At 61.2% G+C, this 113,530-nt stretch carries 107 protein-coding genes, 4 pseudogenes and 1 riboswitch (2 of these 112 running past the window's edge); of the genes and pseudogenes, 48 read left to right on the top strand and 63 right to left on the bottom strand.

The window, feature by feature from the left end; all coding sequences use genetic code 11:
- From BS630_RS28945 to BS630_RS28930, 4 genes are all read right to left on the bottom strand, one after another.
- Positions 1-789 carry the 5' portion of an ABC transporter permease gene (locus BS630_RS28945; RefSeq protein WP_077980130.1) on the bottom strand. It extends 213 nt beyond the left edge of the window, so only the first 789 of its 1,002 coding nucleotides appear in the window; its start codon is at positions 787-789; the stop codon falls past the left edge of the window.
- Positions 790-798: 9 nt separating this feature from the next.
- Positions 799-2,334, bottom strand: coding sequence for a sugar ABC transporter ATP-binding protein (locus BS630_RS28940; RefSeq protein ID WP_077980129.1), 1,536 nt, complete (start codon positions 2,332-2,334; stop codon positions 799-801).
- A 72-nt stretch (positions 2,335-2,406) separates the two neighbouring features.
- Positions 2,407-3,402, bottom strand: coding sequence for a rhamnose ABC transporter substrate-binding protein (gene rhaS, locus BS630_RS28935; protein WP_003553864.1), 996 nt, complete (start codon positions 3,400-3,402; stop codon positions 2,407-2,409).
- 49 nt (positions 3,403-3,451) lie between these two features.
- The gene (locus BS630_RS28930) at positions 3,452-4,264 is read right to left on the bottom strand and encodes a DeoR/GlpR family DNA-binding transcription regulator (protein ID WP_003547829.1); all 813 of its coding nucleotides are present in this window, start codon (positions 4,262-4,264) and stop codon (positions 3,452-3,454) included.
- Positions 4,265-4,461: 197 nt separating this feature from the next.
- Here BS630_RS28930 and BS630_RS28925 point away from each other — a divergent pair, with 197 nt between their 5' ends.
- Positions 4,462-6,558 (top strand): bifunctional rhamnulose-1-phosphate aldolase/short-chain dehydrogenase, encoded by a 2,097-nt coding sequence (locus BS630_RS28925; protein ID WP_077980128.1) that lies wholly within the window; start codon positions 4,462-4,464, stop codon positions 6,556-6,558.
- A 62-nt stretch (positions 6,559-6,620) separates the two neighbouring features.
- Here the strand turns inward: BS630_RS28925 and BS630_RS28920 are convergent, their stop codons facing one another.
- On the bottom strand, positions 6,621-6,779 hold the full coding sequence (locus BS630_RS28920; protein ID WP_032991071.1) for a YqaE/Pmp3 family membrane protein: 159 nt from the start codon (positions 6,777-6,779) through the stop codon (positions 6,621-6,623).
- A gap of 77 nt (positions 6,780-6,856) precedes the next feature.
- Here BS630_RS28920 and rhaI point away from each other — a divergent pair, with 77 nt between their 5' ends.
- A complete protein-coding gene (rhaI, locus tag BS630_RS28915; protein WP_077980127.1) occupies positions 6,857-8,149 on the top strand; it encodes an L-rhamnose catabolism isomerase in 1,293 nt (430 codons plus the stop codon).
- Positions 8,150-8,241: 92 nt separating this feature from the next.
- Here the strand turns inward: rhaI and BS630_RS28910 are convergent, their stop codons facing one another.
- A complete protein-coding gene (locus BS630_RS28910; RefSeq protein ID WP_077980126.1) occupies positions 8,242-8,700 on the bottom strand; it encodes a carboxymuconolactone decarboxylase family protein in 459 nt (152 codons plus the stop codon).
- Positions 8,701-8,807: 107 nt separating this feature from the next.
- On the opposite strand from BS630_RS28910, the gene BS630_RS28905 reads away from it, so the two are divergent.
- Positions 8,808-9,674, top strand: coding sequence for a sigma-70 family RNA polymerase sigma factor (locus tag BS630_RS28905; RefSeq protein WP_077980125.1), 867 nt, complete (start codon positions 8,808-8,810; stop codon positions 9,672-9,674).
- 275 nt (positions 9,675-9,949) lie between these two features.
- Positions 9,950-11,154: pseudogene (locus BS630_RS28895) on the top strand (amidohydrolase/deacetylase family metallohydrolase).
- A 22-nt stretch (positions 11,155-11,176) separates the two neighbouring features.
- Here BS630_RS28895 and BS630_RS28890 read toward each other — a convergent pair.
- Positions 11,177-12,025 carry an IclR family transcriptional regulator gene (locus tag BS630_RS28890; protein WP_041472614.1) on the bottom strand — a complete coding sequence of 283 codons (849 nt, stop codon included), beginning with the start codon at positions 12,023-12,025 and terminating at the stop codon, positions 11,177-11,179.
- Between the two features lie 248 nt (positions 12,026-12,273).
- Here BS630_RS28890 and BS630_RS28885 point away from each other — a divergent pair, with 248 nt between their 5' ends.
- Positions 12,274-13,131, top strand: coding sequence for an SDR family oxidoreductase (locus tag BS630_RS28885; RefSeq protein WP_003553847.1), 858 nt, complete (start codon positions 12,274-12,276; stop codon positions 13,129-13,131).
- A 124-nt stretch (positions 13,132-13,255) separates the two neighbouring features.
- Here the strand turns inward: BS630_RS28885 and BS630_RS28880 are convergent, their stop codons facing one another.
- Positions 13,256-13,471 (bottom strand): hypothetical protein, encoded by a 216-nt coding sequence (locus BS630_RS28880; protein WP_025397489.1) that lies wholly within the window; start codon positions 13,469-13,471, stop codon positions 13,256-13,258.
- A 127-nt stretch (positions 13,472-13,598) separates the two neighbouring features.
- On the opposite strand from BS630_RS28880, the gene BS630_RS28875 reads away from it, so the two are divergent.
- On the top strand, positions 13,599-14,222 hold the full coding sequence (locus BS630_RS28875; protein ID WP_003547850.1) for a TetR/AcrR family transcriptional regulator: 624 nt from the start codon (positions 13,599-13,601) through the stop codon (positions 14,220-14,222).
- A gap of 82 nt (positions 14,223-14,304) precedes the next feature.
- Entirely contained in the window at positions 14,305-14,493 is a 189-nt protein-coding gene (locus tag BS630_RS28870; protein ID WP_003547852.1) for a hypothetical protein, read from the top strand.
- A gap of 30 nt (positions 14,494-14,523) precedes the next feature.
- Here the strand turns inward: BS630_RS28870 and BS630_RS28865 are convergent, their stop codons facing one another.
- Together BS630_RS28865 and BS630_RS28860 are read right to left on the bottom strand one after the other, a co-directional pair.
- Positions 14,524-14,964 carry a DUF1810 domain-containing protein gene (locus BS630_RS28865; protein ID WP_077980123.1) on the bottom strand — a complete coding sequence of 147 codons (441 nt, stop codon included), beginning with the start codon at positions 14,962-14,964 and terminating at the stop codon, positions 14,524-14,526.
- A 71-nt stretch (positions 14,965-15,035) separates the two neighbouring features.
- Positions 15,036-15,314, bottom strand: coding sequence for a hypothetical protein (locus tag BS630_RS28860; protein WP_027665604.1), 279 nt, complete (start codon positions 15,312-15,314; stop codon positions 15,036-15,038).
- A 275-nt stretch (positions 15,315-15,589) separates the two neighbouring features.
- On the opposite strand from BS630_RS28860, the gene BS630_RS28855 reads away from it, so the two are divergent.
- Together BS630_RS28855 and BS630_RS28850 are read left to right on the top strand one after the other, a co-directional pair.
- Positions 15,590-16,984: an amidase gene (locus BS630_RS28855; RefSeq protein ID WP_077980122.1), complete on the top strand. Its 1,395-nt coding sequence runs from the start codon at positions 15,590-15,592 to the stop codon at positions 16,982-16,984.
- Between the two features lie 29 nt (positions 16,985-17,013).
- The gene (locus tag BS630_RS28850; protein ID WP_077980121.1) at positions 17,014-17,874 is read left to right on the top strand and encodes a sugar phosphate isomerase/epimerase family protein; all 861 of its coding nucleotides are present in this window, start codon (positions 17,014-17,016) and stop codon (positions 17,872-17,874) included.
- Positions 17,875-17,892: 18 nt separating this feature from the next.
- On the opposite strand, the gene betC is transcribed toward BS630_RS28850, so the two are convergent.
- Positions 17,893-19,407 (bottom strand): choline-sulfatase, encoded by a 1,515-nt coding sequence (gene betC / locus BS630_RS28845; protein ID WP_077980120.1) that lies wholly within the window; start codon positions 19,405-19,407, stop codon positions 17,893-17,895.
- A 143-nt stretch (positions 19,408-19,550) separates the two neighbouring features.
- Between betC and BS630_RS28840 the strand changes: the two genes are divergently transcribed.
- The 3 genes from BS630_RS28840 (at position 19,551) to BS630_RS28830 (ending at position 21,669) form a co-directional block, all read left to right on the top strand.
- Positions 19,551-20,453 (top strand): choline sulfate utilization transcriptional regulator, encoded by a 903-nt coding sequence (locus BS630_RS28840; RefSeq protein WP_077980119.1) that lies wholly within the window; start codon positions 19,551-19,553, stop codon positions 20,451-20,453.
- A 119-nt stretch (positions 20,454-20,572) separates the two neighbouring features.
- Complete coding sequence (locus BS630_RS28835) at positions 20,573-20,776, top strand: hypothetical protein (protein ID WP_077980274.1); 204 nt, start codon at positions 20,573-20,575, stop codon at positions 20,774-20,776.
- 101 nt (positions 20,777-20,877) lie between these two features.
- Positions 20,878-21,669: an HpcH/HpaI aldolase family protein gene (locus BS630_RS28830; RefSeq protein WP_077980118.1), complete on the top strand. Its 792-nt coding sequence runs from the start codon at positions 20,878-20,880 to the stop codon at positions 21,667-21,669.
- 3 nt (positions 21,670-21,672) lie between these two features.
- On the opposite strand, the gene BS630_RS28825 is transcribed toward BS630_RS28830, so the two are convergent.
- The 19 genes and pseudogenes from BS630_RS28825 to BS630_RS28735 all read right to left on the bottom strand — a co-directional run bounded on the left by BS630_RS28825 (position 21,673) and on the right by BS630_RS28735 (position 40,628).
- Positions 21,673-22,353: a spermidine synthase gene (locus BS630_RS28825; protein ID WP_077980117.1), complete on the bottom strand. Its 681-nt coding sequence runs from the start codon at positions 22,351-22,353 to the stop codon at positions 21,673-21,675.
- A 70-nt stretch (positions 22,354-22,423) separates the two neighbouring features.
- Positions 22,424-23,323, bottom strand: coding sequence for an ABC transporter ATP-binding protein (locus tag BS630_RS28820; protein ID WP_077980116.1), 900 nt, complete (start codon positions 23,321-23,323; stop codon positions 22,424-22,426).
- Complete coding sequence (locus tag BS630_RS28815) at positions 23,320-24,123, bottom strand: ABC transporter ATP-binding protein (protein WP_077980115.1); 804 nt, start codon at positions 24,121-24,123, stop codon at positions 23,320-23,322. Before BS630_RS28815 ends, BS630_RS28820 begins: the two co-directional genes overlap by 4 nt.
- On the bottom strand, positions 24,120-24,998 hold the full coding sequence (locus tag BS630_RS28810) for an ABC transporter permease (protein ID WP_077980114.1): 879 nt from the start codon (positions 24,996-24,998) through the stop codon (positions 24,120-24,122). The genes BS630_RS28815 and BS630_RS28810 overlap by 4 nt, the downstream gene beginning before the upstream one ends.
- A 1-nt stretch (position 24,999) precedes the next feature.
- Positions 25,000-25,977, bottom strand: coding sequence for an ABC transporter permease (locus BS630_RS28805; protein ID WP_077980113.1), 978 nt, complete (start codon positions 25,975-25,977; stop codon positions 25,000-25,002).
- 55 nt (positions 25,978-26,032) lie between these two features.
- On the bottom strand, positions 26,033-27,676 hold the full coding sequence (locus BS630_RS28800) for an ABC transporter substrate-binding protein (protein ID WP_077980112.1): 1,644 nt from the start codon (positions 27,674-27,676) through the stop codon (positions 26,033-26,035).
- Between the two features lie 43 nt (positions 27,677-27,719).
- On the bottom strand, positions 27,720-28,742 hold the full coding sequence (locus BS630_RS28795) for a glycoside hydrolase family 3 N-terminal domain-containing protein (protein WP_077980111.1): 1,023 nt from the start codon (positions 28,740-28,742) through the stop codon (positions 27,720-27,722).
- A 24-nt stretch (positions 28,743-28,766) separates the two neighbouring features.
- The gene (locus BS630_RS28790) at positions 28,767-29,246 is read right to left on the bottom strand and encodes a GNAT family N-acetyltransferase (protein ID WP_077980110.1); all 480 of its coding nucleotides are present in this window, start codon (positions 29,244-29,246) and stop codon (positions 28,767-28,769) included.
- 217 nt (positions 29,247-29,463) lie between these two features.
- Complete coding sequence (gene thiD / locus BS630_RS28785; protein ID WP_077980109.1) at positions 29,464-30,273, bottom strand: bifunctional hydroxymethylpyrimidine kinase/phosphomethylpyrimidine kinase; 810 nt, start codon at positions 30,271-30,273, stop codon at positions 29,464-29,466.
- Entirely contained in the window at positions 30,270-30,905 is a 636-nt protein-coding gene (thiE, locus tag BS630_RS28780) for a thiamine phosphate synthase (protein WP_077980108.1), read from the bottom strand. Before thiE ends, thiD begins: the two co-directional genes overlap by 4 nt.
- Positions 30,902-31,705: a hydroxyethylthiazole kinase gene (gene thiM / locus BS630_RS28775; RefSeq protein ID WP_077980107.1), complete on the bottom strand. Its 804-nt coding sequence runs from the start codon at positions 31,703-31,705 to the stop codon at positions 30,902-30,904. Before thiM ends, thiE begins: the two co-directional genes overlap by 4 nt.
- Before the next feature lie 43 nt (positions 31,706-31,748).
- Positions 31,749-31,845: riboswitch (TPP riboswitch) on the bottom strand.
- A 152-nt stretch (positions 31,846-31,997) separates the two neighbouring features.
- Positions 31,998-33,686, bottom strand: a complete 1,689-nt coding sequence (locus BS630_RS28770) for an ABC transporter ATP-binding protein (RefSeq protein ID WP_077980106.1) — start codon at positions 33,684-33,686, stop codon at positions 31,998-32,000.
- Positions 33,683-34,627, bottom strand: coding sequence for an acetamidase/formamidase family protein (locus BS630_RS28765; protein WP_077980105.1), 945 nt, complete (start codon positions 34,625-34,627; stop codon positions 33,683-33,685). Before BS630_RS28765 ends, BS630_RS28770 begins: the two co-directional genes overlap by 4 nt.
- A 67-nt stretch (positions 34,628-34,694) precedes the next feature.
- Positions 34,695-36,115, bottom strand: a pseudogene (locus BS630_RS28760) (ABC transporter substrate-binding protein).
- Positions 36,116-36,338: 223 nt separating this feature from the next.
- Positions 36,339-37,259 (bottom strand): ABC transporter permease, encoded by a 921-nt coding sequence (locus BS630_RS28755; protein WP_024320038.1) that lies wholly within the window; start codon positions 37,257-37,259, stop codon positions 36,339-36,341.
- The gene (locus BS630_RS28750; protein WP_077980104.1) at positions 37,259-38,107 is read right to left on the bottom strand and encodes an ABC transporter permease; all 849 of its coding nucleotides are present in this window, start codon (positions 38,105-38,107) and stop codon (positions 37,259-37,261) included. Before BS630_RS28750 ends, BS630_RS28755 begins: the two co-directional genes overlap by 1 nt.
- Positions 38,107-38,688, bottom strand: coding sequence for an ANTAR domain-containing response regulator (locus tag BS630_RS28745; RefSeq protein ID WP_077980103.1), 582 nt, complete (start codon positions 38,686-38,688; stop codon positions 38,107-38,109). Before BS630_RS28745 ends, BS630_RS28750 begins: the two co-directional genes overlap by 1 nt.
- On the bottom strand, positions 38,685-39,818 hold the full coding sequence (locus tag BS630_RS28740) for a transporter substrate-binding protein (protein WP_077980102.1): 1,134 nt from the start codon (positions 39,816-39,818) through the stop codon (positions 38,685-38,687). Before BS630_RS28740 ends, BS630_RS28745 begins: the two co-directional genes overlap by 4 nt.
- 225 nt (positions 39,819-40,043) lie before the next feature.
- The gene (locus BS630_RS28735) at positions 40,044-40,628 is read right to left on the bottom strand and encodes a DUF1349 domain-containing protein (RefSeq protein WP_077980273.1); all 585 of its coding nucleotides are present in this window, start codon (positions 40,626-40,628) and stop codon (positions 40,044-40,046) included.
- 226 nt (positions 40,629-40,854) lie between these two features.
- Here BS630_RS28735 and BS630_RS28730 point away from each other — a divergent pair, with 226 nt between their 5' ends.
- From BS630_RS28730 to BS630_RS28705, 6 genes are all read left to right on the top strand, one after another.
- Positions 40,855-42,381: an ABC transporter substrate-binding protein gene (locus BS630_RS28730; RefSeq protein WP_077980101.1), complete on the top strand. Its 1,527-nt coding sequence runs from the start codon at positions 40,855-40,857 to the stop codon at positions 42,379-42,381.
- 81 nt (positions 42,382-42,462) lie between these two features.
- A complete protein-coding gene (locus BS630_RS28725) occupies positions 42,463-43,404 on the top strand; it encodes an ABC transporter permease (protein ID WP_077980100.1) in 942 nt (313 codons plus the stop codon).
- Positions 43,404-44,273 carry an ABC transporter permease gene (locus BS630_RS28720; RefSeq protein ID WP_017958077.1) on the top strand — a complete coding sequence of 290 codons (870 nt, stop codon included), beginning with the start codon at positions 43,404-43,406 and terminating at the stop codon, positions 44,271-44,273. Before BS630_RS28725 ends, BS630_RS28720 begins: the two co-directional genes overlap by 1 nt.
- A 50-nt stretch (positions 44,274-44,323) precedes the next feature.
- Positions 44,324-44,836 (top strand): RidA family protein, encoded by a 513-nt coding sequence (locus BS630_RS28715; RefSeq protein ID WP_077980099.1) that lies wholly within the window; start codon positions 44,324-44,326, stop codon positions 44,834-44,836.
- Between the two features lie 68 nt (positions 44,837-44,904).
- Entirely contained in the window at positions 44,905-46,101 is a 1,197-nt protein-coding gene (locus BS630_RS28710; protein ID WP_077980098.1) for an aminotransferase class V-fold PLP-dependent enzyme, read from the top strand.
- Between the two features lie 35 nt (positions 46,102-46,136).
- Complete coding sequence (locus tag BS630_RS28705) at positions 46,137-47,972, top strand: ABC transporter ATP-binding protein (RefSeq protein ID WP_077980097.1); 1,836 nt, start codon at positions 46,137-46,139, stop codon at positions 47,970-47,972.
- A 31-nt stretch (positions 47,973-48,003) separates the two neighbouring features.
- On the opposite strand, the gene BS630_RS28700 is transcribed toward BS630_RS28705, so the two are convergent.
- Positions 48,004-49,218 (bottom strand): polyhydroxyalkanoate depolymerase, encoded by a 1,215-nt coding sequence (locus BS630_RS28700; RefSeq protein ID WP_077980096.1) that lies wholly within the window; start codon positions 49,216-49,218, stop codon positions 48,004-48,006.
- A 123-nt stretch (positions 49,219-49,341) separates the two neighbouring features.
- On the opposite strand from BS630_RS28700, the gene BS630_RS28695 reads away from it, so the two are divergent.
- The 4 genes from BS630_RS28695 to BS630_RS28680 all read left to right on the top strand — a co-directional run bounded on the left by BS630_RS28695 (position 49,342) and on the right by BS630_RS28680 (position 52,185).
- A complete protein-coding gene (locus BS630_RS28695) occupies positions 49,342-49,995 on the top strand; it encodes a glutathione S-transferase (RefSeq protein ID WP_077980272.1) in 654 nt (217 codons plus the stop codon).
- Between the two features lie 115 nt (positions 49,996-50,110).
- On the top strand, positions 50,111-50,929 hold the full coding sequence (locus tag BS630_RS28690; protein ID WP_077980095.1) for a bifunctional allantoicase/(S)-ureidoglycine aminohydrolase: 819 nt from the start codon (positions 50,111-50,113) through the stop codon (positions 50,927-50,929).
- A 120-nt stretch (positions 50,930-51,049) separates the two neighbouring features.
- Positions 51,050-51,610, top strand: a complete 561-nt coding sequence (locus tag BS630_RS28685; protein WP_077980094.1) for a GNAT family N-acetyltransferase — start codon at positions 51,050-51,052, stop codon at positions 51,608-51,610.
- 356 nt (positions 51,611-51,966) lie between these two features.
- A complete protein-coding gene (locus tag BS630_RS28680) occupies positions 51,967-52,185 on the top strand; it encodes a hypothetical protein (RefSeq protein WP_376774284.1) in 219 nt (72 codons plus the stop codon).
- A 31-nt stretch (positions 52,186-52,216) separates the two neighbouring features.
- Here the strand turns inward: BS630_RS28680 and BS630_RS28675 are convergent, their stop codons facing one another.
- The 3 genes from BS630_RS28675 to htpG form a co-directional block, all read right to left on the bottom strand.
- Positions 52,217-53,008 (bottom strand): OBAP family protein, encoded by a 792-nt coding sequence (locus BS630_RS28675; protein WP_077980093.1) that lies wholly within the window; start codon positions 53,006-53,008, stop codon positions 52,217-52,219.
- 473 nt (positions 53,009-53,481) lie between these two features.
- Positions 53,482-54,198, bottom strand: coding sequence for a Crp/Fnr family transcriptional regulator (locus tag BS630_RS28670; RefSeq protein WP_025397533.1), 717 nt, complete (start codon positions 54,196-54,198; stop codon positions 53,482-53,484).
- A gap of 276 nt (positions 54,199-54,474) precedes the next feature.
- Positions 54,475-56,364 carry a molecular chaperone HtpG gene (gene htpG / locus BS630_RS28665; RefSeq protein WP_077980092.1) on the bottom strand — a complete coding sequence of 630 codons (1,890 nt, stop codon included), beginning with the start codon at positions 56,362-56,364 and terminating at the stop codon, positions 54,475-54,477.
- Positions 56,365-56,669: 305 nt separating this feature from the next.
- On the opposite strand from htpG, the gene BS630_RS28660 reads away from it, so the two are divergent.
- Together BS630_RS28660 and BS630_RS38215 are read left to right on the top strand one after the other, a co-directional pair.
- Positions 56,670-56,852: a hypothetical protein gene (locus BS630_RS28660; protein WP_025397535.1), complete on the top strand. Its 183-nt coding sequence runs from the start codon at positions 56,670-56,672 to the stop codon at positions 56,850-56,852.
- A gap of 27 nt (positions 56,853-56,879) precedes the next feature.
- Positions 56,880-57,041: pseudogene (locus tag BS630_RS38215) on the top strand (ribosome small subunit-dependent GTPase A); the annotation flags it as partial.
- Between the two features lie 85 nt (positions 57,042-57,126).
- Here the strand turns inward: BS630_RS38215 and BS630_RS38210 are convergent.
- Complete coding sequence (locus tag BS630_RS38210; protein WP_077980091.1) at positions 57,127-57,372, bottom strand: hypothetical protein; 246 nt, start codon at positions 57,370-57,372, stop codon at positions 57,127-57,129.
- 501 nt (positions 57,373-57,873) lie between these two features.
- On the opposite strand from BS630_RS38210, the gene BS630_RS28650 reads away from it, so the two are divergent.
- From BS630_RS28650 to BS630_RS28640, 3 genes are all read left to right on the top strand, one after another.
- Entirely contained in the window at positions 57,874-58,695 is an 822-nt protein-coding gene (locus tag BS630_RS28650) for a DUF1206 domain-containing protein (protein ID WP_077980270.1), read from the top strand.
- A gap of 157 nt (positions 58,696-58,852) precedes the next feature.
- Entirely contained in the window at positions 58,853-59,722 is an 870-nt protein-coding gene (locus BS630_RS28645) for a TIGR02587 family membrane protein (RefSeq protein WP_077980090.1), read from the top strand.
- A 6-nt stretch (positions 59,723-59,728) separates the two neighbouring features.
- Positions 59,729-60,139 (top strand): TIGR02588 family protein, encoded by a 411-nt coding sequence (locus tag BS630_RS28640; RefSeq protein WP_077980089.1) that lies wholly within the window; start codon positions 59,729-59,731, stop codon positions 60,137-60,139.
- A gap of 142 nt (positions 60,140-60,281) precedes the next feature.
- Here BS630_RS28640 and BS630_RS28635 read toward each other — a convergent pair whose 3' ends face one another.
- Together BS630_RS28635 and BS630_RS28630 are read right to left on the bottom strand one after the other, a co-directional pair.
- Positions 60,282-60,500: a hypothetical protein gene (locus BS630_RS28635; protein WP_003547964.1), complete on the bottom strand. Its 219-nt coding sequence runs from the start codon at positions 60,498-60,500 to the stop codon at positions 60,282-60,284.
- Between the two features lie 60 nt (positions 60,501-60,560).
- Entirely contained in the window at positions 60,561-61,406 is an 846-nt protein-coding gene (locus BS630_RS28630) for a pirin family protein (protein ID WP_077980088.1), read from the bottom strand.
- A gap of 263 nt (positions 61,407-61,669) precedes the next feature.
- On the opposite strand from BS630_RS28630, the gene BS630_RS28625 reads away from it, so the two are divergent.
- Both BS630_RS28625 and BS630_RS28620 read left to right on the top strand, forming a co-directional pair.
- The gene (locus tag BS630_RS28625) at positions 61,670-62,152 is read left to right on the top strand and encodes a DMT family transporter (RefSeq protein ID WP_077980087.1); all 483 of its coding nucleotides are present in this window, start codon (positions 61,670-61,672) and stop codon (positions 62,150-62,152) included.
- Positions 62,149-62,589, top strand: coding sequence for a DMT family transporter (locus BS630_RS28620; RefSeq protein WP_077980086.1), 441 nt, complete (start codon positions 62,149-62,151; stop codon positions 62,587-62,589). The genes BS630_RS28625 and BS630_RS28620 overlap by 4 nt, the downstream gene beginning before the upstream one ends.
- Positions 62,590-62,723: 134 nt before the next feature.
- On the opposite strand, the gene BS630_RS28615 is transcribed toward BS630_RS28620, so the two are convergent.
- From BS630_RS28615 to BS630_RS28580, 8 genes are all read right to left on the bottom strand, one after another.
- The gene (locus BS630_RS28615; protein ID WP_077980085.1) at positions 62,724-64,172 is read right to left on the bottom strand and encodes a M20 family metallopeptidase; all 1,449 of its coding nucleotides are present in this window, start codon (positions 64,170-64,172) and stop codon (positions 62,724-62,726) included.
- 134 nt (positions 64,173-64,306) lie between these two features.
- Positions 64,307-65,851, bottom strand: a complete 1,545-nt coding sequence (locus BS630_RS28610) for an ABC transporter substrate-binding protein (RefSeq protein ID WP_077980084.1) — start codon at positions 65,849-65,851, stop codon at positions 64,307-64,309.
- 24 nt (positions 65,852-65,875) lie between these two features.
- Positions 65,876-66,739, bottom strand: a complete 864-nt coding sequence (locus tag BS630_RS28605; protein ID WP_077980083.1) for a serine hydrolase — start codon at positions 66,737-66,739, stop codon at positions 65,876-65,878.
- Between the two features lies 1 nt (position 66,740).
- Positions 66,741-68,369, bottom strand: coding sequence for an ABC transporter ATP-binding protein (locus tag BS630_RS28600; RefSeq protein ID WP_077980082.1), 1,629 nt, complete (start codon positions 68,367-68,369; stop codon positions 66,741-66,743).
- Positions 68,366-69,184 (bottom strand): ABC transporter permease, encoded by an 819-nt coding sequence (locus BS630_RS28595; protein ID WP_077980081.1) that lies wholly within the window; start codon positions 69,182-69,184, stop codon positions 68,366-68,368. Before BS630_RS28595 ends, BS630_RS28600 begins: the two co-directional genes overlap by 4 nt.
- Positions 69,181-70,125: an ABC transporter permease gene (locus BS630_RS28590; protein ID WP_077980080.1), complete on the bottom strand. Its 945-nt coding sequence runs from the start codon at positions 70,123-70,125 to the stop codon at positions 69,181-69,183. Before BS630_RS28590 ends, BS630_RS28595 begins: the two co-directional genes overlap by 4 nt.
- Positions 70,126-70,303: 178 nt before the next feature.
- Positions 70,304-71,209 (bottom strand): LysR family transcriptional regulator, encoded by a 906-nt coding sequence (locus tag BS630_RS28585; RefSeq protein WP_077980079.1) that lies wholly within the window; start codon positions 71,207-71,209, stop codon positions 70,304-70,306.
- Between the two features lie 37 nt (positions 71,210-71,246).
- Positions 71,247-72,221, bottom strand: a complete 975-nt coding sequence (locus tag BS630_RS28580; RefSeq protein ID WP_183594613.1) for a LysR family transcriptional regulator — start codon at positions 72,219-72,221, stop codon at positions 71,247-71,249.
- A 39-nt stretch (positions 72,222-72,260) separates the two neighbouring features.
- Here BS630_RS28580 and BS630_RS28575 point away from each other — a divergent pair, with 39 nt between their 5' ends.
- On the top strand, positions 72,261-73,625 hold the full coding sequence (locus BS630_RS28575; protein ID WP_077980077.1) for an MmgE/PrpD family protein: 1,365 nt from the start codon (positions 72,261-72,263) through the stop codon (positions 73,623-73,625).
- A 75-nt stretch (positions 73,626-73,700) separates the two neighbouring features.
- Here BS630_RS28575 and yghX read toward each other — a convergent pair whose 3' ends face one another.
- Positions 73,701-74,588 (bottom strand): YghX family hydrolase, encoded by an 888-nt coding sequence (yghX, locus tag BS630_RS28570; RefSeq protein ID WP_077980076.1) that lies wholly within the window; start codon positions 74,586-74,588, stop codon positions 73,701-73,703.
- A 328-nt stretch (positions 74,589-74,916) separates the two neighbouring features.
- Here yghX and BS630_RS28565 point away from each other — a divergent pair, with 328 nt between their 5' ends.
- From BS630_RS28565 to BS630_RS28545, 5 genes are all read left to right on the top strand, one after another.
- On the top strand, positions 74,917-76,074 hold the full coding sequence (locus BS630_RS28565) for a Gfo/Idh/MocA family protein (protein WP_077980075.1): 1,158 nt from the start codon (positions 74,917-74,919) through the stop codon (positions 76,072-76,074).
- Between the two features lie 13 nt (positions 76,075-76,087).
- Complete coding sequence (locus BS630_RS28560; RefSeq protein WP_017958115.1) at positions 76,088-76,972, top strand: carbohydrate ABC transporter permease; 885 nt, start codon at positions 76,088-76,090, stop codon at positions 76,970-76,972.
- A complete protein-coding gene (locus BS630_RS28555; protein ID WP_003553169.1) occupies positions 76,969-77,826 on the top strand; it encodes a carbohydrate ABC transporter permease in 858 nt (285 codons plus the stop codon). Before BS630_RS28560 ends, BS630_RS28555 begins: the two co-directional genes overlap by 4 nt.
- A gap of 73 nt (positions 77,827-77,899) precedes the next feature.
- The gene (locus tag BS630_RS28550) at positions 77,900-79,105 is read left to right on the top strand and encodes an ABC transporter substrate-binding protein (protein WP_017958116.1); all 1,206 of its coding nucleotides are present in this window, start codon (positions 77,900-77,902) and stop codon (positions 79,103-79,105) included.
- Between the two features lie 94 nt (positions 79,106-79,199).
- Positions 79,200-80,333 (top strand): ABC transporter ATP-binding protein, encoded by a 1,134-nt coding sequence (locus BS630_RS28545; protein ID WP_077980074.1) that lies wholly within the window; start codon positions 79,200-79,202, stop codon positions 80,331-80,333.
- Between the two features lie 176 nt (positions 80,334-80,509).
- On the opposite strand, the gene BS630_RS28540 is transcribed toward BS630_RS28545, so the two are convergent.
- Positions 80,510-81,406 carry a LysR family transcriptional regulator gene (locus BS630_RS28540; RefSeq protein WP_077980073.1) on the bottom strand — a complete coding sequence of 299 codons (897 nt, stop codon included), beginning with the start codon at positions 81,404-81,406 and terminating at the stop codon, positions 80,510-80,512.
- A gap of 132 nt (positions 81,407-81,538) precedes the next feature.
- Between BS630_RS28540 and BS630_RS28535 the strand changes: the two genes are divergently transcribed.
- From BS630_RS28535 to BS630_RS28520, 4 genes and pseudogenes are all read left to right on the top strand, one after another.
- Positions 81,539-82,525: an MBL fold metallo-hydrolase gene (locus BS630_RS28535; RefSeq protein ID WP_077980072.1), complete on the top strand. Its 987-nt coding sequence runs from the start codon at positions 81,539-81,541 to the stop codon at positions 82,523-82,525.
- Positions 82,526-82,617: 92 nt separating this feature from the next.
- Positions 82,618-83,261 (top strand): annotated as a pseudogene (locus BS630_RS28530) (ABC transporter ATP-binding protein); the annotation flags it as partial.
- A gap of 232 nt (positions 83,262-83,493) precedes the next feature.
- Positions 83,494-83,871, top strand: a complete 378-nt coding sequence (locus BS630_RS28525; protein ID WP_077980071.1) for a VOC family protein — start codon at positions 83,494-83,496, stop codon at positions 83,869-83,871.
- Positions 83,872-83,890: 19 nt separating this feature from the next.
- Positions 83,891-84,784: an arginase family protein gene (locus BS630_RS28520; RefSeq protein ID WP_077980070.1), complete on the top strand. Its 894-nt coding sequence runs from the start codon at positions 83,891-83,893 to the stop codon at positions 84,782-84,784.
- Between the two features lie 251 nt (positions 84,785-85,035).
- On the opposite strand, the gene BS630_RS28515 is transcribed toward BS630_RS28520, so the two are convergent.
- From BS630_RS28515 to BS630_RS28495, 5 genes are all read right to left on the bottom strand, one after another.
- Entirely contained in the window at positions 85,036-85,620 is a 585-nt protein-coding gene (locus BS630_RS28515) for a dihydrofolate reductase family protein (protein WP_077980069.1), read from the bottom strand.
- Between the two features lie 108 nt (positions 85,621-85,728).
- On the bottom strand, positions 85,729-86,802 hold the full coding sequence (locus BS630_RS28510; protein WP_206112632.1) for an RNA polymerase subunit sigma-70: 1,074 nt from the start codon (positions 86,800-86,802) through the stop codon (positions 85,729-85,731).
- Positions 86,803-87,028: 226 nt separating this feature from the next.
- On the bottom strand, positions 87,029-88,129 hold the full coding sequence (locus BS630_RS28505) for a D-TA family PLP-dependent enzyme (protein WP_077980068.1): 1,101 nt from the start codon (positions 88,127-88,129) through the stop codon (positions 87,029-87,031).
- Positions 88,130-89,605, bottom strand: a complete 1,476-nt coding sequence (locus BS630_RS28500; RefSeq protein ID WP_077980067.1) for a M81 family metallopeptidase — start codon at positions 89,603-89,605, stop codon at positions 88,130-88,132.
- Between the two features lie 30 nt (positions 89,606-89,635).
- Positions 89,636-90,118, bottom strand: a complete 483-nt coding sequence (locus tag BS630_RS28495; protein ID WP_077980066.1) for a hypothetical protein — start codon at positions 90,116-90,118, stop codon at positions 89,636-89,638.
- 111 nt (positions 90,119-90,229) lie between these two features.
- Here BS630_RS28495 and BS630_RS28490 point away from each other — a divergent pair, with 111 nt between their 5' ends.
- From BS630_RS28490 to BS630_RS28470, 5 genes are all read left to right on the top strand, one after another.
- Positions 90,230-90,619: a RidA family protein gene (locus tag BS630_RS28490; RefSeq protein WP_077980065.1), complete on the top strand. Its 390-nt coding sequence runs from the start codon at positions 90,230-90,232 to the stop codon at positions 90,617-90,619.
- A 21-nt stretch (positions 90,620-90,640) separates the two neighbouring features.
- Positions 90,641-91,504 carry a MurR/RpiR family transcriptional regulator gene (locus BS630_RS28485; protein WP_077980064.1) on the top strand — a complete coding sequence of 288 codons (864 nt, stop codon included), beginning with the start codon at positions 90,641-90,643 and terminating at the stop codon, positions 91,502-91,504.
- Between the two features lie 23 nt (positions 91,505-91,527).
- Positions 91,528-92,304 (top strand): SDR family oxidoreductase, encoded by a 777-nt coding sequence (locus BS630_RS28480; RefSeq protein ID WP_077980268.1) that lies wholly within the window; start codon positions 91,528-91,530, stop codon positions 92,302-92,304.
- Between the two features lie 61 nt (positions 92,305-92,365).
- A complete protein-coding gene (locus BS630_RS28475) occupies positions 92,366-93,565 on the top strand; it encodes an MFS transporter (protein WP_077980063.1) in 1,200 nt (399 codons plus the stop codon).
- Positions 93,566-93,661: 96 nt separating this feature from the next.
- Entirely contained in the window at positions 93,662-94,864 is a 1,203-nt protein-coding gene (locus BS630_RS28470) for an ROK family transcriptional regulator (RefSeq protein ID WP_077980062.1), read from the top strand.
- A 59-nt stretch (positions 94,865-94,923) separates the two neighbouring features.
- On the opposite strand, the gene BS630_RS28465 is transcribed toward BS630_RS28470, so the two are convergent.
- Positions 94,924-95,838: a DMT family transporter gene (locus BS630_RS28465; protein ID WP_077980061.1), complete on the bottom strand. Its 915-nt coding sequence runs from the start codon at positions 95,836-95,838 to the stop codon at positions 94,924-94,926.
- A gap of 152 nt (positions 95,839-95,990) precedes the next feature.
- On the opposite strand from BS630_RS28465, the gene BS630_RS28460 reads away from it, so the two are divergent.
- Positions 95,991-96,854, top strand: coding sequence for a helix-turn-helix domain-containing protein (locus BS630_RS28460; protein ID WP_478385036.1), 864 nt, complete (start codon positions 95,991-95,993; stop codon positions 96,852-96,854).
- An 81-nt stretch (positions 96,855-96,935) separates the two neighbouring features.
- Here BS630_RS28460 and BS630_RS28455 read toward each other — a convergent pair whose 3' ends face one another.
- Positions 96,936-97,751 (bottom strand): oxidoreductase, encoded by an 816-nt coding sequence (locus BS630_RS28455; protein WP_077980060.1) that lies wholly within the window; start codon positions 97,749-97,751, stop codon positions 96,936-96,938.
- Between the two features lie 89 nt (positions 97,752-97,840).
- On the opposite strand from BS630_RS28455, the gene BS630_RS28450 reads away from it, so the two are divergent.
- Positions 97,841-98,305 (top strand): winged helix-turn-helix transcriptional regulator, encoded by a 465-nt coding sequence (locus BS630_RS28450; protein ID WP_077980059.1) that lies wholly within the window; start codon positions 97,841-97,843, stop codon positions 98,303-98,305.
- Positions 98,306-98,388: 83 nt separating this feature from the next.
- Here BS630_RS28450 and BS630_RS28445 read toward each other — a convergent pair whose 3' ends face one another.
- A complete protein-coding gene (locus BS630_RS28445) occupies positions 98,389-100,410 on the bottom strand; it encodes a beta-N-acetylhexosaminidase (RefSeq protein ID WP_077980058.1) in 2,022 nt (673 codons plus the stop codon).
- A gap of 484 nt (positions 100,411-100,894) precedes the next feature.
- On the opposite strand from BS630_RS28445, the gene BS630_RS28440 reads away from it, so the two are divergent.
- Complete coding sequence (locus tag BS630_RS28440) at positions 100,895-102,436, top strand: DHA2 family efflux MFS transporter permease subunit (protein WP_077980057.1); 1,542 nt, start codon at positions 100,895-100,897, stop codon at positions 102,434-102,436.
- Between the two features lie 69 nt (positions 102,437-102,505).
- Here BS630_RS28440 and BS630_RS28435 read toward each other — a convergent pair whose 3' ends face one another.
- The 3 genes from BS630_RS28435 to BS630_RS28425 all read right to left on the bottom strand — a co-directional run bounded on the left by BS630_RS28435 (position 102,506) and on the right by BS630_RS28425 (position 105,655).
- Positions 102,506-103,819: an MFS transporter gene (locus BS630_RS28435; protein ID WP_077980056.1), complete on the bottom strand. Its 1,314-nt coding sequence runs from the start codon at positions 103,817-103,819 to the stop codon at positions 102,506-102,508.
- Positions 103,820-104,119: 300 nt separating this feature from the next.
- Positions 104,120-104,380 (bottom strand): hypothetical protein, encoded by a 261-nt coding sequence (locus tag BS630_RS28430; protein WP_025397589.1) that lies wholly within the window; start codon positions 104,378-104,380, stop codon positions 104,120-104,122.
- A 606-nt stretch (positions 104,381-104,986) separates the two neighbouring features.
- The gene (locus BS630_RS28425) at positions 104,987-105,655 is read right to left on the bottom strand and encodes a hypothetical protein (RefSeq protein WP_077980055.1); all 669 of its coding nucleotides are present in this window, start codon (positions 105,653-105,655) and stop codon (positions 104,987-104,989) included.
- Positions 105,656-105,998: 343 nt separating this feature from the next.
- On the opposite strand from BS630_RS28425, the gene BS630_RS28420 reads away from it, so the two are divergent.
- Complete coding sequence (locus BS630_RS28420) at positions 105,999-109,286, top strand: GH36-type glycosyl hydrolase domain-containing protein (protein WP_077980054.1); 3,288 nt, start codon at positions 105,999-106,001, stop codon at positions 109,284-109,286.
- Between the two features lie 21 nt (positions 109,287-109,307).
- Here the strand turns inward: BS630_RS28420 and BS630_RS28415 are convergent, their stop codons facing one another.
- The 5 genes from BS630_RS28415 to BS630_RS28395 all read right to left on the bottom strand — a co-directional run.
- Entirely contained in the window at positions 109,308-110,048 is a 741-nt protein-coding gene (locus tag BS630_RS28415) for a FadR/GntR family transcriptional regulator (protein ID WP_077980053.1), read from the bottom strand.
- A gap of 144 nt (positions 110,049-110,192) precedes the next feature.
- Positions 110,193-110,957 carry a 2-dehydro-3-deoxy-D-gluconate 5-dehydrogenase KduD gene (gene kduD / locus BS630_RS28410; RefSeq protein WP_269207220.1) on the bottom strand — a complete coding sequence of 255 codons (765 nt, stop codon included), beginning with the start codon at positions 110,955-110,957 and terminating at the stop codon, positions 110,193-110,195.
- Entirely contained in the window at positions 110,954-111,790 is an 837-nt protein-coding gene (gene kduI / locus BS630_RS28405) for a 5-dehydro-4-deoxy-D-glucuronate isomerase (protein WP_077980052.1), read from the bottom strand. The genes kduD and kduI overlap by 4 nt, the downstream gene beginning before the upstream one ends.
- Positions 111,791-112,417: 627 nt before the next feature.
- Positions 112,418-112,564, bottom strand: a complete 147-nt coding sequence (locus BS630_RS28400; protein WP_003594835.1) for a DUF1127 domain-containing protein — start codon at positions 112,562-112,564, stop codon at positions 112,418-112,420.
- A gap of 180 nt (positions 112,565-112,744) precedes the next feature.
- Positions 112,745-113,530, bottom strand: the 3' portion of a protein-coding gene (locus BS630_RS28395) for a 3'-5' exonuclease (protein WP_077980051.1). The gene runs 195 nt beyond the window's last position; the window shows 786 of its 981 coding nt (coding positions 196-981); the start codon falls outside the window, past its right edge — the gene reads right to left on this strand; it ends in the stop codon at positions 112,745-112,747.

Raw genomic sequence — 113,530 nt, 5'->3', positions numbered from 1 at the left:
GCCGACGCCGCCGGCAATCGAAATGCCGCCGATGACGCAGGCCGCAACGCTGTCGAGCTCGAAGCCATTGGCGATATCGACATAGGCAACGGCATAACGCGATACCCAGAGATAGCTCGCAAGCCCGGCAAGTGCGCCGGACAGAACGAAGGCCAAAAATTTCGTCCAGCCCGTATCGATGCCTGCATAGACGGCCGCGGTCGGATTGCCGCCGGTGGCATAGGCCGAGCGGCCGAACTGGGTGTATCGGAGCAGGATATACATCAGAACCACGATGACGATGCCCACCCAGCCGAGAACCGGCAGGCCGAGGATCGGCGTGCGCGGCACCGACAGGAAGACCGGCGTCATCTGGTGAGCGTTGACCCACGCTCCGCCCGACAGCACGAAGGCCATGCCGCGATAGATGGTGAGCGTGCCGAGTGTCACGACGATCGGCGGGATTTCGAGCGCCCAGACGAGAAAGCCGTTGATGGCGCCGAGGCAGGCGCCGATGACGATCGCGGCAAGGATCAGCACGACGAGCGGCAGGTCGGGATAGGCGGCATTCATCATCGCGATCGCCATGCCGGTGAAGGCGAGGTTGGCGGCGACCGACAGGTCGATCGATTTCGTCAGGATGACCGTCATCTGCGCCAGCGCCAGGATGATCAGGATGGAGGTATCGTTGAAAATGCCGGCGAGATTCTCCGGCGTTGCGAAATCGGCAGCGCGCGTCGAAAAGATCGCGATCATCACCACGATGATGAGGAACAGCAGGGTTTCGCGTTTTCTGATCAGTCTTGCCATGCTCTTACCTTATGCATTGCCGGTGGCGGCGCGCACCAGCGCTTCCGGCGACAACTCGGCGCGGTCGAAAATTCCGGCGGAAAGACCTTCCTTCATCACCAGGACGCGGTCCGACATGCCGATGATTTCGGGCAGTTCGGACGAGACCATGATGATCGACAGGCCCTCGGCGGCGAGTTCGCTGATGAAGCCGTGCACGGCCGCCTTCGAGCCGATGTCGATGCCCTTGGTCAGTTCATCGAGGATGATGACCTTCGGCGCCGTCGCCAGCCATTTGCCGATGACGACCTTCTGCTGGTTGCCGCCCGACAGCGTCCCGACGGGCACGGAAAGAGCAGCGGCGCGCAGGTCCAGCCGTTCGGCATATTTGCGGGCGAGCGCGAATTCTTCTGCCGCCCTGAGGAAGCCACGGCGCGAGGTGCGGGTAAGCGAAGGCAGCGTCATGTTCTGGAAAATCGGCATCGGCAGCGCCAGCCCGTGGCGGCCGCGTTCCTCCGGTACATAGACGATGCCGGCGCGGATCGCATCCTGCGGCGAATGGATGGTGATCTCGCGGCCTTCGAGCATCATGGTGCCGGAGAGCGGCCTGGTGATGCCGAAGAGCGATTGGGACAGTTCCGAACGCCCGGCGCCGATCAGGCCGTAAATGCCGAGAATCTCGCCCTGGCGAAGCGTGAAGGAGATGTCGCGGAATTCGGTGCGATGGCTGTAATTGCGGATCTCGAGAACCGGGCCGCCGATGGCGACGTCGACCTTCGGAAAAGCGTTCTCGACGTCGCGGCCGACCATCATGCGGACGATCTCGTCCTGCGGCGTTTCCTTGAGCCGGCCCTGGCCGACGGCGCGGCCGTCGCGAAAGACGACGAAATCGTCGGCGATCTCGTACACTTCGTCGAACTTGTGGCTGATGAAGAGGATTGCCTTGCCCTTTTCCTTCAGGCCCCGCACGATGCGGAAGAGATCGTCGATCTCCTTGCGGGAAAGGGCTGCCGTCGGTTCGTCCATGATGACGATGCGGGCCTCGATCGACAGCGCGCGCGCAATCGCCACCAGATGGCGCTGCGCGATCGAGAGATCCTTCAGCCGGATCGTCGGATCGATATTGCTTTCAAGCGCGGTCAGCAGCGCCTTCGCACGGCTGTTCATCGCCTGCCAGTCGATGGTGCGCAAGCGCGTGCGCGGCGCGTGGCCGAGGAAAATGTTTTCGGCAACCGTCAACTCGTCGAACAGCACGGTTTCCTGATGGATGGCGGTGACGCCGGCATCGATCGCGGCCTGGGCGCTGGCAAAGGTCACCGGCTGGCCATCGACGAGGATCTCGCCTTCGTTCGGCCTGTAGATGCCGGTCAGGATCTTGACGAGCGTCGATTTGCCTGCGCCGTTTTCGCCGATCAGCGCGGTGACCGTGCCGGGATGCAGCGCGATGCTGACATTGTCGAGCGCCTTCACGCCCGGGAAGATCTGTGAGATGCCGCGCATTTCCAGAATGGCGGGCGCATCACCGGTTTTGCTGTCCGTGGCGGTTTGTTGAAAGGCAGCGTTCATCAAGCTTCTACCAGTGTCGAATGAGAATCCCGGCGGCCATCAGGCCGCCGGCTTTTATGCGTCGGCTCCGGATCAGAAGACCTTGGAGAACTGGTCGATATTCGAAGCATTGTAGACGAAGGGATCGGCCATGGCGGCTTCACCATTGTCGCCGACCTTGATCTTGCCCATGCGGCCGACTTCTATCTCGCTGCCCGGCTTGCCGTCGGTCTCGCCCTTGACGAGGCGATAGGCGATCTGCGTTGCGGAGTAGCCGAGATCGATCGGGTTCCAGATGGCGAATTCCTTCGTCGCGCCCGACTTGATCGCGCCGGCCATTTCGGACGGCAGGCCGAGACCGGTGACGTAGACCTTGCCGACAAGACCCTTGTCTTCGACGACCTTGGACGCGGCGAGAACGCCGACCGTCGTCGGAGCGACGATGACCTTGATGTTCGGGTTCGCCTTCAAGAGGCCTTCGGCTTCACGATAGGACTTGTCCGAGAGGTCGTCGCCATAGACAGTGGTGACGAGGTTGAGGCCCGGGAAATCCTTGAGCTGCTTCTTCATCTGGTCGATCCAGATGTTCTGGTTGGTCGAGGTGGTCGTTGCCGACAGGATGGCGAAGTCACCCTTGCCGCCGTCGAGATGGTCCTTGACGAGCGTCAGGCACATCTTGCCGATCAGCTCGTTGGACGACGGGTTGAGCTGCAGGATACGGCCTTCAGGTGCGACGCCGGAATCCCAGGAGATGACCTTGATGCCGCGCTGTGCAGCCTTCTTCAGCGCCGGAACGAGCGCGTCGGGATCGTTGGCCGAAACGGCGATGGCGCTGACGCCCTGGGCGATCAGCGAGTTGATGACTTCGATCTGACCTTCGGCCGTCGTCGTCGTCGGACCGGTATAGATGACCTCGACGCCGCCGAGTTCCTTGGCGGCTTCCTGCGCGCCTTTGTTGGCGGCATCGAAGAAGCCGTTGCCAAGCGACTTGACGACGAGGCCGATCTTGATGTCGGCAGCACTTGCCGTGCCGGCCATCATCGCGACGGCAAATGCCACGCCGATTGCGAGTTTCTTTGCGAGTTTCATGCTTTCATCCTCCCACTTTGATTGACACTCTTCACACCTCCCCGGCGCCTTATGCGACCGACGAGGAATCCTCCTTGATTGCCTGGGCGGCCGGGCTCGCGACAATGAGCCTGATGCCGGCATTCTCGATCATCCTGACGGCTTCCTCTGGAATGCCGTCATCGGTGATGATCGTAGACACACGCTCGAGCGGGCACAGAATGAGGCTCGACCGGCGATGGAACTTGCTGGAATCGGCCATGACGACCAATTCGTCGGCCTGATGCATCAGCTTCTGTTCGCTTTGAATAATCAGCGCGTCGGCTTCCATGATGCCGAGCGGGCCGATGCCCTGCGCGCCGATGAAGAAGCGGCGGGCGTAGAAATTGCGGATCGCGTCATTGTCGAAGGGGGAGAGGATCAGGCTCTGCTCGCGATAGATCGCGCCGCCCGGCACCGTTACCGTGTTCTTCGAATGCTTGACCAGATGTTCGGCGATGGCGAAAGAATTGGTCATTACCTGCAGGCGGTGCGCCGCCATGAAATGCACCATCTGGAAGGTGGTCGTACCGCCATTGATGATGATCGCGTCGCCCGGATCGCAAAGCTCGACTGCCTGGCGTGCGATTGCGCGCTTCTTGTCGATATTGACCGATTCCGAAACGCGGAAGGGGCGCCCGGCGAGATTGCCGAGCTGCGGTGGATGCACGGCCTCGGCGCCGCCGCGCACACGGCGGATCTTGCCCTGAACATGAAGAGCCGCGATGTCGCGCCGGATCGTCGCCTCGGAAGCCTCGGTCAGTTCGGAAATATCCTGAACCGTCACGACGGACTTTTCCTGAACGGCGCTCAGAATAATGCGATGGCGTTCGCGTTCGTGCATGGGGTCCTCCTTCAATCGTTTATTTCGCACATATGACAATGTGTCAATCAAAAACGATCAAAAATTTTCATATTGCGCTGCACAATAATCGAATTTGATCGTTTTCGATTGACAACCGCGGTTTTGATGAGCGATACCGTCTGCGAAAAGGGGCGCGAACTTTGCGCTCCGATGATGATTTCATATGGGAGGATGACATGGCGGCGAACGTCCGGCTTCTGGAAAACCGGTGGGATGATGCTTACGCGGCGGGCCTCGATGAGCCTGGCAAGCTGCTCTATCGTTCCAACCTGCTCGGCGCCGACAAGCGCATCACCAACTATGGCGGCGGCAACACCTCGGCGAAGGTGATGGAAACCGATCCGCTGGCCGGCGGCAAGGTGAAGGTGCTTTGGGTCAAGGGTTCGGGCGGCGACGTCGGCACGATTAAGCTCGACGGTTTCGCGACGCTCTACCAGGACAAGCTGGAATCGCTGAAGAGCATCTACAAGGGTGTCGAGGACGAGGACCGCATGGTCGGCTTCCTGCCGCACTGCACCTTCAACCTGAACGCCCGTGCCGCCTCGATCGACACGCCGCTGCACGGTTTCGTGCCTTTCACTCATGTCGACCACATGCATCCCGATGCGATCATCGCGATCGCCGCGTCGAAGAATTCGAAGGAATTGACGCAGCAGATCTTCGGCGATGCGATCGGCTGGCTGCCCTGGCGCCGTCCGGGCTTCCAGCTCGGCCTCGATCTCGGCGCATTTGTTGCCGCAAACCCGAATGCCAAGGGTGTCGTGCTCGAGAGCCACGGCCTCTTCACCTGGGCGAACGATGCCAAAGCCTGCTACGAGCTGACGCTCGATATCATCAACAAGGCGATCGTCTGGTTTGCCGAAAAGACCGAAGGCAAGACGATTTTCGGTGGCGCGCTGGCACAAAGCCTGCCGGTCGCCGAACGCCGCGCCATCGCCGCCCGGCTGATGCCGGAGATCCGCGGCCGCATCGGCAAGCAGGAGCGCAAGCTTGGTCATTTCGACGATCAGGACGCCGTGCTCGAATTCGTCAACTCCAGCGATCTGCGCCCGCTCGGCGCGCTCGGCACCAGCTGCCCTGACCATTTCCTGCGCACAAAGATCCGTCCGCTGATCGTCGATTTCGACCCGGCCAAGCCGGATGTCGACGCGATCGTTTCCGGTCTCGACAAGGCGCTGGAAGACTATCGCGCCGATTACGCCCGCTATTACAACGACTGCAAGCATGGCAATTCGCCCGCCATGCGCGACGCCAATCCCGTCATCTTTCTGGTGCCCGGCGTCGGCATGCTGTCCTTTGCCCGCGACAAGGCGACGGCCCGCATTGCCAGCGAATTCTACGTCAACGCCATCAACGTCATGCGCGGCGCCTCGACGGTCTCCGAATATCAGGGCCTGCCCGAGCAGGAAGCCTTCGATATCGAATATTGGCTGCTTGAAGAGGCCAAGCTGCAGCGCATGCCGAAGCCAAAGAGCCTTGCCGGCCGCGTTGCCTTTGTCACCGGCGGCGCCGGCGGCATCGGCCGGGCGACGGCCGCACGCCTCGTCGGCGAAGGCGCCTGCGTGGTGCTTGCCGATATCGACCAGGCAGCGCTCGAAGGCACCGAAGCCGATTTCGTCAAGAAGTTCGGCGCTGACGCCGTGCGCAGCGTCCGGCTCGACGTCACCAAGGAAGATGCGGTGATCGCCTCCTTCGCGGAAGCCTGCGTCGAATTCGGCGGCATCGATATCCTCGTCTCCAATGCCGGCATTGCCTCCTCCGCGCCGATCGAACTGACCGAGCTTGCGACGTGGAACCGCAATATCGATATTCTCGCGACCGGTTATTTCCTCGTCTCGCGCGAAGCCTTCCGCCTGTTCCGCCGTCAGGCGCTCGGCGGCAACGTCATCTTCGTCGCTTCGAAAAACGGTCTAGCCGCTTCGCCGAATGCATCTGCCTATTGCACCGCAAAGGCTGCCGAAATCCATCTCGCCCGCTGCCTGGCGCTGGAGGGCGCGGATGCCGGCATCCGCGTCAACACCGTCAATCCGGATGCCGTCCTGCGCGGCTCGAAGATCTGGAGCGGCGAATGGCGCGAGCAGCGCGCCGCCTCGTCCAAGATCGAGGTGGACGATCTCGAGGAACATTACCGCAAGCGTTCGATGCTGAAACTCAACGTGTTTCCGGAAGATATCGCCGAGGCGATCTATTTCCTCGCATCGGACCTTTCGGCAAAATCGACCGGCAACATCATCAACGTCGATGCCGGCAACGTGCAGAGTTTTACGCGCTAGAGAAATTCCAGCAACAGTGTGCAGCGGTTTGCGTCCGGAACGCGTAAAGCAAACGGATAGAGCTATTTCCGGAGGATCACCCATATTGCGTGGACGATCCCCGGCAGATAGCCGCAGAGTGTCAGCAATATATTGAGCCAGAAATGCAGGCCGATCCCGACCTGCAAGAATACGCCAAGGGGCGGCAGGATGATCGCAAGAAGAATGCGGAGAACGTCCATCGTAGCTCCTTCGTTTGAAGACATGTAAGCGTTTGAACGCGAACCGTGCCCTATGGTTCGCGACCAGGGAGGAATAGATGACAGATTCCAGGATTGCGCCAGATCTGGTCGCGACTGAAAACGACAAGCGGGCAACCGCGCTGAAAGCCGATTACGAGGCACTGGGCGCGACGCTTGCCCGTCGCGGCGTCGATATCGAGGCGATCACCCGCCAGGTTGCGGAATTCTTCGTTGCCGTTCCCTCCTGGGGTGTCGGCACCGGCGGCACGCGATTTGCCCGTTTCCCCGGCACCGGCGAGCCGCGCGGCATCTTCGACAAGCTCGACGATTGCGCCGTCATCAACCAGCTGACGCAGGCGACCCCGAACGTCTCGCTGCATATTCCCTGGGACAAGGCGGATGCTAGCGAATTGAAGGCCAAGGGTAACGCGCTCGGCCTCGGCTTCGATGCGATGAATTCGAACACCTTTTCCGATGCGCCTGGCCAGGCCCATTCCTACAAATACGGCTCGCTCAGCCACACCGACGCGGCGACGCGGGCGCAGGCGGTCGAGCACAATCTCGAATGCATCGAGATCGGCAAGGCGCTCGGCTCCAAGGCGCTGACGGTCTGGATCGGCGACGGCTCGAATTTCCCCGGCCAGAGCCATTTCACCAAGGCTTTCGAGCGTTACCTCGCCTCGATGGCGGATATCTACAAGGCGCTGCCCGACGATTGGAAGCTGTTCTCCGAGCACAAGATGTACGAGCCGGCCTTCTATTCGACCATCGTGCAGGATTGGGGCACCAACTACCTGATCGCCCAGACGCTCGGCCCCAAGGCCTATTGCCTCGTCGATCTCGGCCACCATGCGCCGAATACCAATATCGAGATGATCGTCGCCCGGCTGATCCAGTTCGGCAAGCTCGGCGGTTTCCACTTCAACGATTCGAAATATGGCGATGACGATCTCGACGCCGGCGCGATTGATCCCTACCGGCTGTTCCTCGTTTTCAACGAACTGGTCGACGCCGAGCAGCGCGGCGTCAACGACTTCAACCCGGCCCATATGATCGACCAGTCGCACAATGTCACCGACCCGATCGAAAGCCTGATCAACAGCGCCAACGAAATCCGCCGTGCCTATGCGCAGGCGCTGCTTGTCGACCGCAAGGCGCTCTCCGGCTACCAGGACGACAACGACGCGCTGATGGCGTCGGAAACGCTGAAGCGCGCCTATCGCGCCGATGTCGAGCCTATCCTGGCCGAAGCCCGCCGCAGGGCTGGCGGCGCGATCGACCCGATCGCCGTTTACCGCGCCAGCGGTTATCGCAAGAAGGTAGCGGCCGAACGCCCGGCATCCGCTGCCGGCGGCGGCGGCATCATCTGAACGACCGATTGTTTCGCATGGCCTGAAGCCTGCTGATTAGGGATGATGGTCGCCGGCGGCGCAGGGGTGCGCGCTGCCGGCGACCTCGCCGTTTACGGCTTCCAGGCCCCGGCGATCTGGCGGGTGGCGATGTTCAGCCGGTTCCAGACATTGATGTTGGCGATGGCGATGACGAGTGCCGCAAGGCTCCTGCCGTCATAATGCCGTGTCGCTTCGTCCCAGACGTCATCCGGCACCGGATCCGGCCGATCGCTAAGGCGGGTGATCGCCTCCGTGAGCCCAAGCGCGGCGCGTTCAGCATCGCTATAATAAGGGGCGTCGCGCCAGCCAGCGACGGCAAAGAGCCGCTCATCGGTTTCGCCATGTTTACGGGCAATGCGCCAATGGCCATCGATGCAGACGCTGCAGCCGTTGATCTGGCTGGAGCGCAGATTGACGAGTTCGAGCAGCTTTGGCGAAAGGCCGGTTTCGGTCGGCACCTTGCTGAGCGCATTGAGAGCCTGCATGGCCGCGGGAAGGACGAGGGCGGGATTTTCCATTCTCTCCTGCATGATATGTCTCCTCATACGTTTCGTGTTTGACGATCCGCCGGCGCTGTCACATCGGCCGGGTTTCATGCGTCATTGCCTTGACGGAACGCAGCGGAGGAATGTGACACATGGACGAGAAAAAATGGCTGACTCAAGAATTCGAGGCGAACAGAGCGCATCTGAGGGCCGCAGCCTATCGCATGCTCGGCTCGCGCAGCGAGGCGGAGGATGCCGTTCAGGAGGCCTGGCTGCGGCTTAGCCGCACGGATACGACAGGGGTCGGCAATCTCGTCGGTTGGCTGACCACGGTTGTGGCGCGCATCTGTCTCGACATGCTGCGCGCCCGCAAGACCCGGCGCGAGGAGCCGCTGGAGGCGCCTGTTCATGCTGGGATCGCCGATCCGGCGAACGATCCCGAGCGCGAAGCCGCCTTTGCCGATTCGGTCGGTCTGGCGCTGCTCGTCGTGCTGCAGACGCTGGCGCCCGCCGAACGTGTCGCCTTCGTGTTGCACGACATGTTCGATCTACCCTTCGATGAGATCGCGCCGATCATCGGCCGTTCGTCCGCCGCCACCCGCCAGCTCGCAAGCCGCGCCCGCCGCCGGGTGCAGGGCTTGGACGAGACTCCTGATGTCGATTTCGCGCGTAAGAGGACGATCGCCGAGACCTTTCTTGCCGCCTCCCGCAACGGCGATCTGGAGGCGCTGCTTGCGGTGCTTTCGCCCGATGTCGTCTTCCGCCCGGATGCGACGGCGGCCCGATACGGCATTGGCGAAATGCGCGGCTCGACCGATGTGGCTGAGGCCTTCAAGGGTCGGGCGCAGGCGGCGGAGGCCGCCGTTGTCGACGGTGAGCTTGGGTTCGTCGTGCACACCGGGGGCCAGACTCGCATCGCGGTGACGCTGACGATCGCCGATGGCAAGATCGTCGCGATCGACGCCGTCGCGGATCCGGAACGCCTGCGACAGATCAGCTATTCGATCCTTCAGGATTGAAATCGAATGCGAATTTCTGATCTCTTTGAGACAGGCGCGCTTTGGAAGGAGCGCGCCCTTTACGTTTTCAGAGCGTCGGCGGACACGTCATTTTCCTTGACAGCCGCGTCCTCGGCCTTATTCTACTATAAAATCCTATATAGCATAACTATGGAATTGCGGCGATGCGATGCGCCTGAAGCGCCCTCTCTAATTTCCCCATACCCTTCCATGATGACCCGCAGACGGATGATCGAGGAGTGATCCCGGTCCGAGACTCGAAAGGAATGCAGATCATGCCCGATGACCACGTGAAGAAGCCGCTTCTCCTCACCAATGTCAAACCGGTGGCCTTCGGTGCCGGCACATCCGACCGGGCAATCGACATTCTCGTCAGTGGTGACGGCGGGATCGCCGAGATCGGTCCGTCGCTTGCGATCTCTGAGGATGTGACGCGCATCGACGGCAAGGGCGCCTTCATTTCGCCGGGCTGGGTCGACCTGCACGTGCATATCTGGCACGGCGGCACAGATATTTCCATCCGTCCGTCCGAATGCGGCGTCGAGCGCGGCGTCACCACACTGGTCGATGCCGGTTCAGCCGGTGAAGCGAATTTCCATGGCTTCCGGGAGTATATCATCGAGCCCTCGCGCGAACGCATCAAGGCCTTCCTGAACCTCGGCTCGATCGGCCTCGTCGCCTGCAACCGCGTCGCGGAATTGCGGGATATCCGCGATATCGATCTCGACCGCATTCTTGAAGTCTATGCCGAAAACACCGAGCACATCGTCGGCATCAAAGTGCGCGCCAGCCATGTCATCACCGGCTCCTGGGGCGTCACTCCCGTCAAGCTCGGCAAGAAGATCGCCAAGATCTTGAAAGTGCCGATGATGGTGCATGTTGGCGAGCCGCCGGCGCTCTATGACGAGGTGTTGGAGATTCTCGGCCCCGGCGACGTCGTCACCCATTGCTTCAACGGCAAGGCAGGGTCGAGCATCATGGAGGACGAGGACCTCTTCAATCTCGCCGAGCGCTGCGCCTCCGAGGGCATCCGCCTCGACATCGGCCATGGCGGCGCCTCCTTCTCCTTCAAGGTCGCCGAGGCGGCGATCGCGCGCGGGCTTCTGCCGTTCTCGATCTCGACCGATCTGCACGGCCATTCGATGAACTTCCCGGTCTGGGATCTGGCGACGACGATGTCGAAACTTCTCAGCGTCGGCATGCCTTTCGCCAAGGTGGTGGAAGCCGTCACCCATGCGCCGGCATCCGTCATCAAGCTGTCGATGGAGAACCGGCTTTCGGTCGGCTCGCAAGCGGAATTCACCGTTTTCGATCTGGTCGATTCCGATCTCGAAGCGACGGATTCCAACGGCGACGTTTCGGTCCTCAATAAGTTGTTCGAACCACGCTATGCGGTAGCGCCGATGCCTTCGCTGCCAGCCGCTATGTGCCGCGGGCGCGCAAGCTGGTGCGCCACAGCCACGGCTATTCCTACAGGTAGGATCCGCGGGCCGGGCGCATGCTCAGCGGTTGCGCCAGCCCATCAGCTTTTCGATCCGTTCCGCTGAACTGCGCACATGCGCCGTATAGTGGTTCTCGTCGGAAAACGCCTTCTGTTCCGGCAGCACGATGGAAATCGTGGCGACGCACTGGCCGTCGCGATCGCAGATCGGCGAGGCGATGCAGGCAACCGCATAATCCGATTCCCCAGCCTGGATCGACAGGCGCGATTCGAAGGCCTTGCCGGCGGCTTCCGACAGCGTGCCCGGATCGATCTCGGCGCGGCCGGTCGGTGAAGAGCGGGCGCAGCGCTTGAACAGTTCGATGCGCTCCTCCTCGGCCAGGTGGCCGACGAGCAGCCGGCCGGAGGCTGTCCAGTTCAGCGGCACCCTTGTGCCGACGCGGGACGCCACCTGAAAATGGCTCGGGCCGTCGGCCATGGCGAGCACCAGCATATAGTCGCCGTCACGACCGCAGACCTGCACGGTTTCGCCGGCCTGGCGGCAGAGATCGTGCATTTCGTGGGTGGCGATGCTCATGAAGTCCAGCGACCTGGCATAGGCAAGGCCGTAATGGTATAGCCGCGCGCCGAGCCAGATCGAGCCGTCGGCCTGGCGTGTCAGCATGTTCTTCTCGACGAGATCGTCGACGATCACGTAAACGGTCGACAGCGGCGCCTTCACCGCCTTGGCGATGGCATAGACGCCGGCGGGTGATCCGGTCTCGTAAAGATGGTCGATCACCTGAAGCGCCCGGTCGATGCCGCTGACGCGTGCGCGACGCGCACCCTTGCCGCCGGCCTCGCCGGCAACGCCCTCATCTTCGGAGTAAACTGCGGATGATGTCTTTCCGTCCAATTCCACGCACCTCATGCAAACGCGATTATGTTACATTACTATGGCATAGCCGTCGCCGTGGCAAATGGCAACATTTCGCGGGTTGCTAGTCGGATTGGGCCGACTAGATGAGCCTCTGTTTTCAATAATCACCGGAAATTTAGGATGCGGCGGCGGCCGTGAGCGTGCTCAGCGTGAGCGGTTGCTGGAGAAGTCATTCCGCCGCGAGATTTGGAACAACAAGCCCTAGCCCGAGTTTGACCCCCTGAACCCAGGAGGTCACGATGCCAAATTATCCCACACCACCTTTCCCATCTCAGAAACAGCCGATGCCGGGTTTTACCGCGCAGATGGACCCGGTTCCCGACCATGGCGAAAAAAGTTATCGCGGTTCCGAGCGGCTGAAAGGCAAGCGGGCGATCATCACCGGCGGCGATAGCGGCATCGGCCGCGCTGTGGCAATCGCCTATGCCAGGGAGGGTGCCGATCTGCTGCTTTCCTATCTCGACGAGGATGAGGATGCCGATGAGACGAAACGTCTCGTCGAGCAGGCCGGACGCAAGGCTATCCTCGTCAGCGGCGACATCCAGGATCCCGCCCACTGCAGACAGATCGTCGAGACAGCGGTCAAGGAGCTTGGTGGTATCGACATTCTCGTCAACAACGCCGCGCACCAGGCGAGTTTCAAAAGCATCGACGAGATCAGCGATGAAGAGTGGGAACTGACCTTCAAGGTCAATATCCATTCGATGTTCTACCTGACCAAGGCAGCCGTCGCTCATATGAAACCCGGCAGCGCCATCATCAACACGGCCTCGATCAATTCGGACAATCCGAACCCGACGCTGCTTGCCTATGCGACGACCAAGGGTGCGATCCAGAATTTCACCGCCGGCCTTGCCCAGCTTCTGGCCGAGAAAGGCATTCGCGCCAATGCCGTGGCGCCCGGGCCAATCTGGACGCCGCTCATCCCCTCGACACTGCCTGAAGAAAGCGTCAGCAATTTCGGTAAGCAGGTGCCGATGAAACGGCCCGGCCAGCCGGCCGAGCTTGCGACGGCTTACGTGATGCTGGCCGATCCCTTGTCGAGCTATGTCTCGGGCACGACGATCGCGGTCACCGGCGGCAAGCCGATCCTATAAAGCGCGCAAGTCCGTTGGACGCTTTTGCGCGACATGCTTTAAAGCGGCAAGGGCCGCCGTCTGGTTGTGACGGCAGCCCTTGACGGGGGCAGGGAGAGATCCCCAAGCTGTTTAGGCGGCGTCTTCAGCCGAAGCAGGGCACTGCCGGCAGATTGGCGCGGCTTGCGAGTGCTCCGATCATATTGCCGACCGATGTCGAGCGTGGCTCACGTTTGCGGGCTGCCGTCTCCAGGAGCTGCTTGAAGTCTTCAAGCTTCACGCCGTCGGCGCGTAACACCATGGCAATCAGGGGGTCGCGAAGGGCTTCGGATATCGTCAGGTCATCTCTGGTCTTTGTCATGGTTGTCCTCCTTTCGTGGGCGGTCGCCCGTGTTCCACTTTCCGCTGCCATGCCCTCGGCATTGACTTTCGCGTTTCGTGGTGTTACCGGTAAGTAACAATGCATTTGTTACCGATCGGTCACATTGATGTCAAGGACTACGTCCGCAAAAAAATCAGAAACTTCGAATGAAATCCCCGCAGCCGTTCCAGAAGATCGCATCCCGCCGCGGGAGCGTATCGTCTCGACCGCCTCGGAGCTTTTCCGCGAGCGCGGCATTCGCGGCATCGGCGTCGATGCCATTGCCGACGCGGCTCTGACCAACAAGATGACGCTCTACCGGCATTTCGGCTCGAAGGACGAGCTCGTCTGCGAGACGCTTCGCCGCGCCTCCGAAAAGGCGGGTGCCATCTGGCGCGATCTGGAATCGGCCTATCCCGACAATCCGCGCGCCCAGCTAGACGCCTGGGTGGAGATGCGGGCGCAATGTCTGAACGGCGAGCCCGCCGGGTGCGATCTTGCCAATGCCGCCATCGAGCTGAAGGGCGAGGGCCATCCAGCCCACGAAATGATCGAGCGGCACAAGGCCGAACAGCGTGATCGCCTGGCCGCGCTCTGTTCGGCGGCCGGCGCGCGCGAACCCCAGCTTCTTGCCGATACTTTGACGCTGCTGCTCGAAGGCGCGCGCGTCAGCCGCCAGGCCATGGGCGCTGCCGGCTGCTGCGGTCATTTCGCCAAAGCCTGCCACGCGGCGATCGCTTCTTTCGCCTGAGCATCGCAAGTGTGTGGGAGGGGAACCTTACCGCGTCCATGCCGTTTTGACACTAACCCGAGGGCGATGTGGAGGCAGGGAGATGAACTACGTCTATCTCAAACGCCTATATGCCAAACGCGCCGAGCTCGAAGCCAAGCTGGAGCTGCATGATGCGCGCTATTGTTTCGGCGAGGAAGAGGTCGATGACGGCACCGACAGCGATCTGCGTCAGCGGTTGAGCGAAATTTCCGAGGAAATTGCTACGCTGGAGAGCAGACCGGGCAGATAACTATTCAGATTTTAGCCGACCGGCATAAAATCAGTCTGTGCTGGCGCTGAGGATTTCCATCGTCCGTTCGTCGAATTTTCCCTGATAGAAATGCTCGATCACCTGGTGGAAGGGCGAACCGTGATCGCTGATCGCGGCAAACAAGGTCATCGATGAGCACAGCTTCAAGTCGTCGGGTGAGCCCAGGATTTCGTGCGCCGATCGCCCGTTCACCGATAGGATCGCCTCGACGCAACGCAACAACCTGCTTGAGAGAATGGGATCGGCGAGATAGGCGGCGGCTTCCTCCGCCGAGCGGATCGCATATTTTTCGGCCATCGCCGACGTGCCTAGACCGGCGATCTGCGGGAAGATGAACCACATCCAGTGGGAGGTCTTGCGTCCGGCTTTCAGCTCTAGGAGCGCCCGCTGGTAGATGCCGTTCTGGGCGTCGATGAAGCGGTGAAGCTTGTAGTCGATGTCGCCGGCCATGGTCCTTTCCCTTTTCCTGCTGTCGATGCAGCCTGGGCAAAGGTTTCCACGCCCGGCAATATGTTTTGCTATCAGCAAACCCTCTCAGCGTAGGGGCTGCTGTCGCGGCAATGGCCGTAGGCCGGATGCTGCGGCACGTTATCGCCGGCCGGGGCGGCAATGGCCGATGTTGTCATCGGGTCCGTATTGCCGGAAGAATATGCGGCAAAACCCGCAAAGCTCAAGAGAACCAGCGCTCCGACCACGACAATGCGCTCGAAGGCCGAAAGTTTCTGGGCGCTGACATGATCTACATAATCGCGCTCGCCTAAACCGGCGGTTTCGTCCTCTTTTACATGGAGGGTCACCATATCCTGGCGACGGCTTAAAGTTTCACAATCTGTCATTTTAATTACTCCTGCAACACATGCGGCGCCGGTCTCTTAAGAGCAAACTCCCACCCTCGTGCCGAACCGCTTCCGCATGCGTGCAGCATGTGTGTCTTCGACCGTGGCAATTGAAGGGGCGATCTTCAAACGCAGTGTTCAAAAAATCGTACCAATAAATGCAAAATATCGTGAAGCTCTGGTTCACCGGAATGATCCGCGGTAGTCCAGACAGGAACATCTTTCTTCTGGATAGTCCCATGAGCAAATCCTTCGGCGCGATGTCGGTCGCGCAACTTTCCATCCTCATTCAAGGTGGCGCGGCCGATCCGGTCGAGGTCGCCGAGGCGGTTTTCGATTCCATCGCGAATTATGCCGACAAGGCGGTTTTCACCACACTGCTCGAAAACCGGGCGATGGAGGAGGCGCGCGCCTCTTCGCGACGTCTGCGGGAAGGGCGCTCGCTTGGATTGCTGGACGGCATTCCGATTGCCTGGAAGGATCTTTTCGACATCGAAGGCTTGCCGACGACGGCGGGCTCCGTCGTTCTGGCAAAGGAGATGCCGGCCAAGCGCGATGCGGCTGTCGTCGCTTTGCTCAGGCAGGCGGGCATGGTCGCCGTCGGACGCACCAATATGAGCGAATTCGCCTTTTCCGGCCTCGGCATCAATCCGCATTACGGCACGCCGGTAAATCCGCGAAGCCTCGATCTCCCGCGCATTCCGGGCGGCTCGTCCTCCGGTGCGGGTGTCGCCGTCGCTGCCGGACTGGTGCCGGTTGCAATGGGCACCGATACCGGCGGCTCGGTGCGTATTCCCGCCGCCTTCAACGGTATCGTCGGTTATAAAGCAACACGCGGCCGCCACACGATGGCAGGCGTCTATCCGCTGGCAAAGAGCCTGGATTCGCTGGGACCGCTCTGCCGCAGCGTCAGGGACGCGGTCTGGATCGATGCGGCAATGCGCGGCTTGACGGCGCCTGATGTCGCCACGCATCCCCTGCAAGGGCTGGAACTCGTCGTGCCTGAAAATATCGTCTTCGATGGCGCTGAAGCCGGCGTCGTCGCTGCGTTCGAGGCGGCTTTGGGACGTCTTCAAAAGGCGGGCGCCAAGGTTGCCCGCATCGTCATCCCCGCCTTCGACGAGATATTCGAGCTGATGACGAGATATGGTCCGCTGGTCACGGCGGAGGCTTTCGCGCTTCACCGCGAACGCTTGGCAGGACCGGACGCGGAAAGCATGGACCACCGTGTCGTCATGCGCACCCGTCTCGGAAGCAAGACGACGCTGCCCGATTACCTGGCGATCCTCGAGGCGCGCAGCCGCCTGATCGTCGATGTCGAGCGCCTCGTCGGCGATCGGCTGCTCGCCTTTCCGACTGTTGCCCATGTCGCGCCGCCGATCGGGCCGTTGGAGCAGGATGACGAGCTGTTCTTCGCGACGAACAACAAGACGTTGCGCAACACCGCGCTCGGCAATTTCCTCGACTGGTGCGGCGTTTCCATTCCCTGCGGTACGGGCGAGGCTGGCATGCCTGTTGGACTGCTGCTTTCGGCCACCCCCCATCGCGATGAGGCGCTGCTGGGGATTGCCCTTGCGGCCGAGGCGGTCTTGCTTGAATTGGCAATTGAACCGCCGGGATTTAGTTGCCATTGATGGCATGAGGAGATCCCGGAGGAAAGCAAGTGCAGGTTTTGCAAAACGGACGTTTCGCGGTTTCGACATGGTCGCTGCATCGGCTGCTTGGCGCCGTTCATGCCTATAGTCCCGATCCTGACAAAAGTGCTGCTGCGAAAGAGCCCTATGGCCCCGGTGCTGCGGCGCTGATCGACGTGCCGGCGGCGCTCTCGGCACGCGGCATCAACAGGTTGGAGGTCTGTTCCTTCCATCTGCCGAGCCTCGACGTCGGCTATATAAGCGACTTGCGTGGCGCGATGGCGGCCTCGAACGTGCTGTTCCAGACGCTGCTCGTCGAGGATGGCGATCCGAGCCATCCCGAGACGGCCGAACGCGACGTCGAATGGATGGCGGAGTGGATCGACATTGCCGCAGCCCTCGGGGCTGAGAGGATGCGGGTCATCGCCGGCAAACAGAAACCGACGGAGGAAAACCTTATCCGCGCCGCCCACCATCTGAACTGGCTGGCCGGAAAGGCCGAAGGCAGCGGCGTGCGTGTCGTCGTCGAGAACTGGTTCGACCTGCTGCCGTCGCCGGTCGAAATGAACTGGCTGCTGGACCGGTTGGACGGCAAGGTCGGCCTCAACGGCGACCTCGGTAACTGGGCGGCGCCGGCGAAATATCAGGGCCTTGCCGATATCATGGGCCGGGCGGAAATCTGCCATGCCAAGGCCGATTATGGCGTTACCGGCCTCGATGCCGCGGATTACCGCAGGTGCCTGGAGATGTGCGAGAGAGCCGGTTACGACGGTCCCTTCACGCTGATCTACGACTCGCCCTTCTTCCCTGACGAATGGGACGGCATCCTGCTGCAAAAGGCATTCATCGAGGATTTCCTGCGCGAGGCGCCGGCGCGCAAGACGGCTTAAACCAGAAGCACCTTTCGTTCATTCCTGGCGCGGGAACCTTTGGTTTTCCTCCAACACGTTCAGATCCATGTGGTTGCGCATATAGCGCTCCGAGGCTTTCTGCAGCGGCTGGTAGTCCCATGGATAATAGGCCCCATTGCGCAGCGCTGCATAGACCACCCAGCGGCGCGCCTGGCTTTCGCGCACGGCTGCGTCGAAAGCGGAAAGGTTCCAGCGTCGGCCGGCCTGTTCGACAATGCTTGCCAAGATCTCGGCATGGGCCGGGTCGGCCGCCAGATTGTCGAGTTCTTGGGGATCGGCCTCGAGATTAAACAGCATCGGCGGGTCCTTGTCGCAAAGCGAGAGCTTGTATCGTCCGTCGCGGATGCAGACGAGCGGTGCCTCGGAACCCTCCGCGGCATATTCCATCGGCACCGGGCTGCGGCCGCCGGTCGCTTCGGCAAGCGCTGCGAGATCCTCGCCCTCGGTCCATGGCTTCAGCGAGGCAATATCGATCCCGGCAAGACCGGCAAGCGTCGGCGTCACGTCGAGAGTGGAGACAGGCTGGTCGATCCGTCTGGGCTGCCAGCCGGGTGCTGCGATCATCAGCGGAACGCGGGCCGATCCTTCGAAGAAGTTCATCTTGAACCAGAGGCCGCGGTCGCCGAGCATGTCGCCATGGTCGGAGGCAAAGAGGATGATCGTGTTTTCAGCCATGCGGCTCCGCTCCAGGACGCCGAGAATGTCGCCGATCTTCTCGTCGACATAGGAGATATTGGCGAAATAGCCCCGCCTTGCCCGCCTGATCTGCTCATCGTTGATGTCGAAAGCGTCGTGATCGCAGGCTTTCATCAGACGCTGCGAGTGCGGGTCCTGCCGCTCGAAGGCAATCGGCGCAACCGTCGGGTCAAGTGCCGGGCAGTCCTCATAGAGGTCCCAGAATTTGCGGCGCGCGACGTAGGGATCGTGCGGATGGGTGAAGCTGACGGTCAGGCACCAGGGGCGCTCGTCATGACCGCGCGAGAGATCGAACAGCTTGCGGCCGGCATGGTAGGCGACCTCGTCGTCATACTCCATCTGGTTGGTGATCTCGGCAACGCCGGCGCCGGCGACCGAACCCAGATTGTGATACCACCAGTCTATGCGCTCGCCGGGCTTGCTATAATCGGGCGTCCAGCCGAAGTCGGCCGGGTAGATATCCGTCGTTAGGCGCTCCTCGAAGCCGTGCAACTGGTCGGGGCCGACGAAGTGCATCTTGCCGGAAAGTGCGGTCTGGTATCCGGCAGCGCGCAGATGATGCGCATAGGTCGGAATGTCGGAGGCAAATTCCGCCGCATTGTCATAGACGCGGGTTCGGCTCGGCAATTGTCCGGACATGAAGGAGGCCCGCGCCGGTGCGCAGAGCGGGCTTGCCGTATAGGCGTTGGTGAAGCGCACGGAACGTTCCGCCAGTGATTTCAGATGCGGCGCATGCAGAAACTCGGCAGGCCCATCTGGAAAGAAAGTCCCATTCAACTGATCGACCATCAGGATGAGGATATTCGGACGCGCCATGCGAAATTGTCTCCTGTGGTCTCAAAGGCTGGGGACGATCTTGCTGGAAGGAGGCGCCCATTGCTATTTGCAGATCTTATCAAAACCACTATCGTCCTCCTTGTAAAGATGGCTTTTTTTGATGTTTGCCAAAAGGGGTTTTTATGCCAGATCGCCGGCCTGAGCTGGGATGGATGCGCATCTTCGCTGAGGTTGCAAGGCTCGGCAGCTTTTCGGCCGCGGCGGCAGGACTCGGCCTCACGCAGCCTGCCGTCAGTTATCAGATCCGACGGCTGGAAGAGCAGTTCGGCGTCGCCCTGCTGCGCCGGCAGCACCGCGGCGTCGAATTGACCGCGGAGGGCGAACGGCTTTTCCAGGTCGCGGCCAAGACGGTTGCTGACGTCGATGCCCTGGCGCGCAGTTTCCGCACCGAGGCTCAAAGGCCGGTCGTCAGACTAAGAACCGACTATGCCTTTTCAGCGCTCTGGCTGATCCCGCGCATGCATGGCTTTCGCCTGCTTCACCCCGAAACGGATATACAGATCGTCGCGACGCAGCGGCTCGAGCCCGGCTTTCGTGACGACGCAGATGTGGCGGTGGTTTTCGGCACAAAGGCGGAATTCGGTGCCGTCGGATCACTTCTGCTGCAGGAAAAGGTGGTGCCCGTCTGCACGCGAGGCTTTCTCGATCGCAACGGCCCGTTCGACGATCCGCAGCAGCTTGCCAAGGCGATCCTGATCCATCTCGATTCGCCGACGCCATCTCCCTGGTTCGACTGGCGAAGTTATTTTGCCGAATTCTCCGTAACTCGCGATCTCCACGCCGGCCGCGGTGATGTCAGTTTCAACACCTACTCGCTGGTCGTCCAGGCGGCTCTCAGCGAGCAAGGCGTGGCGGTCGGCTGGATGGGGCTGGTCGATACGCTTCTCTCCACACAAATGCTGGTGGAAGCCGGGCCGCCGCTCGAGGCACGCGACCGCGGTTACTGGCTGATACCGCCGCGATCGGCCAATATTCACAGCGAGAGGCTCAGCAGCTGGCTGGTGGATGAAGTCGGCCGCATATGACATTCGGCCCGAGGCCGGTGCCTCATCGTATCCGGAATATGTTCGCTCCCAGGAGAGAAGCCTTGTCATGACCGATGCCGATCGACATTGTGGCATCGATTCATAGGGAGGGCCGAAGCATGCCGCGAACCGTCGGATACGTCGTTGGACTGCTCATGATCCTCCTGGGGCTGATCTGGATCGCACAGGGAAGCGGTTATTTTCCCTATCCCGCATCCAGTTTCATGATCAACCAAAGCATCTGGGTTCTCTGGGGAGGCATCATGGCTGCAGCGGGGATCGCCGTGACGGTCATTATTTCACGGCTGCGCAGGAGAGGATGAGCCGGCAACCCCGTGCATGGCTTTGAGGGAATTCGACATCGAAGAGTTCCTCAAGGTGAAATATCTGGCCGCAGGCGGCCTGTCGAACTGAGGAGAATGGCATGAGCGCAGCTGAAATCGACGGCTTTGCGGACCGGATCAGGCAACACCGGGGCGGCATGATCTCCGCCTGGGTCGGTATTCCCGACGCCACGCTCGCCAATCACCTGGCGCAGGAGGCTTTCGACACCATCGTGCTGGATATGCAGCACGGCATGTGGGACATGCCCTCGGCAGCGAATGCCGTCGCCCAGGTGCGGCTTGCCGGCAAGCCGGCGCTGGCGCGCATACCGGTCGGTGATTTCGCGTCCGCCTCGCGCCTGCTCGATGCCGGTGCCTCCGGCATCATAGCGCCGATGATCAATTCGGCCGAAGACGCGCAAGCCTTCGTCAAGACCACGAAATATCCGCCTCTCGGCGAACGCAGCTGGGGACCGTCGCTGGCGCTCAACCATACCGGCCTGTCGGCCGATGATTATCTGAAGAACGCCAACGCGCTGACCGTCGCCATCGCCATGATCGAGACCCGGGCGGCACTCGAGGCGATTGACGGTATCCTCGGCGTTGCCGGCATCGACGGTATCTTCATCGGCCCCTCCGACCTTTCGATCGCACTCTCGAACGGCGACCAGGTTGCGCCGAACGCCGCCGAGATCGACAGCGCCATGCAGCATGCGGTTTCGCGCTGCCGCGCCCATGGCAAATTCGCCTGCGCCTTCGCCGCCGACGGCGAGCGGGCGGGCGAGCTACTGAAATTCGGCTTCGATCTGGTCATTGCCGGTGCCGAGACCGCGCAACTGCGCTCCGGCGCTCGCCGCGCCATCAATGCCGCCCGCAGGATCGCGTCTGCTTGAGCGTCATTTCACTGGTTTGACGGCCAGCCAGATGACGTGGCGGGCGCCGCCGCGTTTGCCGTTGGCGCGCGTGTTGACCACATCGACGGCAAAACCGCTGCCCTTGAGACGTCGGGTGAAATCGGGGTCCGGACCGGACGACCAGACGGCGAGCACGCCGCCGGGGCGCAACGCGTCGCCGGCGGCGCGAAGGCCAGCGAAATCGTAGAGCCGGTCGTTGGATTTGCGGGTCAGGCCATCAGGGCCATTATCGACATCGAGCAGGATGGCGTCATAGGCGCCTTTACCGGAACGGATCGCCTCGCCGACATCGCCCTGGTGGATACCGACGCGCGGGTCGTCGAGACAGCCCTTGAAGACCTCGGCCATCGGCCCGCGTGCCCAGGCGACCACGGCCGGCACCAGTTCGGCGACGGTGACGCCGGCATCTTCCGGGAGGACGGCGAGAGCGGCGCGCAGGGTAAAGCCCATGCCGAGGCCGCCGATCAGGATCCGCGGCTTCGGATGCGTTTTGATCCGATCCCAGGAAAGGGTCGCCAGCGCCTCCTCCGAGCCGCTGAGGCGGCTGTTCATCAGCTCGTTGGCGCCGAGCATGATCGAAAACTCGCTGCCGCGCCGCTTCAGCCGCAATTCGCCGTTTTCACCGGGAATGGTCGCGGAATCGAGCTGGATCCAGGGCAGCATGACGGTATCGCCTCATCTGAAAGAGACCGTCCCCTAGCATGGGGCGCCAGATGAGGCCAGCAAGCCGGCCTCAGATCATCCGCATGAAATGATCCTGCTCGAATTCGACGATGTCGTCCCGCGGCACGGCCGAACGGCGGCGGATGTCCTCCACCTCGTCGGGCCTCAGCCGGGCCTTCGGGTCGTCGAACCGGACTTCGGGATCGGGCACGGCCGAGAGCAGCAGCCTTGTATAGGGATGCAGCGGATTGTCGATCACCTTGGCGACGCTGCCCCATTCGACGATCTGGCCGGCATACATCACGGCGATGTCCTCGGCGACATAACGGGCGGTGGCGATGTCATGGGTGATATAGAGCAGGCCGAGATTCATCTCCTGCTTCATCTCGTTCAACAGGTTCAGCACGCCGAGGCGCACGGAGACGTCGAGCATCGAGGTCGGTTCGTCGGCGACGATTACCTCCGGCTTGACGGCCAAGGCGCGCGCGATGTTGATGCGCTGGCGCTGGCCGCCGGAAAGCTCGTGCGGATATTTCGGCGCGACGAGATCGGGATCGAGCCTGACGCGCCGCAGAAGTTCACGGATCGCGGCGTCGATCTCGGCCCCCTTGATCTCCGGGCGGTGCAGTTTGAGTGGCCGCCGGAGATGATGGGCGATGGTGTGGGCCGGGTTGAGCGAGGCGAAGGGATCCTGGAAGATCATCTGCACCGAACGGCGGTAACGGGCGATCTCGGCGGATTTCGCCGCCTCGACAGGCCGGCCCTTGTAGAGAATCCGGCCCGATGTCGGCAGATATTCGCGCATCGCCATGCGGGCGCAGGTGGTCTTGCCGCTGCCGGATTCGCCAACGAGCGCCAGCGCCCGGCCGGCATGCAGCGAAAACGAGATGGCGCGCGCCGCATGCACGGCCCCGAAGCCATGGCCGAAAGTCTTGGTCACCGTGTCGAGTGCGAGAATGGCGTCTGTCATAGCAGCACTCCTCCACGCAGCGAGGGGAAGGAAGCCCAGAGCTTTTTCGTGTAGTCATGCTTGGGCGTCCTGTAGATCGCCTCGGCCGTGTTCTGCTCCACCAACTGGCCTGATAGCATGATGCCGATGCGGTCGCAGAATTGCACCATCAGCCCGAGATCATGGGTGATGAACAGCACGGAGAAGCCGAAGCTGCGGCGCAATTCGTTGATGCGCTGCAGGATCTCGCGCTGGACGACGACGTCGAGCGCCGTCGTCGGTTCGTCCATGACGACGAGCTTCGGATTGAGCGCCATGCAGATGGCGATAACGATGCGCTGGCGCATGCCGCCGGAAAACTGGTGCGGATAGTCGCGCATGCGATCCGGCGCGATATCGACGAGGGTCAGCATCTCGGCGGTGCGCTCACGGGCTTCCGTGCGGCTCATCCCCTTGTGGGTGCGCAGCATGTCGTAGAATTGCGTTTCGATGCGCAGCACCGGGTTCAGCGAGTTCATGGCGCTCTGGAACACCATGGCGACCTCGCGCCAGCGGAACGCACTGAGCGCCTGCCTGTTGAGGCCGAGCACGTCGCGACCGTCGAGCAGGATACGGCTCTCCTTGCGGATCAGCGCCGGCGGTTTGTGCAGGCGGCTGATGGCAAAAGCGATGGTGCTCTTGCCGCAGCCGGATTCGCCGGCAAGGCCGAAGACCTCGCCCGGCGCGACGTCGAAGCTGACATCGTTGACGGCGCGGAAGTCCTTCTCCTCGCCGATATAGTCGATGGTGAGGTTCCTCACTGAAAGCAGCGGCTGCGTCACAGGCGGCCCTCCCCGGAGCGGACGAGCAGGGACCAGCGCTTCAGGTGATTGCCGGTGCGCAGCCGCGGATTGGCGATCTCGTCGACAGCGAAATTCAAGAGTGACATGCCGATACCGAGGAAGGCGAGTGCGAAACAGGGCGTGAGGATATCCCACCAGGCGCCGACCGAAAGGGCCGAGGCCTTCTGCGCATTGTAGAGCATGGTGCCCCAGGAGATCGCTCTCGGATCGCCGAGGCCGAGGAACTCGAGCGTCGCCTCGGTGATGATCGCGAAGATGACGCTGCCGATGAAGTTGATGCCGACGATTGAAATCACGTTGGGAAAAATCTCGAATGTCATGATACGCCATTGCGGCTCACCCATCATCTCGGCCGATTTGACGAAATCCTTCTGCTTGACGGAGAGCGTTTCGGCGCGGGTGACGCGTGCGCCCCAGGCCCAGGAGGTGGCGCCGAGGATAAGGGCGATGACGAGGGGGCTTGCCTGGCCGATGAAGGCGGCAAGCACCAAGAGCAACGGCAGGTTCGGAACGACCAGCACCATATTGGTGAAGAAGCTGATGATCTCGTCGGTCTTGCCGCCGCGATAGCCGGAGATGATGCCGAGCGCGGTGCCGACGAGGGTGATCAGCAGGCCGGCGCCGAAGCCGACGGCAAGCGAAGTACGGGCACCGTAGATCAGCCGGGCGAAGACATCCTGGCCGATGCGGGTCGTGCCGAGGATATGATCGAGCGATGGCGGCTGGTGCGGCCGCCCGGTGCGGGCGGCGGGATCGTACTGCGTCAGCAGCGGCGCTGCGATCGCGACGAGGACGATGAAGGCGATAATGACGAGACCGACGAGCGCCTTGCGGTTTTGAAGCAGGGTCTTCATTTCACGCTCCCTTCAGCCTGGGATCGAGCAGCACATAACTGACGTCGACGATAAAATTGGCGATCAGCATGGTTGCGGTCATGATGAGGAGCTGGCCCTGGATGACAGGGTAGTCCCGGGCGAGGATCGCCTGGTAGAGAATGTTGCCGAGGCCGGGATAATTATAGACGACCTCCGTCACCAGCGATCCGCCGAGGATGGTGCCGATGGCGATGGCAAGGCTGGAGACGGTCGGCAGCAGGGCGTTGCGCGCCGCGTACCACAGCATCACATGCCGATCCGAAAGGCCCTTGGCGCGGGCCATGACGATATAGTCCTCGCCGAGCAGATTGATCATGTTGTTGCGCATGGTGACGGTGAAGCCGCCGATCAGCACGGTGCAGAGCGTCACCATCGGCAGGATGCCGTGGTAGGCGAGGCTGCCGATATATTGCAGGCTGAAGGCGGGATCGAGCGATGGGTCGGCGGCATAGCCGTTCGGAAACCAGCCGAGCGTGAAGCCGAAGATGAAGAGCACGATCAGCGAGGTGACGACGGCCGGCACCGAGGTGGCGAAGATCGCGCCGACGGAGACGATGACATCGAACGTGCTGCCGCGTCGCCAGGCGGCGACGATGCCGAGAAAGGTGCCGATCGCGAAGCTGACGATGGTCGCTGTGCCCATCAGGCCGACGGTCCAGATGAGCGCATTGCCGAGCACGGAGGTGACGGGCAGCGGGAAATACTTGATCGAGCGGCCGAGATCGCCGGTGAAGATGCTGCCGAGATAGGTGAGGTATTGTTGCCAGAGCGGGCCGTCGACGAAGCCGAAGGTGAGTTTCAGCGCCTGCAGGCTTTCCGGCGGCAATTCGGTGCCGGCGCTTGAGAACATGATCTGCACCGGATCGCCCGGCATCAGACGCGGCAGGAAGAAATTGATCGTCGCTGCCGCGATGAAAGCTGCCATGTAGAAGACGAGGCGGCGAAGCAGAAAAGCCATGGGGACTCCGTCGTGACGGAGCGGCGCTTTACGCCGCTCCGGAGGATTGCGATGCTTACTTGACCGGCTCGAGGGCCAGCAGGTTCAGCAGGCGTGCCGGGTTGGTCCGGGAGATCGACGGATTGACGAAGGGGTTTTCCTTGGTCGACCAGCCGCTGAAGCGCTTGGTGTTGTACTGATACCAGTTCGGATTGTTGAAGACGGGAATCATCGGCATGTTTTCGGCGACGATGCGTTGCGCCTTGTTCATCGCGTCCTTCTGCTTGGCAAGATCGGCGGTATGAGTGAACTCGGTGACGAGTTTTTCGACCTCCGGATTGAACCAGCGCTGCGCGGTGAAGCGGGTCTTGCCCTTGTCCGAGGCGCTGAAGGCGCGCTTATAGGGGTAATAGGGCGAAGCCGATGCCGGCAAGCTGTTGATCGCCGCATCGAAGGTGCCGTTGATGAGGTTGCCGGTCCAGACGGCTTCCTCCGGCGTTTCGATCTTGGCGTCGAGGCCGACAGCCTGGATGCCTTCCACGGCGATGTTGACTGTGTCGACCCAGTCCGTCCATGAATTCGGGACAATGATGGAGAAGGAGATCTTACTGCCGTCGGGATTGTCGCGGAAGCCGTCGCCGTCCTTGTCCTTGTAGCCTGCCTCGTCGAGCAGGGCCTTGGCTGCATCGGCATCATAGGTTGCAAACTTCCCGAAGTCGGCCTTGACGGACGGGTCCGCCCAGCTCTTGTAAAGCTCGCCCATCAGGCCGGGGTCTTCGTTCAGCGTCGGATAGCCGTAGCCGGCGACCTCGATCATCGTCTTGCGGTCGAGCGCCATCGAGACAGCACGGCGGAATTTCAGGTCGTTGAAGGCCTTCTTGTTGTTCTCGTTTGCCGTTTCCAAGTTGAACAGAAAGGCGACCATGCTGCTTGGCGAATACCAGTAATGGAAGTGCGCAGGATCCTTGGAAACATAGACATTGTCGATATCGGGAATGAAGGAGACGCCCCAGTCGAGCGTGCCGTCGGCCGTTGCCGTCAGGATCTGGTTGTTGTCGGCAAGCTGCGGGAAGCGCATGCAATCGACCTTCAGATGAGCGTTGTCCCAATAGTGCGGGTTGCGGCACTGGTCATAGGTCTGGCCGGTGAAGCGCGGCACTTCTGTCAGCGGGCCGCTACCAACAGGGGTCTCGTTGGCGAAAGTCACGGGATCGGCGACGTCCTTCCAGACATGTTCCGGAACGATCGGTAGCTGCGAGATCTGTTCGGCCGCAAGCGAGCTCGGATTGGCGAGCGTGAAGCGCACCGTCTGGCCGTCGACGGCCTTGATATCGGTGACGAAGGTCCAGATGCTGACGAAGTCGAGCGCCGGGAATTTCTTCAGGTAATCGTAGGTGAACTTGACGTCGGCTGCCGTCAGCGGCTTGCCGTCAGACCATTTCAGGTCTGAGCGCAGCTTGAATTCGATGCTCTTCAGATCATCGGAGAGCTTGAAGCTTTCGGCCAGGCGATAGACCGGCTTGTTGCTGTCGAAGCGGTTGAAGACGACCAGCGGCTCGTAGATGAAATCGAGCGTCGACTGGCGCGCCGAGGTCTGGTTGAACGGGTTGAAGTTGCGAACCCAGGTCGTCGCCGGTTCGATATTCGCCGTCAGCACCGTTTGCGCCATGGCGGATCCGGAAAGCAGCGTTAGCGCGGCGGCAAGAAGATATTTTTTCATGTTTTATTCCCCTTTTCTTATGCGGTGAGAGATGAGGTGCCGGTCAGGAGACCAGCGCGCTTGCAAACATGTCTTCGACTTCAGTATGGGCGGCGCGGACATCGATCTTGAGATTGCCGAGGCGGGCCTTGCCGGCGGTGATGCGCTTGAGGGCGGCTTCGGTCAGCGGACGGGCGGCCTTGGCGGCTGCTTCGCTTTCCGGGATGTCGCCATGGCTGTGGAGCGCGATGTCGAAGCCTGCGTCGAGCACCTGTTTGACGCGCTCCGGAAGGGTGCCGGAGAGCGACTGCATGAAGATGCAGTCGGAAATCAGCACGCCGTCATAACCCATGTCGTTGCGGATCACGTCGTGCATAACAGGCGAGACGGACGCCGGCAGCTCCGCGTCATAGGCCGAATAGACGACATGGGCGACCATCGCCCAAGGCGTATCCTTCAGCGCCACGAAGGGCTTGAAATCGGTGGCGGTAAGCGTCTCGCGGCTGGCATTGACCACCGGACGCTCCTTGTGGGAGTCGAGCGTCGCACGGCCATGGCCGGGTATGTGCTTGATAACAGGCATGTTGCCGGTCTCGAGCAGACCATCGACCACCTCGCGGCCGAGGGCAGCGATGAAATCGGGATCAGGGCCAAAGGAGCGGGCGCCGATGACCGCGCTCGTCGTCTCGAAGACGAGATCGAGAACGGGCGAGCATCCGCTGGAAAGGCCAAGTTCCGTCATCATCGCGCCCATGGCCTGGGAGGAAAGGCGCAATGCTTTTTTGCCGAGATCGAAATCGCGGCGCGCAAGTTCGGCGAACTGGCCGAAACTGCGGAAGAGCGGCCAGGGGCCGGCATCGAGATGCTGGACGCGGCCGCCTTCCTGGTCGGTGAAGACAGGCGCGTCGTCGCGGCCGACGGCTTCGCGGAAGCGCTCGATCAGCCGCCTCGTCTGCTCCGGCTCGCGCTGATTGCGCCGGCCGACGAAGAGGCCGAGCGGATTGGTGTCGCGAAAGAGGGCGAATTCATCATCCGAGATAGTGGGATTCGGAAGGCCGACGAAAAGGGCGAGCGGGGTCGAGGACAATTCTGGTGCTCCGGGATCAGATGGTCATTTCGGCATACTTCTCAGCATGCCTTCGTAGATGCCCTTATCGGGGGCGGGGATGACGATTGCGCCTGCGGTCTTGGCGTAGAAATCGACCGGCCCGGCATCGCCGATGAAGGCATAGGCGTGACCGAGCGCCTTCATGGTCTGAAGGCAGGCGGAAAAGAGGGCGAGCCCGATCCCTTTGCCGCGCGCATCGGGATCGACGCCGGTCGGGCCGAAGAAGCCGCGCGCCGTCGTGTCGTAGCAGGCAAAGCCGAGCAGCTTGCCTGCTTCAACGGCGATCAGGCAGGCAACGGGCTGGCGGGAAAAGGCGACCGCGACTTCGCTGGCCCAGTTCTCGCTGAACCGTTCGCGAACCCAGCTGACGATAAGATGCAGTTCCGGTGGGAGGGCCGGACGGATGGAGATGCCGACATCGTCGGCTTTGCTTTTCAGGTCGGCGAGCTCTGTGGAATATAGGCTCACAAGCAGGTCTGGCACCTGTCAATCCTCCAGTTATTCCGTTATTGCAGAACATATCCCCTTTTAGTGTCATAGACTTGGCTATCCGGCCGGGCTTGTCAACTAGGTTTTTCAAACGGCCAAAGGCATGCCGCCGCTGGCCCCAGGGTTTCAACGCCAGGTAGGTGCCGAACGCAAAAACGGCCCAGGAAGGGCCGGGCCGTTTCGATTGGCGATATGTTGGTTGAGCGAGCGTCTATTCGCCGTCTTTCCAGAGCGCATGAAAATGCTGCACTGGGCCGTGGCCGGAGCCGACGGTAAGGTGTCCGGCAGCCGCGACCGCGCCGGCGAGGTAATCCTTGGCGATGGCGACGGCCTCCCGCGCTGAGGCGCCCTTGGCGAGCTCGGCCGCCAGGGCGCTGGAGAGCGTGCAGCCGGTGCCGTGGGTATTCTTGGTCGGCACGCGCGAGGCTTCGAACCAGTGCAGGCGGGCGGCCGTGGCAAGCACGTCAGGGCTCTCGTCGCTGTCGAGATGTCCGCCCTTGACCAGCACCGCGGCCGGCCCAAGCGCCAGCAGGCGCTCGGCCTGCGCCGCCATGTCAGCTCGGTTTGTCGCCACCGGCTGGTGCAGCAGGGCGGCAGCTTCCGGTAGGTTCGGGGTCAGAAGCGTGGCAAGCGGCAGCAGCCGCCGGGTCAACACGTCGACCGCTTCAGGCGCGAGCAAGGCGGCTCCACCCTTGGCGATCATGACAGGGTCGATGACGATCGGAATATCGCGGTGGTCAGTCAGCGCACCGGCAACGGCGTCGGCGATGCCGGCATTGGCGATCATGCCGATCTTGACGGCATCAACGCGCACATCCGCAAAGACGGCATTGATCTGGTCGGCGACGAATTGCGGTGGCACCAGGTGCACGCCGCTGACGCCTTGCGTGTTCTGCGCCGTCAGTGCGGTCAGCACCGCCATGCCGTAGACGCCGCGGGCGGAAAAGGCCTTGAGATCGGCCTGGATGCCGGCGCCGCCGGAGGGATCGGAGCCGGCGATGGAGAGAACGTTGCGGATCATGCGCGGGCCTTTCGAATTTCTGCAGCGATGCGGCGCGTGGCCGCTTCGGGGTCGGGCGTGCCGCAGATGGCCGAAACGACGGCAAGTCCCTTGGCGCCTGCGGCGAACACCTGGGCGACATGATCGGCCTTGAGTCCGCCGATCGCGACCGATGGCACCGGCGAGGCCTTTACCAGCCTTGCAAGTCCGTCAAAGCCGATCGGCTGCTTGTGATCGGCCTTGGTCGGTGTCGCAAACACCGGCCCGACGCCGGTGTAATCGGCGAGATGAGGATCGACGGCACCGGCAAGTGCCTCGTTCTCGACCGATAGGCCGAGGATCATCTCGGGACCGATCATCGCCCGCGCTTTGCGCGCATCCATGTCCTCCTGGCCGATATGCAGGCCGTCGGCGCCGATGGCGATTGCCGCCTCCACGTCATCGTTGACGATGAGCAGGGCGCCGGTCCCATCCAGCGCCTGTTTCAAGGCGCGGCCGGTCTCGATCATCCTGATGGTGCCTGCGTGTTTGTTGCGCAACTGCACCATGGTCGCGCCGCCGGCAACGGCAAGGCGCGCAGTTTCGACCATGCCGATCCCGGCGCAGAGATCGGGGTCGAGGACGAGATAGAGCGAAAGGTCGAAGGCCTTCATGCGGCTGATATCCTTGCCCTGGCGTCAAGCGTTTCGGAGTCGAGCGCGGCCAGCGCATCGAGGAAACGCCAGGAGAAGGAGCCGGGGCCGGCCGCTCCACGGGCGGCCTCCTCACCGGCGATGGCGAAGGTTGAAAGTGCAGCGACCGTCGCACCGAAGATATCCTCAGGCGCTGTCGCGGCAAAGGCGCCGACAAGGCAGGTGAGCGAGCAGCCCAGTGCTGTGACCTGAGGCATCAAGACCGATCCGCCTTCGATGCGCACGGCTCGCTCGCCATCGGTGACGAAATCCACGACGCCGGTAACGGCGACCACCGCCTGCTGCCGTTCCGCCAGCCATCGCGCCGAACCTTCCGCTTGCTCGACCGGGTCGCGGCTGTCGACCCCCTGGCCGCGGCTCTCTCCGCCGGCAAGCGCGATGATCTCGGAAGCGTTGCCGCGGATGATAGTCGGTCGCAGGGCGAGCAATTCGGCAACCGCATTGCGGCGGAAGGCCGTGGCATAATGCGCGACTGGATCGAGCACCCAAGGTTTGCCGGCTGATGTCGCCACCTTCGCCGCCGCCTGCATGCCGTCAATCCATTGCGTCGACAGGGTGCCGATATTGATTGTCAGCGCGCCGGCGATCCCGGCGAATTCGCCGGCTTCATCCGCGGCATGCACCATGGCGGGCGAGGCGCCCGATGCAAGCAGGACATTTGCGGCGATATTCATGGCGACGTAATTGGTGATGCACTGAACGAGCGGCGGCTTCTCGCGCATCGCCTTTAGCATCGCTCCTGGTGTGGTTCTGGTCTGCATGTGGCCCCTTTCAGGCGGGGGCAGGCACGGGGCGGCCCGTATGGCGATGCCCCGAGCGACTCCCTCCGCCGGCATTATCCGGTTCAGGTTCGAAGGGTGCTTCTCAGCCCGTCTGTCGACGGGCGCCCCTGTCTCTCATCGCGCTCTTTTTCGCAGAGAACGGGGCTGATGTCATCCCGAAAAAGAGAGTTCCGTGATCGACGCGGCGCGCAACTCGACGATTTGGAAAAGTCGAGCCATTCCAGCAGTCGTGCGACATCCTCGTTTGTAACATTTAGCCATGCTTGGCCTTTCACGCATGCACTTCCCTGCCGCGATAGACCTCCGGATCGGGGATCGGAACCGCGGCGATCAGTGCGCGGGTGTAGGCTTCCCTCGGGTTCTCGAATATCTCTCGCCGTGTGCCGGTTTCGATTATGCGGCCGGCGCGCATGACGGCGACGTTGTGCGACATGCGCTCGACCACCGCCATGTCGTGGGAGATGAACAGATAGGCGAGCCCCATCGTTTCCTGCAGTTCGAGCAGCAGGTCGAGCACCCGGGCGCGGACGGAGACGTCAAGGGCTGCGACGCTCTCGTCGGCGACGATCAGCTTTGGCTCCAGCGCCAGCGCCCGGGCGATGCAGATGCGCTGGCGCTGGCCGCCTGAAAACTCGTGCGGGTAGCGCGTTGCCGCATCAGGCGTCAGGCCGACCCGGCGCAGCAGTTCGGCGACGCGATCCTGCCGTTCGCTGTGGTTGCCGATGCCGTGGATGACCATCGGTTCGCCGATTGCCTTACCGACGGCCATTCGCGGGTCGAGGGAGGCATAGGGATCCTGGAAGATCATCTGCGCCGAGCGGCGCACGGGCCGCATCTCGCGCTGGCTGAGGCCGGCGATATTGCGGCCGTCGATCAGGACATTGCCCTTGAAGGGGATGAGACCGAGCACGGCCTTGCCCGTCGTCGATTTGCCGGAGCCGCTTTCGCCGACGAGGCCGAGCGTTTCACCCGGCAGGATATCGAAGGAAACGCGATCGACGGCTGCGACCGGCGGCTTGCCCTTGAAAAACCGGCTTGCGGCATTGCCATAGGTGACGGTGAGGTCGCGCACGTTCAGAACCGGCGTGCGGTCCGGATGCAGCGCCTCGACGGCGCGCTGGGTGATGCGCGGCGGACGATCGGTGCCGGCAAGCGCGCCGAGCCGCGGGACGGCGGCGAGCAATTGCTGCGTATAGGCCTCCTTCGGCCGCTGGAAGACGGCGAGCGCCGTTCCCTGCTCGACGATCCGGCCATTCTGCATGATGACGACGCGGTCGGCCATTTCGGCGACGACGCCCATATCGTGGGTGATGAGGATGATCGAGGCGCCGAATTCGCACTTCAACTCGCGCATCAGCTTGAGGATCTGCGCCTGCACGGTGACGTCGAGTGCAGTCGTCGGCTCGTCGGCGATCAGCACCTTCGGCCGGCAGGAGAGTGCCATGGCGATCATCACCCGCTGGCGCATGCCGCCGGAAAGCTCGTGCGGATATTGCTTCAGCCGCCGGGCCGGCTCGGTGATCTGCACGGCATCGAGCATCGTCAGCGCCACCGCCTCGGCATTGTCGCTGCCCTGGTGCGCGCGGATTGCCTCGGTCAGCTGGTTGCCGACCGACATGACCGGGTTTAGCGAGGTCATCGGCTCCTGGAACACCATGGCGATCTCGCCGCCGCGCACGCTGCGCATCGCCCGGTCGGAAAGCGTGAGCAGGTCGCGTTCGCCAAGCAGTACGCTGCCGGAGGCGACCCGCAGCGAGGCCTTGGGCAAGAGCCCCATGATCGACAGCGAGGTGACCGACTTGCCGGAGCCGGATTCGCCGGCGATGCAGAGCGTTTCGCCGCTTGCAAGCTCGAAGCTGACATCCTGGAGCACCGGCTTGCGGCCTTCGGGCGTGCGGGCATCGACGCTCAGATTGCGAAGGCTGAGCACCGGTGCTGCGGCGGGCATGGCTTCGTTCACGCGAACACGATCCTCGGGAAGTAGAAGGAGACCACCCAATTCGGCTGGTCGACGATCTCGCTGATCCGGAGATCGCCGCAGACCGAGCAGAGCAGATAGGCATCGACGGCGCTCATGCCGTGTTCGGCGCCGAGAAGATCGATCATGCGCATGACGCTTTCGCGCGCCCCGGTCATCAGATCAGGGCCGATGCCTGTCGTGACTTCGTAGCCGGCGCCGTCGAGATGGCGGGTCACCGGTTCGGTCGTGGTGAAGCGCGGCGTCTGCAGCTTGGCGTCCTTGACGAGCTCGATCGTCGCTTCGACGTTCATCTGGCTCTCGATCGCCGTGCCACAGACTTCGCCATCACCCTGCGCGGCATGGGTGTCACCGATCGAAAACAGCGCGCCGTCGAGCTCGACGGGCAGGTAGAGCGTCACGCCTGCCGTCAGGTCGCGGATGTCCATGTTGCCGCCGACGCGACGCGGGGGAACGACGGAGTGGGTGCCGGGCTCGGCGGGTGCGACGCCAATCGTGCCGGCGAAGGGCTTTAGCGGCACGCGGCCGCCCGGGCCGTAAAGGGCGGGCACCATGCTGTTGGCGTCATAAGACCAGACGTGCAGCGCCGGATCCTTGAATTGGTCGGCAAGCAGGCCGAAGCCTGGAATATTGGCCGTCCAGCCAACGCCCGAGGGAATGAACTTGCGCAGCGTCACCTTCAGCGCATCGCCGGGCCTGGCGCCTTCGACATAGACCGGGCCGGAGACCGGGTTGATCTTGCCGAAATCGAGCGCGTTCAGCGTTTCCAGGGTCGCGTCGCTTCCGAGCTGGCCACCTGATGAATCCATGCATTCGAAGTGTATCGTCTCTCCGGGCTTGGCGACGACGGCGGGGGGGAAATCCTTGTTCCAGCCGAAATTATGCTGGGCGCGGTGAATGGTGTGGGTGCAGGCGATGCACATGTCATGTCTCCCTCGATTTTATGACGCCTTCCCGGGCGGGACCGGGAAGGCTTTGTTTCTTCAGGGCTTATTGCTTGACGTAGATCGCGTCGTAATTGATGACGCGGGTCGGATCGATGTAGATGTTGTCAGCACCGCCCATGCGCAGCGACTTGGCGACGACGCGACGTTCGTTGATGACGGGAATCCACGGCGCATCGGCCATGATATCGGTGAAGATATTGCCCCAGGCGGCGGTGCGCTCGGCGGCCTTTGCCGGATCGGACATGGAGTCGGCGGCAACGGCGCGTTTGTCGAGATCGGCGTTGCAATACCACGACCAGTTCCAGCCGCCCGGAACCGCACCGGCGCAACCGAGAATCGGGCCGTAGAAGTTGGACGGATCCGGGAAGTCGGCTATCCAGGCCATGCCGCCCGACCAGATCATCGGCGCTTCGCCTTCCGTGCCGCCGGCCGAGATGACGTTTGCCTGGGCCAGCGCCCGGACTTCGGCCTTGACGCCGACGGCAGCCAGATCCTGCTGGATCGCCTGGGCGATACGCGGCTGCGGGTCGGTGTTCGTCGAGTAGAGCACGGTTTCGAAGCCGTCGGGATAGCCGGCTTCGGCAAGCAGCGCCTCGGCTTTCGCCACATCATAGGCATAGCCGGTGAAGGACTTGTCGTAGCCCGGCATCAGCGGCGGTAGCGGCTGATTGGCAGGCGTTGCGCGGCCGTTGAGGATGCGGGTGATGCGCTCCTTGTTGATCGCCATGTTCAGCGCCTGGCGAACCTTGACGTTGTCGAAGGGCTTCACCTTGGTGTTCAGCGTGATGTAACCGGTATGCAGCTGTTCGCCGTCGACGATCATCTGCGCGCCGTCGGCCGAATTCTTGATTTCAAGAAACTTCGCCGGCGGAATGCCGTCGCCGGCAATATCGACCTCGCCCTTCTGCAGGCGCAAGAGCGCCACCAGCGGCTCTTGGCCGACCTCGACCTTGAAGCTGTCGATATAGGGAACGCCCTTGACGAAATAATCCTTGTTGCGCTCGAAAACGAGCTGCTGGCCGATCGTCCAGTCCTTGAGGATGAAGGTGCCGGAGCCGACCGGCTTCTTGCCGAAGTCGCCGGCGGCCGCCTCGACGGCTTCCTTCGGCACGACCGAGGCGAAGTTGATCGCAAGCACGTGCAGGAAGGTGGCGTCGGGGCGCGAGAGGTTGAAGATGACGGTGCTATCGTCAGGCGTCTCGATGCCGGAGAGCGTCGTCGTTTTGCCGCCGGTTTCATCCTCGAAGCCCTTGATGGCGCCGAAGAAGCCGGCGCCCGGCCTTGAGTCTTCGGGTCGACGGCGCGTTCGATCGAATATTTCACGTCGGAGGCGACGACCTCGCGACCGTTCGAAAACTTCACGCCCTTGTGCAGCGTGAAGGTATAGATCAAGCCGTCGGGCGAAACGGTGAAGCTCTCGGCAAGCGAGGGAACCGGGTTCGGCGTGCCGGGCGCATAATCCATCAGGCGGGAATAGAGGCTCTTGATCATCGACCAGTTGACCCAGTCGTAGCCGATTGCCGGGTCGAGCGTGGTGATGTCGTCCTTGTAGGTGACGACGATATCGCCACCCTGCTTAGGCGTTTCCTGAGCCATGACGGACAATGGCGCGAGCGCCACCATCGTTGCCATGGTCGTCTGTTGCAGCCAGCGTTTGAACATTTTGGTTCCCCTTCTTTGGTTGCTGTCAGCGTGTGCGGATGCGCGGATCGATGACCGGAGCGACGAGGTCGGCAAGCAGGTTGCCGATGATGATGGCAAGCGCCGAGGTCAGGGTGACGCCCATGATGATCGGGATGTCGACCTGCTGGATCGCCTGCCAGGCGAGTTGGCCGATGCCGGGCCAGCCATAGACCGCCTCGACGACGACCACGCCGCCCATGAACTGGCCGATATCGATGCCGATCATCGCAATGATCGGCAGCACCGCATTGGGCAGCGCATGCCGCAGGATCACTCGCTTCGAGGAAAGACCCTTGGCGCGCGCCGTGCGGACATAATCCTGGTTCAGCACGTCGATCATCGATGAGCGCACCATGCGGGCGTACCAGCCGGCGCCGCAGATGCCGAGCGTTACGGCCGGCAGGACGAGATGCGAGAAGCTGCCGTAGCCGCTCATCGGGAACCAGCCGAGCGTTGCCGCCAGCAGGTAGAGCAGCAGCAGGGCGACGAGGAATTGCGGTGCGGAGGTGCCGACAAAGGAGGCCATCATCACCAGCCGGTCGACGAAGCCGCCGCGACGCACGGCGGCGATGGTGCCGAGCGTCAGGCCGAGCACCACCTCGACGAAGATGCCGGCAAGCATCAGCGTCAGCGTCGCCGGCAGGCGTGCGGCGATCAACGTCCAGACATCGGTTTTCTGCGCATAGGAGCGGCCGAGATTGCCATGCAGCAGATTGCCGAGATAGGTGCCGAACTGGACCAGCAGCGGCTGGTCGAGGCCGAGTTCATGGCGGATGTTGGCGACCGTCTGGGCCGTAGCGCTGCGGCCGGCGATCATGCGGGCCGGATCGGCCGGAAGGGCGTAGAGCAGCACGAAGGTGATTGCCGCGACGCCGAGCAGGATGAGGGCCGCCTGCGCCAGCCTGCGGAGCATGAGTGATGCCATCAGCCCCTCCCGCGCTGGGTCGGGTCGAGAATGTCGCGCAGCGCATCGCCAACCAGATTGAAGGAAAGCGCCGTCAGAAGGATGATCGCGCCCGGAATGAAGACGAGCCAGGGGGCGGCCTGGAAATAGCTTTGGCTCTCGAAGATGATGTTGCCCCAGGAGGGCTGCGGTGGCTGCACGCCGACGCCGAGGAAGGAGAGTGTGGCCTCGAGCAGCACGGTGGTGGCGATGCCGAGCGTTCCCCAGACGATTGCCGTCGGCATGAGGTGCGGCAGGATATGCATGAAGAGCACGCGCATGTGGCCGGCGCCAAGCGAGCGTTCGGCCATGATGAAATCGCGCTCCACCAGGCCGCGAGTCTCGGTATAGACGATGCGGGCGACCTGCACCCAGTTGACCAGCGCAATCACCATGGCGACGATCCAGAGGCTCGGCTTCAAAAGGGCTGCCAGCACGATGGCGAGAAGCAATGCCGGAAAGGCCATCATCAGATCGGTGAAGCGCATCAGGATGTTGCCCGGCAATCCGCGGAGATAACCGGCAACGATGCCGACGAAGAGGCCGATCGTCACCGCGATGCCATTGGCGACAAGGCCGATGATCAGCGAGGTGCGGGCGCCGAAGAGCAGGCGTGAAAAGAGGTCGCGGCCGAGCGTGTCGGTGCCGAGCAGATAGGGACCGCCCGGCGCCAGCGGCGCGCCTTCGAGCGAGAGGCCGTCAAACATCTGCTCGTCGGGGCTGAACGGCGCGATCCACGGCGCTGCGATGGCGAGCCCGATGACGAGCGTGACGATGATCAGGCCGAACAGCGCCGTCGGCTGGCGGATCATCTGTTTCAGCACATGCATCAGCCGGCCTCCGGCAGGGGTTCGGCACCCGCCAGGATGAAGGCTGATATCTGCTCCATCGGCAGACGGCGGCGCATGGCGCAGTTGCGCAGGATTGCGTAAGCGCTCTCCTCGTCGATGCCGTGTGCGGCCTGAAGCTTTTCGACGGCGGCGTGAACGAGCGGCCGCAGCCGGACGCGCTCTTCGAGATATTGCAGCTTTTCCGCAGTCGCCTTGCGCTCCTGATGAATGGAGACGGCCATGACAAGCGCCGGATAGATGGCAGATGTGGCGATCGGCTTGGCGATGATCGCGCCGGCGCCCTGTGCGAGCGCCCAGGCGATGCGGCCGGGCGCTTCCGAACCAAGCAAGGCGACGACGGGGCAGGCAGGCGTTTCGCCGTTCCAGGGCAGCAGATCGTCCCAGCCTTGATCGGCATCGACGATGACGAGATCAGGCAGTGCCACGGCCGGAAGCGGCGCCCATTGCAGCGTTGCGTAGATGCCGAGCAGGCGAAGCTGGCGGATCAGCTTTTCTGCGTTGCCGTCCTCGCGATGCAGGACCATCGCCTGCCAGCCGGTGAAATTGGGTGTCTCTCTCATGACACCACCCTTAACCACGGAAAGGCCTGTCGGTTGCGGCCGGTCAGATAGGGGTCGGCGGCGAGCGGCGGCCGCGAGGCGACGACATCGAAGCCGTTGTCGGCGTTGATCCGGCCGAGATGAAAGGGCAGGGCGGCATGATTGGTCTCGCGATCGATCGCCAGCGCCCCGAACGGGGTCGGCCAGGATCTGTTGTAGAGCTGGCGGCGGACGGCGTCGGGATCGTCGCCGCCGGCAGCGACGATCGCGTCGACGCAGAGCCGGACGGCGGTATAGGCGCTGGCAAAGACGCTGGAGACACGCCGCTCCGCGCCGTGACGCTCAGTGACAAGTGCCTTGAAAGCGGCATTCTCGGGGGTTGCGATACTGTCGAAATAGGAAGCGGCGCAAAGCTGGCCGGCGGCGGCACCGGCGGCGATATCGTCGAGTTCGCATTCCATCAGGTCGCAGCTCACGACCGGGCAGTTTTCCGCGCGAAAGGCCGGGTCGCGATCACCAAGGACCTTGATCGCCTCCAGGAAGGCGTAGCTCGAGGGGCCGATCAGATTGTTGAGGATGAAGCTCGGGCGGCGTTGCGCAATCTCGGCAACGATGCGTTCGACGGCGGTTTCCTCGAGCGGAAGATAGCGTTCTCCAAGCACCTCGCCGCCGGCATTGGTAATGAGTTCGCGGGCGAGGCGGTTCATCTCCCAGCCCCAGACGTAGTTGGCGCCGACGAGATAGGGCCTTGCGCCGTAACGCGGGATCAGGTGCTCAAAAAGCGGCAGCAGATGCTGGTTCGGGCAGCCGCCGACATAGATGACGTTCTCGTTGGCCTCGAAGCCTTCATAGGGGCACATATACCAGAGCAGGCCGTCATGTTTTTCGACGAGCGGGATGACTTCCTTGCGCGCTGCAGATGTGATCGTGCCGACGATATGGCGGCAGCCGGCGCGCAGAAGATGGCGCGCACCGTCCAGATAGGCGGCAAGATCGGCATGCGGATCGAAGAACATAGGTTCGATCGCCAGCGCTTCGACGCCGGCATATTCGGCTATCGCGAAATCGGCGCCGTCGCGAGCGTCGCGGCCCATCGAGCCGTAGGGCCCGGTGGTCGAAAAGAGGATGCCGATTTTCAGCGCGTCGTTCATCAAGTGACCACATCAAAAACCCCACGACGCTGGTCCCATCGAGCGATGAGGCGTCATGGGGCGAAACTGCCCGGGGACTATCGGAGTCATGTCAATGCGGCTGGCCTTCTGCCTAATCCGCAGGCCTGAGTAAAATACAGGCAGCTTGTCTTTGTCAAGTGTGCTGCGCGGCACTCGCCGTCATTTGATCTTGCTCTCTCGGTAGAGCAGCCAAAGGTCGCGCTTCTAGCTCAAGTCATGCAGATCCTTGGCGGTGGTCGGCCCAATCGAGAATTCGGAAAAGCGGACCGTCAGTCCGCTACGCTCCGGCGTGCAGGCGGTCGGTCCGACCTCGTAGTGCGCTACTGCCGGGAAGGGCGCGAGCCGCAGCAGCGGCCAGAAGCTGCCGTCGCGCGAGGCCTGGATGCGCATCGCGCCGTTGGCGACAGTGACGCGGATGCGGAAATCCTCCAATTCCCTGAAGGGCTGTGCCACCGACCAGTCGGACTTGCCGTCGGTGACGACGGTGCTGAGGAAGGCTTCACCGTCGGTGAACTCGACGCCTGTTTTCACCCAACGTTTTTCGTCGATGCGAACCATCAGGCCGGCCTGGTCGTAGAGCGTGCGGAATTCGCCCTGGACGCGGATCTGCGCGGTGAAGGCGTCGGTGGTGGGAAAGGCGAGGAAATGGCCGCTGTCGCGGGTGAAGCCGTAATGGGTTTCCCGCCAGAAATCTGTTTTCTCGTCGGTCGTTAGGGTGAGGCCGGCTGCCTCCGCGTGCCAAATGGCCGGTTCGTTCAGCCATTTTCCGTCGTTGAAATTGGTGCTCATCTGATTGTCCCGTTCTGTTGAGGCGTCACCGCAGGGTGTTTGACTCACCTTGGCATAATGCGCGGTCTTGTTGCAGGCCGGCGCAGCCGAAGTTGTGTGTTTTTCCGGCGTCTCGGTATCGGCCGAGGGCATAATCCGTCGCTCGTGCTTGACAGGATCGATCCATCTCTTATTCTGTTACAAAAAGATGAATTACATAATTGTGGAACTAAACGGGAGCTCTCACATGAAAACACTGGTCGCATTCCTTCTCGGCACCGCGCTCGTCGCCCTGCCTTCGACCCTCTTTGCCCAGGAAAAGGGCGGCGTCATCAATGTCGCGACGATCGGCGAGCCGCCGACGCTCGATCCGATGTCGTCGACGGCCGATCTGGTCGGCATCGTCACCCAGCACATTTTCGAAACGCTCTACACCTTCGACAAAGGCTGGAACGTCACGCCGCTTCTGGCCGAAAGCCTGCCTGAGATCAGCGCCGACGGCAAAACCTATACGATCAAGCTCAGGACCGGCATCAAGTTCCACGACAATAGCGACATGACATCGGAAGATGTCGTCGCCTCGCTTGGCCGCTGGATGAAGATCGCCTCGCGCGGCAAGCAGGTGGCCGGCTTCATCGATAAGGTCACCGCCGTCGATCCGGCGACCGTGACGATCACGCTGAAGCAGCCCTATGCGCCGCTGACCTCGCTGCTCGCCTTCAACAATTCGGCCGCGATCATCATCCCGTCCGAAAAGCAGGACGAGCCGATGAAGGACTTCATCGGCACGGGTCCCTACATGCTGAAGGAGCGCAAGGCTGACCAGTATATCCAGCTCGTCCGTTTCGATGGCTATAAGTCCCGCGAAGGCGACAGCAATGGTTATGGCGGCGCCCGCCACCAGTATCTCGATGAGATCCGCTTCGTGCCGGTGCCGGACCCGAACACCCGCGTCGAGGCAGCCGTTTCCGGCCAATATGATTATGTCGACTCGATCCCGGTCGAATCCTACGACAAGCTGAAGGCCTCCACCGCCTCGCAGCCGATCATCCTGAAGCCCTTCGGTTATCCCGTCTTCGTCTTCAACACGAAGGAAGGTATTGCCGGGAATGTCGAAGTCCGCAAGGCGATCCGTCAGGCGCTCAGCATGGAAGATATGCTGGCCGCGGCCTTCGGCAGCACGGATTTCTACGCGCTCGACGGCGCCATCTATCCAAAGACCTTTGCCTGGTCGACGGATGCCGGCGTCGAGGGCGCCTATAACGTCGCCGATCCGGAAGGGGCGGCGGCTACCGCCAAGAAGGCCGGCTACAACGGCGAACCGATCCGTATCCTGACCAGCCGCCAGTACGAATTCCACTACAAGATGGCGCAGGTCGCCGCCGAATATCTGAAGCTTGCCGGCTTCACCGTCGATATGCAGGTGGTGGACTGGGCGACGCTGACGCAGCGCCGTGCCGATCCGAAGCTCTGGGATATCTACATCACCCATAGTCCCTTCCTGCCGGAGCCTGCCCTGATCGGCTCGCTTTCGACCAGCTCGCCGGGCTGGTGGGATACGCCGGCCCGCAAAGCCGCCGTCGATGCCTTTACCTCGGAAGTCGATCCAAAGAAGCGCGTGGCGCTCTGGGCCGATGTCCAGAAGGCGATCTATGCCGACGCCCCGTTCATGAAGATCGGCGACTTCAACGCGGTTTCGGCGGAATCGACCAAGCTCGAAGGCGTCGATCCGGCTCCGTGGCCGTATTTCTGGAATGCTTCGATCAAGAAGTAAGAATCGCCACCGATACCGGCCCGCCGTGGCCGGTATCGGTCTTCTTTTTTCGCAGCATCTGCAAGGGTTTGCCAGGCATTCATGATACGCTACATCCTCCAGCGCCTGTTCGGCATGATCGTCGTGATGTTTCTCGTCGTCACGATCGTCTTCGTCATCGTGCGCGTGACCCCGGGAGATCCGGCCGCCGTCATGCTCGGGCCGGATGCGACGCCGCAGGATATTGCCGACCTCAGGTCCCGGCTCGGCCTCGATCAGTCGCTCGGCCTGCAATATGTCTATTATATCGGCCAGATGCTGAGAGGTGATCTCGGCCAGTCGATCTTCCTCAACATGCCTGTCACCTCGGCCTTGCTCGACCGGGCCGAGCCGACTTTCTTCCTGACTTTGTTTTCGCTCGCCATTGCCAGCATCATCGCCTTGCCGATCGGCATCTATGCCGCCTATCGGCGCGGATCCTTCATCGACCAGGCGGCAACGACGCTCGCCATGTTTGCCGCCAGCATTCCGAGCTTCTGGCTCGGCCTGATCCTGATGCAGTTCTTCGCCGTCAGGCTCAACCTCTTCCCGGTCTCGGGTTATGGCGGTCCCGGCTCGACCTTCTTCGAGCGCATGTATCACCTGACGCTGCCCGCCTTTGCGCTCGGCATCGTCTCCTCGGCGCTGATCCTGCGCTTCACCCGCGCGTCGATGCTCGATGTGCTTGGCGACGATTACATCCGCACGGCCCGCGCCAAGGGGCTGATCGAGCGTCGGGTGATCCTCAAGCACGCGCTGAAGAATGCGCTGATCCCGATCCTGACGGTGATCGGCCTGACGGCAGCGGTACTGATTTCGGGCGCCGTCGTCACCGAGACCGTCTTCGGCCTGCCGGGTGTCGGCAATCTCGTCGTCTCCGCGGTCCTGCGCCGCGATTATCCTGTCATCCAGGGGGCGCTGCTCGTCATCGCCGCCCTCTACGTGCTGATCAATTTTGCGATCGACATGCTCTATCTGCTTGTTGATCCGAGGGTGCGCTACTGATGGCCGATATCGCAATCAAATCAGTCGAAGGCGAGGGCAGCAAATTCGCCAGGCGCCTGCTGAAGCGCAAGACGGTCGCCTTGGGTCTGCTGATCCTGACGATCTTCGTGCTTCTGGCGGTCTTCGCGCCTGTTGTCGCGCCCTATTCGCCGTCCAAGCTTTCCATCGTCAATCGGCTGAAGCCGCCGAGCGGCACCTTTTTCTTCGGCACCGATGAGTTCGGCCGCGACGTCTTTTCGCGGACGATCTTCGCCGGCCGCCTGTCGCTGCTCGTCGGTGTAGCGGTCGTGACCTTGTCGGCCGTGATCGGGGTGACGCTCGGCCTGCTTGCCGGCTTCTTCCAGAAGCTCGACACGCCGATCGCCCGGCTGATCGACGCGATGATGGCGTTTCCGGATATTCTGCTGGCGATCGCGCTCGTCGCCGCCCTCGGCCCTTCGTTGACGACGGTGATCATCGCGCTGTCGATCGTCTATGCGCCGCGCCTTGCCCGCATCGTGCGCGCTTCGACGCTGGTCATTCGTGAACTCCCCTATGTCGAGGCGGCGAGGGCGCTCGGCATTTCGACCTTCCATATCATGACCCGACATGTGCTGCGCAATCTGCTGTCGCCGATCCTGGTGCAGGCGACGTTCCTCTTTGCGAGCGCGATGCTTGCCGAAGCTGGCCTGTCTTTCCTCGGCCTCGGCGTCAGCCCCGAAATCCCGACCTGGGGAACGATGATTGCCGCCGGCCGGCAGTATATCGGCCAGGCCGACTGGATGACGCTGTTTCCGGGTGTCGCCATCATCCTCTCCGTGCTGTCGCTGCAGATGGTCGGCGATGGCCTCAGGGACATGCTCGATCCCAGGCTGCGCAAGGATCTTTAATCCGCCGACCAAGCGTTGGCCCAATCGAAATTCGCCAAATCGAAAATTGCATGACAGGAGTTTGCGTGAATCAGTTTCCCACCGCCGCCGGCAAGGTCGAGAACTCGCCTTACGAACGGCTTGCCGCCCTCGGCATTGCCCTTCCGCCGCCGCCGCCGCCGATCGCCAATTTCGTCACGCACGTGATCGAAGGCAATATGCTCTACCTCTCCGGCCAGGGGCCGCGCGAGGCCGACGGCTTCATGCATGCCGGCAAGGTCGGCGGTGGGGTCAGTGTCGAGCAGGCCTACGGCCATGCGCGGCTGACCGGCATCAACCTGCTTGCCGTCATGCAGGACGCGCTTGGCGATCTCTCCCGCGTCAAGCGGGTGGTCAAGCTGCTCGGCATGGTCAACGCCGTGCCTGAGTTCGAGGATCATCCGAGCGTCATCAATGGCTGCTCGGATCTGCTGATCGCAGTCTTCGGGCCGGCCGGCGAACATGCCCGCTCGGCCGTCGGCTTCGGCTCGCTGCCCGGCAACATCACCGTCGAGATCGAGGCGATCGTCGCCTTGCACGGCTGACGGAAGCTCGACACGGTTGATCGACCGCCCCATGTTTCGTTTTTCGACCCAGAATCCTGGAGATCTTCATGTCCACTGATATCCGCCCGTCGCTTGGCCTTCGCCCTGTCATCAATGTATCGGGCACGATGACCAGCCTCGGCGCCTCGATCGTCGTTCCCGAAGCGATCAGCGCGATGGCATCGATCCTGCCGCACTTCGTCGAGATCAACGACCTGCAGCGCAAGGCAAGTGCTGTCATCGCCCGGCTGACCGGCGGCGAGGCGGGCTTCATCACCGCCTCCTGCTCGGCCGGCATTTCGCTTGCCGTCGCCGGCGCGATCACCGGCAATAATCTGCTGGCGATCGAGAGGCTGCCGGATGTCGTGCCGGAGAAGAACGAAGTGCTGGTGCAGATGGGCCATGTCGTCAGCTACGGCGCCCCGGTCGACCAGGCGATCCGGCTTGCCGGCGGCAAGGTCGTGCTTGTCGGGCAGGTGACCTCGACGCATCGCTTCCACATGGAAAACGCCATCACCGACAAGACTGCAGCCGCCGTCTATGTCGTCTCCCATCATGTGGTCGATTACGGCCTGCTGAACCTCAAGGAATTCGTCGAGATCGCCCATGCCAAGGGCGTGCCCGTCATCGTCGATGCGGCCTCGGAATATGATCTCAGGATTTTCCTGGAGCAGGGGGCAGATATCGCGCTCTACTCCGGCCACAAATTCCTCGGCGGACCGACCTCGGGCATCGTTGCCGGCAGAAAGGAGCTGGTGCGCCACGCCTTCCTGCAGAACATGGGCATCGGCCGCGGCATGAAGGTCGGCAAGGAGAGCATCTTCGGCGTCATGGCGGCACTCGAAGCCTGGGAAAACCGCGACCATGCCGGCATCCGGGAACGCGAGACCGGCTATCTCAACCTGTGGAAGCGCACGCTCGACGGCCGCCCTGGCCTCACCGCGCTGATCGAGCCCGATCCGACCAACAATCCGCTCGATCGGCTGCGCCTGATCGTCGATCCCGAGCAAGCCCATATCACCGCATGGGATCTGGCCGATGCGCTTGCCAAGGGCAGCCCGCCGATCATCGTGCGCGATCACGAGGTGGAGCACCGCTATTTCTATCTCGACCCGTGTAATCTGCACCCGGGCGAGGAGACGATCGTGGCGGAGCGCCTGGCGCAGGAACTCGACAAGGCACGTGCTTCCAACGAGATCATCGCAACGCCGATCGAAAACCGCAGCAGGCACCGCTTCGACGGTGCACTGCGCTGGCCGGATTGATCCGCCGCCGCTCATCTGCCGCAAGAGGAACCGCCATGGCCAGCGCCCAAACCCAACCGATCCAGACGACGACCGACGTTCTTACCGTCGAAAGGCTGACGACATCCTTCCTGGTGGACGGCGTCTGGAAACAGGTCGTGCGCGACGTCTCCTTCACCGTCGCTCCGGCGGAAACGGTGGCGATCGTCGGCGAATCCGGCTCGGGCAAGAGCGTCACCTCGCTCTCGATCATGCGGCTGCTGCAGGCGGATACGAGCCGTGTCGAGGGCCGCGTCATGCTCGGCGGACGCGATCTCCTGGCCTTGCCGGAAAATGCCATGCGACAGGTGCGCGGCAACGAAGTGGCGATGATCTTTCAGGAGCCGATGACATCGCTCAATCCGCTCTTCACCATCGGCGACCAGATATCCGAAGCGCTGCTCTGCCATTCCGATATGAGCAGGGCCGATGCCAAGGCCGAGACGATTAGGCTGCTGCAAAAGGTCCGCATCCCGTCTGCCGCCTCGCGCTTCGGCGAATATCCGCATCGTTTTTCGGGCGGCATGCGCCAGCGGGTGATGATCGCCATGGCGCTCGCCAGCCGGCCGAAACTGCTGATCGCCGACGAGCCGACGACGGCGCTCGACGTTACCATCCAGGGCCAGATCCTCGATCTCATCAAGATGCTGCAGGACGAGGAGGGGACCTCCGTTCTGTTCATCACCCATGACATGGGGGTCGTCGCCGAGATCGCCGACAGGACGGTAGTGATGTATCGCGGCGAACAGGTCGAAAGCGGCGCCACCGCCGATATTTTTCACCGCGGCAAACACCCCTACACGAGAGCGCTGCTTTCAGCCGTGCCGGTGCTCGGTTCGATGCAGGGCCGGCAAAGGCCGCTGCGCTTCCCCGTGGTCAATACCGCAACGGGTGAATCGGATATTCCGGCCGAGGTCGCCGACACAGTAGCAGCGACGCCGGTCCTGCAGGTGAAGAACCTCACCAAGCGTTTCGACATTCATTCCGGTCTCTTCGGCCGGCTGACCAGCCGCGTGCATGCCGTCGAAAACGTCTCTTTCGATCTTCATGCCGGCGAGACGCTGTCGCTCGTCGGCGAATCCGGCTGCGGCAAATCGACGACCGGCCGCGCCATCATGCGACTCATCGAGCCGCAGGCCGGTTCCGTTCTCGTCGAGGGCAGGGAGGTGCTCGGCCTCGACAGGAAGGATCTGCGCGAGATGCGCAAATCCGTACAGATGATCTTCCAGGATCCCTTTGCCAGCCTCAATCCGCGCATGACCGCCGGTGCCGCGATCGCCGAACCCTATCTCGAACACAGGATGGGCAGTACGAAGCAGGCGAAAGACGTCGTCGCCGATCTTTTGGTGAAGGTCGGCCTGTTACCGGAGATGGCCGCGCGTTATCCGCATGAGTTTTCCGGCGGCCAGCGCCAGCGCATCTGCATCGCCCGCGCGCTTGCCTTGCAGCCGAAGGTCATCGTCGCCGATGAAAGCGTCTCGGCGCTCGACGTCTCGATCAAGGCGCAGGTCATCAACCTGATGCTCGATCTGCAGCAGAGCCTCAACCTTGCCTTCCTGTTTATCTCGCACGATATGGCGGTGGTCGAACGCGTCAGCCACCGTGTGGCGGTGATGTATCTCGGCGAGATCGTCGAGATCGGCCCGCGATCCGCGGTCTTCGAAAATCCGCAGCACCCCTACACGAAGAAACTCATTGCGGCAGTGCCCGTGCCCGATCCGGACCGTCGCCACGAAAAGCGGATGGTGGCGAATGACGAGATCAAGAGCCCGATGCGCCCGGTCGACTATCAGCCTGCGAGCACGTCTTATCGCGAAGTCGGGCCGGGCCACCTGGTCATGGCCGATCGGTAGACTTGCCATCGCGTTTCGGATCTGACGAGCGCTATTCCATCGCCAGGATCATGTTGCGCACGACGGGGTAGATTTCCCCCTCCCAGCGGCGGCCGCTGAAGACGCCGTAATGTCCGACATTGGCCTGAAGATGATGGCGCTTCAGATGCGGGCGCAACGAACGACAGAGATCGTGCGCGGCCGACGTCTGGCCGAGCGCGCAGATGTCGTCGCGGCCGCCCTCGACGGTCAAAAGCGCCGTGTTGCGGATCTGGCCCGGGTCGACCTTGCGGCCATAGTGGGTGAGGTCGCCGGTCGCGAGTTCCGCCTTCTGGAAGACGCGTTCGATGGTTTCGATGTAGAATTCTTCGGTGAGGTCGAGCACGGCGAAATATTCGTCGTAGAACTTCTTGATCTTGCCGGCTTCGGCCGTCTCGCCCTTCGCCAGATGGTCGTAGAGCCTGCGATGAGCGTCCTGGTGGCGCTGCATGTTCATCGACATGAAAGCGACGAGCTGGAGGAAGCCGGGATAGACCCGCCGCCCGGCGCCCCGATAACGCCAAGGAACGCCCGTGATCAGCGAGTTCTCGAACCAGGCGAGCGACTTCGATACGGCAAGTTCGTTGACCTTCGTCGGGCTTTCGCGCGGATCGATCGGCCCGGCCATCAGCGTCATGGTCCGCGGGGTGGCGGGATGCCGCTCTTCCGACATCACGGCAACGGCGGCCAGCGCCTGCACGCAGGGTTGGCAGACGGCGAGGATATGAGCGCCGGGGCCGATTTCCTCCAGGAAATGCATGATGTAATCGACATAGTCGTCCATGCCGAAGCGTCCGGCCGACAGCGGCACGTCACGGGCGTTGACCCAGTCAGTGATGTAGACGTCGTGGTCGCGCAGCAGGGTCTGCACGGTGCCACGCAGCAGCGTGGAAAAATGGCCGGACAGCGGTGCGACGACCAGCACCCGCGGCCGCTTTGCATCGGTGTCCGTTGCAAAGTGCAGCAGCGTGCCGAAGGGCATGTCGAGTACGGTCTCGACGGTGACGGGCACCACGCGATTGCCGATCATGACCGAGTCTATGGCGAAATCCGGACGCTGGTGGGTGATCTCGAAGCGTGAGATCATCTCCAGCGCGGCGGCGAAGTGCCGTCCCATTTCGCTGCCGGATCCCCAGAGCGCTGTCGCGGAGAAGATCTGCAGGCGCCGCGCCAGATCGCGGAGCGGCGCGATGAGATCGTCCTGGAACTGGTAGGCCTGGTAGAGCATGGCCGAAATCTCCCGCACTGCCGCATCGATGCGGCGGTGCAAAAAATGCTAGTGGAATATGTTCTGCCATGCGAGAAGATTATCGAGGAAGAAGCAACATTGTCCGACAAGGATACGAGCCCGATGTCGCAGGCGGCACTGACGATTTCCTCGAAGAACTACTCCTCATGGTCTCTGCGCGGCTGGCTGCTATGCCGGATGGCGGGGCTGGACTTCACCGAAGTCCTTGTGGAGATGGATGACGAGGCGCGTCAGGAACTGCTTCTGCTTTCACCATCGGTTCTGGTGCCGAGGCTGACCCATGACGATGTGACGGTCTGGGACACGCTGGCGATTGCCGAATATCTCCACGAAGTGACGCCCACAGCCGGGCTCTGGCCCACTGGGCGCGCGGCGCGCGCCCGCTGCCGGTCGGTCTCGGGCGAGATGCATTCGGGTTTCCATAACCTGCGTTCGGCATTGCCGATGAACCTCAAGGCGCGGCATGCGAGCTTCAAGATATTTTCGGGCGCGCGGCCCGATGTCGAGCGTGTCAAGGCGATCTGGACCGAATGCCTCGACGCGAGCGGCGGGCCGTGGCTTTTCGGGACCGCGCCGACCGTGGCCGATGCGATGTATGCGCCGGTCTGCACCCGCTTCCGCACCTATGCGGTGGAGCTCGAACCGCAGCTCGAAGCTTATGTGGAAACGGTGCTCTCCTGGCCGCTGATGCGCGAGTGGACCGAAGGAGCGATGGCCGAGCCGGACGAGATCGTCGAACTGGAAGTCGAGTTCTGACGGAAACCCGGCCGGGCGGCTCCCCATCGATTTTAACGGGCCGAATTAAGAGTTGCCTGGAACGTGAGCGGCGCATAAAGCAGATGCAGTGCCACATGCCGCGAAGCCTGGACCGATGAACAGAGATTATTATTCCAAACTCGGCGGATTGCCGCCGCAAACCGAGCTGCTTTCCAGCAAGGCCGTCTTCACCACAGCCTATGCGGTCATCCCGCGCAGCGTCATGACCGACATCGTCACCAGCGTCCTTCCGTATTGGACGGGGACACGGGCATGGGTTCTCTCCCGGCCGCTCTCCGGTTTCTCCGAGACCTTCTCGCAATATGTGATGGAGGTTCAGCCCGGCGGCGGAAGCGATCGGCCGGAGCCCGACAAGCGGGCCGAAGCGGTTCTGTTCGTCGTCGAAGGCGAGATGACAATGGAGCTCGATGGCGCCAGCCACGCGCTCCGCTCCGGTTCGTTCGCCTATATTCCGGCGGGTTCGGTCTGGCGCCTGAAAAACGGCGGTTCGACGGCGGCAAAATTCCACTGGATTCGAAAAGCCTTTCAGGAGGTCGAGGGGCTGGAGCCGCCGCCGGCGATCGTCACGCATGAGGACGAACATGCCATATCGGCGATGCCGGACACCGATGGACGCTGGGGGACGACCCGGTTCATCGATCCGGCCGATGTCCGCTACGATATGCATGTGAATATCGTGACTTTGGAGCCGGGTGCCGTGATCCCCTTCATGGAAACCCATGTCATGGAGCATGGTCTCTATGTGCTGGAAGGCAAGGCCGTCTATCGGCTGAACCAGGATTGGGTCGAGGTCGAGGCCGGCGACTTCATGTGGCTGCGCTCCTTCTGCCCGCAGGCATGTTACGCCGGTGGCCCCGGCCGGTTCCGCTACCTGCTCTACAAGGACGTCAACCGTCACATGACGCTCTGGTAGGATCTAGAGCGGTTCTGCTTTTCATGGAAACGCAGAACCGCTCTAACCTTTTGTTTTGTCACAATTCCGGACGGAAAACCGCGTCGGACTTTTCCTGGAATTGCTCTGGGGGAAGGACCGATGAAGCTCGAAAGCGAACGTCTGATTTTGAGACCCTGGCGACAGCGGGATCGCAAGCCCTTCGCTGCGATCAATGCCGAGCCCGACGTCGTTAGATATCTCAATCCTCTGACCGAGGAACAGTCGAATGCGATGCTCGACCGTATCGACCGACACTTCGAGGATCATGGCTGGGGGTTTTGGGCGCTGGAGGAGAAGGCAAGCCGCCAGTTGATCGGCATGTGCGGTCTAGCCAAGGTTTCACCGGCTTTGCCGTTTGCCCCGGCAGTCGAAATCGGTTGGCGGCTTTCGGCCTCTCGGCACGGCGCCGGATATGCGCGCGAGGCCGCGGAACGGTCTCTCGACTTTGCGTTCAACACGCTGAAGCTTGATCGCATCGTCAGCTTCACGGTGCCCGCAAACAGCAATTCCTGGGGTTTGATGAGACGACTGGGGATGAACCGGATCGGTGAGTTCGATCATCCCAATTTGGCAGAAGGGCATCCGTTGCGCCATCACGTGCTCTACGAGCTACGATCATCAAAAGGGGGACATTTCAGCCGAGTGCCTTTAGGCAACTAAGAGGAGATTTTGCTAATTTTGACAATCTATGATTGCGAAAGTGGCGTAATCTATCTTATGGAACTCGCTCGTGTGTCGGGCCGATCGATCGCACAGACGTCGCTTACGATCATTTGGAAATGAAGTTTCTCAATACGTAGCTCAACGCGTTCAGGCGCTATCGGATGAGGCCAACGAAGCCGAGGGCGCTCGACCTCTTCAGCGACCGCCCTCTCATCCCCTGCGCGACCATCTTCGCGGGAAAGCGCGACGGAAATCTCCAAGCAATGCGATGTGACATGTACGGCAACAGACAGAGTCGCTAAGCCGTTGATCGCGCTCTCGTTAATCACCATATATGTGCAAACGATCACATAGTGGACATCATGGTAAGTCGGCTCCGAAAAACGCTGACCGTGCAGCAACGCACGGCCGCATTCGAACATACGAACAAGATTGCGATGGAAGCAGCGGAAGATGAACGTCGCCGCCGCGAGGAGAAGAACGAGAGGCTCCGAAAGCTCCGCCTGGGCGAAGCACACCGTGTCACGGGACAAGCCGACGCGCCCAATTCCGAGATAATGCCGGAGAAATAATTTCGTTCAACGGCTCTACTGCCGCTTTTCGCTAAGGCTTGTTCTTGAGCGGCATGTCCTGCAGAATCAGTTGCTTCGCGGTTCCCTTCTTCCATCCGTCGGCCATGGGATCCGGCTGCGGCGCCGACTTCGCCAAATCGGACCGTGCGCTTCTGGTCTCCGTGGTGCTGACGCCGAGCGCCTCGTCGCGCCTCTCGATCATCGCCGGCTTGAGCTGTCCGTCGGCCGTGAAACCCATCATCAGTTGCGGAAGGCCAGTGGGCAGCGACGAATTCTTGTCGATCTGCCAAGTGTGCCAAGTTTTTCCGTAGGTGGAAACGAGGCTGGCGATTGCCGTGTGTTCGACAGCTCCCGGAATGCCTGGCATCACCAGCTCGCCGGACGTGGTCTCGTGCCGATGACTGTGCCAGAGCGGCTTTTCGTCGTCAGGCAGCGTCTTGAATAGGCGCTCAGAAACGATGTACTCGATACCGATAAGCCGAGAATCGGGTTTGCTTCCGTCGTAGATCACGCATTGGAAGAAATCCTCGTTGACGTGACTACAATAATGATGCGCCTCGACCTGCCTGCCCATGTCGTCGGCGTAAAAGTGGAAGCCATTCAAATACATGTTGATGGCGCTGATTGGACTGTCGTTCTGAAGCAAGTCCGCGCCTATACCGAGCATCGTGCTTTTGGTTGATTTCTCGGCGCCCGGAATGTGACCGTGGTTTGGCTGCTGCTGGGCAAGGGCGCGGCCGCAAGAACACCCGATCGCGGTTGCGGCCGCAGTAGCGAGCGCGAAGAAGCCCCGGCGGTCGGGGTGGAGAGGATTTCGGAACATGCTGTCCTCCAGCTTTGAGGAGCTCGAACCCCGGGCGGAGGCGAGAGTTCCGTCCTTGCTGGAAATAAACAGCGGTGCGTTCAGCCATGCCGCCGCAAGGATCTGTAACCGGCTCGACCCGCTGCTAGACCGTTGGCGAAGCTCACGCTATCGCACTTCGGGCGTGGAGGCGGTGGCCAGAGGTACCATAGCACTTTGGTTGCGCAGAAGCGCGGCGAGATCAGCGGGGAATTGCATCCGGTCGATGCCGAGCAACTCTCTCCGCCTTCGCGCTCGGATCGCGACGAGTGACCAGTCCTTCATGCTGCTTGTCCGAACGCTTCGAAACCGGTCGGGAAAATCTCGTCAAAGTCGTTCGTCGTAATTATCGATGCAGCAGCTCGCTGGAGGACCGTGAGCGCTCGAACAGTGAGTCACTTGGAAGCACAGGGAGCCAATAAAGGACGATCGACGCTGCTCGACAGGCTCGTCCTTCATAAGCAAGCCTCCATCAAAAGACGGTGCTGTTCTTCAGGTCCTCCGTAGGCATCTTTGGCAAACTCCTCCATCGCCTCACGGTCGCGTATCGTGATCAAGCTTCGTTCTGCCTTGATGAAGCGGTTTCCTTCCAGAATGTGCAACGCAGTGGTGACGCTCGGACGTCTCACAGCTAGCATTATTGCCATGAATTCATGGGTCAGCGGCAGCTGGCGACCTTTAATCCGATCGTCGCACATAAGCAGCCAGCGCGCCAAGCGCTCACTGACCTCGTGAAGAGCATTCGACGCCGCAGTGTGTGACAGTTGAATGGTGAAGGCAGCGACGGAGCGTTGAACGAGGGTTCGAAAAGCCTTGTTCGTGTCTATCAACGTCACGAAGATGTCGAATTCCAGCCGGTAGGCTCCGCCCTCGATCTGAGCAATTACCTCATGCGGGCTCTTACGTATGCCTGCCGCGGCATGTGCAGGAACATATCCTTCGAACCCGAAGAGACCAGCCTCCGCACGATTGCCTTCCGCTGTCACCACCACGACAGAGCCTATGCCGCTCACAGGGAAATGGACGTGATCAACCGGTTCCCCTTGTCTCGCGAGCACCGCGCCTTTGGGCAGGTCGCAGAATTCCAGATAGGGAGCGACTGCTTGATAATCGGCTTCCGGAAGCCTTGCCAGAAGCCTATTTGCCATAAACGATTGTTGAGGAGCGGCCATTTTGCGCCTTCCATTGCTGTAACGGGTGCCCGCGCATCCCGCATTTAGCCCAAGCTGCCATTGGAGACAGTGAGCAATGGTAGGGTCATTTTCGGAAAGTTCAAACGAACTGTGCGGAAGGGTGCAAAGCAGTCGAAACGGTCAAGCCACAAAGCGCCGCGAACGCGCAAGCCTGCTCAGACGACTGAACTTCGACGCCGAAGGCCGATGAGGGCGGGAATATTCGGAGGAATGTGGTGGAGGCTGGATCTGACTACCCCCACCTTTTCCTTGTTGCTACGACTGCACCGATCTCTGAAAGACCCGTCCAAGCCGCTCGGCAAATCGGCGGGGATCTGCTGGCCGATCGCCATCCAGAATGCGCGCCTGGTCAAGCAATAAGAACGCGGCGTCCTCCTGGTAGGAAGCATCACCCTCCACGCTCGCAATCGCTTTGATCAAGGGGTGCATCAAATTGATCTCCAGGATCGGCTTGGCCGCATCTTGAAGACGACCGGCGTTTCGCAGGATTTTTTCCATCTGCCTGTCATAGCCGTCTTCGGGCGCTACGAGGCAGACCGCACTCTCCGTCAGACGGTCGGAAGCTCGGACATCGGCAATCTGGTCGGCAAGTTTTTCCTTGGCGAATGCAAGGAAGGTTGCAGCGCTGTCGTTATCCCCCTCCTGCATTGTCTGGCCATCAAGCTTTGCAAACTGTGCCAGATCCGCAGCACCTTGCGTGATCGACTTGAACGCCTTGCCTTCATAGTCTGGAGCATTCATCGTCCAGAAGCTATCGATGGAGTCCGCCAAAAGCAGCACTTCGATGCCGCGCGCCCGGAACCCTTCGAGCTGTGGTGATGCCTTAAGCTGATCCAGGCTCCCGCCCGCCAGATAGTAGACGGCGTTCTGGCCCTCCTTGGCATCTTTGACGTAGTCGGCAAGTGAACGGTAGCCTTCGTTCGATGCGGACGTCCGAAACCGAGCAAGCGCCAAGAGCTGAGCGCGTCGCTCGAAGTCTTCGTAGATGCCTTCCTTGAGGACTGGTCCGAAGTTCTCCCAAAATTTGAGGAATGCCTCGGCGTCACTATCAGCCAGCTTCTCTATCGCGGTGACTATCCTGCTGGTGATGCCTTTGCGGATCGCCGTCAGGATCGGGCTTTCCTGGATCATCTCACGAGAAACGTTGAGCGGGAGATCGGCGGTATCGACCAACCCACGAACAAAGCGCAGGTATGTCGGCAGCAGATCCGCATCATCGGTTATGAACACCCGCTTGACGTAAAGCTTCATCCTGCCTTTGCGTTCGGGATCGAACATATCGAAAGGCTGCGTTCCGGGTATGAACGCCAAAGCCGTATATTCCTGCCGGCCTTCAGCGCGGAAATGTACGGTCAGCGCCGGTTCGTCGTACTGGCCGGAGACGCCACGATAGAAGTCCGAATACTCTTCCTTGCTGACATCGCTCTTCGGCTTCGTCCATAGTGCGGTGCCGTCCGTTATCTGGACTGGCTCTTTGCCCGGTTTCTCAACAAGGCGGATCGCAACCGGCACGTGGCCGGATTGTTCCTTGACGATGCGTTCGACGGTCCAGCGGGCCGTATATTGCTTAGCGTCCTCCATCAGATGCAAGACAATACGTGTTCCACGGGATGGAGCTTCAGTGAGGCTGGTTGCCGGGCTGACGCTGTAGCTTCCCTTGCCGTCCGAAGTCCATGTCCAGGCTTCCTGCGTTCCGGCTCGACGGGAGACCACATCGACACGTTCCGCCACCATGAAACAGGAATAGAAGCCGACCCCGAACTGCCCGATCAGTTGAGCTCCTTCAGCGGCTTTGCTCGCTTCGATTCGCTCCATGAACGCACGAGTGCCCGATCTCGCGATCGTTCCCAGCGCCTCTATCATTTCGTCGCGGCTCATGCCGATGCCATTGTCCTCGACGACAAACTGCCGGTTTTCTTCGTCCAGAGTCAGCGTGATCCGGTTTTCGGCATCAGCACGAAGGAGTGACGGTGTCTCGATCGCCTCATATCGAAGTTTCTCGCAGGCATCGGCCGCATTCGAAATCAGCTCACGCAGAAACACATCTCTATCCGAATAAACGGAGTGGACCATCATGTGCAGAAGGCGGGCAACGTCGGCCTCAAAGACGTGGCTTTCAGCAGTCTGTTCTGCAGTCTTTGTCATGTGCTCGGGTTCTCCAGGAAAGCGAATTAGCGCCGATCAAATGGCGAAACAGGTTTGAAAAATCAAGGTGGGAACAGCCCTGATCGTGATGGAATCGCGAGCCGACCGATCCTCGCAACGTCTCTTCGAGAACCGCCTGGCGAACGCGGGCTCCAGAAGGCGTTAGCGCCCTTCACCGGAGCGGTGCAGTTTTCGACACATCGCCGCTGCCTCTATCAATCGAGCCATCCATCGGAACTCGAAGCCAACCCCATTGTTACTGCCGTAGGAGCCCAATGATCGAGCAAACGTGAAAGGAGCCGCGTGTGGACGAGGACAGGAAGGCCCAGTTGGCCATCGAGGGGACGGACAAAGAGCTGAACCAGGAGAAGAGGAACCCTCAGGCCGGGCCACATGCTCAAGATCACCTGACCGACAGGAGCAAAACGCCAGGCGCCGGAACATTGCCGGAGCGGGATGAAGAGACGGTCACGCCGGGATCCGGCTGATAGTACCAAAACCAATCTGACCGCTGTGCCCATGAACCTGGGTGCGCGGTCCAGGCAGCTGTCGCAAGCGGTGCTCTGGTCGCCGATCGCCTGGAATGCTGGCGAAACCTGCTTGCCGAAAACCGCGATCGAACAGCGGTTGTGAGCGGACCCCGCGGCAACAAGATCGTTCGCAAGAAGAAATATTGAAAGTGTTGAGGTTTGCGACGGTGCTCATCGGCGTCAGCCATGATCCGCCACCTGAATTGGTTGGGCTGTCGAATAAGGGCAGCGCTCAATGATTGCGTTTGTGGTCAAGTAGACCCTGCAAGCGGCCGCTCCCGCTTGTGAGGGATATGTCTTTGAACAACCGCGATATGAGGCGGGGTCGCAAGCCTTGCCTCTCATCGATGAGGAGGAATGACATCCTCTTTATCTCGATCGTGATCACGCCTGCATTGTCATGGCGACGATAATTCCGGGAATCCATCGCATGGAATCCATTTTCCACCGCCCAGGCGGCTATCATATCCGCGTTCATCAAGATCCTGCTTTAGGAGATGCGGACGTGCTGTCTCTAGCTGTCCTGCTCGCGCAAATCGCTTCGCAGTCTTACGGATACCGCAGCTGAATCGCTCTAATCCAGCCAAATCCGTCCAAGATTACAGTTCCCGCTCAGGTGTTGCGAGAAAGACTCGAAACAATCATTGTAAATCGGCACGACTCAGCCGAGGCCCTGCCCGCTTAGTGCTCTCGAAGGGATCTAATTTCGAACTGTTGCGGGACATCGACCGAAATAGTGTCCCGAGCATTGCTCACCCCTCATCGACAGTGTGTTGCATAACATTGCGCAAAGGGTGGTCGACGAATCGCCATCGGCAACAAAGCTGCTACATCGTTGATGTCGACATCGACCGTCTGGCGCCGAGAGTCAAAATTGCGACAAAAGCTCGAGGCGCTTGCCTCCTATAAGACATTCATCGCGGAGAAGTCGGAACTGTTTTGCTGGGCGCTCGTTAGAAAGCGCGGCGGGGAACCAGAGATGACCAGATCGAAATTTGAATGGCTTGCGCGGGCCGGATATAGCGCCCGAGGTATTGTGTTTTTGCTCGTTGCTGCGCTGGCAGTATTTTCGAGCTTCGGCGGCGGTAAGGCCGATACCAAATCAGCGCTCGACGCTGTTTTGGAGCAGCCATTCGGCCGGCTGTGGCTGGGCTTGATAGGGCTCGGGCTACTCGGCTTTGTAGCATGGCGGCTTGCCCAGTCCATCGCAAACGCAGACAACCATGACCACAGTGTGAAAAGCTACCTGATCCGTGCCGCCCTCCTCGGGAGCGCCGCGACGTATATGGGGTTGGCGGTATATGCCTTTCAGGAATCCTTTGGATTTGGATCCGGTGGCGACGGCGGAGAAAAGGGCCTGGCAGCCTGGGCCATGTCGCAACCGTTTGGTCGATTCCTAGCTGGTGCGATCGGTGTCGGGCTCGTCGTTGGTGGTGCTGTTACAGCGCTGAAAGGTATCACGCGGCGATTTGAGCGATATCTCACGCTCGGTCAAAGCCGACCTCTGTTATTGGTTTGCGTCTATGGGCTTGTTTCCCGTGGGATCGTGTTCGTGATCGTCGGCATCTTCTTCTGCTATGCGGCCTTCACCATTGATCCGGGCCAGGCGGGAAGCATAAGCGATGCATTGGCCTTCGTGAGACAGCTTCCTTTCGGAGCTGTTCTCTACCTCGTCGTGGCTATCGGCTTGGCTGCGTTCGGTATCTATAATTTGGTCGAGGCACGATATCGAACCGTGTCGACACCAAAACTCTCGATGGTACTCGGAACTGGCAGGATCTCACAACTAAGAAGCAATTGAGACAAGTGATGTCAACCGTGATATCCATGACGGCTTTGACTTCGGCGGCTCTGGTGCTCGTGCGTCCAACCCGCGCTTCTGCAGCGAGCGCTTGCGTTTTGAATGCCGCGGCATCGGTTTACGGGTGGTGGGATTTTTTCATTTAGGGGGATCAAACTTGAGTGCCGCGACCACGCGCCAGGATTTCAATAGCAGCAGATTTTTTTCAGGCATCGCGCGCGGTATTGCTGGAGCATTGCTTTTCGCGCTGCCCATGTTCATGACCATGGAAATGTGGGAGCTCGGCTTCTACATGGACCGCAGCCGTCTGTTTCTCTTGTTGATCGTCAATATTCCCCTTCTTGTTATTCTCTCGGACCGGATCGGATTTGAGCGGACATGGACCTGGCGGCAAGCGATGCGTGACGCAAGCATTGCCTACGGCCTCGGAATTCTGGGATGTGCACTGATCCTCATCGCCATGGGGGTTCTGAAACACGATCAATCCCTGCATGAGATAACAGGAATGATCGCGATCCAGGCCGTACCTGCCAGTATCGGCGCGATGCTAGGTCGGAGCCAGCTCGGCGGACAGTTGGACGATGGCGACGATCCCGAGGAAAACGATAGTGATGACCCAGTCCACGAACGGGAAACGAGCTACGCCGGTGAACTATTCCTGATGGCGGTTGGGGCCTTGTTCCTCAGCCTTAACGTCGCTCCTACCGAGGAAATGGTCTTGCTTTCGTACAAGATGACGCCGTGGCATGGCCTGATCATGATCGCGGCCTCGCTGGCAGTCATGCATGGGTTCGTCTACGCCCTTTCTTTTAAGGGGAGCCACGATCTCGCCGAGGGTACGCCGGGCTGGCACGCTTTCGTTCGTTTCACCCTGCCGGGCTACGTGATTGCTGGTCTGATCAGTGCCTATTGCCTCTGGACGTTCCACAGAACTGATGACATCGGGTCTACCCAAATCCTGATGGCCGTTGTCGTTTTGAGCTTTCCCGCTGCCATTGGCGCGGCGGCAGCTCGACTGATTCTGTGAGGCACCATGACAAAAACCTCCAACAACAAAAATGTGGAAGCAGGCGAACCGCATTGGATCGAATGGGCCACGGGCGTCGTCTCGGCCGTAATTGTCCTTGGCGTGATTGCTTGGATTGGCAAGGATGCATTGTTGAACCGTGATTCTTCGCCGAATCTGGTCGGGGTCGTGCTGCAAATCGAAAAGCGCGACGGTGGCTTCCAGGTCCTCTTCGAAATCACAAACGATTCAAGCGCAACCGCGTCGCAGGTGACCGTCCACGGCGAGATACGAGAACAAGGTGCAGTAATTGAAGACGTCGAGACGGTCTTGGACTATGTCCCGGGGCACTCGAAAGCCAAAGGTGGGCTGATATTCCAGCAAGACCCCACCGGGAAGACATTGACGGTCAGAGCGTCCTCATTCGATGAGCCATAGTCGATTGTTAGGTTTCGACTTTCATTCAGCGGCCGCGATATCTCCGTAGCCGCCGTGCCAGTCAGCACGCCGCGCGAGACCGTTCGGTAACTGATAGCCGGCGCTCCGACAGGAGACGTCGTTATTCTCGGAGTTCTTTCGGTCAGGCCGTTCGTCCAAGGGTGGAAAGTGCATCCTGCAGTCTAAGCGCAGCTAGCGCCTCGGTTGCTTCATCCGAAGACCATCCCGCTTCCAGCGCCGCAGACAGGACCAGCGATTCCGTTTGAAGCTCGAGCTTCTCATAAAGCGGCTCGATGGCTTCGCGGGCTGTTACAACGTGCTGGTCTGGTGGGGTGATGGGTGTGGCGGCAACCGTAGGCATGAAATGCTCCTCCTATTGAACGCTAAGGTTCGAAACCCCTTACGGGCATCCTTGTTCCATTCATATCGCCTTTTCGGTCTTCGGAAGGCGATGCGAAAGATGACGACGCCACATATGGCGAAATTTTCTCCATCGCAGGAACGCGCGAATGATGATTGCCGGCGGAATCTTCTTGTGGTCGCCGACAGTCCCCTGCCTGGTGATATATGCGTTCGGGTCGAGCAGAAACGCGACCAACGTGCTTGCACTCTGCGCCTCCACTTCGAGCTTGTCATCCGATAAATGCAGCCCCTGCTCGCCTTCGGCGAACGTCTCCTTATTGACGACAACGGAACCGCTAAAGACATAGAAATAGAGATCCCGGCCCTGTTTCTGCGGGAATTCCACCCGTACGCCCGCGTCTAGCCGCATGTCGAAGAAGTCGATCGCGCTGCGGACACCGAAGGGCGCGCCCTCCCCTTCCGGCCCGACCAGGTGTCGCCAGACGTTTGCCGCGGCGGCTGGCACCGGCCCGTGCTGGATCTTCGGCTCGAGATCAACCGCATAAGGGCGAATAAGGATCTGCAGCATTCGCAGACGCGGATCCGATGCCAGCGTCTCTTCGGAATGCCAAAAGCTTTTTCCGGCATTCATCACCATCAGATGATCGCGGTCGACCACCAGTCGACCCGCGGCCTTGTCATCATGCCGCATGACGCCTTCGGGCACCCAGGAAATGATCTCATCGTTTCTGTGCTCGTGCATGGCGATCAGGCGGCCAGGATCTAGGATGGATTCAACGACCATGGCGAGAGGGCCGTGGCCGTGATCGGTCGGCTTCAGCTTCAGCCAGCCCGGCATGTTGACATGTGCGACGAAGCCTCCCGCATCCCGCACCACGAACGTTCGTGCGCCCTTGAGCAGCATCGCATCCTCCATGCTTGCAAGGCAGTGACGACACTCAGCCATTAGCCATCTGCCGGAAGGGCTCGTCAATGGAAAGGATGTTTGTCGGACCACGATTGACGCCAGGCAGGAAATCGCTGAGACGTACCGCCCTAACCAGGAACCATGGTCGACGCATTCGTCCAGGCGAGTGCTGCAGCGTCATTTGTGCGTCTAAAAGACGCGGCGTTGTAGTGGCAATTGAAAAACATCGGGCGCAATCGATTCTTTGACAGAGATCTGCAATGACCACCGAAGCACGTAATTCGCATCCCATCTACTTCATCGGAGCTTTTGCCACGGGTGGGCTCCTGACTTTCATGGTGCACCTCAATGGGGAATTGGCCCGTTATGGCAATCCCCTGTTCTCATCTTGGACCGCCCACGGCACGGGCATCATCGCAGCCGTCATTCTTCTCCTGGTGGCCCACCGCCGACGCACGCCGTTGGTAGAGAAAGCCCGCAACGCGCCTTTATGGGCTTACCTCGGTGGGATATCCGGCGCTGCAACGGTCATTCTGACCTCGACCGCGGTCAACTCGCCGCTTGGGCTCTCCGGTACACTGGCTTTGGGTTTGGCAGGCCAGGTCGCCTTCAGCGTCGCGGCCGACAGCTGGGGGCTGTTCGGTCTGCCAAAGCGGCGGCCAGATAGACGAGACAGCGCTGCGCTCGGCTTGGTGGTCACGGGGGCTGCGCTCATCATCCTGTTTGGGCGAGGTGCGGCGTGACAGTATTCATTCTCCTGGCTTGCCTGGGTGGTGTGCTCGTCGGCCTCAGTCGTCAGCTCAATGGGCGGTTGAGCATATCGACCACGCCGCTGATCGCATCCTTCTGGAACCATGCCATAGGCTTTGCTGCCCTCACCTGCCTTGGTCTCGTTGTCGGAGGTCTGCTTCCCGCGGGTGCTGCCGAGGCGCCTTGGTATGCCTATCTGGGTGGTCCTATCGGCGTCATCTTCGTGGCGGCGGGCAGTTGGGTCATTACTCGAATCGGAGCGGTGAATTCGGCTCTGCTGATCATCGGTGGCCAGATGGTAACAGGGGTAGCGTTTGATTATATCAGCGCCGTTCCAGCATCATTTTGGGCGAACGCGACCGGAATTGTTCTCATCGTCGGCGGAATGGTGGTCAGCCGGCGACGACGCAAAGTCGGCGGTCCGCAATAACCACGCGGATGGCTTCGACGCCATGGCCGACCGAGTAATTTCATCGACGGATCGCAAGCCAACGGACGGACGGACGGCGGGGAATGCCTCCCCGTCCGCAGCATCTTTTTAGGCACGGCGTTCTCAGGGCAGGGTTACCGGCTATGAACCGATGCAGGCATCACATCGTCGGGTATCGGGCACACATAGGCTTTGCCGCTGGTCTTTTCCCGCCACTCGGCCTTCGCGGCTGCCAGGAGATCGGATGACGACATCAGGGCGAAGCCCGTCGAGGCAAGCGTTTTGGCCGCATGCGCCATGGCTTTGTGCGCGGCCGGGCTTTTTCCCTGCGCGACGACCTGCCAGGTATGGGGATTGGTGCCGATCGCCCAGGCTGGCGCCCAGCATTGCGCGGTCGGCGTCACCCAGCTGACATCGCCGACATCGGTCGATCCGGCCCGGAAATGCGATTGTCCCTCGAAATCGCGCAGGCCGGTGTGCAAGGGCGTCGAGCCATCGACCTTGGCGTTGGAGAACACATCGCCCTTGATCTGATAGAGGCGGATGCTGCTCCTGATCGCTTCGGGCGTGAAGGTATCCTGGATCTTCCTGGCGAAAGCGATGTCGGCCTCGTCGAAGGCTATCGGACCGAGCGCGACCATGTTCTCGTGCATTGCCGTTTCCAGCGTGATGTTGGGAAGAAGGTTCGTCGAGGCGGTGTCGAACACGATCTCGACCTCGGTTTCGGTCATCATCGCCGCACCGCGTGCAACTTTCTCGACGCGCCCGGCAAGCTCAAGCGCCTGCGGCATGTCAGGCGCCCTGATCAGATAGAGAACCTCGGCGCTGGCCTGCACGACATTGGCGGCCCTGCCGCCGGTGTCGGTGATCGCGTAGTGAACGCGGCAATCCTGCGGCATGTGTTCACGCAGGAAATTGACGCCGACATTCATGAGTTCGACCGCATCGAGCGCCGAACGGCCGAGATGGGCGCTGTTGGCAGCATGTGCCGCGACACCCCTGAAGCGATAGTAATATTCGAGAACGGCAAGATTGTTCGTCGAGCGAACACCGTTGAACGGAGCCGGATGCCAGGTCAGCGCGGCATCGACGTCATCGAACGCGCCGGCGCGAACCATGAAGGTCTTGCCGGAACCACCCTCCTCTCCCGGGCAGCCGTAATAACGCACCGTCCCGGGCAGGTTGTTTTCCTTGAGGTGGCGAGCAAGCGCAACCGCCGCCATCATCGATCCGACGCCAAGGAGATTGTGCCCGCAGCCGTGACCGGTTGCTCCTGCCGCTTCGGGATGAGGTTCGGCCGCGTCGGCGGTCTGGCTCATCCCGGCCAGGGCATCGAATTCGCCGAGGAAAGCAATCACCGGCTTGCCGCTGCCGGATTCGCCGATGAAGGCCGTTTCCATGCTTGCCACGCCGCTGCGCACGGCAAAGCCGTTTTCCTCGAGCGTCCTTGCCAGCAATTGCGACGAGCGCCGCTCTTCGAATTTCAACTCCGCAAAGTCCCAGATACTATCGCTGAGGGCGATATAATCCGGCTTCATCTTTTCGACCGTCGCGGCAATGGAGCTGATCGCGTCAAGATTCATGGCATTTCCTCGCTGTCTGTCCTGCCGCCACAGGGACGTGTTGCATCGGACCCGGCAGAACTGCCTGCCGGATCTCCTGTTGACTGTCGAAATGGGATAGCGGCGCCCGACCCACCGGGCGCGGCAGTTCAGGCTCAATTGTCGAGCGAAACTTCCCAAAGACGGGCATTCGATTGCCAGACGGGCTGACCCTTCAGCTTCTTGGTCGCACCCCAGACATCGACCATGTCATAGAGGAAGATGCCCGGCATTTCCTTGAGCATCAGCGTGTGAAACTCGTCGAAGATCGCCTGACGCTTCGTCTGGTCGGGTTCCGCATAGGCGGCCTTCATCAACTCGACGGCCTTTGGGTCATCCCACATCAATGACGCATTCTTGTCCTTGTTGCCGACATAGAAGCCGTACATCAGCGCCGGATCGAGCCGCGGCGCGACCGATTGCGAGATGATCTGGTAGTTGCCGGACCGGCGGCGATCGACCTGCGTCGCATAGTCGAGCACCTCGATCTGCACATTGAGACCTGCCTGCTGCATCATGGCCTGCGCCATCACCGCGGCCGGGAAGCTTGGCACGTTGCTGCGCTTGTTGGCGATGATGGTAATCGGCTCGCCCTTGTAGCCGGCCGTCGCAAGCTCTTTCTTCGCGGCCTCGATGTCGTAGGGCAGACGCTCCTTCTGAACATCGCCGAAATAGAGCGAGTCTTGCGAAACCATCGAACCGTTGGCTGCGCCGGTGCCATTGGAGGCGGCCTCGACGAGCTGGTCGAGATCGAGTGCCATTGCCATGGCGCGGCGCACGCCGGGATTGCTCAGAACCTTGTCGCGCGTCTGGATGTAGAAGAGATTTTTGCCGTTGTTGCGCGCCACGATCAGCTGCATCGTGTCGCTCGTCTTGAATTCGGGAATGAGATCCGGCGAAATCTCCGCGGTATCGAGCACGCCGGACTGAAGGCCGGCCTTTACGGTCGAAGCATCGGGAATGACCATGAACTTGATGCCATCGACGAGAGGGCGCTTGGAGCCGACCATGCCGTCGGGCTTGCCGTCGTTCTCTGGCGAGACATAATCGTCGAACTTGGCGAGATGGATATACTCGCCCTTCTTCCATTCATCCCATTTGAAGGGACCGGTGCCGATCGGCTTGATGAAGCTTCCGTCCGCGCCGACCGATTCCGGCGAGATTATCCCGGTGTAACCGCATTCGGGGCGCGACATCAGGCCAAGAAAAACCGCGGATGGCTTTTCCAGCGTGATGGTGACGGTCGAAGCATCGACTGCCTTGACGCCCGTAACATGCACGCTGCCGCTGCCGTCGAAGTCAGGAAGGCAGGTCCATTTCGTTTCGGGCTTGAGGTAGCGGTTCCAGTTCCACACGACGTCATCGGCGGTCAATGTCTTGCCGTTGTGGAATCTGACGTCGTCCCGCAGTTTGAAGCTGTACGTCAGCCCATCCGCCGAGACTTCGAAGCTCTTTGCCAGCAGCGGCTTGACCTCGCCGTTGTTGGCATAGCCGACGAGCCCCTCGACGATATGCAGGATGACGCCATCGGTATTGCCGTCGCGATTGACGCCCGGATTGTTGCTGCGCAGATCGGAACTTTGAGCCACGACGATGTCGCGGGCGTCGACCACGCCGGTCATCGCCATCAACATGGTGCCTGCAAGAAGAAGCTTGTGCATTGTTCTACCCTCTTTTTACGATCTTTAGGATTGGAATTCATCCCAGCAGGCGCGTGAAAGCCTGCCGATGGTTTCAAGCGCAACCGTGTAGCCGGGGGTGCCGTCCGGCATTTCCTGCGGCACGTCGTCGGTAAAGGCGGCGATGATGAAGAAGGGGGAGCCGTCGCGATAGACGATACCGGCATTCATGCGGCCGCGCTTTCCTGTGCCGCCCTTGTGGGCGACGAGCACACCGAAGGGCAGCCGGGAAGGAATGGCATAACGCAGGATCTGGTTCTTCAGGGTTTGAAGCGCGTAGGCGCACAGCGCCTGCGAGCAGCCGAGCCGGTCCGCGGCTTCCTGCGCATCCTGCGCATCCAGGATGGTCTGCAGCAGGTAGACCTGATCCCGCGCCGTCGTCGTGGTGACGGCCTTCAATGAATGATCAGGCGACAGCGCCAAGGGAGGGATGAGGAAGCGATGGTTGGTGCCCGTCATGCCGATCGACTTGCAATAGCTGTCGACCTCTTCGAGCGTCAGCCTTTCGAAGACCATCTTGGTGCAGACATTGTCGCTCAGCACCATCATGCCGGTAATGGCGTCGCGCAGCGATATGACGATACCAGGCGTCAGATAGCGGAACATCCCGCTCGCCACTTCCTCGGCGAAACGTTTTTCGTAGGTGATCTGTTCGTCGAGGTCCAGGCGGCCTTCATGCGCGGCCTTCAGGGCCGCCATCATGATCGAGGTCTTTCGGGTGCTGGCGGAAGGCGTTTCCTCGTCCGCACCCCTGCCGATCGTTTCACCGCTGCCAAGCGCACGCACCATGAAGCGCGTTACGAAGGGCTGGGCATCGCAGATCGCGTTCAATCGCTCCGCGAGCTTTCCGGTTTCAATCATCGTCGTCATATCAGTTCTCCAGGCGCCATTTGAGGATCACGCCGCCCTGAGCATTGTGGTCCAGAGCGGGGATGGCCGAGAGAAGCCTTTGCGTATAGGCCTCCTTCGGGCTGTCGAAAACCGTATCGCGGTCGCCTTCCTCGATGATCCGGCCGTCCTGCATGACGACGACGCGATCGGCCACCTGTTCGACCACGCCGAGATCATGGCTGATGAACAGGCAGGAAAAGCCGTAGCGTTTTTGCAGATCGGACAGGAGTTCGAGCACCTGCGCCCGGACCGTCACGTCAAGCGCCGATACCGGTTCGTCGGCGATCAGGAATTTCGGCCGGCGCGCAATGGCGCGGGCAATCGCCACGCGCTGCCGCTGGCCGCCCGAAAGCTCATGCGGATAGCGCCCGGCATAGTCGGCCCCAAGGCCGACTTCCTCCAGCGTCTCCAGGGCGCGCTTGCGCTTTGCCGCAGCGTCGAGATCGGGAACGAGCCGCAGCGCTTCTTCCACAAGTGCGAGGATGGTCATGCGCGGATCGAGCGAGGAATAAGGATCTTGAAACACCATCTGGCAATTCAGCCGATAGTCCATCCAGTCGTCGTCGCGGCTGCGTCCCTTGAACCGGATATCGCCTTCGCTCTCGCGGACCAGTCCGGCAATGGTGCGGCCGAGCGTGGTCTTGCCGGAACCAGAACCGCCGACCAGTGCCACGACTTCGCCCTCGTGGATATCGATGCTGACGCCATGCAGCGCCCGTTTCGGCGTTGCCTTCTTCATCAGCGACCGCCGGCCCGGATAGTCGACGACGATATCGCGCGCCGAGACCATCGGCGCCCTGGTCTTGTCGATCGTCCGCGTCTCTCCGCGGAACGGCAGGGAGGAAAGCAGTTTCTTCGTATAGGCACGCTGCGGTGCGTGGAGCAGATCGGCGGTGCGTCCTTCTTCGACGATCACGCCCTTTTCCATGACGACGATGCGGTTCGTGTAACGGGCAACCATCGGCAGGTCGTGACTGATCAGGAGCACGGCGGTGCCTTCCGCCTGTGTCAGTTCCACCATCAATTCCATGACATCGCGCTGGATCACGGCATCGAGCGCCGTCGTCGGCTCGTCGGCGATCAAGAGCGCCGGCTTCAGCAGCATCACCGATGCCAGCATGATGCGCTGGCGCATGCCGCCTGAGAATTCATGCGGATAGGACGTGAGCGCCCCGGCGGGGTTGCGAATCCCGACCCGGTTCAGCATGTCGAGGATCCGGCTGCGCCGTTCTTCCTTCGAAAGTTTCGTATGCAGCTGCAACCCTTCTTCGAGTTGGCGGCCGACGGTCATCGAGGGATTGAGCGAGGTCATCGGCTCCTGGAAGACGACACCGATTTCCGCACCGCGCAATTGGCGCAATTGCGCGCCGTTCATGGAAAGCACGTCGCGTCCTTTGTAGGCAACTGAGCCGCCGATCACCTTGATGGGCGCCGGCAGCAGCGAGATCAGGGCGCGTGTTGCCAGCGTCTTGCCCGATCCGCTTTCTCCGACGATGCCGAAGATCTCGCCCGGCGCGATGTCGAAGCTGACCTCCTTGACGACCTGCACACCGGTCCCGGTGACCTGAAGTGACAGGTTGCGGACATTCAAAAGCGTTCTATTGGTCATTTCAGCCCCCTCATCCGCGGATCAAGCTTGTCCCGAAGAGCGTCGCCCAGAAGATTGATGCCAAGGAGCGTCAGGGCGATCGCCAGGCCCGGGAAGAGACCCAGCCAGACAGCCTGCTCGATGAATGGTCGCCCGGCAGCCAGCATGTTGCCCCAGGTCGGCGCCGGTGGCGGAACGCCGAGGCCGAGAAAGCTGAGCGCGCTTTCCGAAAGGATCGCCCAGCCGAACATCGAGGTCGCCAGCACGGTGATCGGCGCGATGCAATTGGGGAGGACATGGCGGAACATGGTATAGAGCTCGCCATTGCCCATCACCTTGGAGGCCTCGATGAATTCCCGCTCGCGCAGCGACAGGACGGCGCCCCGGACAACGCGAGCCATCGAGGGAGAATAGGCAATGCCCAGCGCGAAGATGATGCCATATTGATTGGCGCCGAAGACGGCGAGCAATCCCAGCGCCAGAAGGATGCCTGGAAAGGCGAGAAGCGCATTGTTGACGGCCATGATGACGGCATCGATCCAACCGCGGGCGTAACCGCTGACGAGACCGATCAGCGTGCCGCAGACCGTCGCGAATGTGACCGTCAAGGTGCCGATCCAGACGCTCGCCCGGGCGCCGACGATCAGGCGGCTGAGCACGTCGCGGCCGAATTCGTCGGTTCCGAGCCAGTGGGCGCTGCTGGGTGCCGCCAGCCGTGCGGTGAAGCCGAGCTTCATCGGATCATAGGGAGTCCAGAAAAGGCCGATCGCAGCGGAGATGAGCAAGGCGGCAATCAGAATGCTGCCAATGAAGCCGTTGAACGTGACGTTTTTCATCCGGCGACTACCCGCGGATCGAACAACGGATAGAGCAGGTCGACGACCAAATTGACCAGCACATAGGAAAGCGAGACGAACAGCAGGCAACCCTGGATCACGGGGTAGTCGCGAGCAAAAATACTGTCGACCATCAGTCGCCCGAGCCCCGGAATGGTGAAGACCGTCTCGATGACGGCAATGCCGCCGAGCAGATTGCCGAGGATCAGACCGATGACTGTCCAGGTCGGGCCGAAGGCATTCTTGAAGGCGTGCCGCCAGAGGACGGCGCTCTCGGAAAGCCCCTTGGCCCGGGCGTGGGTGATATAGTCGAGACGCAGCACTTCCAGCGTCGAGGCGCGTGCCATGCGGATCAACACACCCATCTCGTGAATGACCAGGGTCATGATCGGCAGCACGAGGTAGAGCAGGCCGCCGGTGACGTTGCTGCCGATCGAGACATAGCCTAGGACCGGTAGCCAGCTGAGTTTCAAGCCGAAGAAAAGCAGAAGCAGGAGGCCGAGCCAGAATGTCGGGATCGACAGCAGGATCGTGGCCGTGCCGACCAGCGCCAGGTCCGTCAGACTGTTCTGCCGCCAGGCGGCGATGACACCCGCCGGCACGGCGATGAGGCTCGCCAGAAGGACGGCGACGACGACGACTTCGGCGCTGACCAGAAAGCGCGATGCGACGAGCGGCAGAACCGGCTCGTCATTGACGATCGAGCGGCCGAAATCACCCTGGACGACATTGGCGGTCCAGACCAGGAACTGTTCCGGCAGCGATTTGTCGAGGCCGAGTTCCGAGCGCATTGCGGCGATCTGAGCCGGCTCAGCCATATCACCCAGCATCAGTGCCGCCGGATCGCCGGGTATGAAGCGGATCAGCGTGAAGACGGCAACCGAAACGAGGACGATCGTCGGCAATGCCATCAACAGGCGGTTTAGAACGAATTTCAGCATTTTTGTTCCCCGCGATTGGCGACGGACAGTGCCCGGCGCCATCGGTTTCGTTGCCGCAGACTATGATCGAATGAAGAAATATCCGCAATATTATGCGATTCTGTCATAAGTCTATGCGGAATACGACCGCAACCAAAACGGCTGAATCCGAGTAAGAACGACGTCTAACTATTTGATTTTAAATGTCTTTTTGCGAAATCCGGATCTGTCGCTTCAAGGCGTCGCTCAGAGCGTGGGCGGCAATCGAGAGTGGCGTCCCGACCGCCCTCGCCAATCCGAATTCCTGGGTCGCGCGTGGCACGAAAGGACGGTGAACCACCGGCAGGTGGCGATAGAGATTCGCATAAAAGCTGCTGATGATCGTGACCCCAAGGCCATGCGCGACGTAGGAACAGGCGGAACTGTTGGTATGCGTCTCGATCTTGACGATCTGCTTGACGCCGGCCCGCCGGAAGGTCTGGTCGAGCGCCATGCGATTCGGCCGTTGGCGGCCGATCAGAATGAGGGGCACGTCGCGCAAATTCCTGACCGTGATTTCCTCCAGTTTCGCAAGAGGATGATCCTTCGGGACGACGCAGACGCTTTCGCCGGTGGCGACCCGCTCGACCTCGATGCCCGGTCCGCTCTCGCCCTCCATGCGCAGAAAGCCGAAATCGATCACCCTCTGCTCGACGAGCTTGTTGATCGCGGTCGTCGTCTCGAAGAAGGTTTCGATCCGCACACCGGGGAAATCGCTGATGTAATCGGCCAGCATTGCCGGCGCGAAATGCTCCCACATGCTGCTCGGCAGGCCGACGCGGACGATCTCCGGGCCGGCGGCGCCGCTTCTTAAGTCCTCAGCGTGGCCCGACATCCGATCGACCGCGAGCAAGATGGTCTCGGCATCGCGGGCAAGAAGCAGAGCCTCGGGGGTGGGGATGAGACGGCCTTTGTCGCGCACGAAAAGCGACATCGAAAGGTCCGCCTCGAGCTGCTGGAGGAGGCGGCTGACGCCGGACTGACTGAGGCCCATCGTCTTTGCCGTGGCAATCGTCGACCCTGTCGCCAGGAGCGTGCGCAGGACTTCCAGTTGCTTGATATTCATGCGTTTGCGATCCCCCAGGACGGTTCAGGCACCGTCATCATGCCCAGTCCGAAATGCTTTGAAGGAAGAGGTTGGCGGCCTTGGGCATCGGAAATTTCTCTCCGCTGATCAGCGCGTAGGCAACCGGCAGTTCCGGTTCGAGCGGAATGAACTGCAGCGGCAGCGTCGCATATTCGCGGGCGATGATCTCGCCGACCAGCGCAATGCCGAGCCCTTGCGCGGCGAGCGCGCAGGCACTCGCCACCGAATGCGCTTCGAGCAGGGGGCGTTGGCGGATGCCGGCCTTGTAGAACAACGCCTCAAGCTCGTGGCGAACCGGTCGCTCCCTGTTCAGCATGATAAGATCCTGCCCCTTCAGGTCGGCGACCGACAATTGGCGGCTGCCGGCCTTGGGATGATCCTTGTGCAGGGCGCAAATGACCCGCGACGACAGGATCTTCTCCTGTTTCAATCCCGGGCTCATCAGCGGCAGACGCGCGAAGCCGAGATCGGCCTCGCCGTCGGCCACCATCCGTTCAATTGCCAGATAGCTGCCGGATGCGACTTCGACGCGCATTGGACCATTCGCCGCGAGAAAGTTCTTCACGAGCTTCGGAATGCGCGTCGAGGAAAGACTGGAGGGAAAGGCGAGCCGCAGCATGATCTCGCGCGACCGACCGCTCTCGAGCTCCATCGCCGCCGTTTTCAAGGCGCGTAGCCGGTCGGAAATGGCACGGATTTCCGGGCCGAGCTGCAGCCCCTCGCGAGTCGGTTGAAGCCGGTTCTTTTCCCGATCGAAAAGCCGGACGCCGAGATAGTCTTCCAGTTGCTGCAACAAGCGGCTGGCGTTCGATTGCGAGATCCCAAGCTCGATGGAAGCGGCGATCGTCGAGCCCGTCGCGGCGATGGCGTCATAGGCCTCGATATGCTTCAGGCTGATCGCCGCACTCGTGTCTCGCGCCATTCTATCTCCAATGTCGATAGCCCTACCCGCAGACCGCATAAGATTGCGGACCTGCGGAAAGTTGAACATTTTCCGCTGAGAACCAAACTCACGGGAAGACTTTCGTCAATGGCCACCATTCTCCGGAAGATCGCGGAACAGGTCCTGTCGCGCACGACGTTCTCAAACGTCGCCATGGACCGGGCAAAAGATGCCGTGGTGGATACCATCGGCTGTATGATTGCAGGCAGCGGCGATGAAAGCGTTGCCGCGCTCACCCGCGCCTTCGACGGGGAAATCGCCGAAGGCGGCGCAGCTCGGCTCGTCACCGGCGGCTCCGCCTCGCCCTCTTTCGCCGCACTCATCAACGCAACGGCGGCTCATGCGCTCGATTTCGATGACAATTTCCATCCGGCAAGAGCGCATGCTTCCGCGGTGCTGGTGCCGGCGCTGCTGGCGGTTCTGGCGCGCGGCAAGGCCACAAGCGGAAGACGGTTTCTCGAGGCTTACCTGGCTGGGCTGGAAGCGCAGGCGGCGGTCGGCTTCGGCGTCAATCCCTCTCACTATAACAGAGGCTGGCACGCGACGGCGACGGTTGGCAGCATCGGGGCCGCGGCTGGCGTGGCACGGCTTCTCGGCGCCGACGAAGAGAGCCTGGTCGCGGCGATGAGCCTCGCGACGAGCTTCGCCTGCGGCCCGAAAGGGCAGTTCGGCACGAGCGCCAAACCGCTTCACGCCGGCATTGCCGCGCGCAATGCCGTGGACGCGACGCGCATGGCGCTGGCGGGCATGAGCGGGCGGCCGGATATCCTCGAGCGGCCGCAAGGCTTCCTCGATCTTTTCGGGGGCGATGATGCCAAGGGCTGGGAAGACCTGACATTCGGCGAGGAGCATATCATCGAAAGCCGGGGCGTGGTGACCAAGCGCCATCCCTGCTGCGCCTCCACCCATCGCGCCATCGACGCGCTTCTGGATCTGAAGCAGGAGCATGGGCTTTTGGCGGACGACATTGCCAGGATCGAGACGAAAGTCGGCATATCCGCTGCCCGCAACCTCGCTTATCCCGAGCCCACCGACGAGATGCAGGCCCGCTTCTCAATGCAATATTGCCTGGCGACAGCTTTGCTCAAAGGCTCCCTTAGCCTTTCGGACTTTACACGGCAGGAGATTGGGCGAGCGGAAATCCGGGAATTCATGCCGCGCATCGAAATGCAGTCCTATTCGGCTGACGAGGAAAAAGGCGTGGAGCGCCTCCCGCATGTCGTCACGGTCACGATGCGCGACGGGCGCATTTTGAACAAGTCTCGCTTGCATGCGAAGGGATCGCTCGAAGCGCCGATGAGCGTTCATGAACGTGAAGCCAAATTCATGGACTGCTTGCGCTGGGGAAATCGGAATGTGTTCGGCGCCTCTTTCCTGCAGCTTCGCAGGCTTGCCGATTCTGAAAACCTGTCCGGCGACGATCACTTCTGGAGCCTGATCGCGGACTGTTAGTCGCCTTGACAAGCCGCGGGACGGAAAAGCGGCGGGGAATGGCTCCCCGCCGCAGCTCGTGCAAATCCGGCCTTCTCAGGCGAGGTATTTCGTAAACCAGTCGACCGTCCGCTGCCAAGCGAGCTTGGCTGCCGCTTCGTCGTAGCGGGGCGTGGAATCATTGTGAAAGCCGTGATTGACGTCCGGATAGATGTGGGCCTCGAATGTTTTCCCCGATGACTTCAGCGCAGCTTCATAGGCCGGCCAGCCTTCGTTGATCCCCTTGTCCAGACCGGCATAGTGGATAAGCAATGGCGCCTTGATCTTCGGCACGTCTTCGGCGCGCGGCTGCCTACCGTAGAACGGCACGGCTGCGGCAAGCTCCGGATAGGCCACCGCCGCAGCGTTGGCGACGCCGCCGCCGTAGCAGAAGCCGGTGATGCCGACCTTGCCTGTGGTGAGATCGTTGTTCATCAAGTATTCGACCGCCGCGAAGAAGTCGTTCATCAGCTTTTCTGGGTCGACTTTCTGCTGGAGTTCGCGTCCCTTTTCGTCGTTGCCGGGGTAGCCTCCGACCGAGGTGAGGCCATCCGGCGCAAGAGCGATGAAACCCGCCTTTGCCACGCGCCGCGCCACATCTTCGATATAGGGGTTCAGACCTCTGTTCTCGTGCACGACCACCACAGCCGCAACTTTGCCGGTCGTGTTTTTTGGGCGGACGAGATAGCCGCGGACATCGCCATTTCCCTTCGGAGAGGGGTAGGTAATGTATTCGGCTGATATATCGGGGTCGGTGAACTCGACCTGGGTCGCCAGCGCATAGTCAGGGCTCAGCGATGAAAGAATAGCGGCTGCCGTAACGCCGCCGACGGCGAATTTGCCGGCCCGGTCGAGAAACTCGCGCTTGGTAATCCTCCCATGCGCGTAGTAATCGTAGAGTTCGAGAAGTTCCTGAGGGAAATCCTTGGCTGTCATACGGGTCATGATGGCTCCTCCTGCCTACGGGTTGTCGCCTCATCCTACACACGTAAACTCGCGGCTCTTTTCAACATTTCGCGAGTTCCGCGTGAGCTTGCCGGGGCGATCGTCGACTGCACCACAGTCGCTGTATTCGCCGCCCCCGGCGTTAAGAGATGCACCAATTCTCTCTAGCAATCGGCATCCTGTCGGCTGCAGCGAGCCATCGCCCGCCGGCTACCAATCTATGAAAATTAATTTCATGCTTGCGCTTCGATGCCCGTTTTCTATTGACGCCTCCCGATTTTTGTCCCAACTTAAAGAAAATAAATTACTAAATGGGAACCTGATCGGCATGAAAGTGGGAATCATCGGGCTAGGATTCCGGCTCGGCTATCTCGGCTACGTTTTTAAGGCAATCGATAGCAGCTTCGACATTGTCGGCTATGTGGATCCGGAACCCGCCGGACTTCCCGGATTGACGGAAAAGGGAATTTCAGTCGGCAAGGCCTATGGTTCGCCGGAAGAGCTCCTCGCCTCCGAAAAACTCGATCTGCTGATGATCGGCTCCCCCAATCACCTGCATCTCGACCATATCAGGCTCGGGCTTCAAGCCGGTCTCAAGGTCTTCTGCGAAAAGCCGATCGTCACGACGATCGCCGAAAGCATCGAGCTTGCACATCTGATGGCAAAATTCGGCCATGAGCGACTGATGGTCGGTCTCGTGCTGCGCTATTCTCCTCTTTACAAGGATCTCCGCGCTATCCAGGCGGAGGGCAAGCTTGGCCAGATCGTGTCGATCGAGGCGTCCGAACATATCGAGCCCTATCACGGTGCCTTCTTCATGCGCGACTGGCGCCGCTATGAGCGCTATTCCGGCAGCTTCATGCTGGAGAAATGCTGCCACGACCTCGACCTTTATAACGGCGTCGTCGGCGCGCGGCCGGAGCGCGTCGCAAGTTTCGGCGGCCGCAAGAGCTTCACTCCGGCCAACAACCCGGCCCGCGAGGGTATCAACGACCTCGAGCTTTTTCACCGCAAGCCGAGCGGGTGGATGGGATCGGACAAGGTCTTCGACAGCGATGCCGATATCATCGACTATCAGGTGGCGATCGTCGAATATGCCAATGGCGTCGGCATGAACTTTCACACCAATCTCAACGTGCCCGACCAGTTCCGCCGTTTCGCCATCATGGGTTCGCGCGGCATGGCCGAAGGCGATTTCGTCCGCGGCTATCTCGACGTTCACGAACAGCTGACCGGCAATAAGGTGGTCGAAAACAAATATGCCGCCACCGAGCTCTCCCAGCACTACGGCGCCGATGAACAGATGGCGAGCGACCTGCTTGAAAGCGTACGCACCGGGCTCGAACTTCCTGTTTCCACGCTGAACGCGCTCGAAGCCGGCATCCTCGCCTTGGCGATGGACGAAGCGAGGATGAAGAAAACAGTCGTCGACCTCAGACCCGTCTGGGACCGCTTCGACGAAGCCCTTCACGCGAGAGCGGCTTGAGGAGGGCGGCAAGATGAGTGTTCAAAGAAGCACCTTCATCTTCGCTTGCATCCTTCTTCTTCCGGCTGTGCTCTATGTTCTGGCGATCGTCGCCTATCCGCTGGTCGATACGTTCATTCTCTCTTTCACCGACGCGTCACTCAGGAAGACCACCAACTGGGTCGGCTGGGCTAATTACGAGAAGATCTTCAACGAGAGGTTTGCGGAAGTGATCATCCGCACCTTCGTCTGGACCTTCTTCTCCGTTGCCCTGAAAATGGTGATCGGCACATTCGGCGCATGCATGCTGAATGCCGCGGTCCCCGGCCGCTCGCTGTTCCGGCTTTTGACCATGCCGCCGTGGATCGTGCCGATGGCGATCGGCATCTTCATGTGGGGCTGGATGTATAATGGCCAGTTCGGGATGATATCGGGCCTGTTGCAGCGCTTCGGTCTCGTCGACGGACCGGTCGCCTTCCTTGCCTACGGAAGTACCGCCTTCTGGGCAACGATCATCACCGACGTTTGGATCGGCGTGCCACTGGTGACGATCTACTTCCTGGCAGCGATCCAATCCATTCCGAAGGATCTCTACGAGGCCGCCTGGACCGACGGCGCCGGCCGCTGGTACCGCTTCCGCCGCATCACGCTGCCGCTGATGGTTCCGGCGATCATCACCATGTCGATGCTCTCGCTGATCGCCACCTTCAACTCGTTCGACATCATCTGGATCCTGACGCAGGGCGGACCGAGCGGCGAGACGACGACGATGATCATCGATACCTATCAGACCGCGATCGGCTCGAAGAAATACGGTGAAGGTGCAGCGCGCGCCGTTTTGATCTGCATCTTCCTGTCGCTCTTCTGCTTCGCCTATTTCCGCGTCACCCGCCGCCTCAATCCGGAGAAGCGCGCATGAGCAACGCAGCCATGATCGACCGTTACCGCTGGTGGGAAATCATCCTGATCTATTGCGGCATCGCGCTGTTTCTTTTCTTCGTGCTGTCGCCCTTCGTCGAAGGTTTCCTGGTTTCGCTGAAGCCGCTCAGCCAACTCTTCTCCTCGCCCTATCGTTTCTGGCCGGAGAACGGCTCGTTTGAAGCCTACCGGACGATGTGGATCAGCGTGCCGGGCTTCGGGCGCTATATCTTCAACTCGTTCTTCATCTCGATCATCGTCACGCTGATCGTGCTCTGCCTCGTCATTCCAGCGGCTTATGCCTTTGCGAAGTTCGAATTCAGGGGCATGGGCATCCTGCTCGGTGCCTTCCTGACGGTGAACATGTTTTCCGGCGCCGTGCTGTTGATCCCGCTCTTCCGGCTGATGCGCAGCATCGGCGTGCTCAACACCTATCTCGCCATGATCGTGCCGGGCGTCGCCTTCCTGATCCCCTCGGCGATCTGGCTGCTGCGTACCTACATGATCCGTATCCCGCAGGAACTCAACGAAGCGGCCTACATGGATGGCGCCAGCCATTTCTACACGCTGCGCCGGGTCATCCTGCCCATTGCGATGCCGGGGATTATCGTCGTCGCCATCACCACCTTCATCGGCGCTTATGCCCAGCAATTCATCTTCGCGCTGACGTTCAACTCGAAGACCGAATACATGCCCTTGCCGGTGGGGCTCTTTGCTTACTTCGGCAAGCAGGAGGTCATCTGGAACGAACTGATGGCGGCTTCCTTCGTCGGTATCGCGCCGGCGATGGTCGTCATCTTCTTCCTTCAGCGCTACCTTGTCGGCGGGCTGACCGCCGGTGCGGTGAAACAATAAGACCAAAAAACGAGTGAACAGCTAACACAAGAATGGGAGTCACGACGTGAGCATATCAATCAAGACAGGCCTTATGGCGCTCGCCCTGCTCGGTTCGACGGCACTGACCGCCGTCACTGCCCAGGCGGCCGACAAGGAAATCAGCTGGATCTATTGCGGCGACACGATCGACCCGGTCCACACCAAATACATCAAGCAATGGGAAGAAAAGAACGCGGGCTGGAAGGTCGCCCCCGAGGTCGTCGGATGGGCGCAGTGCCAGGACAAGGCAACGACGCTTGCTGCCGCCGGCACGCCGGTGGCGATGGCCTATGTCGGCTCGCGCACGCTGAAGGAATTTGCGCAGAACGACCTGATCGTTCCGGTGCCGATGACGGACGACGAGAAGAAGACCTACTATCCGAACATCGTCAACACTGTGACCTTCGAGGGCACGCAGTGGGGCGTTCCGATCGCTTTCTCCACCAAGGCGCTTTACTGGAACAAAGATCTTTTCAAGCAGGCCGGCCTCGATCCCGAGACGCCGCCGAAGACTTGGGCTGAAGAAATCGAGATGGCGAAGACCATCAAGGAAAAGACCGGCATTCCCGGCTTCGGTCTCTCCGCCAAGACCTTCGACAACACGATGCACCAGTTCATGCATTGGGTTTACACCAACAACGGCACGGTGATCGATGCGGACGGTAAAGTTACGCTCGACAGCCCGCAGATTCTCGCCGCGCTGAAGGCCTATAAGGATATCGTCCCCTACTCCGAAGAAGGCCCGACGGCCTACGAGCAGAACGAAGTCCGCGCCATCTTCCTCGACGGCAAGGTGGCGATGATCCAGGCCGGCTCGGGTGCAGCCGACCGCCTGAAGGCGACGAAGATCAGCTGGGGCATTACCACGCTGCCGCTCGGCCCCGACGCCAAGGGTCCCGGCACGCTGCTGATCACCGACAGCTTGGCGATCTTCAAGGGCTCGGGTGTCGAGGACAAGGCGACGGAATTTGCCAAGTTCATCACGTCGCCGGATGTGCAGTCCGAATATGAACTGCAGGGCGGCGCCGGCCTCACACCGCTGCGTCCGTCGCCCAAGGTCGATGAATTCGTCGCCAAGGATCCGCACTGGAAGCCTTTGATCGAAGGCATCAGCTACGGCGGCCCGGAGCCGCTCTTCACCGACTATAAAGGCTTCCAGAACTCGATGATCGAGATGATCCAATCCGTCGTGACAGGCAAGGCCGAGCCGGAAGCCGCGCTCAAGAAGGCGGCGGGCGAAATCGAAGCCTTCAAATAAGCCCCTCGGGCTCTCTGGGATCGCGGGATGTGACATCCGCGATCCCTTCCCTGACGATGAACGCCCGACCAAGGCCGCCGGTGGAGACAGATTTTTGGGACAACTCCTTCTCAACAAAGTTCAGAAATTCTATGGCGATTACGAAGTTCTGAAGGGCGTGCAGCTCGAGGTGCGGAACGGCGAGTTCGTCGTTTTCGTCGGACCGTCGGGCTGCGGCAAGTCCACGCTCTTGCGCATGATCGCAGGTCTCGACGCGACGACCGCCGGCGACATCATCATTAATGGCGTCAGGGTCAACGATCTGCCGCCGGTCAAGCGCGGCATCGCCATGGTGTTCCAGTCCTACGCGCTTTATCCACACATGACGGTCTTCGAGAACATCGCCTTCCCGCTTCGCGTCGAAAGGATGGAAGAGGAAAAGCTCAAGGCCAAGGTGGAGAACGCGGCGCGCATCCTGCATCTCGAACAGCGGCTGCAGCAGAAACCCGGCATGCTGTCCGGCGGCCAGCGCCAGCGCGTCGCGATCGGCCGCGCCATCGTGCGCGAGCCAAAGATATTCCTGTTCGATGAGCCGCTGTCCAACCTCGACGCAGCACTTCGCGCCGACATGCGTATCGAGCTTGCCAAGCTGCACAGGCAGTTGAAGGCGACGATGATCTATGTGACGCACGACCAGGTCGAGGCGATGACCATGGCCGACCGTATCGTCGTGCTGGATTCCGGCGACATCTCCCAGACGGGCGCGCCGCTGGAGCTTTATCACAAACCCGCAAACCAGTTTGTCGCCGGCTTCATCGGCAATCCGAAAATGAATTTCCTGCCCGTAACCTGCAAGGGCGTCAGCGCCAATGGCGTCGAGGTGGATTATCAAGGCCAGACAGCCGTTCTGCCGGTGACGCCGCGCGACGGCATGGCCGGCAAGGCTTTAACGCTCGGCATCCGGCCGGAGCATATCCAGCTTGGCGGCGGCGATATCGTCTTTACCGTGACCCCGACAGTCATCGAGCGCCTCGGGGCAAATACCGTCGCTTACGCCTCGCTCAACGGAGAGTCCGAGAATTTCTGCGCCATGCTGCCGGGCAGCGTCGGCATCCGTGCAGACGCGCCGGTTGTAACGGGCATCAATGCCGCCGACTGCCATCTGTTCGATGAGGCGGGTATTGCCTTCGAGCGCCGCGTTGAGCTGACCGAAATCGATATGAACGTGATCAACCCGACGGCGGCTTGAACCGACTGGCTCCGTTTCAGAGGTTTGGGCGTCGCCAGTATGGCGGCGTTGCGCCTCTCGTTCAGCGATTTCTGGGGCGATATGTTACGAACTTAGGAAAGGCCAGCCGCGCCCCGAAGCATTCGGACCGTTTCGCGTGACTGTCATCAACCGAGCCGCGCCCGGCGACGAGCGCTTTAGTCCGCAACCCGCGCGCGTAGGCGGGGCAATATCCAATCGAGGAAGCAGCGCACCTTCAGCGACAGCGGATCGGCTGGTCCATGCATCACGTTCACAGGTAGCGGTTCCGGCGCGAACTCCGTCAGCAATTCCTGCAGAGCGCCGGAGCGCAGCTGATCGGAAATCTGGTAAGACAGTGCGCGGATAATGCCGATACCGGCCATTGCAGCCTGAATGGCCGCCTCCGTCGTGTTGACCGCGAGTTTGGGGTGCGGCTCGATGGCGAAGGCCGGACCGTCGCGGCGGTAGCGCCATTCCGGCGCGGTCGCAAAGCCCTGGAAGCTTATACCGTCATGTCGTGCGAGGTCTTCCGGCTGACGCGGCACGCCTCGCCGGGCCAGATATTCGGGGCTGGCGCAGATCACCCGGCGGACACTGCCGACGCGTGTTGTGATCAGGGCACTGTCCGTCAGGTGGCCAATTCTAAGAGCCACGTCAACCTGCTCGTCCGCCAGATTGATCTGCCGATCGACCAGCGTCAGGCGCAGGTTGATATTGGGTTGCTCCTTCAAGAATTGCAGCGAGATTGGCAGCAGATGACGCTCGCCGAAGGCAACAGGTGCGGTCACATGGAGCCCGCCACGCAGCGCCCCATGGTCGCCGCTCGCCTGCCGCTCCGCCGCGTCCAGCTCCTCAAGGATACGGCGTGAGGCGGCGACAAAGGTGCGCCCCTCTTCGGTCAGGGACAGGCCCCGGCGAGTGCGCAGCACCAAGGGCACGCCGAGGTGTTTTTCAAGATCGGCGACCTTGCGGCTGACCGTGGCAAGGGGGGCACGCAGTTGCCGCGCCCCGGCAGAAAGGCTGCCGGCATCGACCACCGCCAGCAGTACCGACATCGCGTCAAAACGATCCATGCAATCCTTCCGCTATCTGAGAGGAATGTTCTCAAAATGGCAGGATACCCTGCTGTTTGTGGATATCATAGCTTCACTTCGTTCACCGGCGCTGTTCGGTTTCCCGTATTGCCAATGATCAGGAAGGACGTCATGCCCACACTTTCGCGTCGTGCCTTTGCAAGCGCTCTCCCACTCGGCTTGGTTGGGGGAAGCCTTTTCGGCGGAGGAATGATTGAAGGCGCGTCCGCGCTTGCCGCGACACCGGCTACGGCCAAAGCGCCGGTCAGCGTTACGCCGCTCGCGCAGATCCGCATCGGTCGTTTCACGGTGACGGCGTTGACGGACGGCTATGCGGATATGCCCTATGATTATTTTCCGGGGCGAACCGCGGCGGAGGTCGAACAGGCGGCAGTCGCGCAGTTCACCGCCCGCGCGGGCGGGGTGCGGTTCCTGTTCAACCAGTATCTCGTCGAGGATGGCGAACGCCGCATCCTGATCGATGCCGGTGCGGCAGGCTCGATCGGCCAGACCGGCCAACTGCCGCAGGCGCTCGCCGCGCTCGGCCTGCAGCCCGACCAGATCGACGCGGTGATCGTGACGCATATGCATCAGGACCATATGGGCGGTCTGATCCTCGGAGGCAAGAACAACTATCCCAAGGCGGAACTCTATATAGATCGCCGCGACGTCGCGCATTGGACTGATCCGGCTAAGCGCAGCGGCGCACCCGATTATCTGCAGACCAGCTTCAAGATGGCCGACGAGGTCGTGCGCCTCTATCCGAGACTTCAGGCGATCGACGGAGAGCGAGAAATCGTGCCGGGCGTCTCAATTGTCGACCTGACCGGCCATACACCCGGCCATATCGGCGTGCGGGTCCAAGATGGCGGACAGAGCCTCATCATGGTCTCGGATATGATCTTTCCCGTCGTTCATCCTGGGGCGACCGACGTGTTCTTCCTGTTCGAGCAGGATCCTGCCGCGGCCAAAGCCATGCGCGACCGGTTCTTTCCTCGCGCCGCTTCCGAAGGCGCCCTCATCGCCGCCACGCACATGCCCTTTCCAGGGCTCGGCCGTGTCGTTGCCGACCATGGGCAGATGCGTTGGCAGGTAGCGGATTGGGCCCTGCAGAACTGAGGTCTGCTTGGCGGTCGCAAGGGTAGTGATCGCCATGACCCCTTCCGCGGGGCTGCACCGCGATTAAGCCATCCCCGCGGGGCCGCGACATCCTCGACGCAGCACTTCGCGCCGACATGCGTATCGAGCTTGCCAAGCTGCACAGGCAGTTGAAGGCGACGATGATCTATGTGACGCACGACCAGGTCGAGGCGATGACCATGGCCGACCGTATCGTCGTGCTGGATTCCGGCGACATCTCCCAGAGGGCGCGCCGCTGGAGCTTTATCACAAGCCCGCAAACCAGTTTGTCGCCGGCTTCATCGGCAATCCGAAAATGAATTTCCTGCCCGTAACCTGCAAGGGCGTCAGCGCCAATGGCGTCGAGGTGGATTATCAAGGCCAGACAGCCGTTCTGCCGGTGACGCCGCGCGACGGCATGGCCGGCAAGGCTTTAACGCTCGGCATCCGGCCGGAGCATATCCAGCTTGGCGGCGGCGATATCGTCTTTACCGTGACCCCGACAGTCATCGAGCGCCTCGGGGCAAATACCGTCGCTTACGCCTCGCTCAACGGAGAGTCCGAGAATTTCTGCGCCATGCTGCCGGGCAGCGTCGGCATCCGTGCGGACGCGCCGGTCGCGACCGGCATCAATGCCGCCGACTGCCATCTGTTCGATGAGGCGGGTATTGCCTTCGAGTGCCGCGTTGAGCTGACCGAAATCGATATGAACGTGATCAACCCGACGGCGGCTTGAACCGACCTGCTCCGTTTCAGCGGTTCGTCCTGCCAGGTCGGTTCCGGGGGGCGACATGACACGCGAAGCGATTGCGGCTGCCCGCCGGTAGAGTTCGGGTGATTTTCAGTCCACGAATGTCGTTGGGCAATCTCGTCCAGATACCAAGGTCCGGCCCATTGCGGAGGTTGTCATTGAGGGAACAATGACCAAAAGCTGCCGTTAAGGGGACAAAGCTGGAGCGGAGGTAGTTGTGATCCACCATGTCTCGGTCGGGACGAATGATATTGCGCGTTCAAAGCGCTTCTACGATGCCGTTTTGCCCATCGTCGGCATTGTGCCGATGGCCGAGGACGAGGGTGGACTTGGTTACGGCAGTGGTACGTTTCATTTCAGCGTCCAGGTTCCGATCAATGGAAAACCTGCGACCGTGGGCAACGGCACTCATATCGCCTTTGCTGTCGAGGACCGTTCGATGGTCAATCGATTTTACGCAGCGGCACTAAAATATGGCGGCAGCGACGATGGCGCTCCGGGGCTGCGGCCGAACTATGATGCGAACTATTATGGAGCGTTCGTCCGCGATCCGGACGGTCACAAGATCGAGGCCGTGACCTACTCCGCAAAATGACTCGCTCACGGAGGCGCGCATGCCGACCCTTCCCTATGCAATTCTCGAAGCCCCCTCCACGCTGGGCTTGGCGACCGAAGGTGTGGAGCACTTGCCCGACCGACTAATGGATCTCGGTCTTGCGGAGCGCATCCATGCGCACCGCGCCGAGCGGCTGGCCGTCCCTCCGAAGGACCCTATGCCCGATCCCGAGACCGGCATCCTGAATGCCAGAGCAATCGCGGCGTGGTCGCCCAAGCTCGCCGACGCGGTGGAAGCGGTGCTTGACTCCGGCAGATTTCCGGTTGTGCTGGGCGGCGATTGCACGATCCTAATGGGCTCGATGCTCGCGTTTCGACGGCGCGGCCGCTACGGCCTGTTCTTCATCGACGGCAACGCCGATTTCTTCCAGCCCGAGGCGGAGCCCCATGGCGAGGGCGCCTCGATGGACCTTGCCTTGGTCACCGGTCGCGGCCCGTCGCTCCTCACCGACATCGAAGGGCGCGGTCCGTCGGTCCGTCCCGAAGACGCCGTCGCCTTCGCATATCGCGATCATAAGGATCAGGAGGAGTACGGAAGCCAGCCGCTTCCCAAGGAGCTCAAGGCGATTGACCTTCCCGCCGTGCGCGCGATGGGCATCGAGGCGGCCGCGCGCGAAGCAGTCGACCACCTGACGCGAGAGGAATTAGACGGCTTCTTCATCCATCTCGACGCCGATTGCCTCGACGACGTCATCATGCCGGCTGTCGATTTCCGCGTGCCGGACGGGTTGTCATGGGACGAGCTAGAAACCGCGCTTCGGGTTGCCTTGGCGAGCGGCAAGGCAGTCGGTATCGAGATCACCATCTACAATCCGCGCCTTGATGAGGACGGCAGCGCCGGCCGCGGCCTGGCCGACGTACTAGCCGCAGCGCTCGGAGCAGCAGCGCAATGAACACGGCGAGCACGTCTGTTTTCCGCCGCGGTCACACATGGCAGACCTTCCGCCACCGGCCCGCTCTGGCCGTAAAGGCCGGTGGAGACACTTCCTAAGAGCAGACGTTCCCTCCGAGGCGAGTTTCCCGACCCCGCGCTACTCGCCTATGCTGGAAAGGCACTTCATCGAGCTGTTCCAGTTTCTCCGGCAACGCGGCCGCCCCGACGGCGTCCGCAAACAACTGCGATGCGTGGTGATCCAGCAACGCGTCAGTGCGCCCGGCAGTCGTAATGCAAGGCTGCTATATCCGAGCCTGCGAGCTTGCGCTGGCCCAGCAGCTTGAACGGTGCACTCAAGCCAGGCTCGAATGTACGCACGCCCTCACCCAACACGACGTTGCCCACCAGAAGGTGAAACTCGTCGACAAAGCCATGCGCAAGCAAGTTATTGAAGAGAATACTGCTGCCAAAGATCAGCAGGTCGTCACCGGCCTGAGCCTTGAGTTCAGCCAGCCGCGCATGCACGCGTGTCCTGCTGACAACCTCGGTGCCGGCCCAAGGAGAGGTTTTTGCCAGAACCAGCGTGTCGCTGGCGACGAGCTTGCGTGCAGCGTCGACACGCTCGGCGATCTCGCTTTGCACCGGGTCGTTGGTCGGACTGCGATCGACATTCGGCCAATAGGCCTCGAACATGGGGAACGTGACTGCACCGAAGAGCAGCGTGCCCGCGTTGCGCAAGAGTTCAAGATTGTGGGCGTCGAACGCCTCCCCCATTGGCAGCATGTCAAGCCGGCCATCCGGGCCGGCGCAGTAGTTGTCGAGGGAGCTCAGAATGCTAACGACGAGCTTGGCCATCGCGAATGTCCTTCTGCTGAACGAGTGATGCAGTCCCGAACCTTTCGGGCCTGTCGTTCCCTTAGAGACATAGCGATGCGGAAACTCATCGCTCCGTGGCGAAAATTCCTAGTGAAACTCGTCGCACATTCCGAACCGGCTGCAGACTGCAGGGTCAAGAAAGCTGTCGATGGCAGTAATGTGGCCGTCGTACACGCTCAGCAGCACGACGCCACCCGGCCGGAAGCGGTCGTCACCAGCTTGCTTCAGATAGCAGGCGAATCCGGGCTGGCCGTTGCCGCGTAAAGAGTGGAGCCGCCAGGGAGTCTCGAACACGCGTTCTGCGAAGAATTTTCCGACAAACTCGCGACCACTGAACCATGCCGGCAGCGGCGGCATTGTGAAGCGGACATCATCGGCTAGTAGGTTCACCATTGCTGTGACGTCGCGGCGTTCCCAAGCGGATACGAAGGCATGCAGCAGGAGTTCGAGCCCCTGCGCATCAACTTGCAGCATCTCGCTCGACTGCACGGTTGCGGGCTTCTTCGCCCTCACCGTTTGTCGAGAGCGCTGCAGCGCACTGTTGACTGAGGCCACGGTGGTTCCAAGGATGTCGGCGGTCTCGGTGGCCGAGTACCCAAGCACCTCGCGTAGCAGCAGTACGGCGCGCTGCGTGCCGGGCAAGTGCTGTAACATGGCAACGAATGCAAGTCCTATGTATTCGCGACGCAGCAGTATCGCTGCTGGATCTTCGTTAGGCGCACTCCCGTACAGCAGTTCGCTATCCGGCATTGGTTCCAGCCACACAGGCCCCTGCACCGGCTCGCCCAGTTCGGCTGTGGACCGAAGCGGCGGAGCGAGATCGCCTGACGCTAGACGCCGAGGGCGTCTCGAAATCATGCGAAGGCAAATGCGCGTGGCGATGCTGTTGAGCCACGTGCCGAGCGAACTGCGTGCCTCGAAAGACCCTAGGCCACGCCATGCACCCAGTAGTGTCTCCTGCAGAGCATCGTCGGCATCAAAGGGCGAGCCGAGCATGCGATAGCAATGCGTGTGTAGCGGCTTGCGATAGGGCTTCATGAGCTGGTCGAATGCCGATGTGTCACCAGCTCTTGCTTGCTGCAGCCACTCGCTTTCAGCTGGATCGGCCGCGTTCTTTACCACCACCTGTCGCACCGTGTGCTGTGACATGTCGAAGACCATGGGTTGGGCGCGCTATGGCCAGAATATTCGCTCTCCGATGGGCACCTTAGTCTGGACGTTCGCTTCCGAGAAGGTACGTATCTTACCGCTGCGAGCTTCCCCGACTGGCACATGACGTCACGCTTGCCGCTATTTGGACGCCAGGAGCCGCCTGATCGCGAGTAATTCATCGACAGCCGCGGCCTTTGGCGATCAGGGCCATTTCGCCCTCAGCCGCAACCGCCTCCTACCAGACGAGACCGCGGGCCGCGACATCCTCGACGCGGGTGACGATGCCGCCCCGATGGAAGACCATCGTATCGAACAGATTGGAGACCACACAGGTATGGTTCGGGATGATGAAGAGCTTCTGGCCGATCTGCGGCCGGGGGCCGGTGCAATTCGAAAGATCGATCACGCCGTGTTCTTCCGAGAGGCTGCTGATCCGCGCCTCTTGATAACCGACGATCAGGCCGTAATCGCTAAAACCCTGAAGATCCGATGTCAGCGCCTTCGAACCGGCATCGATGACGGCGCGGTCGGCGTTTGGCCGCGACACGACGGTCGCCAGCACGTGCATGGCGCAATCGTCCTCGGTACAATGGCCCATGCGCACCATCTGGCGATCATTATAGATATAGGTGCCGGCGCGGTGTTCCGTGACTGAGGTGACGAGATGCGCCTCGAAGAGGCTGGGCGTCCCGCCATTGCTGACGATCGGGCAGGTTATGCCTTCCGATGTCAGTTGTTCGAGTGCCTCGGTGATGAAGGCTTCGACGGCGGCGGCCGATTGCGGCTTCGGGTAGGTCACGATGCCGCCGAAGGTGAGGCCATCGGCAGCGGCGATGCGCCTGGCGAGCGAGGCCGCCTCACCCGGTGTCTGCACGCCACAGCGGCCGCCGCCGGTATCGCATTCGACCAGCACGTTCAGCGGCTTGTGGCCGGAGAAATGTGCTGCCAGCCCGTCGACCGTCACTTCGCTGTCGGCGACGACCTTGAGGGCCGAAATTCTCTCGTTCAACCTGGCCAGCCGCTCGAGTTTCTGCGGTCCGAGGATGTTGAAGGTGATGAGGATGTCCTCGAAGCCGGCTTCGGCAAAGACTTCGGCTTCCGTCACCTTCTGGCAATTGATGCCCTTGGCGCCCGCGGCAACCTGCGCGACGGCGAGAGCCGGGATCTTATGCGTCTTGATATGCGGGCGGAAGTTCAGCCCGTGCTGATCCATATAGGATTGAACGCGGTCTATGTTTGCCGCCAGCCGGTCTTCGTCGATCACAGGACGCGGCGTCGACAGATCGGCGATTCTGTCGCCTGCCTTGGCGATGACGGCAAACCGGTTGTCATGCATCTAGGCGGCTCCGCGTTCTGGTCCGTGTGGATCGGCGACGATCGGCCATATGGTCTTCGGTGCCCGCCGGTACGGCGTCGTCGCCGGATTATTGGGATAGGGCGTTCCGGCCGAGCAGTAAAGGATCTCCGCCGCGATCTTCGAGAAGGACGCGAAGAAGTGGTTGGTGGATTTGATCACCAGGATCTTCTGCCTTGCGGGGTCGACGCCCATCGCCGAAAAAAGGCTCGGATCGAAGCTTTGAGCGCGCGTCGAATTGAGGATAATGTCGATGCCGTCAAGCACGATATGTGCGGCATCGCCGAAAGGTGCGAGGCTCTCGCCGAACTGCATCTCTGCATTCTTCACCAGCTTGACGATCTTGACGGTGCCGTCGACGGGATTGCCGGTGCCGGGCGCCGACTTGGCGCCGAAGCGCAACGGAATTTCCGCCCCCTCGCCCGCCGCAAAACAAATCTGGACGGCCATCGGATCCCAGATGGTGCCGATCGCAGCACTCGTGACGCCGCGGGCCATGAGCTCCCCGAGGATAACAGTCGCATCCCCTGCCGTGCCGCCGCCCGGATTGTCCCAGACATCGGCGATAACGACCGGCCATGCGGTGGCAGTCATCGCGCGCGCGACGGCTTCTTTCTCGTCGATCTGCGGAACCATGAAGGTGCCGCGCTTCGAAAACAGTTCAAGGCCGAGTTCGCGCGCCAAATCCGCGCCCTTTTCCGGCTTATTGTCCGTCACGACAAGCAGCTTCGTTCCCATTTCGGGAACGTCGCCCACCATGAAGCCGTGGATCACCGAAATCGACAGGATGTCCGGATCATCCTTCTCGATCTGCATGATCTTGTCGACGAAGGAGCGCATGGGTTCGCGCGATGTCGGGAAGACGTCGATCATCCGGCAGTCGAACACCGACATGACCGGCCTGACATGGCCCTCGAGCGTCTCGACCGCAATGCGCCAGAGGTCCTCGGCGCGGTCGACGAAGTCCGTGTGCGGAAACTCTTTGAAATAGACGGCGAAATCGAGAGCGGCGACGCGTTTTGCGGTGAGATGGCTGTGCGGATCGAGCTCGGCGCAGATGAGGACATCGGGCCCGACGATCTCGCGGATGCGTGAGAGAAGATCGCCTTCCGTATCCTCGTATCCGGCTGCCACCATGGCGCCGTGCAGACCCATGACAACGGCGTCGACAGGCATCGCCGCATTGAGTTGGCCGAGGATTTCGTCACGCAATTCCTCGTAGGTCGCCCGGTTGACGAGGCCTGCGGGGTCGGCCCAGGTGGCGGTTCCCTCAATCAGTTCCCAATCCTTTTCCCGGGTGACGCGCCTTCCGACGGTGATCGGCGCAGTGCACAGCGTCGGCGTTTCGGGATGTTGACCGGGGGGTGCATAAAGCGAGGCTTCGAATGCGCGGCGATCCACGCAGATCGGGGAAAAGGTGTTGGTCTCGGTCGCCAGTGCCGCCGTGAAAATGCGCAAGTAAGTCGCTTTCGTGTTGTCGGCTCTGCTCTACCCCATCGGGTTCGGCAGGTAGCCGGTGAAACCTGAGATTTTCCAGCGTCCTCGGTGAAGCCTGCAATAATAGAGCGTCTGCCATTGCAGGACGTCCCGGGTATCGTCGCTCTTGGTAATGCCGCCGTCGAATTTCTTGCGAACGAGGGCCATTTCGCCCTCGATTTCGATATCCTCAAGGGTCGTTGTGGTGAAGATCGCCGTGCGCGCATCTTCTGCGAAACTCTGCTCGGCGAAATCGTTTGCCTGCCTCAGCCATTCCTGGCGATAGGCCGACAGCGTCGGAAATGCCAGACGCCACCTGTCGGGGCTGACCTGCTTCTGGGCATCGATACCGATAAAGCCCTCTTCGACGAAGTCATGTTCCACCATCGACCAATCGGCCGCCAGAAACGCATCGATATCGCGCGCAACGAGCATTTCCCAGATGGCATGCCGGGCGCTGTCGGACGGGAATGGATTCTGGAAAGGATCGCGCATATCAGCCCCGGATTGAAATTCTTTTCATAAATCGCGTTTTTCACTGGTCAAATTCTGCTTTCTATGGTCACTTGTCAACTTATCAAGAAAATAATTTGCAAGGACTCCAGCATGCCGATCAAGCGCTATGGCACTGTTCAAACGGGCGCCGGCGGCAAGGCGCTGCCTTTCGCACGTGCGGTCGAAGCCGACGGATGGCTGTATGTTTCCGGCCAGGTTGCGATGGAAAATGGCGAAATCATCGACGGCAATATTATCGCCCAGACCCACAAGACGATTGCCAACATCCTTTCGATCCTCGATGAGGCCGGATACGGCGTCGAGGACGTCGTGCGCGTCGGCGTCTGGCTCGATGATCCACGCGATTTCTGGACCTTCAACAAAATCTATGAGGAGTATTTCGGCGAACATCCGCCGGCACGCGCCTGTGTGCAATCGTCGATGATGGTTGATTGCAAGGTTGAGATCGACTGCGTGGCCTATAAGAAGAAGGACGCATAGCGAGCCATCGGGGGGACGGGTTTGGATATCTTTTCGACGTTGCAGGAAGATAGGGGTCGGCTCTCTCCCTCCGAGAGCCGCATCGCGGAGATCATTGTCAACGACTTCGAATTTGCCGTGAATGCCTCGATCATCGAGCTGGCGGAACGGGCCGAGGTATCGCCGCCGACCGTCACGCGCTTTTGCCGGCGGCTCGGCTGCGAGAGCTTTTCCGACTTCAAGGTGCAGCTTGCCCGCACCGCCCATATCGGCGTTCGTTATCTGAAACCGGAATCGAAAAGCACCGATCCGGCCGATGTCGCCCAGGATATCATCACCAAAGCCCAGAACGCGCTCTTTCTCCTGCACCGGTCACTCGATCTTACCGCGATCGAAGCCGCCGTTTCGCATATCGCCAAGGCCGATATGATCTATGCGTTCGGGTCGGGCGGCAATTCGTCGATGATTGCCGACGAGCTCCAGAACCGGCTCTTCCGTCTCGGGCTTCGTATCACCGCAAGTTCCGACCACAGCATGCAGCTGATGATGGCTGCCGCGGCAAGACCCGGCGACGTGTTGATCGGCTCGTCCTTCTCGGGGCGCAATATGGAGCTGGTGCGCGCCTTCGAGCTTGCCCGCCAGACCAAGGTGAAGACGATCGCGCTCACCCAGACGGCCAGCCCGGTTGCCAAGGCGGCCGAAATCGTCGTGGCGATCGACCTTCCCGAGGGCCACAATATCTATCGCCCGACCTCGACGCGCATAGCCTACATCGCGACGATCGATATCCTGTCGAGCCTGGTCGCCTATGCCGTTCAGCCGAAGGCGACGACCACGCTTCGGCGTATCAAGCAGCAGCTTGTCATTCACCGTGACGGCGACGACCGGCAATTGCTTGGAGATTGAGGGTCATGAACGGGAGCTACGGAATGACGCAGTCGATAGCCATCGTTACCGGCGCTGCAGGCGATATCGGCGCGGCGATCGCGGCACGGCTCGCCGATGACCACGACGTCGTGTTGCTCGCCGACATCGATGCCGCGGCCGCAGCTGCCGTGGCATTGAAGCTCGGGCCGGACAATCGCTTCATCGCCGTCCAAAGCGATGTGACCAGCGAGACGAGCATCGCCGAATTGGCAAGACGCGCTGCCGACGTCGGCGTGGTTCGAACCCTGGTCAACAATGCGGGTGCTGCCCGCGCGACCAGCCTGCATGAGACGACGCCCGAGATCTGGCGGGCGGACAATGCGCTTAATCTCGAAGCGGCATTCTTATGTTTCCGCGCATTCGAGCCCATGCTGAAGGCCTCGAGGGGTTCGGTCGTCAACATCGCCTCGGTCAACGGCATGCATGTCTTCGGACACCCGGCCTATAGCGTCGCTAAGGCAGGCCTTCTGCATTTTACCCGACTGGTCGCCGTGGAATACGGCAAGTTCGGCATCCGGTCCAACGCCGTCGCGCCCGGTACGGTAAAAACGCAGGCCTGGGAAGCACGCGCGGCAGCCAATCCCAACGTTTTCGAGGAAGCGTGCCGCTGGTATCCGCTGCAGCGCGTCGTCGATCCGAAAGATGTCGCCAATGCCGTGGCCTTCCTCGCTGGTCCCCTGGCCGCAGCGATATCAGGCGTCTGCCTGCCTGTCGATTGCGGCCTCACGGCCGGCCAGGCCGAACTCGCGCGGACCTTTTCACAATCGGAACATTACTGAAACCCTGAGGAAGACAAGAGGGGCAGGTTGTGAAGCCGGCTTACGTCTGATCGATGACCGCATGAGCCGACTTTTTCCCGACGTCTTCCGCAATCCGGCGATCCGCGCCTGCATGATCGCCATTTTCACCTTCGGGATGGCGGGGGCGATGACCGCACCCTACCGCTCGATCATCGGCATCCGCGAATTGGGCTTGAGCGACGGCCTCTATTCCTTCCTGAGTTTCGTCTCCGCGGCGGTGAACGTCGTCATCAGCATTCTGCTCGGCAATCTCGCCGACCGGCTGGGTGAGTACCGATCGACGATGATCGGCGCCTGCCTCTTCGGCATCGTCGGCTACGGCATGGTCTACGCCTCTCCAACCGCGGCCGTCTTCGTCATCAGCGGCTTGCTGCCGCTGCCGATCTACGGGGCGCTGAACTCGCTGCTGTTTGCCAATGCGCGTGCGGCGATGCACGGCATGAGCCGAAGCGAGATGGTGACGGCCAACTCCGGCGTGCGCGCCATGATCTCGCTGTCCTGGGTGCTGATCCCCGGCATCACCGGCCTGCTGCTGTCTGGCGCATCGAGCATGCTGCCGGCCTACCTCTTTGCCGCCATCTCGTGTCTGCTCTGCCAGGGCATCATCCTGTTCGCCTTGCCGAAGCGGGCGGCGACGGAGATGGCAGCAGTTCATCATCTCACCTATCTCGGTGCGCTTCGCCAGGTGGTCTCGCCGCGAATATCCGCGCATATTTGCGGGGTGGCGCTGATCACCAGCACGCTGCATCTCAATGACGCCCTGCTGCCATTGATTGTCACCGGTGCCGCGCATGGCAGGCTCAGCGATGTCGGCATTCTCGTCGGCATCGTCGCATTGCTGGAGGTCGTCTTCATCATCATTTGGTCGCGGATCGCCCGGAAAACCGGCCAAATGACGGCGCTTGCCGCCGGCACCATCATCTACGCCGTCTTCCTCAGCCTTCTCGGCCTTGCCTCTGAGCCGTGGCATCTCTATGCGCTCACCGTGCTCGCCGGCATCGGAGCGGCGGCGATCATCAGCTTTCCGATCACCTATCTGCAGGATCTGATTGCCGACCGACCGGGGCTCGGCAGTGCGCTGATCTCCGTCAACATCTTTGCCAGCGCCGGCATCGGCGCGCTGGTTTTTGCCGCCGGCACCTATGTGACCGGCTATTCTGGAACCGCCATCCTCAGCGCCGTCACAGGACTATCGGGGATAGCGCTCCTCGGCTTTCTGCAGAGACACCATGCCCATTGAGCCGATGCCACGGCAAACAGGACGTGACGAAGAATGGAGCTTTCATCAGTGTTCGTCTTGTGACAAGGGTGATGCTGCATTTCCTTTGAAGGCGACATGAAGGCAATCTCCGGCACGAATCTCGAGCAGGCCAAGTCTCACAACCGGCGTGTGGTGATCGAGGCTGTCCGCACCAACGGTCCCTTGTCGCGCGCGGCAATCGCCCGGATGACGGCGCTGACTGCTCAGACTGTTTCGAATATCGTCGAGGAACTGGAGAGATCGCACCTTCTCGTTCCGTCCGAGGCGCAGAAGCTGGCGCGCGGCCAGCCGATCATCCCTTACACCATCAATCCGCGCGGCGCCTATTCGATAGGCCTCGAACTTGGCCGCCAGCGCGCAAGCGGGGTCCTGACGGATCTCTCCGGCGCCGTTTGCGCGCGCATCGAACGCCACGTCGAACATCCCGATCCGCAAAGGGCGATGCCGGCTCTCCAGTCCATCGTCGAGGATCTTCAGCAGGCCTTCACATTCGACCGCCAAAGGCTGCTCGGCGTCGGGATGGCTCTGCCCGGCCGCTATGCCGATGGCGGCACCACATCGCTCAGCCCGCTAAACCTGCCCGGCTGGCAGGGTTTTCCCGTCGGGCATGAATTGGAACAACGGGTAAAGGTGCCGGTGCTGGTCGAAAACGATGCGACGGCAGCAGCGATCGGCGAGCGTCTTCATGGCGTCGCCCGCGGTTTGGGCAGCTTCGTCTATCTGTTTCTCGCAGGCGGCGGCGGCATCGGCGCCGGAATGTTCCTTGACGGCCACCTCTACAAGGGCAGCCGCAACAATGCCGGCGAGATCGGGCATATCATCGTCGAGCCGCATGGCAAGCTCTGCAGCTGCGGCAAGCGCGGCTGTCTGGATCGCTACGTGTCACCGGCCGTCGCCTATGAATTCATGGGCATTGCCAATGCCGAGGAGCTGTCGCCCGACGATCTCGATGCGCTGATCGCCAACGGCGGCGAAGGTCTCGACGCCTGGCTGGATCAGGCGGTCCAGCCGCTGCGGCAGACCGTCGATTTTCTGGAACTTGCCTTCGATCCTCAGACCATCGTGCTCGGCGGCAGCATATCGACCTCGCTGATGCGGCGGCTTGCAGAGCGGCTTGAGCCGCTGCACACCCCGATCGACCCCAACCAGAAGCGGACCATTCCCCGCGTGATGATCGGCATGACCGGCAAGGATACGGCAATCCTGGGCGCAGCCGCCCTGCCGATCTTTTCCGAAACCAATCCGCGCTTCGACGTCCTGCAAAAGCCGCTCAGCTAGTACACCTCCGCCCGGGGAGATTGCCGAGGCCGGCTTTTCATCCGCCTGCTTGCAGCCCCTTATCCGCCTGCCGGCAGCCTCGCATCCGACTGCGGTAGGCGACGGGCTAGAGGTCGCGCAAAGATGACCACGTTGCCGAGAAGCGTCAGCGCCAGGCCGATCAGGCCCAGACCGCTCCAGTGGTAGCCCTCAAAGACCGTCGACAGCGACAGGGCGACGATCGGGAACAGGACGGTGGCATAGGCGGCGCGCGAGGAGCCGATGCGGGACACCAGCATGAGGTAGGTGGTGAAGCCGATCACCGATCCGATCGCCGCGAGATAGAGCATGGCGGCAAGATAGGTGATGTCAGGCGGCGCGACGATCGGCGTTCGCGTCACGGCAATCAGGAAGAGGAGGACGATCGCTCCATAGGTCATGCCCCAGGCATTGGCGGTCAGCGGTGAGATTCCGACCGCGCTGTTTCGACGCGATGCCATATTGCCCAGCGAGAAGAACAGCGTGCCAAGCGCAGCGAACCCGATCCCTTTCAACGTGCCCATATCGAAATCGACGACAACGTCCTGTCCGAAAAGGAGGAGAAGGCCGGTTGCTCCGAGTGCCGCTGCGAGAAGTGTGCGGCCGGTAATGCGGTCGCCGAAGAAGAGGCGCGCATTGACGGCATTGTAGATCGTTGCGAGCGAGAAGATCACGGAGATTAGGCCGGACGGGATAGAGGCGGCGGCGTTGTAGAAACAGATGAAATTGAGGCTGAACAGGCAGAGCGCTTGCGCAAGGATGAAAGGTTGATCGCGCAATGCAGGGAGCTTGAGCCGCCGCATGGCAGCCAGGATGGCGACGAGGATCACTGCTGCGACCGCAAATCTGTAAAAGACCGAGACCAAGACCGGCACGGGACCGACCTGCATCGCAATGGCGATCCAAGTCGTCCCCCATATGAGGACGGTCGCGATGAAGAGAGCGGCATTTGCCATGGAGTGATCCTCGTTTCCCCGACCAATATGCGAGCCGTGAGCAGGTCTCTTGCAGATTCTTGCTATGAAATCGATTTGCCCGGACTTCCGGCTCGCCATGCGGGTCGTCCGCCGGTAATGTTCGCGCGGCATGGTCATGTGGGGAAGAATTGGTGAAATATAGTCACCCCTCGGTTTTCAGGTTTTTGTCCGCATCTCCCACTGCACGGATGTCACAGTCCATCGATTTGGGTTTCGGGCGATCAGCCGCTATCTGGAGCAATGCACAAGACAGGATGAGCTATCAGCGGCCGAACGGTCATACGTTCAGTCTTTATCTGAGAGGCGGCGCCGGAACGCGTCGTCTGGATGGCAGCCCTGGCGCGCGCGGCCGTCCGGGGGTCCTGTGCATCATGCCACAGGAGCACTCGTCCGAATGGGAAATCACCGACTTCTCCGAATTCGTCCATCTGTATGTTCCCGACGATCAGATGCGCCGGATGTTTGCCGAGACGTTTGACCGCGATGCGCGGCTCATGGCTCTTCCCGAATTGACATTCGCGGATGCACCCGCCTTGGCGCGCACACTTCGGCAGATGACGAAAGCGATGTTGGCGGGCGGTCATCTGCTGGCTGAAGAAGCGATGACGCAGGCGATCAACGATTTCTTCGTTGATCCGCGTTATGGAGGGATGCGCCCCTGCGCGATCAGCGGCGGGCTCGCTCCTCATGTCCGGCGCCGGAGTCTGGAGTATATCGAGGCCCATCTCGGTGAGACAATCCGCTTGCAGGATCTGGCGGCGATCGGGCAGCTCAGCGCCTTTCATTTTCAGCGGATGTTCCGGGCAAGCTATGGTGTGTCCCCGCATGGCTGGGTGGCTCACCGGCGTGTCGAGCGCGCCAAATCGATGTTATCAGCCATGGACCCAATCGCACAGATCGCTTCCGCCTGCGGCTTCAGCAGCCAGAGCCACATGACACGGGCATTTAAGTTGGGCACAGGCGTCACGCCCTCTGCCTACCGGCAACGACAGTGAAGCCCCTTCGCTCGACACGTGTTTGTTCGCTGTGGACGGGGCGGCAGCCTTGATCTCTTGACCGATAACGCCGGCGCTGGATCAACCGGGAAGTTTGTTGAATTTCCGGAGGCTCTTGTCGACGAAGGACTCCGGCAGGAAGCGGCGGATGAAACGGATCTGCCCTGCGGCCCTTCCGGCCGTGTACCGCCTCTTGGGCGATGGCGCATTGGCGGCCTTGACGACGGTTGCGGCGACCACTGCGGGCGCATCGCCCTTCGAAACGATTTCGCGCATAAGCTTCTCTGCATCGGTGCGCACTGTATCATAAACGGCTAGCGGCCGGTCCGGCCGTGTGATGTTCTCTTCGAATGAGGTGCGCGTGACGCCCGGTTCGACGAGCACGACGCGGATGCCCTGCGTGCGCACTTCATGGTCGAGGGATTCCGAATAACCTTCGATCGCGTGTTTGGTCGCTGCGTAAAGCGCGTTGAAGGGCGCCGGGATCAGCCCGAGGATCGAGCTCAGGTTGATGATCCGGCCGCTGCGCTGCCGCCGCATCACCGGCAGCACCGCATTGGTCATACGCATCGTGCCGAAGACGTTGACGTCGAAAACGGCTTTGGCCTGTGCCGTCGTCGACTCCTCCGCACCACCGAGCAGCCCGATCCCGGCATTGTTGACCAGCAGATCGATTCGTCCCGTGCGTTTCAAAACCTCGTCGACGGCGCCCTGCACCGATTGATCGTCGATGACGTCGCAGACCAGCATGATGATGCCGTCGGCGGTGTCGGCCATCGGCTTTCGGCTGGTGCCGAACACCTGGTAACCGTCGCGCAGCAAGGCCTGCGCCGTTACCAGCCCGATGCCGGAAGAAGCCCCTGTGACCAGGGCAATGCCGCGTTCTCTTTTGCTCATCGACGTCTGCCTTCATTTTGTCGTGGAATGTTCATGGGCATTCTGTTACTATCAATTTGATAGCAAGTCACTACTAAAAAGATATCGACATGAAGAATCTTTCGAACCAACCTTGTCTGATCGCCCGCAGCCTGGCGCTCGTCGGCGATGCGTGGAGCATGCTGATCATGCGCGACGCCCATGCGGGGCTGACCCGTTTCGATGAATTTCGCAAAAGCCTCGGCATCGTCCCGACAATGCTGACGGGGCGGCTGTCATCGCTGACCGAGGAAGGATTGCTGGAAAAGCGTCGCTATTCCGAGCGTCCGCCGCGCGACGAATATTTGCTGACGGAAGCCGGCCGCGACTTTCTGCCGGTGCTGTTTGCAATCGGCGCCTGGGGCCGCAAGCATCGCAGCGGCGGTGCAGTCACCCGCTTCTTCGACGCTGAGACCGGAACGGAGATCGATCCCCTCACAATCGACCGCGCCACAGGCGCGGAGATTGGAACCCGTCCTATTCGTATCGCCGCACCCGAATGCGAGGTGCCCGCGGCACCTGACAACTCCCCTTGAAGGCGGTCGGTATCCTTGCCATCACCGCCTCCGGCAATGGCAAGGCTGATCCTCAAATCAAAACCCCCGGCCCAATCGGAGCGCTACGACTGTTGCAGCCCGTAGAGCAGCGGCATCAGTCCTGCGAGCGCTCTGAAGCGCTCCCACGACTTGGACGAAGGCTTCGTCCAGCCGGTTTCGGCAAGTGCGGAAAGGCGGGGGAAGACGAGGCGGTCGAAAACGGCGCGATCGGTCATCGGCTCGGACCAGATGCAGGCTTGAATGCCGAGGAGTTTCTGTTTCTGGCTCGCCGTCCAGCCGCCGATGGGATCGAAATTGTAGAGCTTCTCCGCGTCCGAAGTCCCCGCCCAACTGGCGCCGGGCTCATCCCAGTCGGGCCTGAGCGCCATGTCGAGGTAATAGACCTGTCCGGGGCAGACGACCATTTCATAGCCGCGCTCGGCAAGTTCGGCCGAGACCTCGACATTGCGCCAGCTGCAGAGATAGCTCTTCGATTTGTCGATGACATCGCCGTGGGCTGCCTCTTCCCAGCCGCCGGTGATGCAGCCCTTGCTCGCAAGGAAGCGCTGGACGCGGCTGAGGAACTCCGCCTGCAGGATGGCAGCACCCGACCCGTGGATGTCGTCGGCGCCATGGGTATTGGTGACGACGTTCAGCCGCTTGGCATGCGCATCGGCAACGTCGTTGCCCGCCACGCTACGCAGGCGTTCGAGCGCTTCCGGCGAGCCGGACCACGCGCCAAGCGGCACCTCGTCGGCGCCGAGATGGATGGTCTTGAAGGGGAAAAGCTCGATGAGTTCCGAAAGGATCGTCTCGACGATCTCATAGGTCTTCTCGCGGGCCGGATTGATGCAATTGTCCGGGAAGCCCTGAACCGAATAATAGCTGCCGACCTCGGCCGGATCGCGCAGCTCTTGGATCGCCTGCAGCATGGCGTAGCAATGGCCGGGCATATCGATCTCCGGCACAATCTCCACGCCGAGGCTCTTGGCATGCGCGACGATCTCGCGGATGGCAGCCTTGGTGTAATAACCGCCTGTGCGGGCCGGGCTCGAACCGAGCAGCGGCGGAACGGCGAGACCGTGGCCGCGCCAGGCCCCGACTGCGGTCAAATCAGGATAGGCGTCGATCTCGACGCGCCAGGCCTCATCGTCGGACAGGTGCCAATGGAAGCGGTTGAGCTTGTTCCAGGCAAGCACCGCCAGCAGCTTCTTGATCTCGGCGGCGCCATAGAACTGGCGGGCGACGTCGAGATGCAGGCCGCGCCAACCCATCGACGGCTCATCGACGATCTCGCCTGCGGCCGGAAATTGGAAGACCTCGGGATGCAGCCTTGCGCCGCGCCAGATCTGGCCGAGTGTGACGAGGCCGTAAAGGAAGCCGGTCTGGCTGCTGGCCTCGATCGTGATCGTCTCACCCTCGAAGCTCAGCCGGTAGGCCTCTGGCCCGAGCCCGGCGGCATCCTTCAAGGCAACCGGAACCGCGCCTTCCGCCTCGCTTCGCACTATGCCTTCGACGGCGAAGAGATGCTCGACCAGCGCTGCGAAGTTTCGTGTTGCCGCCTCCCCTTCAGTGCTCTGCGCCTGCAGCGCAAAACCGGCCGGCAGCGGCCGGCGGGAAGTGACTGAAATATGGTTCGGCCAGGGGATGATCGACACCTGAACAGGCGCATTGACGGGCACCGGATAGATCTCGGCGCCACGCTTCAATGGGGCGTTGCTGACCGAAGATCGCGTCGGCTCTATCGTGAGCACGATCGTGCTGCCATCGGAAAGCGCGAGATAGCCGCTCGTCGCGCCGTCCGTCCAGTGACGGAACTGCCAACTTAGCGCGTAAACCGAGATCGTCCACGTCTCGCCGGCGCCGAGAACGAAATTGGCTGGCGGCTGGAATTCGGTGAAATTCGACAGCCGCTGCGAAACCGTGGCGCCTTCGACGCGCCCGGCCGGATCGACGCGGCCCGGGCCGCTGACGCACAGCGAGAAATTCGAAAGCGGCTCATTGCCTAGATTCTTGAGGCGCAGGACGTAGGAAAATTCCTTGCCATCCGCAGGCGGGTTCCAAAGGGTTTCAAGCCGCAGGGCTTTTGGTCGCGGTATGGACATGGTCACTCTTTCCTCTTGAAGATCGGGTCATAAGCATTCCGGCGCACTACCGAAAGCGGAACGATTGCTGCCGCAAAGCCGGCTCCGATGGAAGGCGCGGGGGCATAGTTGATCAAAGCAACCTCACCCACGCGATCCCGTCGTTCTTGAAGTCAATCAAATTGATTTAAGATTGATAGTCAGTTTCCAGCCAGCACGTCAATTGCCGATTTGAAATTTCTGCAGCGCTCCGGAGCAGCTCTCAGCGACGCGCACCGAACTGCAGGAAGACCTCATCGGGCGTGGGACGGCTGGTCGCGTTGGTGACGTATTTGTGTTGGCAGATCCCTATCGCTTCCGTCCTCATCCGAACTATGGTGTCGGCATCGGCGGAATTGCGCTCCACGTCTTTGATTGCGGCATACCGTCGACCGTCTCGATCTTAAACAGGATCAGCCTTAGTCTTGGCACCCTGGGCGGAGAATGCAGCGCGCGGGATTATCGCATGTCGGAACGATTTGAATCTGCCCGCCTTGATGAAACACCCGCCATCGTCTGGCTCGGCTTCATGGCGATGTGCGTCGGCATGTTCATGGCGATCCTCGACGTCCAGGTGGTGGCGACATCGCTGCCGACCATCCAGTCGGCGCTGGATATCGATCCGGATCAGATGAGCTGGATACAGACGGCCTATCTCATCGCCGAAGTGGTGGCGATCCCGCTCACCGGCTTCTTGACGCGGCTGCTGACGATGCGATGGCTGTTCGTTACCGCCATCAGCCTGTTCGTCGCGGCCTCTGCCGGCTGTGCGATGAGCGGCAGCTTCGGCGAGCTGGTAGCCTGGCGGGTGCTTCAGGGCTTTTCTGGCGGAACCCTGATCCCCTCGGTGTTTTCGGCCGTGTTCATTCTCTTCCCGAACGAGCGCCAGGCACTTGCAACGACGATCGCCGGCGTTCTCGCGGTGTTGGCCCCGACCGTTGGGCCGATCGTCGGCGGATGGCTGACGCAAACCTACTCCTGGCACTGGTTGTTCCTGATCAACATCCTCCCAGGCATTGCCTCGGCAATCCTGGCGGCACGGTCCCTGCCAAGGCAGGCGACCAATCCGTCCGAACTCAGGCATCTCGACGGTTTATCGCTTCTGCTGATGGCAACCGCGCTGGCGAGCTTGGAACTCAGCCTGAAAGAGGCGCCGACGAGCGGCTGGATCTCGGCCTATGTGCTCAGCCTGCTGACGGTCTGCCTTGCATCGGGAGCTGTCTTCATCTGGCGAACGCTGCGCGGAAACTGGCCGATCGTCGATCTCGGCAATTTCGGTGATCGAAACTTTCTCGTCGGTTCGGTTCTAAGCTTCGTGCTTGGCATCGGCCTCTTCGGCTCGGTCTATCTCATGCCGGTCTTTCTCGCTTTCATCAGGGGACACGACGCCCTCCAAATCGGCATGACGATGCTGGTCACCGGTGTCGCGCAATTGATCACGGCGCCGATCGCGGTCGCGCTGGAGAAGCGCATGGACGCGCGCTTGCTGTCGGCCGCCGGTTTCGCGCTCTTTGCGATCGGTGTCGGGATGAGCGCTTTTCAGGACCCTCGTTCGGATTATGACGCGATGTTCTGGCCGCAGGTCGTGCGCGGCGTCGCCATCATGTTCTGCCTGCTGCCGCCGACGCGGCTGGCGCTCGGCACACTTCCGCCAGACCGCATTCCCGATGCGAGCGGCCTTTTCAACCTGATGCGCAATCTCGGCGGGGCGATCGGCATCGCTCTCATCGACACCATCATCTACACGCGCTCGGAGCCGCTGGGACAAGTCCTCTGGACCCGCCTTCAAGCCGGAGACGTCGAGGCTGCGACATTCGTCGGCGCACCTCTTCAGACCATATCGGGGCATAGTGGCAGCTTCGACGCGGATACCACGGCGCTGCTCGATCCGTTGGTCCAGACCGCGGCAAGCGTCCAGGCGATCAACGAAGCCTGGATGGTGATTGCCGTCCTGACCGGCTGCGCCCTGCTCTCGGTGCCCTTTGCCAGGCGGCCAACGTCAACGTGAAAACCAGGGTTGACGAGACCTACCCCCCGCGATCCTGAGATGGAAGCCAACGCATCGGCCAAACGGCTTCTAGGCTAGCTTAGCACTGCGCGTCTCGGCATCGATGAAATAGGCTGCAGCACCTGCCAACAGTAGCAACGCAGCGAAAATCCCGATGACCAGGCCGAAATCTTTAGTCACAAAAAGACCGATCAACGATGGCGCAAGCAGCCCTCCAAGCCGAGCCATAGCACCGGCGGCACCCATTCCGGTTGCCCTGGAGGCAGTAGGATAAAGCTCTGGCGTATAGGCGTAGAGTGCACCCCACGTACCAAGCAGCGCGAAACTCATGATGAGCAGTGACGACGCTACCAAGAATGCGGATGAGCCGACGACAAACAAAATGGATCCCATCGCGGAAAGGATGCAAAATGCCACAAGCGTTGGACGCCGCCCCCACTTTTCGACGCCGTAGGCAGCGAGCGCATATCCAGGAAGCTGGGCAAGCGCGATCAGCACAAGAAAACCGTAGCCTCGAACGAAGCCAAAGCCGTCCCCGGCAAGTTTCGGAGGCATCCAGGTGAAGACACCATAGTAAGAAATGGACACCAGAAACCAAACCGCGAGGATCAAAAGGGTTCGACGCCGCAGAGCGTGGGAGAATATTCCGATACCACGCGTCGGTGTCGCAGGCGCGATGTCAACCTCTTGCCCCAGAGCACTGCGGCCATTCACCAGGGCCATCCGGTCGATGATCGCCTTTGCTTCTCCACCCCTTCCCTTGCGCAGAAGATAGAGCGGTGATTCCGGCACGAAAAACCGCAGACCGAAACCGATAATCGCCGGGACCGCTGTAACGGCAAAGATAAACCGCCAGGCTTCGGCCACGTTCCATAGACTGAGCAGCCAGGCTGCAATTGCGACAACCAGGGTTCCGACGGCCCAGAAACCCTCGAGCAGCACCAGCCACCTGCCTCGGTTCTTCGCCGGCAGGAATTCGGCCATCATCGCATAGTCCACCGGCAACGTCCCGCCGACCGCTGCTCCGGTCAGGAAGCGCATGAACAGGAGGAAGGTGAAGTCTGGCGCGAATATCGACAGCGTGCCAAAGACGGCATCACAGGAGACAGTCGCGATCAGAACGCCGCGGCGGCCGATCCGGTCGGCAAGCCTGCCAAACCCCATTGCGCCCAGAAACATGCCAAGGAAAAACACCGTGCCCGTCTGAAGCGCCTGCGGCACCGTTAGTTCGAAGCTCGTGGCGATCGAAGCCGCTGTGAAGCCCACCGCGATGACCTGCATGGCGTCAGCTGCCCAGACCAAGCCGAAGATGGCCATCAGCCGTCGCTGATATCGTCCTGCTCCCGCGTGGTTGAGTGCATCGTCCATTGTGATTGTGGTCATTTGTTTTCCATACCCGGCTGCCGTGGTCCGCTCATAGCGCATTCAGCCCAAAAGATCACAGCCGCAAGCCGCGATGGCCGTTTTCCAGTTTTACCTGGGCGTTTCATGACATTCTGCAAGGTGATCCGTTCGTACATCTGATCTGAAGCTAAAGGCCGGAGCCTGCGAGGCCGCTGCTAAGGTTGGGAGGAGCTCCTCGTTGTTTAAGCTCCCGAAGATGAACGGTTAACTTGGCGGGTGGCTTGAATTCATCAGCTGTGCCGCTCCATGGTCCTATCGCGTAATGGCAGCAAATCTAACCTACGATTTCGGCTTAAAGAACCTATCGGCTTCCTTCATCGCATTCTGCGCCGCGCCATACAGCGCGCTTACGGCATCGCGCATTTCGGCAAACGCCTGCATGGTTCGTGGCGAAATGTAATCGCCTCTTGCTTCAGCATTGAGCCGCAAAGCTCTCTCGCAGTCGGCGGCAATTCTATCCAGCTCCGGGGAAACCCGATAGAGCCGTTCCAAGATAGCGTCGATGTCACCCTTGGCGCGTTCAGACATTCGTTCTGCCATCAAACCCTCACCGCTGTGTCTCTTCCCCTGCAGGAGCCGAAGGACTCCTAAAGCAGTGTCCCCTGCTTGGCTTCGTCGGCCACTTTTACGTCCGCGTCGCCACGGCGCGGCTCGCATATCGCTCCGGTCTCAAAAAACTCTATTGATGACCGAATTACGGTTATAGGACCAAAGCCAGCGCCTGGGAATTGGAAGCCGGTCGAACAACCCCGGCGCCGCGCGTGATTTTCGCAGACAAAAAAAGTGGGCCGACGGAAAACCGTGGCCCATTAGTTGTGAAGGTATAAACCTCCAGAGGGGAACAGCTGAAACGACGGAACTGGGAGGTAAGCCGTCGTGTTGCATCAGCTGCAATCACCATGCTCCTTTTTTGACCAGTTGGAAAACATTTTTTGTGCAATGCAGCTATGCAACGGCGGACCATCCAGCCGAAGGAGCCGTGGAGGATGGATCTTGAACGCTGCTACCGCGGCCTTGGTCTTGAACTTTTTAGAAGGCGTCGATCTGGCGCCGGACTAGGCCGCGATGAAACGAGCCATCCTATGGAGAAGAGGCCATGCGTGAGGACGCAATGCCTTTGATCGGGTTCGACGATTTCGCTTGATTTTACTCGGCGTCGTCGTTCGCCTTTGGGAACAGTTGCAGCACATTCGACCCACTCGGGTGCGCGAGAGCGCGCGCCTTTGGGTGCCGCGAGTTGTTTTCTCCAGCCTTTTGGATAGCTGAAACGAGACCTTCCCGCTGGCGATAATAATCTGGCTTGGCAGGCAGGGTGAGGTCAAACTCTTCGAGCATACGCTCAATAATGTCCATCGCTTCAGCCGCCAGCCCAGCATAACCTTCTTGGCGTCGCTCGAAGAAGCCATCGTATCCGGGCCTGGAAAGGTCGAGACTATCCAACGCATAAGAAAGGGTCTTCACCCGGTTCGACAACCACAAAATTTCTTCTGAAAGCTCGGTATTGAAAAGTCCCCAGTTTGCGTCGTGCGGAAGTGCAAGGGTTGGATCGCGAACGTGAAACGCGAATTCGCCTTCATCCATGGGATTGAACTCGGGCATGTCGTGAACGGCCGCGTAGCTGGCTCCGACAAAATCATCTAGGGCCAGCACCGTCAGCATCGCCAGGTTTCTAACCTCGGCTTTCGGGCGCCGGTTGATCCCAGACTTCGCAAGTCGAATGACGATGGGAAGCAGGGAGCCAGCGGCTAAACCGCCAGCGCCAATGAATGCTCCCATTACCATGATCCCTTGAGTGGTTTCGAAGAACTGCGTCAATAGTCACCTCGTTGAATGGGAGCCGCGAGTTGCGTCAAGAAGCACGCACAGACGGAATCAGCGCTTTCCGTCCCAGTTTGCCTTGAACTTAAACGATAGGGAACTCCGTTCCCGCCGTGTGGCGCCATTGAGCAACCTCACGGCATGATCATCACCGGCGACCTCAGTTCCTTTGACGCTTGGCAATGACCTCTCGGTGCAACTTCTCGAATTGAACATCAAGTGATATCGGCTGGCCTGTCTTTCAAGGACCTAATCGAGAACCGGCGATAGTAGTAAGATTTCTCTCAACCATTTTGCGTCATCCTCCAGTTCCCTTCTGAAGCCAATCGACGAGATCTCAATGGCCACGGACCTTGACCGCAGTTTTCAAATGCCCCGACGCGATGAGCTTGGCCTCTTCACGATCAGCAACGGTTCCGGCCTGTCGATATCGGCCTTGCCGAACGGCGCCCTGTTTGCCATCGAATACGCCGACGACAAGGGATCAGTGCAGATCAACCAGATCCAGGGCTCGCCGCTTACCGGCGGCGTCGGTCGCCTTTATCTGCGCGTGGGCGGGGCCGCGCCCGAGGTGGTGGAGCTTGTCGGGCCTCGCGCTAATGGCAGCTTCGGGCACGATGCGACGAGCCTCTCCTGGAGCGGCAAAACGGGCGATATCGGCTACAATGTCCGCCTCGAGCTTCATCCCGCCGAAACGGCCTGGTTCTGGCGTGTCTCCATCCGGCATCTGAAGGATGGGACGCTGCCGGTCGATCTGGTGCTGATCCAGGACGTCGGTCTCGGCGATCGCGGTTTCCTGATGAACAGTGAAGCCTATGCATCGCAATATGTCGATCATCATATCGCCGGTCACGAGACATTCGGCCCTGTCGTGATGAACCGGCAAAATCTCAAGCAGTCGGGCGCCCGCAACCCCTGGCTCGCGCAGGGCTGCCTCGATGGGGCGGCTGCCTATGCCACCGATGCGATCCAGCTGGTGCAGGCGAGCGACCGCCTCGACGACATACTGGTCGGCCCCTTCGGCACCAACCTGCCGAGCAAACGGCGGCAGCAGGAGACGGCATGCCCCGCCATTCAGTCGAAATCGCTCTCGGTGTCGGCAAGTGGCGCGACCGCGACCTTCTTTGCTGTGTTCGCCGCCGATCATCCTGAGGCGTCGAGCGATGCCGACCTTTCACGGCTTGACGAGCTCGCGGCGACAGACAGTGCGGCCGCCGATATCGAGGAGGGAGCACCGGTCCGCAGCCTGCTCCAGGATGCTGCCCTGCTGAAGGCCGAGGCACTGGACAAAAAGGCGATCGGCAAGCTTTATCCGGAGCGGAGCCTGGAAGAGCGCGTCGACGGAAAGCTTCTTTCGTTTTTCGTGTCGGACGGCGTTTTGAACCGCCACGTGGTCTTGCGCGACAAGGAACTCATGGTGGCGCGCCGTCACGGCGCGATCGTCAGAAGCGGTGAAAACATGCTGCTCGACGATGCGACGCTTGCCGCGACCTGCTGGATGCAGGGCATTTTCGCGGCCCAGCTGACGATCGGCAATACGTCTTTTCACAAGCTCTTTTCGGTCTCCCGCGACCCCTACAATCTGACCCGCGCCAGCGGGCTGCGCATCATGGCGGATATTGGCGCCGGCTGGCAGCTTCTGGCAGTGCCGTCGGCTTTCGAAATGGGGCTTAGCGATTGCCGCTGGATCTATCGTTGCGCGGAACGCACGATTATGGTGTCGGCAATCGCCTCCGGCGAGGATGCGGCGATGCAGTGGACGGTTTCCGTCGAGGGCAAGCCGTGCCGCTTTCTGGTGTTCGGCCATGTCGTGCTTGGCGAGCGCGAATATGACGCCGGCGGGCAGATCGAATTCGATCCGTCGGGCAAACGCATCCTTTTCCGGCCGGACCCGGCCTGGCTCTGGGGCGAGCGTTATCCCGATGCCGGCTATTGGCTGGTGAGTTCGACGCCCGACGCGATCGAGGAAATCGGCGGCGACGAACTGCTCTACAGCGATGGGGTAACACGCAACGGCGCCTTCGTGGCGCTCCGATCCCTGATGACGCAGGCGCTCTCTTTCGCCGTCGTCGGCTCGATGACCGATGCGGCGGAAGCCGAGCGACTGGCGCAACGTTATGAGGCCGGCGTCACCGATGAAGCTATGCTTGCACCGGCATCAAAATTCTGGCGGAACACCGTGCGCGGCCTGACGATCGGCAGCACCTCGCCTGACCTTGCCGCGCAGACGACCCTCCTGCCCTGGCTCGCGCATGACGCGATCGTGCATCTGAGCGTACCGCACGGCCTCGAGCAATATACAGGTGCTGCCTGGGGCACACGCGACGCATGCCAGGGGCCGATCGAATTCCTGCTCGCCTACGAGCATGATCGCGAAGCCAAGGAGGTGCTGAAGACCGTCTTCAGCGAACAATACCTGGAAAAAGGCGATTGGTCGCAATGGTTCATGCTGGAGCCCTATGCCAACATCCGGGCGGGCGATAGTCACGGCGACATCGTCGTCTGGCCGCTGAAGGCGCTCTGCGACTATATCGAAGCGACCGGCGATCTCGCCATCCTCGACGAGAAAGTCTCCTGGCGCGATGAAAAGACGATGGCCAGGGCGCCGGAGCCGGACACCATCGCGATCCATGTCGAGAAGCTGCTCGATACCGTTCGAGAGGCTTTCATCCCGGGAACGCATCTGATCCGCTATGGCGAGGGAGACTGGAACGATTCCCTGCAGCCGGCCGATCCGCATCTGCGCGACTGGATGGTCAGCAGTTGGACCGTTGCCCTGCTCTACGAGCAGATCGTCCGTTATTCGGCGATCCTGCGCCGCCTCGGCCATGGCGACAAGGCCAAGGGCTTGAGGAAGATCGCAACGGCGATGCGCCGGGATTTCAACCGCCATCTCGTGCGTGGCGGCGTCGTTGCCGGCTACGGTATCTTCGATCCCAGCCATGACGGCGTCGAATTGCTGCTGCATCCGAGCGATCGGCGCACCGGCCTGCATTACTCACTGATCTCCATGACGCAGGCGATGCTCGGCGGCCTCTTCACGCCGGTTCAAAGACGCGATCATATGAAGCTGATCGAGGAGCATCTGCTCTTCCCCGACGGCGTGCGGCTGATGGAGAAGCCCGCGACCTATGCCGGCGGGCCTGAGACGCTGTTTCGTCGGGCCGAATCCTCCTCCTTCTTCGGCCGCGAGATCGGGCTGATGTATGTGCATGCGCATCTACGCTACTGCGAGACGCTGGCGCTGGAGGCGGAAGTGGACGAACTCTGGAAGGCGATCGCCGTCGTCAATCCGATTTCTGTCACCACGGCGCTGCCGCATGCATCGCTGCGCCAGCGCAACACCTATTTCAGCAGCAGCGATGCGGCTTTCCACGACCGTTATCAGGCAGCGGCCGAATGGGGGCGCGTCAAGGCGGGAGAGATTGCCGTCGACGGCGGATGGCGCATCTATTCAAGCGGCCCGGGGCTCTACACCAGGAGCTTCGTCGAAAATATCCTGGGCTTCAAACGGCGCTTCGGCCGGCGCAAACGTAAACCGCTTCTGCCCGCAATCCATGCCTCCGCCGAACTGCAAACGGATCACGCCGCCTGGCGGCGGCTGATGAAGCCGAAACCCAAGGCGTAACAGTTCAGGACGAGGTGCTATCTATGCAGTAGCGTCGCGCAGTTCTTCGAAGCGCGCGGCGCTCTTCGATAAGTGGCTTCGGATGGCGCGGCGCGCGGCAGGCTCGTCCCGGTCGCGGATCGCCGCGAATATGGCGTGGTGTTCCCTGCGCATTCGCGCCGCATGGCGCTTGCGCTCGGCTGAGGTCATCTTGTCCAAGCGCGCCCATTGCCGCGGCACCATGATGTTGCCGAACGTGTCAAAGAGGCGGCCGTAATAGTAGTTTTGCGTCGCGACCAGAATGGACCGGTGGAAGGCGTAGTCCTCCTGCGCGCCGTACCCGCCTTCTTCGAGCGCCTTGTCTAGGTCATCGAGACGATCCTGCATACGGTCGATGTCCTCCTGTGTGCGCCGCAGCGCCGCAAGACCGGCGGCTTCATATTCGACCCCCATGCGCAGTTCCAGCACACGCAGGACCTCGTCGATCGACTGCAGGTCGTTGGGAATGATGGAGAAGGATCTGGGCGTTGGATCGTTCGAGACAAAAGCCCCAAGGCCTTGCCGTGTGGTGATCAGCCCCTTCGCGCGCAGCGCGGCGAGCGCTTCGCGAACGATCGTCCGGCTGACGCCGGTTGCCGTCATGATCGCCTGTTCGGTCGGCAGGCGCTGGCCCGGCTTCAGGTCGCCGGACTCGATTTGCGCCGTCAACATGTCGGCAAGGTTGCTGCGCAGGTTCGGCGCCTGCTGAATGGTATTGAAGACCGCGTTGTCCTTATCTGCCATCCTGTTTCGAAATCCTGGTGTCGAGGCGGCTGCGCCGACCCCGTTTCCTGTTCGTTTCCGCATCCACGCCGATGGGGGTGGGCAGCGGCGCTAAAGCGCGTCGCGATCTTTCAGATTAGCTCCCCGCGCTTTAGGTGAGACCGATTACCGAGCCAGCCAACCGCCATCGACGGGCAGCACCGTTCCATGCACGTAGTCGGATGCCGACGATGCCAGGAATACGGCCGCACCGCCGAGTTCGGACGGCGTTCCCCAGCGCCCGGCCGGGATCCGGGCAAGGATGGCGGCATTGCGGTCGGCATCTTCGCGCAGCGCCGTGGTGTTGTTGGTCACGAAGTAGCCGGGGGCGATGGCGTTGACGTTGACGCCCTTGCCGGCCCATTCGCAGGCAAGCAGCTTGGTCAGTCCGGCGAGGCCGCTTTTCGAGGCGGTATAAGACGGGATCCGGATGCCGCCCTGGAAGGAGAGCAGCGAGGCGATGTTGATGATCTTGCCCCTGCCCTTGTCGACCATATGGCGGCCGGCCGCCTGAGACAGGAAGAAGGCAGTCTTCAGATTGACGTCGATCACCGCGTCCCAGTCTTCCTCGGTGAAGTCGAGTGCATCGGCGCGGCGGATGATGCCGGCATTGTTGACGAGGATGTCGAGGCCGCCGAAGGTCTGGATGGCCTCGGTAACGATCCCCTTGACTGGTTCGATGCTGGCGAGATCGGCCTTGACGACATGGAAGCGGCTTCCCGCTTCCTGCACCAGCGCCTCGGTTTCGTCCATCGAGGAGCGTCCGACGGCGACGATCGACGCGCCGGCCTGCGCCAACGCTGCCGCGATGGCCTGGCCGAGACCCGTATTGGCGCCGGTGACGACGGCAACCCGGCCGGAAAGGTCGAAGGGATTTGCCACGATGCTCACCTCAGATCCGCAATGGCGATATGGTCCATGTCGGTGAAGCTCTTATTGTCGCCGGCCATCGCCCAGATGAAGCTGTAATTCTTGGTGCCGGCGCCCGAATGGATCGACCAGGGCGGCGAGATGACCGCCTGTTCGTTGGCGACAAGCATATGCCGGGTCTGCTGCGGCTCGCCGATGAAATGGAACACACGCTGCTCCGCTTCGAGATCGAAATAGAGATAGGCTTCCATGCGGCGGTCATGCGTATGTGCCGGCATTGTGTTCCAGACGCTGCCCGGCTCGATCATGGTGAAGCCCAGGGTGAGTTGGCAGGACTGGCAGACGTCCGGATGGATGAACTGGTAGATCGACCGCTTGTTGGCCGTCGCGGCTTCGCCCGGCGTCAGGTGACGGGCCTTTTCGCGGGTGAGCAATACGGTCGGGTGCGCCTGATGCGCTGGCGTCGAGACCAGATAGAACTTTGCCGGATTGGCGGCATCCGCGCTCTCGAAGCTGATGTCCCTGGCGCCCTTGCCGACATAGAGGCAATCATATTTGGCAAGATCGTAGTTCGTGCCGTCGACGATGATGCGGCCGGCACCGCCGATGTTGAGCGCGCCGAGTTCGCGCTCGGCAAGGAAGGTTTCCTGTCCGATCGCCGTCGGCGCCGTCAGCGTCAGCCCGGGGCCGAGCGGCGTCGCGCCGCCGATGACCATCCGGTCGTAATGCGAATAGGTGAGCCGGATCTCGCCGCTCGCGAAGACGGTTTCCACCAGAAAGTGACGCCGCAGCGTCTCCGTGTCGAAATTGCGCACGGCCTCTGGATGGGAGGCGTGCCTCACGTCGATCTGCATGTCAATTTTCCTTCCGCTTCATTGTCGCTACGGGGGCGTCGCTATTGCGGAAGCCGGTCTTGTCCGGCCTGTCCCGCTGCGGCGGTATCCATCCGGTTACATAGTTGTACGACAAGTTTGGTGTCAACATGTTTGTCGGTGCGCGTTCGAGGAGACGTAAGGCCCGCAAGAGCGCGAAGCGAATTTGGGATAGACAGGAGAATTTCCGGAGATGATGACGCCATCATCCAAGCAATGGATCGCAAGCCGTCGTTCTTGGCGCGATCCGGCAGTGCTATCGGCCAAAACGAAAAAGCCTGCCGCGGGAGGAGGTGCGGCAGGCTTTCGTAAAAAACCGAACGACAGCTGGGAGGAGGAGTGCTGTCATTCCACAGACGACCCTGGGAGGAGGATGGGGCGCCTGTAACATCGAAGGGACGCGGGAGGAGGTGCATCGCTTCGATAGAAATAATCATACTTATTTCTTGCTCAGTTGATAGGCATTTCTTTGCAGGGCAGCTATGCGTTATGCGAAAAGCGGGACGCTCGATTACCCTGGTCCATTCGCTGGAAGCACAAAAGCAAAGCGCCCGCTCGGGAGGAAGCAGGCGCTGGCATGGTCTTGAAGATGCTTGGTCTAAGCTGCCGTTAACGGGCGATGGCTGCGCGGGCGACGTTGCGGATGTCGCCGCGGCCGATGCCGAGGTCGTCTAGTTCGCGAGCGGACATACGACCCAGTTCAGCGACCGTCTGACGGTACTTGCGCCAGTTATTGAAAGAGCGTGCTACGTTCATGATGATCCCCTTTCGTGGGCTTTCGAAGCTTAGCTGCCAGTCCTTGGCGCTTCGTTCGCTTCGATGAGGTGTATATAATACGAGACCGCTGATTATTGCAGCGCCAATGCATCAGTGCACCTATGCGACACTTGCATGGGTCGCCATATCTTGCAGCTCAGGATCCGAACCGCTTCGCGGTCAGAGTTTGAAACGATCGAAGGCCGTCAGCCGTACGATCGGCGGCTCCGCCTCGGCCCATCGGTAAATATCCGAGCGCAGATAGGAGAGTTCGTCGTCGAGATCCTCTTCGCCGACTTCGATCCACCAGGACTTCAGGCGGCCGTCGCTGCCGTCCGACCAGCGATAACCCCTCCCCTTCAGATGATCCTTCATCTCGAACGGGCTGTGTTCGGCAAAGATACGGACGCGCGAACGCTGGCTGGCGCGGTAAAGCTCGGTGAACGGGCTTTCACCGCCGCGCTGCTCTCGATCGAGGATTTCCAGCAGTGCGTGGCAGTCGTCCACGGCGCGATGGCCTTCGTGGAAATACCCGGCCTGGCCGACGAGATAGCCGAGCTTCGTACCCTCGAAGCCGCGGCCGCTCCAGTCGATCTCCGAAACCGAGCATGCCCAGGCCTTGCCGGTGAAAATCTTCGAGAAGGCCTCGCAGAACGGCCGGTCGAAACCGGCATTGTGGGCAATGATCAGATCCGCCGGCTCGATCAGAGCTCTCAGCGATTGGATATCGATGAGCTGTCCTTCGACCATCGCATCGGTGATACCCGTCAGCCGGGTGATCTCGGGCGGGATCGGCCGGGACGGCTGTTGCAGGCCGCCATAGATGCCGACGATATCGCCGATCGCACCGTCATCGTCGAAGGTAAAGGCGACGGCGCCGATTTCGATGATCTCGTCGCTGCGATGGTTGAGACCCGTGGTCTCTGTATCAAGAATGACACCGAGGCGCGAAAACCCCGGCTGTCT

Origin of the sequence: Rhizobium laguerreae (genome assembly GCF_002008165.1) — a bacterium.
Lineage (GTDB): Bacteria > Pseudomonadota > Alphaproteobacteria > Rhizobiales > Rhizobiaceae > Rhizobium > Rhizobium laguerreae.
This window is presented reverse-complemented; position numbering and strand designations above follow the sequence as displayed.

Excerpts from the sequence above, each read along its gene's own strand:
- BS630_RS28540 (WP_077980073.1), bottom strand. The coding sequence starts at position 81,406 with ATGGATCGTTTTGACGCGATGTCGGTACTGCTGGCGGTGGTCGATGCC.
- BS630_RS28415 (WP_077980053.1), bottom strand. The coding sequence starts at position 110,048 with ATGGCAGATAAGGACAACGCGGTCTTCAATACCATTCAGCAGGCGCCG.
- BS630_RS28810 (WP_077980114.1), bottom strand. The coding sequence starts at position 24,998 with ATGAAGACCCTGCTTCAAAACCGCAAGGCGCTCGTCGGTCTCGTCATT.
- BS630_RS28865 (WP_077980123.1), bottom strand. The coding sequence starts at position 14,964 with ATGGCCGGCGACATCGACTACAAGCTTCACCGCTTCATCGACGCCCAG.
- BS630_RS28455 (WP_077980060.1), bottom strand. The coding sequence starts at position 97,751 with ATGAGCAAAAGAGAACGCGGCATTGCCCTGGTCACAGGGGCTTCTTCC.
- BS630_RS28880 (WP_025397489.1), bottom strand. The coding sequence starts at position 13,471 with ATGACAAAGACCAGAGATGACCTGACGATATCCGAAGCCCTTCGCGAC.
- BS630_RS28400 (WP_003594835.1), bottom strand. The coding sequence starts at position 112,564 with ATGAACGTAGCACGCTCTTTCAATAACTGGCGCAAGTACCGTCAGACG.
- BS630_RS28735 (WP_077980273.1), bottom strand. The coding sequence starts at position 40,628 with ATGAGCACCAATTTCAACGACGGAAAATGGCTGAACGAACCGGCCATT.
- rhaS (WP_003553864.1), bottom strand. The coding sequence starts at position 3,402 with ATGAAACTCGCAAAGAAACTCGCAATCGGCGTGGCATTTGCCGTCGCG.
- BS630_RS28715 (WP_077980099.1), top strand. The coding sequence starts at position 44,324 with ATGACAGGAGTTTGCGTGAATCAGTTTCCCACCGCCGCCGGCAAGGTC.
- BS630_RS28940 (WP_077980129.1), bottom strand. The coding sequence starts at position 2,334 with ATGAACGCTGCCTTTCAACAAACCGCCACGGACAGCAAAACCGGTGAT.
- thiM (WP_077980107.1), bottom strand. The coding sequence starts at position 31,705 with ATGCAGACCAGAACCACACCAGGAGCGATGCTAAAGGCGATGCGCGAG.
- BS630_RS28700 (WP_077980096.1), bottom strand. The coding sequence starts at position 49,218 with ATGCTCTACCAGGCCTACCAGTTCCAGGACGATCTCATCGCGCCGCTC.
- BS630_RS28440 (WP_077980057.1), top strand. The coding sequence starts at position 100,895 with ATGTCGGAACGATTTGAATCTGCCCGCCTTGATGAAACACCCGCCATC.
- BS630_RS28535 (WP_077980072.1), top strand. The coding sequence starts at position 81,539 with ATGCCCACACTTTCGCGTCGTGCCTTTGCAAGCGCTCTCCCACTCGGC.
- BS630_RS28910 (WP_077980126.1), bottom strand. The coding sequence starts at position 8,700 with ATGCAGGAGAGAATGGAAAATCCCGCCCTCGTCCTTCCCGCGGCCATG.
- BS630_RS28685 (WP_077980094.1), top strand. The coding sequence starts at position 51,050 with ATGAAGCTCGAAAGCGAACGTCTGATTTTGAGACCCTGGCGACAGCGG.
- BS630_RS28505 (WP_077980068.1), bottom strand. The coding sequence starts at position 88,129 with ATGCATGACAACCGGTTTGCCGTCATCGCCAAGGCAGGCGACAGAATC.
- BS630_RS28470 (WP_077980062.1), top strand. The coding sequence starts at position 93,662 with ATGAAGGCAATCTCCGGCACGAATCTCGAGCAGGCCAAGTCTCACAAC.
- BS630_RS28510 (WP_206112632.1), bottom strand. The coding sequence starts at position 86,802 with ATGGTCTTCGACATGTCACAGCACACGGTGCGACAGGTGGTGGTAAAG.
- BS630_RS28435 (WP_077980056.1), bottom strand. The coding sequence starts at position 103,819 with ATGACCACAATCACAATGGACGATGCACTCAACCACGCGGGAGCAGGA.
- BS630_RS28610 (WP_077980084.1), bottom strand. The coding sequence starts at position 65,851 with ATGCACAAGCTTCTTCTTGCAGGCACCATGTTGATGGCGATGACCGGC.
- BS630_RS28475 (WP_077980063.1), top strand. The coding sequence starts at position 92,366 with ATGAGCCGACTTTTTCCCGACGTCTTCCGCAATCCGGCGATCCGCGCC.
- BS630_RS28750 (WP_077980104.1), bottom strand. The coding sequence starts at position 38,107 with ATGCATGTGCTGAAACAGATGATCCGCCAGCCGACGGCGCTGTTCGGC.
- BS630_RS28675 (WP_077980093.1), bottom strand. The coding sequence starts at position 53,008 with ATGTTCCGAAATCCTCTCCACCCCGACCGCCGGGGCTTCTTCGCGCTC.
- thiD (WP_077980109.1), bottom strand. The coding sequence starts at position 30,273 with ATGATCCGCAACGTTCTCTCCATCGCCGGCTCCGATCCCTCCGGCGGC.
- BS630_RS28420 (WP_077980054.1), top strand. The coding sequence starts at position 105,999 with ATGGCCACGGACCTTGACCGCAGTTTTCAAATGCCCCGACGCGATGAG.
- BS630_RS28835 (WP_077980274.1), top strand. The coding sequence starts at position 20,573 with ATGCCGCGAACCGTCGGATACGTCGTTGGACTGCTCATGATCCTCCTG.
- BS630_RS28560 (WP_017958115.1), top strand. The coding sequence starts at position 76,088 with ATGAGTGTTCAAAGAAGCACCTTCATCTTCGCTTGCATCCTTCTTCTT.
- BS630_RS28905 (WP_077980125.1), top strand. The coding sequence starts at position 8,808 with ATGGACGAGAAAAAATGGCTGACTCAAGAATTCGAGGCGAACAGAGCG.
- BS630_RS28630 (WP_077980088.1), bottom strand. The coding sequence starts at position 61,406 with ATGCTGCTCAAGGGCGCACGAACGTTCGTGGTGCGGGATGCGGGAGGC.
- BS630_RS28520 (WP_077980070.1), top strand. The coding sequence starts at position 83,891 with ATGCCGACCCTTCCCTATGCAATTCTCGAAGCCCCCTCCACGCTGGGC.
- BS630_RS28490 (WP_077980065.1), top strand. The coding sequence starts at position 90,230 with ATGCCGATCAAGCGCTATGGCACTGTTCAAACGGGCGCCGGCGGCAAG.
- BS630_RS28805 (WP_077980113.1), bottom strand. The coding sequence starts at position 25,977 with ATGGCTTTTCTGCTTCGCCGCCTCGTCTTCTACATGGCAGCTTTCATC.
- BS630_RS28755 (WP_024320038.1), bottom strand. The coding sequence starts at position 37,259 with ATGGCATCACTCATGCTCCGCAGGCTGGCGCAGGCGGCCCTCATCCTG.
- BS630_RS28480 (WP_077980268.1), top strand. The coding sequence starts at position 91,528 with ATGACGCAGTCGATAGCCATCGTTACCGGCGCTGCAGGCGATATCGGC.
- BS630_RS28840 (WP_077980119.1), top strand. The coding sequence starts at position 19,551 with ATGCCAGATCGCCGGCCTGAGCTGGGATGGATGCGCATCTTCGCTGAG.
- BS630_RS28690 (WP_077980095.1), top strand. The coding sequence starts at position 50,111 with ATGAACAGAGATTATTATTCCAAACTCGGCGGATTGCCGCCGCAAACC.
- BS630_RS38210 (WP_077980091.1), bottom strand. The coding sequence starts at position 57,372 with ATGAACGCGGATATGATAGCCGCCTGGGCGGTGGAAAATGGATTCCAT.
- BS630_RS28450 (WP_077980059.1), top strand. The coding sequence starts at position 97,841 with ATGAAGAATCTTTCGAACCAACCTTGTCTGATCGCCCGCAGCCTGGCG.
- BS630_RS28555 (WP_003553169.1), top strand. The coding sequence starts at position 76,969 with ATGAGCAACGCAGCCATGATCGACCGTTACCGCTGGTGGGAAATCATC.
- BS630_RS28430 (WP_025397589.1), bottom strand. The coding sequence starts at position 104,380 with ATGGCAGAACGAATGTCTGAACGCGCCAAGGGTGACATCGACGCTATC.
- kduI (WP_077980052.1), bottom strand. The coding sequence starts at position 111,790 with ATGCAGATCGACGTGAGGCACGCCTCCCATCCAGAGGCCGTGCGCAAT.
- BS630_RS28870 (WP_003547852.1), top strand. The coding sequence starts at position 14,305 with ATGAACTACGTCTATCTCAAACGCCTATATGCCAAACGCGCCGAGCTC.
- BS630_RS28445 (WP_077980058.1), bottom strand. The coding sequence starts at position 100,410 with ATGTCCATACCGCGACCAAAAGCCCTGCGGCTTGAAACCCTTTGGAAC.
- rhaI (WP_077980127.1), top strand. The coding sequence starts at position 6,857 with ATGACAGATTCCAGGATTGCGCCAGATCTGGTCGCGACTGAAAACGAC.
- BS630_RS28730 (WP_077980101.1), top strand. The coding sequence starts at position 40,855 with ATGAAAACACTGGTCGCATTCCTTCTCGGCACCGCGCTCGTCGCCCTG.
- BS630_RS28725 (WP_077980100.1), top strand. The coding sequence starts at position 42,463 with ATGATACGCTACATCCTCCAGCGCCTGTTCGGCATGATCGTCGTGATG.
- BS630_RS28890 (WP_041472614.1), bottom strand. The coding sequence starts at position 12,025 with ATGAGGTGCGTGGAATTGGACGGAAAGACATCATCCGCAGTTTACTCC.
- BS630_RS28650 (WP_077980270.1), top strand. The coding sequence starts at position 57,874 with ATGACCAGATCGAAATTTGAATGGCTTGCGCGGGCCGGATATAGCGCC.
- htpG (WP_077980092.1), bottom strand. The coding sequence starts at position 56,364 with ATGACAAAGACTGCAGAACAGACTGCTGAAAGCCACGTCTTTGAGGCC.
- BS630_RS28515 (WP_077980069.1), bottom strand. The coding sequence starts at position 85,620 with ATGGCCAAGCTCGTCGTTAGCATTCTGAGCTCCCTCGACAACTACTGC.
- BS630_RS28825 (WP_077980117.1), bottom strand. The coding sequence starts at position 22,353 with ATGCTGCCCTGGATCCAGCTCGATTCCGCGACCATTCCCGGTGAAAAC.
- BS630_RS28800 (WP_077980112.1), bottom strand. The coding sequence starts at position 27,676 with ATGAAAAAATATCTTCTTGCCGCCGCGCTAACGCTGCTTTCCGGATCC.
- BS630_RS28635 (WP_003547964.1), bottom strand. The coding sequence starts at position 60,500 with ATGCCTACGGTTGCCGCCACACCCATCACCCCACCAGACCAGCACGTT.
- yghX (WP_077980076.1), bottom strand. The coding sequence starts at position 74,588 with ATGACCCGTATGACAGCCAAGGATTTCCCTCAGGAACTTCTCGAACTC.
- BS630_RS28465 (WP_077980061.1), bottom strand. The coding sequence starts at position 95,838 with ATGGCAAATGCCGCTCTCTTCATCGCGACCGTCCTCATATGGGGGACG.
- BS630_RS28740 (WP_077980102.1), bottom strand. The coding sequence starts at position 39,818 with ATGAACGACGCGCTGAAAATCGGCATCCTCTTTTCGACCACCGGGCCC.
- BS630_RS28860 (WP_027665604.1), bottom strand. The coding sequence starts at position 15,314 with ATGGTGACCCTCCATGTAAAAGAGGACGAAACCGCCGGTTTAGGCGAG.
- BS630_RS28585 (WP_077980079.1), bottom strand. The coding sequence starts at position 71,209 with ATGAATATCAAGCAACTGGAAGTCCTGCGCACGCTCCTGGCGACAGGG.
- BS630_RS28930 (WP_003547829.1), bottom strand. The coding sequence starts at position 4,264 with ATGCACGAACGCGAACGCCATCGCATTATTCTGAGCGCCGTTCAGGAA.
- BS630_RS28590 (WP_077980080.1), bottom strand. The coding sequence starts at position 70,125 with ATGCTGAAATTCGTTCTAAACCGCCTGTTGATGGCATTGCCGACGATC.
- thiE (WP_077980108.1), bottom strand. The coding sequence starts at position 30,905 with ATGAAGGCCTTCGACCTTTCGCTCTATCTCGTCCTCGACCCCGATCTC.
- BS630_RS28625 (WP_077980087.1), top strand. The coding sequence starts at position 61,670 with ATGACCACCGAAGCACGTAATTCGCATCCCATCTACTTCATCGGAGCT.
- BS630_RS28820 (WP_077980116.1), bottom strand. The coding sequence starts at position 23,323 with ATGACAGACGCCATTCTCGCACTCGACACGGTGACCAAGACTTTCGGC.
- BS630_RS28925 (WP_077980128.1), top strand. The coding sequence starts at position 4,462 with ATGGCGGCGAACGTCCGGCTTCTGGAAAACCGGTGGGATGATGCTTAC.
- BS630_RS28885 (WP_003553847.1), top strand. The coding sequence starts at position 12,274 with ATGCCAAATTATCCCACACCACCTTTCCCATCTCAGAAACAGCCGATG.
- BS630_RS28830 (WP_077980118.1), top strand. The coding sequence starts at position 20,878 with ATGAGCGCAGCTGAAATCGACGGCTTTGCGGACCGGATCAGGCAACAC.
- BS630_RS28495 (WP_077980066.1), bottom strand. The coding sequence starts at position 90,118 with ATGCGCGATCCTTTCCAGAATCCATTCCCGTCCGACAGCGCCCGGCAT.
- BS630_RS28640 (WP_077980089.1), top strand. The coding sequence starts at position 59,729 with ATGACAAAAACCTCCAACAACAAAAATGTGGAAGCAGGCGAACCGCAT.
- BS630_RS28765 (WP_077980105.1), bottom strand. The coding sequence starts at position 34,627 with ATGTGCATCGCCTGCACCCACACCATTCACCGCGCCCAGCATAATTTC.
- BS630_RS28855 (WP_077980122.1), top strand. The coding sequence starts at position 15,590 with ATGAGCAAATCCTTCGGCGCGATGTCGGTCGCGCAACTTTCCATCCTC.
- BS630_RS28695 (WP_077980272.1), top strand. The coding sequence starts at position 49,342 with ATGTCGCAGGCGGCACTGACGATTTCCTCGAAGAACTACTCCTCATGG.
- BS630_RS28720 (WP_017958077.1), top strand. The coding sequence starts at position 43,404 with ATGGCCGATATCGCAATCAAATCAGTCGAAGGCGAGGGCAGCAAATTC.
- BS630_RS28745 (WP_077980103.1), bottom strand. The coding sequence starts at position 38,688 with ATGAGAGAGACACCCAATTTCACCGGCTGGCAGGCGATGGTCCTGCAT.
- BS630_RS28595 (WP_077980081.1), bottom strand. The coding sequence starts at position 69,184 with ATGAAAAACGTCACGTTCAACGGCTTCATTGGCAGCATTCTGATTGCC.
- BS630_RS28920 (WP_032991071.1), bottom strand. The coding sequence starts at position 6,779 with ATGGACGTTCTCCGCATTCTTCTTGCGATCATCCTGCCGCCCCTTGGC.
- betC (WP_077980120.1), bottom strand. The coding sequence starts at position 19,407 with ATGGCGCGTCCGAATATCCTCATCCTGATGGTCGATCAGTTGAATGGG.
- BS630_RS28705 (WP_077980097.1), top strand. The coding sequence starts at position 46,137 with ATGGCCAGCGCCCAAACCCAACCGATCCAGACGACGACCGACGTTCTT.
- BS630_RS28615 (WP_077980085.1), bottom strand. The coding sequence starts at position 64,172 with ATGAATCTTGACGCGATCAGCTCCATTGCCGCGACGGTCGAAAAGATG.
- BS630_RS28605 (WP_077980083.1), bottom strand. The coding sequence starts at position 66,739 with ATGACGACGATGATTGAAACCGGAAAGCTCGCGGAGCGATTGAACGCG.
- BS630_RS28670 (WP_025397533.1), bottom strand. The coding sequence starts at position 54,198 with ATGGCCGCTCCTCAACAATCGTTTATGGCAAATAGGCTTCTGGCAAGG.
- BS630_RS28580 (WP_183594613.1), bottom strand. The coding sequence starts at position 72,221 with ATGTTCAACTTTCCGCAGGTCCGCAATCTTATGCGGTCTGCGGGTAGG.
- BS630_RS28875 (WP_003547850.1), top strand. The coding sequence starts at position 13,599 with ATGTCAAGGACTACGTCCGCAAAAAAATCAGAAACTTCGAATGAAATC.
- BS630_RS28550 (WP_017958116.1), top strand. The coding sequence starts at position 77,900 with ATGGCGCTCGCCCTGCTCGGTTCGACGGCACTGACCGCCGTCACTGCC.
- BS630_RS28575 (WP_077980077.1), top strand. The coding sequence starts at position 72,261 with ATGGCCACCATTCTCCGGAAGATCGCGGAACAGGTCCTGTCGCGCACG.
- BS630_RS28600 (WP_077980082.1), bottom strand. The coding sequence starts at position 68,369 with ATGACCAATAGAACGCTTTTGAATGTCCGCAACCTGTCACTTCAGGTC.
- BS630_RS28565 (WP_077980075.1), top strand. The coding sequence starts at position 74,917 with ATGAAAGTGGGAATCATCGGGCTAGGATTCCGGCTCGGCTATCTCGGC.
- BS630_RS28710 (WP_077980098.1), top strand. The coding sequence starts at position 44,905 with ATGTCCACTGATATCCGCCCGTCGCTTGGCCTTCGCCCTGTCATCAAT.